Genomic DNA, 114,486 nt, shown 5'->3' with positions numbered 1-114,486 from the left:
CCGTCTCGGGCCCGGTCCCGCTGCTCCCCCGGTGGGCCCTCGGGAACTGGTGGAGCCGCTATCACCGCTACTCGGCCCAGGAGTACACCACGCTGCTCGACCGCTTCGAGCGCGAGGGCGTCCCCTTCTCGGTGGCCGTGGTCGACATGGACTGGCACGTCGTGGACGTCGACCCGTCGATCGGCAGCGGCTGGACGGGCTACACGTGGAACCGCGAGCTGTTCCCCGACCCCGCGGCCTTTCTCGCCTCGGTCCACGACCGGGGGCTGCGGGTCACGCTCAACGTGCACCCGGCCGACGGGGTGCGCGCCCACGAGGAGGCCTACGGGGACATGGCCGCGGCGCTCGGTGTGGACGTGTCAGCCGGTGACCCGATCGCGTTCGACGTCACCGACCCCGAGTTCCTCGCCGCCTACTTCGACGTGCTGCACCGCCGCCTCGAACGGGACGGGGTCGACTTCTGGTGGATCGACTGGCAAGTCCGGCCCCCACAGCCGGGTGACCGGCATCGACCCGTTGTGGATGCTCAACCACTTCCACTTCCTGGACTCCGCGCGCGACGGCCGCCGCCCCCTGACGTTCTCCCGGTACGCGGGCCCGGGCAGCCACCGCTACCCCGTCGGGTTCTCCGGCGACACGGTGGTCTCCTGGGCGTCGCTCGACTTCCAGCCGTACTTCACGGCGACAGCGGCCAACATCGGCTACGGCTGGTGGAGCCACGACATCGGCGGCCACTGGCACGGCAGCAGGGACGACGAGCTCGCCACCCGGTGGCTGCAGCTCGGGGTGTTCTCACCGGTGCTCCGCCTGCACTCGTCGGCGAACGCGTTCATGACGAAGGAGCCGTGGGCCTTCGAGCCGGCCGCCCGCGAGGTCATGACGGCCCACCTGCGCCTCCGGCACCGGCTCGTGCCCTACCTGCACACCATGAACCACCGCGCGGCCCGGGAGTCGCGTGCGCTCGTCGAGCCGCTCTACCACGCGTGGCCCACCGACCCGGAGGCGTACGACGCACCGAACCAGTTCCTCTTCGGCACCGAGCTGATGGTCGCGCCCGTCACGTCGCCCGCCGACCCACGCACGCAAACCGGCCGGGTCCGGGCGTGGCTGCCCCCGGGCACCTGGGTCGACGTGCTCACCGGCCTCGTGTACGACGGCGGGCGCGAGCTCGTCCTGCACCGGGACCTGTCGACGGTCCCGGTGCTGGCCCGGGCGGGAGCGATCGTGCCGCTCGACGCCGCGCCGGTCCCCGGCAACGACCCGATGAACCCCGACGCGTTCGAGGTGCTCGTGGTGGTGGGAGCGGACGGGTCGTTCACGCTCGTCGAGGACGACGGCACGGGCGACGGGCTCGACGAGGCCGGCGTGGCGCGGACCCCCCTGCGGCTCGACCAGGAGCACGGCACCGTGGTGCTCGGCCCGGTCACCGGCAACCTGTCGTGCGTCCCGGCCCGACGCGCCTGGACCGTGACCTTCGTGGCCCTCGACGAGCCGAGCCACGACGTCGTCGTGCGCGTGGACGGCGAGCCCGTCCCCTGCCGGGTCGAGCGGGCCTCCGACCGGTTCGAGGTCCTGGTCGGCCCGGTGGCCGTCGGGGCGACCGTGACGGTGGACGTCGGCCCCGATCCACAACTCACCTCGAACGACGTGCCCGGCCGCCTGTTCGCCGTGCTGGACCGCGCCCAGGTCGAGTACGACCTCAAGCCACGGGTGCACGCGATCGCGACGTCCGACGCCCCACTGGCCGTGCGGGTGTCGCACCTCGTCGCGCTGGGCCTCGACCCGGCGCTCACCACCGCGCTGCTGGAGGTGCTCCTCGCCCGGTCGTGAGGGCGGAGCGGCAGGGTCGGCGAGCCGGACACCATGCGCGGATCGGTACCGACTCGTCATCCGGCTGACGCAGGAACGAGTCCTGGCGGCGACGGCCTGACGCGATACTCGCGTCCATGACCGCCCAGGTCCCCCCCGCCGCGCCCCCCGTCACCGTGGCACGTCGGCGCCGTCCGTCCCACCGGTGGACGGTGCTCGGGATCGTCCTGCTGGTCGTCGGGTCCGCCGCGACGCTCGTCTCGCTCTCCCCCGCCGACGGGATCTGCCGGTTCGTGCCGTGCGACCCGGCCAGCCCGTCCGTGGGGTTCACCGCCGGGACCGACGGCGCGGTCCGCATCGAGTTCGGTCCCCAGGCGGCCCGCCGGGTGGACGAGATCCTCGTGGTGTCCGGGCCGGACCCGGACTGGACGGGCTCGCCGGTGCTCTGGCGCGCGGTGCGGACGGGGCATGTTCCCGACGGGTGGACGGGCACCGTGACACTCGGCCGAGCCCCGGAAGGCTTCGTGGACACCGTCCCGCTCACTGCACCGCTCACGGAGGCCACCGCGGTCGGCGTCGGCAACCGCTGCTACGGCACCCTGTCCGCCGTGCCCGCCGGGCCGCTCCCCACCGACGCGGTGGTCACGCAGTACGAGGAGGTGTCGTCGCTCGACGCCTTCCGGGCCGTCGCCGGGGATCTGAGCCCGTGTCCCGACACCACTCCCCGGCGGCCCTGGCCGCCGGGCCTCGCCGCAGCAGCCCTCGGCGCAGGAACCGTCCTGGTCGTCCTGGTCAGGAGACGGGCGACGGGCCGCGGCCCCTCGACCCCGTGAGCTCAGTCCTCCGACCGGTGGTGGAGCATGCGGGCCACCTCCGCGATCGTGCCCGACATCGACGGGTACACCGTGACGGCCTCCGCGACCTGGTCGGCGGTCATCCGGTGGGTCACGGCGAGCGTCAGGGGGAAGACGGACTCGCTGGCCCGCGGCCCCACCAGGACCGCACCGAGCACGGTCCCGGACGCGGGGTGGGCGAAGATCTTGATGAACCCGTCCCGCACGCCCAGCATCTTCGCCCGCGGGTTGCGGGCCAGCGGCAGCATGCTCACCGCGTAGTGCACACCCTGCGCCTGCAGCGCCGCCTCGCCGAGACCGACGGTCGCGATCTCGGGGGCGGTGAAGATGTTCGCGGACACCCCCCGCAGCGCCAGCGGCGTCACGGCGTCACCGAGGGCGTGCGACATCGCGATGCGGCCCTGCGTCGCAGCCACGGACGCGAGCGGCAGCACGCCGGTCACGTCGCCGGCGGCGTAGATGTTCCGCACGCTGGTCCGGGACACCTTGTCGACCTCGATGTGCCCGGAGGGCCGCAGCCGCACCCCGGCCTCCTCGAGACCCAGGCCGGTCGTCGTGGGGATGGACCCGACGGCGAACAGCACGTGCGACCCCTCGACGACACGGCCGTCGGCGAGCGTGACCTCGACGCCCGAGGCGGTCCGCCGCGCCCCGGTCGCCCGCGACTTCGACAGCACCGTCATGCCGCGGGACCGGAACACCCGCTCCAGCAGCTCCGCCGCGTCGGCGTCCTCCCCGGGCAGCACGCGGTCCCGGCTCGACACCAGCACGACGTCCGCACCGAGCGACGTGTACGCGCCGGCGAACTCGGCGCCGGTCACGCCGGACCCGACCACGATGAGCCGCTCGGGGAGCTGCTGCAGGTCGTACAGCTGCGTCCAGGTGAGGATCCGCTCGCCGTCCGGCACCGCCTCGGGCAGCACGCGCGGCGTCGCGCCGGTGGCGACGAGCACCACGTCGGCGTCGAGCGTGAGCTCCTCCCCGGTCGTCGTGGTGACCTGGACGTGCTGCGCGCCGTCGAGCCGGCCGTGCCCGAGCACCGTGCGGACACCCTCGCGGTCGAGCCGGCCGCGGATGTCGGCGGACTGCGCCGCGGCGAGCGCCTTGACCCGCGTGTTGACGGCGGCGAGGTCGATCCTGTGCCGCACGAGCGTGCCGAGGCCACCGGCTCCCTCGCCGGGCGACCCGGCCATCGGGAGCCCGTCGAGCTGGATGCCGAGCTCGGGGGCGCGGTCGGCGATCGTCATCCACTCGGCCGTCGCGATGAGCGTCTTGGAGGGGACCACGTCGGTCAGCACCGCGGCGCCGCCCAGACCGGACTGCTCGACGACCGTGACGTCGGCACCCAGCCGCCGGGCGACGAGCGCCGCCTCGTACCCGCCGGGCCCGCCGCCGACGATGACGACGCGGGTGGACTGAAGATCCTGGTCGGGTGCGCTCGAGGTGGTCACAAGCCACCATTGTGCCCGCCTGCCCGGGACAGGACGCGGGCTAGCCTGTCGACCATGAGCGACGTCACACGCGGCCCCGAGCTCGACGACCCGCGGACCGACCCGACCGACGTGGCCACGCACGCGGCGATGCACCTGGCCGAGGCGACGGGCGTCGCCCGGCACGACATCGCGCTCGTGCTGGGGTCCGGGTGGGGCGGTGCGGCGGAGCTCCTCGGCGAGACGGTCGCGACGATCCCGAGCCACGAGATCCCCGGGTTCACCAGGCCGGCGGTCGTCGGGCACGTCGGGACCATCCGCTCGATCCGGCTGCCCGACGGCCGGCACGCCCTCGTGCTCGGCTCCCGCACCCACCTCTACGAAGGGCGGGGCGTCCGCCACGTGGTGCACGGCGTCCGGACCGCGGCCGCCGCGGGCTGCCGCGCGATCGTGCTGACCAACGGCTGCGGCGGCCTGAACCCGTCGTGGGGGCCGGGTACCCCCGTGCTCATCAGCGACCACATCAACCTCACCGGCACGTCGCCGTTGGAGGGTGCCACCTTCGTGGACCTCACGGACCTGTACTCGGCGAGGCTGCGGGACGTGGCCCGCTCGGTCGACGCGGACCTCGACGAGGGCGTGTACGTGCAGTTCCCCGGTCCCCACTACGAGACGCCGGCCGAGGTGCGGATGGCGGGCGTGGTCGGCGGTGACCTCGTCGGCATGTCGACCACGCTGGAGGCCATCGCGGCGCGTCACGCCGGCCTGGAGGTGCTCGGCATCTCGCTGGTCACGAACCTCGCGGCGGGCATCAGCCCCGTGCCCCTGTCGCACGCCGAGGTGATCGAGGCGGGTATCGCGGCGGGGCCCCGCATCAGCGCGCTGCTCGCCGAGGTGGTCCGGCGCATCTGACAGTACGTTGGGCCCATGACCGGCGAGGACGCGTGGGCCGCGCTCGAGGCGCGGGTGCAGACCTGGATCGACGACGACCCGGACCCGCAGACGGCCGAGGAGCTGCGCCGCCTGCTGAGGATGGCCAAGGACACCCCTGAGGGGCTCGCGCCCGGCAGGGAGCCCGATCCCACCCAGCGGCAGGCGATCGACACGCAGGCCGCCGCGCGCGCCGAGCTCGAGGACCGGTTCTCGGGGCTGCTGCAGTTCGGCACCGCCGGGCTGCGGGGCCGGCTGGGCGGGGGTCCGCACCGGATGAACCGTGCCGTGGTGATCCGGGCGGCGTCAGGGCTCGCGGACTACCTGATCGGGGAGCTCGACGGCGTCAGCCCGGCGCCGCGCGTGGTCATCGGCTTCGACGCGCGGCACAACTCGGCGCGGTTCGCCCTCGACTCGGCCGCCGTGCTGACGGCCGTCGGCATCGACGTGCTGGTGCTGCCGTGGGCGCTGCCCACGCCCGTCCTCGCGTTCTCGGTCCGCCACCTGGGCGCGGACGCCGGGGTCATGGTCACCGCGTCGCACAACCCCGCGCACGACAACGGCTACAAGGTCTACCTGGGCGGCCGTGTGGTCACCGGCTCCGGCCAGGGGTCGCAGATCGTGCCGCCCGCCGACTCGGCCATCGCGGCGGAGATCGCCCGGGTCCCGTCGGTCGCGTCCGTCCCCCGGGCGGACGCCGGCTGGACGGTGCTCGGCCCGGAGGTCGTCGACGCGTACGTCCAGACGGTGCTCGAGCTGGCGGACACGAGCCCGGAGGCGCTCGAGGCGGCCCGCCGCCTGCGGATCGTGCTGACGCCGCTGCACGGCGTCGGCGGCGAGGTCGCCGCCCGGGTCCTCGCCGGCGCCGGTTTCACCGACGTCCTCGTGGTCCCCGAGCAGGAGGCCCCGGACGCGGACTTCCCGTCGGTGGCCTTCCCGAACCCGGAGGAGCCCGGAGCCATCGACCTCGCGCTCGGTCTCGCTGCCGACGAGGTCGCGGACCTGGTGCTCGCGCTCGACCCGGACGCGGACCGGTGCGCGGTCGCGACCCAGGACCCGCGGGCACGCCAGCACCGCGGGCCGGACACGGCGGGGGCGGACGGCTGGCGGATGCTCCACGGGGACGAGACGGGATCGCTGCTCGGGGCGGCGGCGGTGGCCCGGCTCGAGGGCGACGCGTCGACCGCGGTGGTGGCGAGCTCGATCGTGTCGTCCCGCCTGCTCGGGCGGATCGCGGAGCAGGCCGGCGTCGGCTACGCGCAGACGCTCACCGGATTCAAGTGGATCAGCCGGGTCGAGGGCCTGGTGTTCGGGTACGAGGAGGCGCTCGGGTACTGCGTCGACCCTGCCCACGTGCGCGACAAGGACGGCATCTCCGCGGCGCTCGTGGCCGCCACGCTGGTCGCTCGCCTCAAGGCGTCGGGACGGACCGTCGTCGACGCGCTCGACGACCTAGCCCGCGCGCACGGGCTGCACCTCACCGACCAGGTCTCGGCGCGCCTGGCGGACCGCGACCAGATCGTCGCCTCCGTCCGGCGGATCACCACGTCCCCGCCGGCCGCGTTCGGCGGCTCGCCGGTGACGTCGGTGGTGGACCTCGCGGCCGGCACGGACGACGACCGCGACGGCCTGCCCGCCACCGAGGGCCTGCGGATGTTCACCGCCGACGGCACCCGCGTGGTGGTCCGGCCGAGCGGTACGGAGCCGAAGGTGAAGTGCTACCTCGAGGTCGTCGAGCCCGTGGCCGCCGACGCCGACGCCGCGGCGGTCGGCCACGCGCGTGCGGTGGCACGGCACCGGCTGGACGCGGTCGCGGCGGACGTGCGGGTCGCCCTCGGGATCTGACCGGGGCGGCGGGCCGCGGTCGGCTCCGCGCCGGCGTGGCCCGTCAGCGGGTGCGGGTGCAGGTGAGCTGCGGGACGTTGCGCGCCACGCCTGCGGGACTCGTCCCCTGCAGCCCGAACACCGCCTTCTCGCCGGGCCTGAGGGTGCCGTTGTACGACATGTTCTCCGCCGTCACGGTGGACCCTGACGTCCCGAGCTGCGCGTTCCACACCGCGGTGACCTGCTGACCCGACGGCAGCGGCCAGGACACGGCCCAGCCCTCGACGCCGCTGCTCCCCGCGGTCACCTCGAGCTGCGCCTGGAAGGACGTCGCACCGTCGTTCGCCGGCCACGTGTTGGTCACGACGTAGGTCGCGGAGCACGCGCCCGCAGGTACCGGCTCGGGCGGGTCGACGACGCCCGAGGTGGGGCTCGGCGTCGCCGGCACGACGGGGTCCGTCGAGGGCGAACCCGTGGACGTCGAGGTGCCGCCCGGGTCGGTGCTCCCCGCCGGGTCGGGCGAGCCGCCGGTGGTCGCTGTGGCGTCCGGGGTCGCGACGGACGGGTCCGTCGGTCCCGGCGGGTCGACCGAGAGCGCGGTCGGCTCTCCGAAGGCCAGGTCGGCGGCCCCGAACGGCGCCACCGGCAGGTTGACGTCCGGCGGACCGGCGAGGCCGTCGCATCCCCGGTCGGTGGAGAACGCGGCGTACGTGCCGGCGGTGCACGTGAAGTCGACCACGGCGTCACCACCGACGACGACCGTCCCCCCGAGCCGCGCGCCGTCGTGCACCACGGCCATGTCGCGGACCACGGCCTGCCCGTCGAGCACCGCACCGCCGTCCACCCAGGCCGCACCCTCGACCCGGGCGGAGCCGAGGACCTGGGCGCCCCCGCGGACCACGGCGTACGGCCCCACGTACGCCGTGTCGTCGACCGTCGCGTCGTCGTCCACCCAGCCGCCGCCGTTCGCGTGCAGGTGACCGCCGGCGACCGCGCCGGCGGTGCCGTGCTCCGACACGGTCGCACCCGCGACCCGGAACTCGTACGGGTAGCGCGGTGTGGCGCCGAAGGGTGCCCCGCCCGAGAGCCGGTGCGTGACGGACGGTGTTCCCACCACCACGAGGTACGCCTCGGTCTCACCGTCACGGAGCGTGAACTGGACCTCCTCGTCCTGACCCTCGACGACGGGGCTGTACCGCGGGACACCGTTGCGCAGCGCCACGACCCCGAGGCTCCACCCGGCGTCGGGCGACCCGACGTGACCCTTCAGGCGCACGTGGATCGTCGACATCGGCGCGTCGGGGGTGAGCCGCACCAGGTTGAACCCGTAGTCGGACGGGGCGAACCCGTCGAGCACCTGGTAGTGGCCGGGGTCGTCCGGGACCGCGGTCACCGGCGTCGACCGCCCCGCGAGCAGCACAGGGTCCAGCCGGGACACCGCGTCGAGGATCTGGGCCTGGTGCGTGTAGTCCCACGTGACCGTGCGCAGCGCGTACTCGGCGACGCGCCTGTTGAGGCTGGCCTGGTCGATCTTCGCCAGCCGGCGGTACGTCTCGACCGGCGACTCCCCGTCCCTCGCCCCGCGCCAGAGCCGGCCGAGCAGGTCGCTGCCTTCCCGGTCCGCGAGGTACTGCAGCAGCAGCCACCCGCCGTCACCCGTCCGCGCGCTCGACCACGGCAGCGAGGGCGACCGGACGAGGTCCGACGGGTCGCCGATGCCCGTGTCCGACGTCGCGGTGGCGAGGAAGGCCGCGCTGGCCGCCCGGAACGCGTCGCCCGGGTCGGCGGCCCCCTCACCCTCGGTCGCGGCGAACTCCAGGACGGTCTCCGCGACACCGTGAGCGAGGTCCCACGACGCGTTCGGCACGCCACGCATCGCGGACACCTGCGCGCGGACGAGCCCCACGCCGTCGTCGACGGTGCCGACCGCCGTGCGCTCACGGGACGCCACTCCGCCCAGGGTGACGATCGCGGGAGCGTCCGGGACGGAGCCCGACCACGTGCCGTCGGCGAGCACCACGAGCTTGTGCCTGCCTGCGGCCCCGCGCTCGTCCGCCACCTGCAGCTCGCGCACGTCGGCGGCGTACAGCGCGTCCAGGTCCGCGACGGTTGCTGCGGGGTCGAACCGGAGCTCGGAGGGCGCGTTCCGGGGGTCCTCACCGGCGAGATCACCCCATGCGAGCACCACGTCGTCGCCCTCGAGGGTATGGCTCCGCTGCCACACCGCCGACCAGGCGGTGGGCACCACGACGTCCTTGGTGCGGTCGTCGGCCCGGCTCAACGTCGTCACGACGAGGACGGCCACGACGACGGGCACGAGGAGCGCGGCGACGAGCGTGCCGCGTCGGATCCTGCCCATGCGGCGTGCGTCTCCTCCCGTCGTGGTCCTGCGCACGCCGCGGTCGAGCTCGGGATGAGGCCGGTCGGAGGTCGGGTGCCTGGTTTTCGCGCCCCACTGTCGTCTGGGTGGGGTGCCCGCGTCAATCGTCCGAGCGGTGCCCGAGCGGGTGACGTCTGCCTCAGAAGGGCTCCGCCAGCTCAGTAACCCTCCGCCGACTCGAGCCCGGCGAGCACCGCGGCCGTCCCCGACAGCCCGAGCCGGGTGGCGCCGGCCTCGATCATCGACAGCGCGTCGGCGGCCGTCCGGACGCCACCGGAGGCCTTCACACCGAGCCTGCCGCCGACGGTCTGGGACATCAGCCGCACCGCGTGCACCGTCGCACCGCCCGCCGGATGGAAGCCCGTCGACGTCTTGACGAAGTCGGCACCGGCCGCCTCGGCCGCGCGGCACACGCCCACCACCTGGTCGTCGGTCAACGCCGCCGACTCGATGATGACCTTGAGCAGCGCGGGCGCAGGGGCGGCGGCACGCACCTCGGCGATGTCCGACTCGACGTCCACGTACCGGCCCTCCCGGGCGGCACCGACGTCGATGACCATGTCGACCTCGTCCGCACCGTCACGCACGGCGCGCGCGGCCTCGGTCGCCTTCACGTCGGTGTGGTGCTTGCCCGACGGGAAGCCGCACACCGTCGCGACCTTGAGCCCCGGTGCGGAGGACAGGTCGAGCGGGAGGAACGACGGCGAGACGCACACGGAGTACACGCCGAGCCGCGCCCCCTCCGCGACGAGCGCCGCCACGTCGGCCGGGGTCGCCTCGGGCTTCAGCAGGGTGTGGTCGACGTAGCGGGCCAGGGCGGCCGCGTCGAAGGGGGTGCCGGTCATCGTCGTGCCTCTCGTTCCGATCCGGCCGGGTGGGCCTCTGGTCAGGCCCGGTGCCGGCTGCCGCGCGCCGCCGCGAAGGCCGGGCGGATCACGGTGTCGATCAGGATCGTTCGCTCGTCGTGGTGGAGGAAGGAGCTCGCCGCCGCGGCGACGGTGACCTCCTGCAGGTCGTCCAGGGTCCAGCCCGCTTGCTCGACGAGGAGGGTGAGCTCACGCGTCAGCGACGTCCCCGACTGCAGCCGGTTGTCGGTGTTCACGGTCACCGTGAAGCCGAGACCCTTCAGCCGTGTGACCGGGTGCGCCGCCACGGACGCCGCCGCTCCCGTCTGCACGTTCGACGACGGGCACAGCTCCAGCGGCACGTGCCGGTCACGGACCCAGCTCGCGAGCCGGCCGAGCCTGTCGCCCAGCTCGTCCTGCGTGACGTCGTCGATGATCCGGACGCCGTGCCCGAGGCGGCAGGCGCCCGCCACGTGCAACGCCTCCGAGATGGAGTCGAGCCCGGCGGCCTCGCCGGCGTGCACCGTCGCGGGGAAGTGGGCCGCGGCGAGCGCGCGGAACGCCGCCTCGTGCCGCGACGGCGGGAAGCCGTCCTCGGCGCCGGCGATGTCGAAACCCACCACGCCCTCGTCCCGGTTCGCGAGCGCGAGGGCGGCGATCTCCTCGCCGCGGTCGGCGTGGCGCATCGCCGTGATCAGCGTGCCGATCCGGATCGACCGGCCCTGCGCGTGCGCCTGCGCGATCCCCTCGGCGAACCCGGCCTGGACCGCGTCGACGACCTGCTGCAGCGTCAGGCCGCGCTGCAGGTGCTGCTCGGGTGCGTACCGCTGCTCGGCGTAGACGACCCCGTCGGCCGCGAGGTCCAGCACGGACTCGCGGGCGACGCGTCGCAGCGCCTCCTGCGTCTGCATCACGGCGACGGTGTGGTCGAACGTCTCGAGATAGCGAGGCAGGGTTCCGGACGACGCCGCCTCCAGGAACCAGCGGCCCAGCTCGCCGGCGTCCGTGGTGGGCAGCTCGTGCCCGGCCTCCGCGGCGAGCTCGACGATCGTGGCGGGCCGCAGCCCTCCGTCGAGGTGGTCGTGCAGCAGGACCTTGGGCAGCGAGGGGATCAGGGCGACGAGGGCGGCGGTCCCCGCGGCGGGCTCGGCTCCCGTCGGGGCCGTGCGCGTGTCCTGCGTCGGGACCGCGGCGTCGGACGAGGTGTCCGCCGGGAGTGCCGGTTCCGTCGGTGCTGCGGAGGGCGTCATGCGGACACCGTACCTGCGGGCCCGCACCGCACCCCGTGGCCGTAGGGGCGGCCCCGGCGGTACGGGACCGTCATGCCATGCCGTCCGGGCCGTCGTCCCCGGCCGTGACCTCGGTGTCCTGCTCCACGACGTCGGCCTCGTCGGCCGTCCCCTCCCGGTCCGCGCGGGCGAAGCCCGGCTCGTACTCCTCGGGGTCGGGCGGGAGGTCGCCGGGGTCGTCCGTGAGGCGCAGCGGCTGCTCCGGGACGGCGGGCTCGAGACCTGCGTCGTGCCAGGCGTCGGATCCGGGGACGGTGCTCATGGCTCCTCCTGCCACGTCGTCGAGCTCGATCCCGACCATCGTGCTCCGTGCGGGTGCCGGTCGCCAGACGGGGACGGCGTGGAGCGCCGCAGTCGATCTCTGTTGCTCTCGTTCCACAGGTTGCTCAAGCTCGTCGACGTCGAACCGATGTGCGTTCTTGTACATCGATCGATGTGCGGTCGGAGGGACCGTCCACGACCTGCTCCCGAGGGCGGGCGACGACTCGGTCATAGCTCAGGCAGGAACACCGCGCCATGAAGAAGATCCTCGCTCCCATCGTCGGGGCTGCCCTGCTCGTCACGTCCCTCACGGCCTGCGCCGACTTCAAGGCCGGCATGGAGGCAGCGGCCTCCGAGGCCGCCAGCGCCGAGGCCAAGGTCGAGCCCGCCAAGGTCCCGGTCCCGAACGTCGTGGAGATGCGGACCGCCCAGGCCCAGGCGGCGCTGGACGCGGCCGGCTTCAAGTACACGCTCAAGAACTCCGACAAGTCGACGGTGGAGTCCCAGAACCCGGCAGCGGGTGAGATGTTGACGGCCGGCAAGGCGGTCGTCCTCACACTGGGCATGTCGGCTGAGGAGAAGCTCGCCGACGCTACCGCGAAGGCCGCCGCAGCGCGGGCCGCAGCCGACGCCAAGGCCGCCGCAGCGCAGGCCGCAGCCGACGCCAAGGCCGCCGCAGCGCAGGCCGCAGCCGACGCCGAGGCCGCTCGGATCGCGGCGCTGGGAACGGTCTCGCAGCAGAACGCCACGCGCAAGGCGGAGCACTACCTCTCCCACACCGCCTTCTCCCACGACGGCCTCGTCGGACAGCTCGAGTTCGAGGGCTTCCCCAACGCGGACGCCGTGTGGGGCGTCGACCACGTGACCGTCGACTGGAACGAGCAGGCAGCACTGAAGGCGGCGCACTACCTCAGCCACACCGCCTTCTCCCACGACGGCCTGGTCGACCAGCTCGTCTTCGAGAAGTTCACGCCCGAGCAGGCCGAGTACGGCGTGAGCACGACGGGACTCTGACCCGGACCCCGTCAGCGACCACCCGGACTGCACCCGTGCCACGCCGAGCCGGGTACCCGCACGCCGACGATCACGAGGGGGGTGCCGGGCGGGCGGAGCCCGCACACCCGCCCCGGTCGAGACGCCGGCGTGAGGACCCGTGGGGCGGTCGGCATCGTCAGGTAGACGACCCTGGCGGACACCGGTCACGGCCCGGCGTCGAACGGGCCGCGACCCTGCGTCGGGCGGGTCATGCGTCGATGCGGTCGATGACCAGGGGGCCGACCTCCACGGCGGTGCCGGGCGGCGCCACGACGACCGCACCGGCGAGGGCGTCACGGGCCCGGGCGAACCGGTCCGGGGTGTCGGTGTGCAGGGTGAGGACCGGCTGCCCCGCGCGGACCTGGTCCCCGGGCCGGACGTGCAGCTCGACACCGGCACCGGCCTGCACGGGGTCCTCCTTGCGGGCCCGGCCGGCGCCCAGCCGCCACGCGGCCACGCCCACCGCGTACGCGTCGAGGCCGGCGAGCACGCCGTCGCGCTCGGCGAGCACCTGGTCGGTCTCCCGGGCGACGGGGAGCGTCGCGTCGGCGTCGCCACCCTGTGCCTCGATCATGCGCCGCCACGCATCCATCGCCCGCCCGTCGGAGAGGGCGACGGCCGGGTCCGCGTCGGGCCGGCCCGCGGCGTCGAGCATCTCCCGGGCGAGGGCGAGGGTGAGCTGGACGACGTCGGCAGGACCGCCGCCGGCCAGCACCTCCACCGACTCACGGACCTCCAGGGCGTTGCCCGCCGTGAGCCCGAGCGGGGTCGACATGTCGGTGAGCAGGGCGACGGTCCGCACGCCCGCGTCCGTGCCGAGCGCCACCATCGTCCGCGCGAGCTCACGCGCGCGGTCGAGGTCCTTCATGAAGGCCCCCGAGCCGACCTTGACGTCGAGCACCAGCGCTCCGGTCCCCTCCGCGATCTTCTTGCTCATGATCGAGCTCGCGATGAGCGGGATGGCCTCGACCGTCCCCGTGACGTCACGCAGCGCGTACATCTTGCGGTCGGCAGGGGCGAGCCCGGAGCCGGCCTGGCAGATCACGGCGCCCACGTCGTCGAGCTGCCGCATCATCTCCTCGTTGGAGAGCGCCGCCCGCCAGCCCGGGATGGACTCCAGCTTGTCGAGCGTCCCGCCCGTGTGGCCCAGGCCGCGGCCCGACAGCTGCGGCACGGCGACGCCGAACACCGCGACGAGCGGGGCGAGCGGCAGGGTGATCTTGTCGCCGACGCCGCCCGTGGAGTGCTTGTCGGCCGTCGGCCGGGAGAGGCCGGAGAAGTCCATCCGCTCGCCGCTCGCGATCATCGCCGCCGTCCAGCGGGCGATCTCGGCCCGGTCCATGCCGTTGAGCAGGATCGCCATGGTGAGGGCGGACATCTGCTCGTCGGCGACCACGCCGCGGGTGTACGCGTCGATGACCCAGTCGATCTGCGCGTCCGTCAGCCGGTGGCCGTCGCGCTTGGCGACGATGACGTCCACCGCGTCGAGCTGCTCGATGCTCATGATCCGGCCCTCATGCCCGCTCCTCCAGGTCGGCCGGCCCGAACGCGTCGGGCAGCACCTCGGTCATCGGCTTGACGCCGCGCACGGTCTCGACGAGGAGCCGCGCCCCGCCGTGCTCCCAGAGCAGCTGGCGGCAGCGTCCGCACGGCATCAGCACGGTGCCGTGCCTGTCCACGCAGGTGAACGCGACGAGGCGCCCCCCGCCCGAGACGTGCAGCCCCGACACGAGCGCACACTCCGCGCACAGCGTGACGCCGTAGGACGCGTTCTCGACGTTGCAGCCGACGACCACGCGCCCGTCGTCCACGAGAGCGGCGGCGCCGACAGGGAACTGCGAGTACGGCACGTACGCACGGCGCATCACGTCGGTCGCGGCGGCACGCAGGACGTCCCAGTCGATCTCCGGCTGCAGGTCCGGCATGTCACTCCTTGACGTAGGGCTCCCCCGCGGCCGCCGGCCCGCGGACGCGACCGACGAGCCCGGCCACGGCGACGATGGTGACGAGGTACGGGAGCATGAGCATGAACTGGTTCGGCACGGGGGTCTGCAGGACGCCGAGCACCTGTTGCAGCTTGTCGGAGAAGCCGAACAGCAGCGCCGCCGCCAGTGCGCCGACCGGCGTCCACCGGCCGAGGATCATCGCCGCGAGCGCGATGTAGCCCTTGCCGGCGGTCATCTCCTGGCTGAACGCGCCCACGGAGCCGATGGTGAAGAACGCCCCACCGAGACCGGCGACCATCGAGCCGAGGAGCACGTTGCGCCACCGCGTCGCCTGCACGTCGATGCCCACGGTGTCCGCGGCCAGCGGGTGCTCCCCGACCGCACGGACGCGCAGCCCCCACCGGGTCCGGAACAGCGCGACCGTGACGACCACGACGGCGACGTACAGCAGGTAGACGAGCAGCGTCTGCCGGAACAGCACCGGTCCGACGACCGGGATGCCGGACAGCACGGGGATCTCGATGACCGGCATGCGCGGCGGCGAGTTCAGCGTCGCCGCGTTCGGCTTGAGCACCGACGAGAACAGGAAGCTGGTCAGGCCGACGGCGAACACGTTCAGCACCACGCCGACGATGATCTGGTTGACCCGGTACTTGACCGTGAACAGCGCCAGGAGCGAGCCGATGAGCAGGCCCGCCACGGGTGCGGCGATCAGCCCCGCGTAGACCGACTGCGTGATCGAGGCCACGACGGCCGCACCGAAGGCACCGGTGAGCAGCTGGCCCTCGATCGCGATGTTCACGACGCCGGCGCGCTCGTTCAGCAGGCCGCCCATCGCGCCGAACGCCAGGGGCACCGCGAGGATCAGCGAGCCCTGCAGCAGGCTGACCAGCGACATCGACTTGCCCGCGACCGCCCACACGAGGAACGACAGGACCCACAGCACGGCGAACAGCGCACCGACCCAGCGGCCGAGACGTGCACGGTTCCACGCCCGCCAGGCCGCGTACGCGGCGAGCAGCAGGCACGCGATCCCGAGGACCGTCGCGGTGGCCTTGGACGGCGCCGCGACCGGGCCGAGCTGCACGAAGTCGTCGTCGGTGGAGATGACGAAGGTGGTCTCCTCGCCGCCCGGCGCGAGCAGGCCGAACAGGACGAGGGCGGCGAGCCCGAGCACGCCGAAGGCGATCGGCGCCTTCCACGACCGGCGGGTCAGCGTCTCGTTCGGCGCGTGCGCGGCGGCAGCGGGCGCGTGCGTGTCGACGGCGGTCACGCTGTCGCTCCCTTCGCGACGGCCGTCCCCGGTACGGGGAGGCGGAAGATGGCCCGCACGAGCGGCGGGGCGGCGATGAACAGCACCACGAGCGCCTGGATCACCAGGACGATGTCGATCGGCGTGCCCGTCGCGGCCTCCATGACCCGGCCGCCGACGTTGAGACCGCCGTACAGCAGGCCGGCGAAGAAGATGCCGAGCGGTCGGGACCGGCCGAGCAGCGCGACCGTGATCGCGTCGAAGCCGAGCGACCCGGCGATGCCGCCGGTCAGCTGGTGCTCGGTGCCGAGGATGTGCACGCCCCCCGCGAGGCCGGCCAGCGCACCCGAGACCAGCATCACGAGCACGACCGTGGTGGGGATGCCGATGCCCGCCGTGCGGGACGCGTGGGGGTTGGACCCGACGGCGCGGAACCGGAACCCGACCACCGAGCGGCTCATCAGCCACCACACGAACACGGCCGCGACGATCGCCACGAGGAACCCGGCGTGCAGCCGCGACCAGTCGCCCAGCAGCAGCGGCAGCTGGGCGGTCTCCTTGACGCCCGGGCTCGTCGGCTGGTTCGACCCCTCACGCGTGAACGCGTCCGTGGTGAGCAGGTACCCGAGGAGGTACAGCGCGACGTAGTTGAGCATGATCGTGACGATCACCTCGTGGGCGCCGGTGCGGGCCTTGAGCACGCCCGCGATGCCGGCCCAGAGCGCGCCGCCGAGGATGCCGCCGAGGAGCGCGAGGAGCAGGTGCACCCCGGCCGGCAGGCTGAACGCGAAGCCGATGTACCCGCCCACGGTCGCGCCGAGGATGATCTGTCCCTGCGCACCGATGTTGAACAGCCCCGCCCGGAATCCGACCGCCACGCCGAGCGCCGCGATGATCAGCGGCGTCGCGACGGTCATGGTCTCGGTGAGGGGCTTGATCGACTGCTGGAACGTGTCGGCGGTGCCGTTGTAGACGGCGCCGCGGAACATCGCGGCGTAGGCGTCCCACACGGCGTTCCACGCGGCGGAGATCGTGTCCATCGGCCGGGCGAAGAAGTAGTGGGCCGCCTCGGTCACGTCCGGGTTGGTGACGGCGATGAGGACGCCGCCGATGGCGAGCGCGAGCAGGAAGGCGAGCACGCTGACGCCGATGTCGCCGCTGACGATCTCGCGGAGCACCGAGGCGCCACGGTCCTCCGGTTCCTCGACGCGCTCGGGCTCAGGCATCCCTGCCGTCGGGGTCACCCCCTCGCCCAGGATCTCCTCACTCATGCCCGGCCTCCGTGGGGTGCTCCGCGGCCTGCGCCGTCGCCTCGTCGTGCGGGACGCCGGCCATCATCAGGCCGAGCACGTCGCGCGGCGTGTCCGACGGGACGATGCCGACGAGACGGCCGCGGTACATCACCGCGATGCGGTCGGCGAGCTCGACGACCTCGTCGAGCTCGGTCGAGACGATGAGCACCGGTGTCCCGCCGTCGCGCTCCCGGACGATCCGCCGGTGCAGGAACTCGATGGAGCCGACGTCCACGCCACGGGTGGGCTGGCTCGCGATGAACAGCTTCAGCGGCCGCGACAGCTCTCGCGCGAGGACGACCTTCTGCTGGTTCCCCCCGGACAGCCGGCCGGCGGCCTGCGTCGCGGACTGCGTCCGGATGTCGTACTCCTCGATCCGGTGCTCCGCGTTGCGGCGGATCGCCGCCAGGTCGAGCGCACCGGCCCGCGAGTACTCCGGGGTCTGCACGAGATCCAGCACCAGGTTCTCCGCGACCGAGAAGTCCCCGACCAGCCCGTCGACCGACCGGTCCTCCGGCACGAACCCCACCCCCGCCGCCAGGACCTGCCGCGGGGAGAGCCCCACGAGCTCGCGGCCCTCGAGCAGGATCGACCCGGCGGCCGGCCGCTCGAGCCCCAGGAGCGCCTCGCAGAGCTCCGTCTGCCCGTTGCCCTGCACGCCCGCCAAGGTCAGGATCTCGCCCCGGGCGAGCTCGAAGGACACGTCGTCGACGACGGCCGCGCCGGTGGCGTCGAGCACCGTCAGCCCCCGGACCTGCACGGTCGTGGCCCCCGGTGTCGCGGGCGCCTTGCCGAGCGAGAGCGACACCGCACGGCCGACCATCATCGAGGCGAGCTCCGTCTCGCTCGCCTCCGGGGAGGCGGACCCCACCACGGCCCCGCGCCGGATGACGGTGATGACGTCGGCGACGGCCCGCACCTCGCGGAGCTTGTGCGTGATGAACACGATCGACGTCCCGGCGTCCCGCAGCTGCCGCATGATCCCGATGAGCTCGTCGGTCTCCTGCGGTGTCAGCACGGCGGTGGGCTCGTCGAGGATGAGCACCTTGGCGTCGCGGGCGAGCGCCTTGACGATCTCGACCCGCTGCTGGACGCCCACGGGGAGGTCCTCGACCACCGCGTCGGGGTCCAGCTCGAAGCCGAACCGGGCGGCGAGCGCCCGCACGCGCGTGCGGGCCTCGTCGAGGTCGAGCAGGCCGATCCCCCCCGGCCGGGTGGCCTCGTGACCGAGCATGACGTTCTCGGCGACGGTGAAGACGGGCACGAGCATGAAGTGCTGGTGCACCATCCCGATGCCCGCGCCCAGCGCGTCACGCGGCCCGTCGAACGTGCGCGGCTCGTCGTCGAGCAGGATCTGCCCGGAGTCCGCCTCGTACAGGCCGAAGAGGACGTTCATGAGGGTCGACTTGCCGGCGCCGTTCTCGCCGAGGAGCGCATGGATCTGACCGGGCTCGACGACCAGGTCGATGTGGTCGTTGGCCACGAGCGGCCCGAAAGACTTGGTGATCCCCCGAAGCTCGAGCTTCACGGCGGCGACTCCTTCATCGCAGTGGCAGAAGCGACACTATCGCCGGACCGGCAGGCAGGGGGCCGGCACGGACTGCGTGTCCGTACCGGCCCCGTGCCTGGTGGTCAGGACTGCGACGGGGAGCTCGGCGAGCTCACCTTGACGGTGCCGCTGATGATGTCCTGCTTCAGCTTGTCCACCTCGGTCTTGAGGTCCGCGGGGACCTTGGAGTCGAAGTCGTGGAACGGCGCGAGGTCGACACCGGCGTTCTCGAGGGTGCCGACGTAGGGCGAGTTCTCGAACTCGTCCTTCGAGGCCGCCGTGACGACGTCGTTGACGGCCGTGCCGATCTGCTTGAGGACCGACGTGAGGATGACGTCGGAGGAGTCCGGGTTCGTCTCGACACCGTCGGAGTCGACCCAGATCACGGCAACGCTCTTGCCGGCCGTGTTCGCGTCGTGTGCCGCGGCGAGCGTGCCGCCGCCGACCGGACCCGCGACCGGGAGGATGATGTCCGCCCCCTGGTCGATGAACGTGTTGGTCAGCTGCTGACCCTTCGACTGGTCCTCGAAGTCACCGGTGAACGAGCCGTTCTGGGCCTTGCTGTCCCAGCCGAGCGTCTTGACCGCGGTCCCGTGCACCTCGTTGTACTTCGCGACGCCGTCCACGAAGCCGTCCATGAAGATGGTCACCGTCGGGATCTGGATGCCGCCGTAGGTGGCGACCGTGCCGGTCTTGCTCATGCCCGCCGCGAGGTAGCCGGCGAGGTAGGAGGCCTGGACCGTGTCGAAGCTCAGGGGCTTGACGTTGTCGAGCTCGATCGTCTTGCCGTCCGCGTCCTGCGCCGTCGAGTCGACGATCGCGAACTTGGTGTCGGGGTTCGCCGTGGCGGCGTCGCCGGTGGCCTTCGCGAGCAGGAAGCCGACGGTCACGATGAGGTGGCAGTCCTGCCCGACCATCGTGTCGATGTTCGGCGCGAAGTCGGACTCCTGCTTCGACTCCGCCGTGGCGGTCTCGATGCCGAGTGCGTCCTCGGCCTCCTTCAGACCGTTGTAGCCGGACTCGTTGAACGACTTGTCGTTGAAGCCGCCCGAGTCGGAGACCATGCAGGCCTTGAAGTCGGACGCGCCGGCTGTCCCGGTCCCGTCGGACCCGGCCTCCTCCTCGGGGGCGCTGCCGCACGCCGCGAGCGCGAGGGCGACGGCACCGCTGAGCGCGGCCACACGGATGATGTTCTTCACGCGGATCTCCTGGATCTCGTCGGCACGTCGGCGCAGGTGGTGTGGACGGCGCAGCAGCGCCCCCTCGCGCTGGCGGCTCGTCCGGCATCGATGTGTCGGACACTACTGAGCCGTACGTGACGCGCACGTTACCGATCGGTATCCGTCGGTTTCCGTTACCTAGTTGGAATGTCCTCCCAGGTGACGGACGTGTCGTTCCGACATGCGAGACCAGCCGCCCAGCGGACGCTCGTTCAGGCGCGGCCCGCGAGCACCGCGACCCGGGCGAGCAGCAGGGCACCCGCCTCCACCGCTCGCTCGTCCACCTGCAGGTCGCCCTGGTGGATGTCGTACGTGCGGCCGCCCGGCGTGCGCGTGCCGAGCCGGGCCATGGAGCCCGGGACCCTCGTGAGGTACCAGGCGAAGTCCTCGCCGCCCAGCGACTGCTCCGTCAGGAGCACCGAGTCCGGCCCGAGCACGTCCCTCGCGGCGGCCTCCAGGAGCCCGGTGGACCGCTCGTCGTTCTCCACCGGGGGCACGCCACGCAGATGACGCACCTGCACCTCGACACCGAGCGGCGCCACGACCTGCTCGACGGCGGCGTGGAACACCTCGGAGGCCTTCTCCCACGCCCGGACGTCCAGGCAGCGCAGCGTGCCCTTCACCGTGCCGGTCGACGGGATCGCGTTGTGCGCCGACCCGGCCTGCACCGCGCCCCACGTCAGGTTGACGCCCGACCGTGGGTCGAGGCGCCGGCCGAGGATCGCGGGGACCTGAGTGATGACCTGACCGAGCGCGAACACCACGTCGCCCGTGAGGTGCGGCCGGGAGGTGTGGCCGCCCGCGCCGGTGACGGTCACCGTGACCTCGTCGCTCGCCGACGTGATCGGACCGATGCGGGTGCCGACGTGCCCCACGTCGACCTTGGGGTCGCAGTGGACCCCGAAGATCTGCGCCACGCCGTCGAGCGCGCCCGCGGAGATCAGGTCGAGCGCGCCGCCGGGCTGCACCTCCTCGGCCGGCTGGAACACGAGCCGCACCCCGGTCGCCAGCTCGCCGGAGGCCGCGAGGTCCGCGAGCGCCAGACCCGCCCCGAGCACGGCCGTGGTGTGCACGTCGTGCCCGCAGGCGTGCGCGATCCCGCGCACGGTGGACGCCCACGGCAGGCCGCAGGTGTCCTGGACCGGGAGCGCGTCGAGGTCGGCACGCAGGGCGATCCGGCGGCGGCCCGTGACGGCCGGCCCTGGACCGAGGTCGCAGAAGAGGCCGGTCCCGGGCGTCAGCCTCGGTGTCAGGCCGGCGAGGCGCAGGCGCTCGGCGACCACGCGGGTGGTCCGCTCCTCGGTGCGGCCGAGCTCCGGGTGGGCGTGCAGGTCCCGCCGGACCTCGACGAGCTCGTCGCGCAGGGAGGCGATGAGTGCGGCGAGCCGGCGGGCACCCGGGTCCGCCGGCCGCGGGCGCAGGTCGTCCAGGGCCGGCACGGCGGGGAAGGTGGTGACGTCGTCGGACACGCCCTCGACCTTAGTCCGCAGGTGGGGACGCCCGTCCGGCACGACCGCCCCGCAGACCGGCCGCCGGGTGGGGAACCGTGGGGCGCGGCGCCCCCACAGCCGGTCAGAGGAGCTCGTCGCGCCCGCGGGCCCGCCAGCCGTCGACCGCCGCCTTGACCTTCTGGGCGTGCTCCCGCGTGGTCACCAGGACCGCGTCCGGGGTGTCGACCACGACCGCCCCCGGGAGCCCGACCACGGTCACCGTGCGGCCACCGGTCGGCACCACCAGGGCGTCCGGTGCGTCGATCCGCAGCACCGCCCCGTCGTCGCCGAGCGTCGTCCCTGCCGTGCCCGGCAGACCGGCCGGCAGCCCGCGCAGCAGCTCGCCCAGCGACGCGAAGTCGCCGACGTCGTCCCACGTGAAGTCCCCGGGCACGACGGCGACCCCGCCGGCCGCCGCGACGGGCTCGACGATGGCGTGGTCGATCGCGATCTTCGTGAGTCCCGGCCAGACCGCGGACAGCACCGCGTCCCGACCTGGCCCGTCCCACGCGGCCGCGATCGTGCGCAGCCCGTCGTGCAGCGCGGGCAGCTGCGTCGCGAGGTGGTCGAGCAGCACGCGAGCCCGCACGATGAACATGCCGGCGTTCCACCGGTACTCGCCGGTCGCGAGGTAGGCGGCGGCCGTCTCCTCGTCGGGCTTCTCGGTGAAGCCGGAGGCGATGCGCACGCTCGGCGCACCGTCGAGCCCGAGCACGTCGCCCGCCCGCACGTAGCCGAACGCGGTCGAGGGGCCCGTCGCCCGGATGCCGATCGTCACCACGTGCCCGGCGCGTGCGGCCACGACACCCTCGCGCACCGCCCGCTCGAAGTCCGGGGCGCCGTCGATCACGTGGTCGGCGGCGAACGACCCGAGGACCACGTCCTCGCCGTGCCGCTCGAGCAGGACGGCGGCCGCCAGCCCGATCGCCGCCATCGAGTCGCGCGGCGACGGCTCGGCGAGCACCCGGTCGGGTCCGTTCCCGGCCACCACCTCGGGCAGCTGCGCGGCGACGGCGGCGGCGTGCCGGGCACCGGTGACGACCAGCACCCGGTCGGGACCCGTCAGGGGGACGAGCCGGTCGACTGTGCCCTGCAGGAGGGTGCGGCCGGACCCGGTGAGGTCGAGCAGGAACTTCGGGTGCCCGGCCCGTGACAGGGGCCACAGCCGGGTTCCCGCACCCCCGGCGGGGATGACCGCGTGGAAGTCGGGGACCGGTCCGTCGGGCTGGGCGCTCATGGTCGGCAAGGCTATCCGGGCGGCGGCGGCCTCCAGCGCTGTGGAGTTCCTCACAAAAGGGGCCCGGACATGGGACCGAAGCCCCTGGCGCGGACCTCGTGACCGCCCTCGGTCTATACAGTGAGACGGACGCACGAACGGCTGCTCTCGTCACCCGCCGCCGTCGGGCGTCGTGCCGCAAGGACGACGACGTCCTCACACCCTGACCCGCCAGGAGGCCCCTCCAGTGCCCGCAGCGCCCACCAAAGCGCCCGCCGGAACTCTCTACCGGGGGCGCGAAGGCATGTGGTCGTGGGTCGCGCACCGCGTGACCGGCGTCCTGATCTTCTTCTTCCTTCTGGTGCACGTCCTCGACACCGCGCTCGTGCGGGTGTCGCCCGAGACGTACAACGACGTGATCGGCACGTACAAGAACCCGGTCATGGGCCTCGGCGAGGCCGGCCTCGTCGCCGCCATCGTGTTCCACGCCTTCAACGGCATCCGGATCATCCTCGTGGACTTCTGGGCCAAGGGCACGAAGTACCAGCGCGTGATGCTGTGGATCGTCGTCGGCCTGTTCGTCGTGACCATGGCCGGCTTCCTGCCCCGCCACCTCATGCACGTCTTCGGAGGTGAGTGATGACCCTCGTCGCCGACCCCAAGGCCCCGCGCCCGCCCCGGCCCGGCCCCGGCCGCCGCACCACGCGCGGCAACACGGAGCTGTACGGCTGGATCTTCATGCGCGCGTCGGGCGTGCTGCTGCTCGTGCTCATCTTCGGCCACCTGTTCGTGAACCTGGTCGCCGGCGACGGCATCTCCGCGATCGGCTTCGGCTTCGTCGCCGGCAAGTGGGCCTCGCCCTTCTGGCAGGTCTGGGACCTGCTCATGCTCTGGCTCGCGATGATTCACGGCACCAACGGCGTGCGGACGATCATCAACGACTACGCGGAGCGGGACGGCACCCGGCTGGTGCTCAAGGGCCTGCTCTACCTCGCGTTCGTCATCGTGGTGATCCTCGGCACGCTCGTGATCTTCACGTTCGACCCGTGCCCCTCGGGCTCGCCGGCCGACCTGCTGCCGTCGTTCTGCACGGCCTGACCTCTCGGTAAGGACCTCACCTCTGATGCAGACCCACCAGTACGACGTCGTCATCGTCGGCGCCGGCGGCGCGGGCATGCGTGCGGCGCTCGAGTCGTCGACCCGCGTGCGCACGGCCGTCATCTCGAAGCTCTACCCGACGCGCTCCCACACCGGTGCGGCGCAGGGCGGCATGTGCGCCGCGCTCGCCAACGTCGAGGAGGACAACTGGGAGTGGCACACGTTCGACACGGTCAAGGGCGGCGACTACCTCGTCGACCAGGACGCCGCCGAGGTCATGGCCAAGGAGGCCATCGACGCGGTGCTCGACCTGGAGAAGATGGGCCTGCCGTTCAACCGGACGCCCGAGGGCCGCATCGACCAGCGCCGGTTCGGCGGGCACACCCGCAACCACGGCGAGGCCGCCGTGCGCCGGTCCTGCTACGCCGCCGACCGCACCGGCCACATGATCCTGCAGACCCTCTACCAGCAGTGCGTGAAGAACGAGGTCGAGTTCTTCAACGAGTTCTACGTGCTCGACCTGCTCGTGGACCACGATCTCGCCGCCGGGCACGTCCCGGACGGCGAGGAGGTCAACGTCTCGGGCGTCGTCGCGTACGAGCTGGCGACGGGCGAGATCCACGTCTTCCGGGCCAAGTCCGTGGTCCTGGCCACGGGTGGTGCCGGCAAGATCTACAAGACCACGTCGAACGCGCACACCCTCACGGGCGACGGCATGGCGCTGGCGTACCGCCGCGGCATCCCGTTGGAGGACATGGAGTTCTTCCAGTTCCACCCGACGGGCCTCGCGGGCCTCGGCATCCTCCTGTCGGAGGCCGCGCGTGGCGAGGGCGCCATCCTGCGCAACTCCGAGGGCGAGCGCTTCATGGAGCGCTACGCCCCCACCATCAAGGACCTCGCGCCGCGCGACATCGTCGCCCGGTCGATGGCCAACGAGGTGCGCGAGGGACGCGGTGCCGGTCCGAACAAGGACTACGTGCTGCTCGACCTCACGCACCTCGAGCCCGCGCACATCGACGCGAAGCTGCCGGACATCACCGAGTTCGCCCGGACGTACCTCGGCATCGAGCCGTATACCGAGCCCGTCCCCGTCTACCCCACCGCGCACTACGCGATGGGCGGCGTGCCCACCAACATCGACGCCGAGGTGCTCCGCAACTCGACCGACGTCATCCGTGGGCTGTACGCGGCCGGCGAGGTGGCGTGCGTGAGCGTGCACGGCTCCAACCGGCTCGGCACCAACTCGCTGCTCGACATCAACGTGTTCGGCAAGCGGGCCGGGATCTCGGCCGCCCTGTACGCGTCGACCGCGTCGTTCGTCGAGCTGCCCGAGGACCCCGCCGCGACCGTCGTCGCCGGCCTGGAGGAGATCCGGACGCGCCCCGACGGCGAGCGCGTGGCGGACCTGCGCAAGGCGCTGCAGGAGACGATGGACAAGAACGCGCAGGTGTTCCGCACCCGCGAGTCGCTCACGGAAGCCCTCGACGACGTCAAGGCCCTGCAGAAGCGGTTCCGCGCGGTCAGCGTCCAGGACAAGAGCCGGATGTTCAACACCGACCTGCTCGAGGCCGTCGAGCTCGGGTTCCTGCTGGACATCGCCGAGACCGTGGTCGTCGGCGCCCTGAACCGCGACGAGTCGCGCGGCGGTCACTTCCGCGAGGACTTCCCGGACCGGGACGACAAGAACTACATGCTGCACACGATGGCCTACCGCCGGCCGCTGCCCACGGAGGGCCACCGCCGGTCGGGCACCGACCACGACGGCGACCGCAAGGGCCCGTTCTCGCACACCACCGTGTTCGACGGGTACCAGCTCGTGCTGGGCTCCAAGCCCGTCACCATGACCCGCTACCAGCCGATGGAGCGCAAGTACTGATGACCGCTGTCGCCGACGCCCCCGCGAAGGTGGGCGAGATCCCCTCGTTCGAGGTCACCCTCAAGGTCCTGCGCTACCTGCCGGACGAGTCCGGCGCCACGACCGTGGCGCACTGGGACGAGTTCCGCGTGCAGGCCCACGGGACCGACCGGGTCCTCGACGCGCTGCACCAGGTCAAGTGGCAGCAGGACGGTTCGCTGACGTTCCGCCGCTCGTGCGCGCACGGGGTGTGCGGGTCGGACGCGATGCGGATCAACGGCCGCAACCGGCTCGCCTGCAAGACGCTGCTCAAGGACCTCGACATCACCAAGCCGATCACCGTCGAGCCCATCAAGGGCCTGCCGGTCATCAAGGACCTCGTGGTCGACATGGAGCCGTTCTTCGCGTCGTACCGCGAGATCATGCCGTTCCTCATCACCACCGGGAACGAGCCCACGAAGGAGCGCCTGCAGTCCGCCGCACAGCGCGAGCGGTTCGACGACACCACCAAGTGCATCCTCTGCGCCGCGTGCACGTCGTCCTGCCCGGTGTTCTGGACCGACGGGCAGTACTTCGGCCCCGCCGCGATCGTCAACGCGCACCGGTTCATCTTCGACAGCCGCGACGAGGGCGGCACCCAGCGCCTCGAGATCCTCAACGACAAGGAGGGCGTGTGGCGCTGCCGCACGACCTTCAACTGCACCGAGGCGTGCCCGCGCGGCATCGAGGTCACCAAGGCGATCCAGGAAGTGAAGCGCGCGATGATCACGCGCGCCTTCTGACCGGACCTGACGGCGTCCGGCCCGGCTGCTCCTGACGAGGGAGGTGGACGGCCCAAGAGCCTCGGGACGCCTCCGGGTAGCCTCACGCGAGTGACCGGCACCCTCCCCTCGCCCTCGCCCGCCGGGACCGCGGCTCCGCCCGCCGACAGCGGTGACGTCGCCGTCGAGGTCGCCCTGCCCGGCGGCAACGTGGGCGGCGCCGTGCGGGTCGGGGACACCGTGCGCCGGCCCACCGGGCCGTGGACCCCTGCGGTGCACGAGCTGCTGCAGTTCCTCGCGGACGCCGGCCTGCCGCACATCCCCCGCGTGCTGGGGATCGACGACCGCGGCCGCGAGGTGCTGACCTTCCTCCCTGGCCGGGTCGTCGAGATCGGCGTCGAGGAGCTCACCGACGGCCAGGTGCGCTCGGCCATGCGCTGGCTCCGCGAGTACCACGCGGTGGTCCAGGGGTTCGGGCGCGAACGGCGGCGTTGGAGGTTCGTGGACCGTGCCCTGGAGGACGGCGAGATCCTGTGCCACCACGACACCGCGATGTACAACATGGCGTTCGACGGCGACGAGCTGGCCGGCGTGTTCGACTGGGACGTGGCAGGTCCCGGCGTGCCGCTCGACGACGTGGCGATGTTCGCCTGGAACGCGCCCCTGCTGCGGCTCGGCGACGACCCTGTGGCCGCAGCCGACGGCTTGCGCGTCGTCGCGGACGGGTACGGCGGCCTCGACCCCGCCGAGCTGCTGGACCACGTGCAGGTCCGGATGGCGCAGGCCTGCGACCGGATCGAGCGCGGTCAGGGCGTCGGCGACCCCGGGATGCTCCGGCTCGGAGAGATCGGTGAGCCGGCGAGCACCCGGCGCCGCCTGGCCGTCCTGCGGGACCGCGCCCCTGCAGTCCGGTCCGCGCTCGCCTCGGCCCGCTGAGCGCCGCTCACGTCTGAGCGAAGGGGCGAGCGCCGTCGCCCTTCACCTGCCGGCAGGTCTCGGCACTGCACCCGGCGCGCGCCTGCCTGCGTCCGCCTCCGGCCGGCACGGCCCGGCGCAGCCCGTCAGCGACGCTCCACGCGGACGCTGCGCTGTCCGAACCGGATCGTCGAGCCGACCGGCGCCCCCACCCGCGCACCCGCCGGGAGCACCACCCGCGACCCGTCCGGACCCACCAGCACGGTGCCGTTCGTCGAACCGCGGTCCATGACCCACAGGCCGCCGTCGGGCACCGGCCCGAACGCCAGGTGTACCTTCGAGATGGACCGCTCCGGGTCGTCGATGGCGACCACGTGGTCGACACCCTCCTCGGCGGTCGGGCGACGGCCCACGAGGCCGTCCCCGGCCACCTCGAGACGCTCCCCGGTGTCGAACACCAGCCGCAGGCCGTCCGGCGCCGACGCGGGCGCCGGGCCGCCGGGTCGCAGCCGGGTGTGCTCGAGGTCGCCGAGGTCGCCGACCTCGCCCGGCGTCGACGGCCGCGCCCGCGGGTCCTGCGACGGGCGCTCGTCGAGCCGCAGATCACGTCGGCTCCGGACGTCCGACGGAGGGCCTTGGATGAGCCCCGCGGCCGCGTGCGGAGGGGAGCTCGAGGCCGGGACAGCCGGGGAGGCAGGTGGTGCACCGATGACCGCTCGGGGCGCCACAGGAGCGTCCGGCAGCGGGTGCACGTCGGCCGGCACGTCGATCATCGGGGCTGTCCGCACCGGTTCGTCGGTGCGGGGCAGCGGACCCACCGGAGCGGGCGGCTGGACGGAGGTCGGTGGCGTGGCGTGCGCGGCCGGCGCACCGAGCACGGGCGGAGCACCGGGCACGGGACGCGAACCGGCCGCCGGTGGAGCACCCGGCACCGGACGCGAACCGGCCGCCGGTGGAGCACCCGGCACCGGACGCGAACCGGCCGCCGGTGGAGCACCCGGCACCGGACGTGAACCGGACCCCGGCGGCGCACCCGGCACCGGACGTGAACCGAAGGCCGGCGGCGCACCCGGCACGGACGGTCCGCCCGGCGCCCCTGAGATCGGGACCGGCGCGACCGGTCCGGGCAGCCCCTGCCCCTGGCGCCCGCCGCCCGGGTTGCCGAGCGCCCTCGCCACGGCGTTGTCCCAGGCGGCGTCCGCGACAGGCGCCCCACCGGTGGCCTGCCGAACGGCCGCCGCCCGCAGCACCAGGGTCCCCGCCAGCTTGTCGTGCCAACCGCGTTGCGCGGGCGACGGGTCCCACACGCCGGAGACGACCACCACCCACTGCCCGACGAGGCATGCCAGCGCGCCGGCCCCGACGACGAGCTGCCGCACGAGGATGGCGACGAGCCCGGCAGGCCGGCCGGTGCGCACGGACACGGTGCGGGTGCCGACGAGAGCACCGCCTGCACTGGCGCCCGTGAACGACTCGGCCAGCCACTGCGCGACGGCGACCACGAGGCACAGCGCCGACGGCAGGAACGACCTCGCGCCGCCCACCACATAGCCGGCGACGAACGCGAGGACCAGGAGCAGCGCGTCGACGGCGTAGGCGAGCACCCGCCGGCTGATCGGGGCCACGGCGCCCGGGGCCACGACGAACCGCCCCGCGCCCGCGGGCGCCACGCGTCCGGCGTCGGACGAGCGAGCGCTCATGGCAGCCTCCCGGTCACCTCTAGGGGCACGGTCTACGGGCACAGGAACAGGCACGGAATGCGCAGGCACCACCGGTCGACGAGCGGGCCCGCGCCGACATGGTGCCAGAGTCCCGGCGGCGCGCAGGGGTTCGTCCACCGTGGGTCCCTCGTCCGGCGGCTGAGCCGCGCGGGAGACGTCAGGACGCGCGGTCGACCAACGCGTCCGCGAACGACACGAGCGCGTCCTTCACCGGCCCCGGCGGCAGCCCTTCGAGCTCACCCACGGCGGCACGAGCCGCCTCGACGGCCCGCGTGCGCGTCTCCTCGACGACGGGATGGGCCCGCAGGGCCGCGACGGCGCGGGCGAGCGCGTCGTCGTCGGTCAGGTCCGCGTCGAGGAGGGCGAGCGCGGCCAGGTCGTCGGCCGTCGCGTCAGGGCCGGCCGCCCGCGCACGCAGGAGCAGCGTCGGCATGGTCGGCACCCGGTCGCGCAGGTCGGTGCCCGGGGTCTTCCCGGAGACGTCGCCGTCGGACGTGAGATCGAGCACGTCGTCGGCGAGCTGGAACGCGATGCCGATCCGCTCCCCGAAACCCGTCACGATGGCGACGGCGTCGGGGCGGCAGCCGGCGAACATCGCACCGAACCGCGCCGACGTCGAGATGAGCGACGCCGTCTTGTCCGACAGCACCTGCAGGTAGTGCGCCACCGGGTCCTCGTCGGGGCGGGGGCCGACCGTCTCGTGCAGCTGCCCGAGACAGAGCCGCTCGAACGTCGCCGCCTGGATGCGGACCGCCTCCGGCCCCAGCCCGGCCACCGTGGCCGACGCGCGGGCGAACAGCAGGTCACCGGTGAGGATCGCGACGGAGTTGCCCCACACCTCCTGCGCCGCGGGAGCTCCGCGGCGCAGCGGCGCCGAGTCCATGACGTCGTCGTGGTACAGCGTCGCCAGGTGCGTCAGCTCCACGACCACGGCGGCATCGAGGACCTCACGCCGGGCACCGTCTCCCAGCTCGGCGGCGAGGAGCGTCAGGAGCGGTCGCAGGCGCTTGCCGCCTGCGTTCACCAGGTGCCGGGAGGCGTCGTCCGCAAGCGGGTCCGCATGGGTCACCGCGTGGCGGAGCCGCTCCTCGACGAGGGCGAGCCGGGCCGTCAGCCGTTCCGCGAGGACGGGGTCCCCGAGCGGGATGGCGGTGGTCGTTGTCACGGGACGAACCTATCTTCCCCGCACGTCCTCCACGGACACGGGCCCGACCGGCGCCGACGCACCGGTCGCACGGGCCGCTCGCCCGAGCGTCCGGCCCCAGGCACGCGCGGGGTCCGCCGACAGGTCACGGGAGGAACTGCGCGACGCTCCCGATCAGGTCGAGCAGCCAGGAGGGAGCCACGCCGAGGATCACGGTGGCTGCGGCACACACCGCGATGGCCACGGTGGCGAAGCCCTCGGCGCCGACGACGGTCGTGGTCGTGGTCGCCGCCGGCCGCACCTGCACGGCCGTGGCCAGCGTGTTCGCCGGGACGTCGGGCACCGGCTCGGCCGGCACGTCGAGCGGGACGGCGACCTCCGCCGCGACAGGCTCCACGGCAGCGCCGTCCTCGGCGGTCTCCGGGGAGCCGGCCGGCGCCGTGAAGAACATCAGCACGATGATCCGCACGTAGAAGAACGCCGCCGCCGACGACGACAGGACACCGATGAGCGCGAGCGGCCACGCGCCGCCCTCGATCGCCGCGGAGAACACGGCGAACTTGCCGGCGAACCTGGCGGTCAGCGGGATGCCCGCGAACGACAGCAGGAACAGCGCGAACGTGAGCGCGAGAGCCGGGTTCGACCGTCCGAGCCCCGCCCACTGGGACAGGTGCGTCGCCTCGCCGAGGATCGCCCCGCCGGAGCCGTCCGCCTCCACGCTGCGCTCACGCACGAGCCAGACGATGCCGAAGGCGCCGATCGTCGCGGCCCCGTAGACGAGCAGGTAGAAGAGCACCGCGGTGACGCCGGCCTGGTTGAGCGCGACGACGCCCGTGAGGATGAACCCCGCGTGCGCGATCGACGAGTAGCCGAGCACGCGCTTCATGTCGGTCTGCACGAGCGCACCGACCGTACCGATGACCATCGTGAGGATGGTGACCGTCCACAGCACCACGCTCAGGTCCCAGTCGAGACCCGGCAGCACCACGTACACGATCCGCAGCAGCGCGCCGAACGCGGCAACCTTGGTGCAGGCCGCCATGAAGCCCGTGATGGGCGTAGGGGCGCCCTGGTAGACGTCCGGGGTCCAGGTGTGGAAGGGCGCCGCACCGACCTTGAACAGCAGTCCCGCGAGGATCAGCACGGAGCCGACCAGCAGCAGGCCGTCCAGCCCGCTTGCCTCCTGCGTCGCCTCGCCGATCGCCGAGTAACGCAGCGAGCCGCTGTACCCGTACACCAGCGCGATGCCGAAGAGCATCAGCGCCGACGTGAAGGCACCGAGCAGGAAGTACTTCATGGACGCCTCCTGCGACAGCAGGCGACGACGACGGGCCATGCCGGTGAGCAGGTAGAGCGGCAGCGACAGCACCTCGAGCGCGACGAACAGCGTCAGCAGGTCGCCGGCCGCGGGGAAGATCAGCATGCCGCCCGTCGCGAAGAGCAGGAGCGGGTAGATCTCCGTCTGCTCGACACCCTTGCGCCGCGCGAGCTCCTCGTAGTCCGAGCCCGGGACGGACGACGCCGAGGGCGCGAAGGCGTCCTCCCCCGTCTCCGTGCGGTCCACGACCACGAGCAGCGCCAGCAGCGCGAGGAGGGCGAGCGTGCCCTGCAGCACGAGGGTCGGCCCGTCCACGATGAGCGAGCCGCCCAGCACGGCGGTGCCTCCGTCGTCGGCCACGCCGCTCCAGAGCGCCGCCACGGCGACGAGCGCCCCGGCGAGCGCCGCGACGGCGAGCCCGAGCTGCACGGCGCGGCGCCGACGCGCCGGCACGAACGCCTCGACGAGCACGCCGGCGACGGCCGCGAGCAGCACGATCAGGACCGGGCTCAGCTGGGCCCAGTCGACGGTGGGTGCGGTGAAGTCGCTCACTGGTCACTCCCTTCCACGGACGGGGCGGACGCCGGGACGTCCGTCACGCCGACCTGCTCGAGCGTGACCTGCGCGGGCGGCCGGACGAGGTCCAGCGCGGGGCCCGGCAGGAACCCGAGGACCACCATGAGCGCCAGGAGCGGCGCGACGGCCCACTTCTCCCGCCCGACCAGGTCCGGCGCCGGCGCGAGCTCGTCGCGGACCGGTCCGGTGAACACCCGCTGGTACGTCCACAGCACGTAGATCGCGGCGAGCACCACACCGAGGCTCGCGACGACCGACGCCGCGGGATGCCGGGCGAACGTGCCGACGAGCACGAGGATCTCGCTGACGAACGTCGAGAGGCCCGGCAGCGACAGCGCCGAGAGGCCGGCGACCAGGAAGAAGCCGGCCAGCACCGGTACGACCCTCTGCAGCCCGCCGAAGTCGGCGATCTGCTGCGACCCGTGGCGGGCCACCAGGTAGCCCGCCACGAGGAACAGCGCCCCCGGTGGAGAGCCCGTGGTTGACCATGTAGAACGACGAGCCGGCGATCGACGTCGACGTGAACGCGAAGATGCCCAGCACGATGAACCCGAAGTGCGACACCGACGTGTAGGCGATGAGCCGCATGAGGTCCTTCTGCCCGATCGCGAGCAGCGCGCCGTACAGGATCGAGACGAGCGCCAGCACGATGATGACCGGTGCGGCCCAGCGGGACGCCGACGGGAACAGCGGCAGGCACAGCGTGAGCATCCCGAACGTGCCGACCTTGTCGAGGACGCCGACCAGGAGCGTGGAGGTCCCGACCGGCGCCTGCTCGGCCGCGTCCGGCAGCCACGTGTGCACCGGGAACATCGGCGCCTTGATGGCGAACGCCAGGAAGAACGCGAGGAACAGCCACTTCTCGAGGGTCGGGTCGATCGTCAGGCCGGTGAGGTTCTCGGTGAGGAAGCCCTGCGGCCCGCCGGGTCCCTGCAGGTACAGGCCGATGACCGCGACGAGCATGATGAGCCCGCCCGCCAGGCCGAACAGCAGGAACTTCACGGCCGCGTAGCGACGCTGGGCGCCGCCGAACCCGCCGATCATGAAGTAGACGGGGACCAGCATCGCCTCGAACAGGACGTAGAAGAAGAACACGTCCCGCGCGGAGAACACCGCGACGATGAACGCCTCCAGCACCAGGATCAGCGCGAGGTAGTGGCGCAGGCGGTCGGTGGCCGCGCTCGCCGAGCCCTGCTCACGCCAGCCGGCGAGGACCACGAGCGGCACCAGCACCACCGACATGAGGATGAGCGACAGCCCTACGCCGTCCACGCCGACGGCGTAGGAGACGCCGAACGCGGGGATCCACCCGTGCGTCTCGGTGAGCTGGTACGTCTGCGCGGACGACCGGTCGAAGGCCACCAGCGCACCGACGGCCAGTAGGAGCTCGGCGACGGTGATGCCGAGGGCGACGGCCCGCGTACGGCCGCGCAGCGACGAAGGCAGGACCCAGAGGGCGACCGCACCGAGGAGCGGCAGCACGATCAGGGCGGTCAGCCAGGGGAAGGAGGACGACATCGTGGGCTGGGCTCCTTCAGCTCTGGGTGGCCAGGACGACGACGACGAGGACGACGAGGCCGAGCAGCATGGTCGCGGCGTACGACCGGACGAACCCGGTCTGCAGCCGGCGGGTGATCTCGCCGAGGCCGAGCTGCGACCGGGCGATCCCGGTCACCGCGCCGTCGACGACCGCGCGGTCCGCGAACACGAGCGACCGGGTCAGCGCCTGGCCGGGCTCGACGAGGGCGACGTCGTTGACGGTGTCCTGGTACAGGTCGACGCGGGCCGCCCGCGTCAGCGACGTGCCCAGCGGCGGGACGACCGGGACGGTCGAGGCTGCGTAGCGACGCCACGCGACGACCGTGCCGACGACGACCACGCCCAGCGTCAGCGTCACCAGCGCCCACACCGGCAGCACCGGCTCCTCGTGCTCCGCGTGCCCGGTGACGGGCTCGAGCCACGTCACGAAGCGACCGCCGAGCGAGAGGAACAGGCCGATGCCGACGGACCCGACCGCGAGGATGATCATCGGCCACGTCATGAGCCGAGGCGCCTCGTGCGGGTGCTGCGCGGAGCCGTCGGACCGCGCCGACCACCGCCGCTCGCCCTCGAACGTCATGAAGAACAGGCGGGACATGTAGAACGCCGTGATCCCCGCGCCGAGCAGCGTCACCGTGCCGAACACCCAGGCCCGCCACTCGGCCCCGTCGACCGGCATGAACGCGGCCTCGATGATCTTGTCCTTGCTCCAGAACCCCGAGAACGGCGGGATGCCGAGGATCGCGAGCCACCCGGCCATGAACGTCAGCCACGTGATCTTCATGTACCGGGCGAGCCCGCCGAAGCGGCGCATGTCCACCTGGTCGTCCATGCCGTGCATCACGGACCCTGCGCCGAGGAACATGCCGGCCTTGAAGAAGCCGTGCGTGACGAGGTGGAAGATCGCGAACGCGTACCCGACGGGCCCGAGCCCGGCCGCCAGGATCATGTAGCCGATCTGCGACATGGTCGAGGCGGCGAGCGCCTTCTTGATGTCGTCCTTCGCGCAGCCGACGATGGCCCCGAACAGCAGCGTGATGGCACCGACGATCACGACGACGAGCTGCGCCGTCGGCGCCTCGTTCATGATCGGTGCGCTGCGCACGATCAGGTACACGCCCGCCGTCACCATGGTGGCGGCGTGGATGAGCGCCGAGACCGGCGTCGGGCCGGCCATCGCGTCACCGAGCCAGGACTGCAGCGGGAACTGCGCCGACTTGCCGCAGGCGGCGAGCAGCAGCATCAGCCCGATCGCCGTGGCCGCACCTTCGCTGATCTGCGACGACTGCTCGCCGAGCACGTCGAGGAATCCCACCGAGCCGAAGTTCGCGAACATCAGCCCCAGGGCGATGATGAGGCCGAGGTCGCCGATCCGGTTGGCGACGAACGCCTTCTTGGCGGCCACCGCGTAGTCCGTGCGGTAGTTCCAGAAGCCGATGAGCAGGTAGGACGCCAGACCGACGCCCTCCCAGCCGACGAACAGCAGCAGGTAGCTGTTGGCGAGCACCAGCAGGAGCATCGCCGCGACGAACAGGTTGAGGTACGCGAAGAACCGCCGGCGGTCCACGTCCTTGTCCATGTACGCCACGGAGTAGATGTGGATGAGCGTGCCGACGAACGTCACGAGGAGCACGAACGTCATCGACAGCGGGTCGACCCGGATGCCCGCGTCGACCTGGAACGCGCCCGCGTCGATCCAGCTCCGCACGCTCAGGTCGAGCACGCGCTGGTCCGCGGGTCGGCCCAGCAGGGCGGCGAACACGGCCGCGCCGCACAGGAACGACAGCGCGGAGGCGGCGACGCCGAGCCAGTGCCCCCAGCGGTCGGTGCGCCGGCCGCCGAGCAGCAGCACGGCGGCGCCCAGCACCGGGATGCCGACGAGGGCGGGGGCCACGAGGAAGATGCCGCCGCTCACCGGCTCGGCGGCCGGTCCGATCACGTCGGCGGGCAGGCTCGCAGCCAGGGTGGTCAGGGTGTGCACGGGGGCCGCCCCTCAGCTCTTCAGGAGATTCACGTCGTCGACCGAGGCCGACCGGCGGGTACGGAAGATCGCCACGATGATCGCGAGACCGACGACGACCTCGGCGGCGGCCACGACCATGACGAAGAACGCGAGCACCTGGCCGGTGAGCGTCCCGTGGATCCGGGAGAACGTCACGAGGAGCAGGTTCGTGGCGTTGAGCATGAGCTCGACGCCCATGAACACGATGATCGCGTTCCGGCGCAGCAGCACCGTCGTCGCGCCGATCGAGAACAGGATCGTGGCGAGCACGAGGTAGTGGGTCAGGCTCACGCGTGCTCCTCCTGGCTCTCGGATCCTGCCGCCGCGGCGCCGGGCAGCGGCGCACCGTGGCGCCCCGACCCGGGTTCCGCGGCGGCCGGAGGATGTGCTCCGTCCACGGTCGGGGCACCCGGGGCGACGACCGGGCGATCTGCGCCGCCACCGGCCAGCACCCGGTCGATGCGCGCCGCGTACTCGCGCGCGTCCGCCTCCTGTCCACGGATGCGCAGCACGCGAGGCACCGAGTGCTCCAGCGGGCGACCGTCGGGCCCGAGCGCGGGCACGTCCATCGCGTTGTGCCTCGCGTACACGCCGGGCGCCGGGAGCGGGGTGAGCACGCCGCCCGACGCGACGCGGGCGTCCGCCCGCTCCTTCTGGCCGACGTGCGGCGTCAGCCGCCCGCGGTGCGTCAGGACCAGGGCGCCGAGAGCGGCGGTGACGAGCAGTGCACCGACCACCTCGAACGCGAACACGTAGCTGCCGAACACCAGGTGGGCGATGGCCGTCGGGTTCGACCCGGCGTTCGCGTCGTCCAGGCCGGACGGCCTGCCGTAGGCGGCGCGCCCGACGACCCCGGCGAGCACGACCGCGAGTCCGCTGCCGGCGAGCAGACCGATCCAGCGCTGCCCGCGGATGGTCTCCACCAGCGAGTCGGACGCGTCCACGCCCACGAGCATGAGGACGAACAGGAACAGCATCATGACCGCGCCGGTGTAGACGACCACCTGCACGACTCCGAGGAACACCGCGTCCTGCGCGACGTACATGAAAGCCAGCGAGATCATCACGACGACCACGGCGAGGGCCGCGTGCACGGCCTTCTTCGCGAACAGCAGGCCCAGCGCGGCCAGCACCATGATCGGCCCGAGCGTCCAGAACAGGACCGCCTCGGCGGTGCTCGTGGTCCCCGCGTCGGTGAGCGAGGCGGAGACGACTGCGTGCACCGCGCTCATCGGGAGCCCTGCTTCGTGGCGGCGGCCACCGTCGCCGCCATGGTCGCGGCGGTCGGGGCCAGCTCGTTCGCCACGTCGAGACCGGCGCCGCCGGGCAGCGTCGGGTCGTCGGGCCGGTGCTGCGAGACCCAGGCGCGCTGCGCGTCCGTGGCGTGCGTGACCTCGCCGCGGTAGTACTCCGTGTCGGTGGTGCCCTCGACCATCGGGTGCGGGGAGGCGAGCATCCCCTCGCGCATCGGCGCCAGGAGGTCCTCCTTCTCCCAGATCATCCCGGCGCGCGTGGGCCCGGCGAGCTCGTACTCGTTGGTCATCGTGAGCGCCCGGGTGGGGCACGCCTCGATGCACAGGCCGCAGAAGATGCAGCGCAGGTAGTTGATCTGGTAGACGCGGCCGTACCGCTCCCCCGGGCTGAACTGCGTGTCCGGGGTGTTGTCGCCGCCTTCCACGTAGATCGCGTCCGCCGGGCACGCCCACGCGCACAGCTCGCAGCCGATGCACTTCTCGAGGCCGTCCGCGTACCGGTTGAGCTGGTGGCGGCCGTGGTACCGGGGCTTGGCCGGCACCTTCTCCGACGGGTACTGCTCCGTGACGGTCTTGCGGAACATGTTCGAGAAGGTCACGCCGAACCCGCCGACCGGGGCGAAGAGCTCGGCGAGGCCGGTGCGCGGCTCGATCATCGAGCGGTAGCCCTCGGGAGCGGGCGCCGCGACCTCACCGCCACCGGAGCGTCGGGTGACGGCCTTCGACGGCTGGGCCGCGGGCGTACCCGCGGCTCCTGCCGTGCGCGGCGGCGTGGCCTTGCGGGCGGGCTTGGGCTTGTCAGCCACCGTGCACCTCCTGGGTGACCTGGGGGACGTCGGTTCCGGCGTCGCTCGTCGAGGCGGCGCTCGCGGCGGCGCGCTGCTTGCGGGGCGACGGCGGCAAGGCCTGCCCCGGGAGCGGCGGCACCGGGTAGCCCCCTGCGAACGGGTCGATGACCTCGGGCCCTGGTGGTCGTCGAGGGCCGGTCGGCTTCTTCTTCTCGGGGATCGCGAACGACACCAGGAGCCCCAGCAGCACGACCCCCGCGAGCACGAACAGCATGGTCCGCAGGTCGAGCCCGGAGAACTGCCGGACGCCCTGGACGACCGCGACGCACACCACCCAGACGAGGGCGGCGGGGATGAGCACCTTCCAGCCGAGCTTCATGAACTGGTCGTACCGGAAGCGCAGCACCGAGCCGCGGATCCAGACGAACAGGAACATGAAGAACCACAGCTTGGCGAGGAACCAGAGCACCGGCCACCAGCCGGTGTTGAACATCCCGTCGTTGATCGTGGAGATGGGCCACGGTGCCCGCCAGCCGCCGAAGAACAGCGTGGTGGCGACGGCCGAGACGTTGAGCATGTTGATGTACTCCGCGAGGAAGAACCACGCGAACTTCATCGACGAGTACTCGGTCATGTACCCGGACACGAGCTCGCCCTCGGCCTCGGGGAGGTCGAACGGCAGCCGGTTCGTCTCCCCCACCATCGAGATGATGTAGATGACGAACGCCGGCAGCAGCGGCAGGAACCACCAGATCTGCGTCTGCGAGGACACGATCTGCGACGTGGACATCGAGCCCGCGAGGATGAACACGCTCACCAGGGACAGGCCCATGGCGAGCTCGTAGGAGATGACCTGCGCCGTGGAGCGCACGCCGCCGAGCAGCGGGTAGGTCGAGTTCGACGACCAGCCGCCGAGCACGATCCCGTACACGCCCACCGACGCGCACGCGAGGATGTACAGCACCGCGACCGGGAAGTCGGTCAGCTGCAGCGGCGTGATGTGGCCGAACATGTTCACGGCCGGTCCGAGCGGGATCACGGCGAACGTCAGCAGCGAGCAGAACACCGCGATCATCGGCGCGACGATGTAGACGAGCTTGTCCGCCGCCTTGACCGTCACGTCCTCCTTGACGAGCAGCTTCATCGCGTCGGCGAGGGACTGCAGGAGGCCGAAGGGCCCGTGCACGTTGGGTCCGGGACGGACCTGCATGCGGGCGACGACCTTGCGCTCGAACCAGATGGCGATGAGCACGCTCGTCAGCAGGAACACGATGATGCCGACGGCCTTGATGACCCAGATCCACCAGGTGTCCTGGCTGAAGTCGGCCGTCACGGGTGCGACGGCGCCGCTCTCGGCGAACAGCAGCGGGCTCATGCGCGGACCTCCTTGTCGCGGCCAGGTGCGTCGTCCTCGCCGGCACGCCGGGCGGACGCGACGTCGTGCCGGCCAGGTCCCACGTCACCCGGTGCGGCGGCGATCCGCACGAGGTCCCCCGCGTCGGCGTGCAGCGTGTCACGCACGGCGCTCCCGACGGAGTTGGTGGGCAGCCAGACCACGAGGTCGGGCATGTCCGTGACCGCGACCGGCAGCGCGACCGTCCCGGCGTCGGTCGAGACCGCGACCCGGTCGCCGTCGACGAGCCCGAGCTGCGCCGCGGTGCCGGCGGACAGCCGGGCGACCGCACGCTTGGCGGTGCCCGCGAGGAACGGCTCCCCCGTCTGCAGCCGACCCTGGTCCAGCAGCTGGTGCCACGTCGCGAGGACCGCCTGGCCCGGTGCGACGGCCGGTGGCTCGGGCGCGTGGACCTCGGGCGCCCCGACCCGGGTGCCGTCCCAGCCGCCGAGCTGGTCGAGCTCGCCGTGCACGGCCTCGAGAGAGCCGAGCCCGAGCTCCACGCCGAGCGCGTCCGCGAGCCTGTCGAGCACCCGGTGGTCGGCCAGGGCGCGGGACGTGAGCGCCTGCGGGAACGGCCGGGGCCGACCCTCCCACGTCACGAACGTGCCGGCCTTCTCCACCGGCGGCGCGACCGGGAACACGACGTCCGCGAGGTCGGTGACCTCGGACCGACGCACCTCGAGCGACACCACGAACGGCACCCGCTCGAGCGCCGCGCGCGCGAGCGCCGGGTCGGGCAGGTCGGCGAGCTCCACGCCGCCGACGACCAGGCCACCGACACGACCGGCTGCGGCCTCCGCGAGGATCTCGTCCGTGGACCGTCCGGGCGTCTCGGGCAGGTGCTCGACCCCCCAGACCGCGGCGAGGTCGACGCGGGCCGCGGAGTCGGCGACGGGCCGACCACCGGGCAGCAGCGAGGGCAGCAGGCCGGCCTCGACGGCAGCCCGCTCGCCGACGCGGCGCGGCACCCAGGCGAGACGCGCACCCGTCCGGGCGGCGAGGCGCAGCGCGGCGGAGTAGGCGCCCGGCGCGGACGCCAGACGCTCACCGACCAGCACGAGCGCACCGTCGGCCCCGAGGGCACCCGCCGCGTCCGCGAGCAGGTCGTCGTGCGCACCGGCGACGATCCCGTCGAGCACCTCCGCCTCGGTCCCGGGCGCGGCCGCCAGCAACGTGCCGGCGAGCCGCTCCAGGCCCCGGCTGGCCAGCGGCGCCACCGACAGCACGCGCGTGCGGCGCTTGACCACCGCAGAACGCAGCCGCAGGAAGGCGACACCCGCCTCCTCCTCGGCCTCGAGCCCCACGAGCAGCACGGCGGGTGCCCGGTCGAGGTCCGCGAACGTGACCTCGAGCGTGCGGCCGGCGACGTGGTGGCCGAGGAAGGCCTCCTCCTCGGCGGAGTGCGGGCGGGCGCGGCCGTCGACGTCGTTGGTGTCGAGCGCCACCCGGGCGAGCTTGGAGTACGCGTACGCGTCCTCGAGCGTCAGCCGTCCGCCGGGGAGCACGGCCACGCCGACGGCGGACTCGCGCGGGTCGACGGGCGCCTGCGCGCCGAGCAGGCCGGCCGCGGCGACCTCGAGCGCCTCGACCCAGCTCACCGGCTCCAGCTCGCCCCGCGTGCCGTCGGCGTTGCGGGCGCGCACCAACGGCGTGGTGATGCGGTCCGGCGCGGACTGCCACGTGAACGCGAAGCGGTCCTTGTCGGTGACCCACTCCTCGTTGACCGTCGGGTCGTCGCCCGCGAGCCGGCGCAGCACGACGCCGCGGCGGTGGTCCACCCGGATCGCCGAGCCCTGCGAGTCGTGCTCCGCGATACCGGGCGTCGACACCAGGTCGAACGGTCGCGACCGGAACCGGTACGCGGCGCTCGTGAGGGCTCCGACCGGGCAGATCTGCACGGTGTTGCCCGAGAAGTAGGACGCGAACGGGCGACCCGTGGTGTCCTGCGTCGCCGCCCCCGTGGGCGTCTCGCCCGCGAAGCCGAGCACCTCGGTGTCGAACGCACCGATCTGCTGGTGCGCGCCGCGCTTCTGCAGGTCGATCCACACGTCGCCCGCGACCTCCTCGGAAAACCGGGTGCAGCGCTGGCAGAGCACGCACCGCTCCCGGTCGAGCAGGATCTGCGTCGAGACGTTGATGGGCTTCGGGAACGTGCGCTTGACGTCGACGAACCGGGTGGTCGCGCGGCCGTTCGACATCGCCTGGTTCTGCAGCGGGCACTCGCCGCCCTTGTCGCACACCGGGCAGTCGAGCGGGTGGTTGACGAGCAGCAGCTCCATGACGCCCTGCTGCGCCTTGTCGGCCTCGGGCGACGTGTGCTGCGTCTTGACCTGCATGCCCGGGGTGGCCTCGAGCGTGCAGGACGCCTGGGGCTTGGGCATCTTGGCGAGGCTGCCGTCGCGCCCCGGGGCCCACACCTCGACGAGGCACTGCCGGCAGGCGCCGGCGGGGGCGAGCAAAGGGTGGTCGCAGAACCGCGGGATCTGGATGCCGAGCTCCTCGGCGGCCCGGATCACGAGCGTGCCCTTCGGCACCGACGTCTCCAGGCCGTCGATGCTGAACGTCACCGCGTCGGTGACCTCGGGCCTCGGCTCCACCGGGGCGGCCGGGACGAGCGGCGTGGACCCGGCGACGTGCTGGGGCGACGTGATGGTCATGCGTGGACCCCCGCAAGCTGCGCACCGCTGTGGCGGGGCGTGTAGGCGAACAGCGAGCTGCGCTCCGGCGGGAACAGCACGTCGGCCGGCGTGTGGGTGCCCGCCTCGAACTCGTCCCGGAAGTACTGGATGGCCGACGTGATCGGGCTCGTCGCGCCGTCGCCGAGCGCGCAGAACGCCCGGCCCAGGATGTTGTCGCACAGGTCCAGCAGCAGGTCGATGTCGGCCGTGGTGCCCCGGCCCGCCTCGAGGCGCTGCAGCACCTGAAACAGCCAGTAGGTCCCCTCGCGGCACGGCGTGCACTTGCCGCAGGACTCGTGCTTGTAGAACTCCGTCCAGCGGGTCACCGCCCGGACCACCGAGGTGGTCTCGTCGAAGATCTGCAGCGCCCGCGTGCCGAGCATGGACCCGGCGGCGCCGACGGACTCGTAGTCGAGCGGGACGTCGAGGTGCTCGGCCGTGAAGATCGGCGTCGACGAGCCACCCGGGGTCCAGAACTTGAGCTCGTGGCCCTCGCGGACCCCGCCGGCCATCTCCAGCAGCTCGCGCAGCGTGATGCCGAGCGGCGCCTCGTACTGTCCGGGCCGGGTGACGTGACCGGACAGGCTGAACAGGCCGTGGCCCGTGGACCGCTCGGTGCCCATCTGCTTGAACCAGTCCGCGCCGCCCACGACGATGCCGGGCACCGACGCGATCGACTCGACGTTGTTCACGACGGTCGGCCGGGCGTACAGGCCCGCGACGGCCGGGAACGGCGGCTTGAGCCGCGGCTGGCCGCGCAGGCCCTCGAGCGAGTCGAGGAGCGCGGTCTCCTCACCGCAGATGTACGCGCCCGCCCCCGAGTGCAGCGTGATGTCGAGGTCGTAGCCCGAGCCGAGGATGTCCGTCCCGAGGTAGCCGGCCGCGTAGGCCTCCTGGATCGACTTCAGTAGGCGGCGGTACACGTGCAGCACCTCGCCGCGGACGTACACGAAGGCGTGCCGGCAGCCGATCGCGTACGAGGTGATGATCATGCCCTCGATGAGGTGCTGCGGGCTGGCCATCATGAGCGGGATGTCCTTGCAGGTCCCCGGCTCCGACTCGTCGGCGTTGACCACGAGGTAGCGCGGCCCGCCGTCGGGCGCGGGCAGGAAGCCCCACTTCATGCCCGTCGGGAAGCCGGCTCCCCCGCGACCGCGCAGGCCGGAGTCCTTGACCATCGTCACGACGTCGCCGGCCTGCATCGCGAGCGCGCGGCGCAGCCCGCGGTAGCCGCCGTTGTCCTCGTAGGTGGCGAGCGTCCAGGACCGGTCCTTGTCCCAGACGTCCGTGAGCACCGGTGCCAGGGTCGTCGCCATCACGACTCCTTCGCGTCGTCGGACTGCTGCTTGGTCTGCTGCCGCTCGGGCGACACGTCGCCCGAGGTCGTCGCCGGGCGCTCCGCGCTCGACTGCTCACCGCCGGGCTGCGGCGCGTGCGACGGGCCGGTCGCGGTCGTCGTGCGCGTGCCCCGCGGCGGGGTGGCGGTGCTGGCCTCGGAGCCGACGGGCCGCTCCGCCACGGGCTTGCCGGCGTCGTCACCACCCGGGAAGGGCGGCGCCTCCCAGCCGTTCTCGCGCGCCAGGACCGTCCCACGGAGCGTCGGCACACCCGCGCCGACGCCCTCGTCGGCGCGGCCGTCGTCGAAACCGGCGAGCACGCGGGACATCTCCTTGAAGGTGCACACGCTGTCGGCGCCGCGCGTCGGCGTCACCGGCCGGCCCGCTGTGAGCTCGTCGGCCAGCTCCACGGCGGAGCCGGGCGTCTGGTTGTCGAAGAACTCCCAGTTGACCATCACGACGGGCGCGTAGTCGCAGGCGGCGTTGCACTCGATGCGCTCGAGCGTGATCGCCCCGTCGTCCGTCGTCTCGTCGTGGCCCACGCCCAGGTGGTCGGAGAGCTCCTCCCAGATCGCGTCGCCGCCCATGATCGCGCAGAGCGTGTTGGTGCAGACGCCCACCGTGTACGTCCCGTTGGGGTGGCGCTTGTACTGGGTGTAGAACGTCGCGACCGCGGACACCTCCGCGGTCGTCAGGCCCAGCTCGGCCGCGCAGAACGCGATGCCGCGCGGGCTGACGTAGCCGTCCTCGGACTGCACGAGGTGGAGCATCGGCAGCAGCGCCGACCGCTGCTGCGGGTACCGCGCCTTGATGGCCGCGCAGTCCGCCGACAGGCGGGCACGCGTCTGCTCGTCGTAGCCCACGCGGTGGGTCTGCCCGTTCGTCCGGGGCACCGGAGCCTGCTCGACCGACATCAGCGGTCCACCCCTCCCAGCACCGGGTCGAGCGACGCGACGGCGACGACGACGTCGGCCACCTGCCCGCCCTCGCACATGATCGACGTGGCCTGCAGGTTGTTGAACGACGGGTCCCGGAAGTGTGCGCGGTACGGGCGCGTGCCGCCGTCGGACACGAGGTGGACACCGAGCTCGCCGCGAGGGTGCTCGACGGTCTGGAACACCTGGCCGGCCGGCACCCGGAACCCTTCCGTGACCAGCTTGAAGTGGTGGATCAGGGCCTCCATCGAGGTGCCCATGATCTCCCGGATGTGGTCGAGCGAGTTGCCCATGCCGTCCGAGCCGATGGCGAGCTGCGCCGGCCAGGCCACCTTCTTGTCCGCGACCATCACCGGCTGGCCCGTGGTGCGCTGCAGCCGGTCCAGCGTCTGCTCGACGATGCGCATCGACTGGTAGCACTCCTCCATCCGCAGCACCAGGCGCGACCACGAGTCGGCCTCCTGCGCGACGGGCACGTCGAAGTCGTACGTCTCGTACCCGCAGTACGGCGCGGCCTTGCGCACGTCGTACGGCAGCCCCCGCCGAGCGCAGCACCGGGCCGGTGACGCCGAGGGCCATGCAGCCGGACAGGTTGAGGTAGCCGACGTCCTTGAGCCGCAGGTGCAGGATCGGGTTCGCCATCATCAGGTCCTCGAGCTGGCGCAGGTAGTGCCGCACCGACGTGAGGGTCTCCCGGATGGTGTCGATCGCCCCGGGCGGGATGTCCTGGGCGACGCCGCCGGGCCGGATGAACGCGTGGTTCATGCGCAGGCCGGTGATGAGCTCGAAGACCTTGAGGATCTCCTCGCGGGCCGTGAAGCCCACGGTCATGATCGTCGTGGCGCCCATCTCGTTGCCGCCCGTGGCGAGGCACACGAGGTGCGACGTGATCCGGTTGAGCTCCATGAGCAGCACCCGGATGACGGTGGCCCGCTCGGGGACGTCCTCGGTGATGCCGAGCAGCTTCTCGACCGCGAGACAGTAGGCCGCCTCCTGGAACAGCGGGGCGACGTAGTCCATGCGGGTGCAGAACGTCACGCCCTGGGTCCAGGTGCGGAACTCCATGTTCTTCTCGATGCCGGTGTGCAGGTAGCCGATGCCCGCGCGGGCCTCGGTCACCGTCTCACCGTCGATCTCGAGCATCAGCCGGAGCACGCCGTGGGTCGACGGGTGCTGCGGGCCCATGTTGACGACGATGCGCTCCTCGCCCAGCCGGGCCGCCTCCTCGGCGATGTCCGACCAGTCGCCGCCGGACGCCTCGAAGCTGGGCAGCCCGCTCGTCTCCCCGTCGGAGACCGGACGGGTGGCGTGGGGGGTGGTGGTGCTCATGAGTAGGACCTCCGCTGGTCCGGGGGCGGCACGGTGGCGCCCTTGTACTCGACCGGGATGCCGCCGAGTGGGTAGTCCTTGCGCTGCGGGTGGCCGGGCCAGTCGTCCGGCATCTCGATGCGCGCCAGACCGGGATGACCGTCGAACACGATCCCGAAGAAGTCGTAGGTCTCGCGCTCGTGCCAGTCGTTCGCCGGGTACACCGACGTGGTCGACGGGATGTGCGGGTCGGCGTCGGGCACCGCGACCTCGAACCTCAGCCGGCGGCCGTGCGTCACCGAGACGACGTGGTAGACGGCGTGCAGCTCGCGGCCGGTCTCGTGCGGGTAGTGCACGCCGCTGACGCCGAGGCTGAGCTCGAACCGCAGGTCCGGGTCGTCGCGCAGCGCCTGGGCGACCGCGACCACGTGCTCGCGGGCCACGTGCAGCGTGATCTCCTCGCGGTCGATCACCACCGACTCGACGGCGGCCGCGAAGCCGGTGCCGTTCTCGTCGAGCACCTCGGCGAGCACGTCGACCACCTCGTCGAACCAGCCGCCGTACGGACGCTCGCTCGCCCCGGGGAGCAGCACCGGGACGACGAGCCCGCCGTAGCCGGAGGTGTCCCCCGTGCCGTGCGCGCCGAACATGCCCGTGCGGACGTCGACCACCTCGAGCGGTGTGCGGGCGGCCGGGACGTTCTGGCCACCTGCCTCGAGCGCGGCGGCCGTCGTGCGCTGCGCCCCCGGCGTCGCGTCGCCCGGCTTGACCGCGTCGGCCGCGTCCTGCTTCGTGGCGTCGTCGGTCACCGCAGCAGTCCCGTCATGTGGTGGGTCGGGGTGGCCTCGAGGGCTGCGGCCTCCGCGGCTGCGACGGCCTCCGCCCGGTTCACGCCGAGCGGGCTGTTCCGGATCTGGTCGTGCAGCGCGAGGATCGCGTTGATGAGCATCTCGGGCCGCGGCGGGCAGCCCGGCAGGTAGATGTCCACCGGGACGATGTGGTCCACGCCCTGCACGATCGCGTAGTTGTTGAACATGCCGCCGCTGGACGCGCAGACGCCCATCGACAGGACCCACTTGGGCTCGGACATCTGGTCGTAGACCTGCCGCACCACGGGCGCCATCTTCTGGCTCACCCGGCCGGCCACGATCATCAGGTCGGCCTGGCGCGGGGACGCGCGGAAGACCTCCATGCCGAACCGCGACAGGTCGTACCGCGGCGCGCCGGCGGCCATCATCTCGATCGCGCAGCACGCGAGGCCGAATGTGACCGGCCAGAGCGACCCCTTGCGGAAGTAGCCGACCAGGTCCTCGATCGTCGTCAGCAGGAAACCCGAGGGTGCTTCCTCGATCCCCATGTCAGTCCTCCCCTCGACAGCAGCCGGTCCGTGTCACCGCGCGCGACCCCGTCCCCGTCAGTCCCACTCGAAGCCACCCCGCCGCCACTCGTAGACGAACGGCACCGTGATCAGCACCAGGAACCCGAGCATCGCGACCAGGCCGAACACCGCGAGATCGGCGAAGCTCACGGCCCACGGGTAGAGGAACACGACCTCGATGTCGAACACGATGAAGGTCATGGCGACCAGGTAGTACTTGATCGGGAAGCGCCCGCCGCCCACCGCGTGCGGCGTCGGCTGGATGCCGCACTCGTAGGCCTCGAGCTTCGCGCGGTTGTACCGCTTGGGTCCGATGATCGCGCTCGAGCCGACCCCGCCGAGCGCGAGCACGGCGGCGACGGCCATCAGCACGAGCAGCGGCACGTACGGGTTGCTCATCGTGCGACTCTCCTCTTCCTCGAGGTGGCCCGGCGGGCCAGGCAGTACAGGTGGCAGGTCGACGGGCCGGTGCGCCGGCCGGACCTCACTGGCGGGTCATGCGTCGGGAGCGATCCGGGCCAGCCCGGCGATCACCCTGTCGATCACGTCGCCGCCCTTCGGCTCGTAGCAGTCGGACAGGAGCTTGAGCACGAACTGCATGAGCAGCGGCCGGGGCAGCCCGTACCGGGTCAGGAGCCGCATGACCTGCGGGTGCTCGATGATCCGGACGAACTGGCGGCCCAACGTGTAGTAGCCGCCGAGGTCGTCCTTCATGCGGCGCTGGTACGTCGCGAACGCCCGCTCGCGCCCCGCCGCCGTGCCGCGCGCCAGGCCCTGGCTGATCGCGTCGGCGGCGATCCGGCCCGCCTGCAGGCCGTACGCGATGCCCTCGCCGTTGAAGGGGCTGATCATCCCGGCGCTGTCACCGGCGAGCATGAGCCCGTTGCCGTACAGCGGTCCGCGGTTGAAGCCCATGGGGAGAGCGGCGCCGCGCACCGGCGCGAGCTGGTTGTCCTCGGTGAACTCCCACTCCGCCGGAGCGTTGCGCATCCACGCCGCGAACAGCGCCTTGTAGTCGACCTTGGTGGCAGCCGCCGTGGAGCTGACCGACCCCAGGCCCACGTTGGCGGTGCCGTCGCCGAGCGAGAAGATCCAGCCGTAGCCCGGCATGAGGTTGCTGCGGCCCGGCTCGCCGTCCCACAGCTCCAGGTGGCTCTCCATCCACGGGTCCTCGTGCCGAGGGGTGCGGAAGTACGTGCGGACCGCGACGCCCATGGGCCGGTCCATCCGCTTCTCGAGGCCCATCCCGGTGGCGAACCGGGCGGAGACGCCGTCGGCCGCGATCACGACCGGGGCCCGGTAGACGACCTCGTCGCCCGCCCGCCGGCCGTCGTCGTCCACCGGCCGGGCGCTCACGCCCACGACCCGACCGGAACGCTCGTCCCGGAGCGGACCCGTCACGTTGGTGCGCTCCAGCAGCTTGGCGCCCGCCGATCGGGCGTGCGAGGCGAGCGTGTGGTCGAACGACATCCGCGACTTGGCCAGCCCGTAGGACGGGTAGCTCGACAGCTCCGGCCACGGCAGCTCGAGCCGGTGACCGCCGCCCAGCACCCGCAGGCCCGTGTTGCGGATCCAGCCGTCCTGCTCCCGTATGGGCACACCCATGCGCACGAGCTCGGCGACGGCGCGGGGCGTCAGGCCGTCGCCACAGATCTTGTCCCGGGGGAACGACGCCTTCTCGAGGAGCAGCACGTCGAGGCCCGCGGAGGCGCAGTGGAACGCGGCGGCGGACCCGGCTGGGCCCGCGCCCACGACGATGACATCGGCGTCATCGTTCGCTGCGATCACCACGGAAGGCTCCACTTGTGACGTTGTTCACGTGCGGCTCTCGGCGAGTGTAATCACCGTCACTCGGGCTGTCTGCGAAGGCTATCCTTACCCGGTGTCCGGAGGGTCGCTCCGGCCCGTGATCTGGCGGTTCGCCGCCTCGGACGCGCCACGACGGGGTCGAGGACAGGCACGTCAGACCGGCTTCGTGCCACGGTGCAGGGCCACCACGCCGCCCGTGAGGTTGCGGTAGGCGACGTGCGTCCAGCCGACCGTCTTGATCTGCAGACCCAGCTGGTGCTGGTCCGGCCATTCCCGGATCGACTCGGCGAGGTACACGTAGGCGTCCGGCTCCTTGGAGACCGCGCGGGCCACCGGCGGGAGCGCCTTCATCAGGTAGTTGGTGTAGACCATCCGGAACGGCTTGAACGTGGGCCGCGAGAACTCGCACACCACCAGGCGCCCACCCGGCTTCGTCACTCTGTACAGCTCCTCGAGCGCCGTCCGGACGTCGGTCACGTTGCGCAGCCCGAACGACATCGTCACCGCGTCGAACGACTCGTCGGCGAACGGCAGCCGCAGCGCGTCGCCCGCCACGAACGGGAGATCGGGACGCCGCTCCTTGCCGACCGTCAGCATGCCCGTCGACAGGTCGCACGGGATCGCCCGCACACCCTTGTCGGCCAGCGGCTCCGTGGACGTGCCCGTCCCCGCGGCCAGGTCGAGCACCGTCTCGCCCGGCTGCGCGTCGAGCGCGGCGAGCGTCGCCTTGCGCCACGCGCGGTCCTGGCCGAGCGAGATGACGTCGTTGGTGCGGTCGTACCGCGGCGCCACGGCGTCGAACATCTTCGCGACGTCGTGGGGTTCCTTGTCCAGGTTGGCGCGGGGCATGAGGTCATCGTGGCAGGTCCAGGTCCGTCGACGCACGGGCGGGACGCCGCGCGTCGTTCCTGTGAGGGTGCTGAGGACGTCGCGCACGCCACAACGCGCCCGGCGGGCAGGCCGGTCGGCAACGCCTACGCTGAGGAGCGATGAGCTCGCTGACCTCCGCCCCCACGGACGTGGTCCCGCAGCCTCTGGTGGTCCGGACGGTCGCGCTCGACGACCTCGCGGGCGGCCGTGGCGCGGCCGACCCCGCCGACCTCCTGGACCTGCTGCCGTCCGAGGCGCCCCTGGCGTGGGTACGCCGCGGCGACGGTCTGGTCGCCTGGGGCGAGACGCTCCGGATCCCGGTGACCGGGCCCGACCGGTTCGCGGACGCCGAGCGCGCCTGGCAGCAGGTGCTCCGGCACGCGGTGGTCCGCGACGAGGTGCGGCTGCCCGGGACCGGGCCCGTGGCGTTCGGCTCGTTCGCGTTCGACGAGACGTCGCCGGTCGGCGGCGTCGTGGTGGTCCCCCGCGTCGTGGTCGGCCGGCGCGGCGGGCGGTCCTGGCTCACGACCATCACGCCCGGCGCGCACCTGTCCCCCGCCGCCCGGCTGTCCGACGTCGTCGGGCCGCGCGTGCCGCCGATCGACCCCGGTGGCGTGGTCTACAGCGACGGCGCCGTGAGCAGGGACGGCTGGCGGGACGTGGTCGCGCAGGGCATCGCCGCCGTCCGGGGCGGAGAGGTGGACAAGGTCGTGCTCGCCCGGGACGTGCACGCCCGCACCGAGCACCCGCTCGACGTGCGGTGGGCCCTGGACCGGCTCGCGGAGCGGTACCCGTCGTGCTGGACGTTCAGCGTCGACGGCCTCGTCGGCGCCACGCCCGAGCTGCTGGTCAGGTCCGAGAAGGGGCTGGTCACGTCACGGGTGCTCGCCGGCACGATCCGGCGCACGGGGGACGACGACGCCGACCTGGCCCGGGCCGCGATCCTTGCGCACTCGTCGAAGGACCTCGAGGAGCACGAGTACGCGGTGTCCTCGGTCGCACAGGCGCTGGAGCCGTTCTGCTCGTCGACGAACGTGCCCGACGTGCCGTTCGTGCTGCACCTGCCCAACGTGCTGCACCTGGCGTCCGACGTCACCGGCGTGCTCACCGCGCCGAGCGGGACCGCCGCGCACCCGTCGTCGCTCGCGCTCGCCGCCGCGCTGCACCCGACCGCCGCCGTGTGCGGGACCCCGACCGAGGCCGCCCGCAACCTCATCCGCCGCGTCGAGGGCATGGACCGCGGCCGCTACGCCGGACCGGTCGGGTGGTTCGGTGCCGACGGTGACGGCGAGTGGGGCATCGCACTGCGCTCCGCTCAGCTCGACGCGGACGACCCGCGCCGCGTCCGGCTCTTCGCCGGCTGCGGCATCGTCGCGGCGTCGGACCCGGCTGCGGAGCTGGCCGAGTCCGAGGCGAAGCTCGTCCCCATGCGGCACGCCCTGGGGCGGGACGCGCGCGACCGCTGAACCGTCGAGCGGGTGCGTCCGCCGGCTCTCGGGCCCGCGTCGGGACCGGACCGGGCCCACCGCCGACCACCTCGAGGGCGGTCGGCGGTGGTGCGGTCCGGATGGGACCGCACGAGCGGCTCGGGGATGGCGAGCGGCTCGTGGTGCACGACGACCGGCCGCCGCGTCGGGGCGGCAGCGGCCGGTCGCCGGGTCGTGGGTCAGCCCTGGCCCTGCTCCTGGTACCACTTCCAGAGCTGCTCGGGGTCGAGCCCGCCCGGCAGCCCGCTCGGGCCACCGTCCTGGCCGGGCTGGCCCTGCGGGGCCTGCGGGTCCTGCGGGTCCTGGCCCTGCGGGGCCGACTCGGCCGTCTCCTTCTTGACCGCGAGCGTCACGTCGACGTCCGTCGCCTTCCCGTCCCGGACCACCGTGAGCGTGGCCTCGGCACCGGACGCGAGCGCCCGGACGTAGGCCGTGAGCGACTCCGCGCCGCCGACGGGCTTGCCGTCGACCGCGACGATGACGTCGTCGGCCTTCAGGCCCGCCTTCGCGGCGGGCGAACCGTCGGTGACCTCCTCGACGACCGCACCGCGGCGGGTGACGTCGTCGGCGGTCGCGGTCCCGTCGGTCAGGCTCACACCGAGGAAGGCGTGCTCCGCCGTGCCGTCGTCGACGAGCTGGGTCGCGATGTTCTTCACCAGGTCGACCGGGATCGCGAAGCCGAGGCCGATCGAGCCCGACTCCGACGAGAGGGTCGCGATCGACGAGTTGATGCCGATGACCCGACCCTGCGCGTCGAACAGCGGACCGCCCGAGTTGCCCGGGTTCACCGCGGCGTCGATCTGGATCGCGTTCGTGACGGTGGCGGCGCCGCCGTCCTCGCCCGTCGTGGAGACGGGACGGTCGACGGCCGAGACGATGCCCGTGGTCACCGTGTTGGCGAGGCCGAGCGGGTTGCCGACCGCCATCACAGGCTGGCCGACGACGACCTTCGCGGAGTCGCCGAGCGCAGCCGGCTTGAGGCCCTGCGGCGGGTCGGTCAGCTTGATGACCGCGAGGTCGGTGGTCGGGTCGGTGCCGACGACGGTGGCCTTGAACAGGCGGCCGTCCGTGAGCGTCACCTGCACGTCGCCCTGCGCACCGGCGACCACGTGGTTGTTCGTGACGATGTGGCCCTGGTCGTCGATGATGACGCCCGAGCCCTGAGCGCCGCCCTGGTCCATCGTGACCTCGATCGCGACGACCGCCGGGGCGACGGCCTTCGAGACGGACTCCCAGCTCGGGTCGTCGTTCGTGGAGCCCGACACCGGCACGGTGTCGTTCGAGGTCTGGCCGATCGTCGCGAGGGACGCGGGGTGCGCGACGCTCGCGGCGTCGTCGTCGTCCAGCGCGTGCGTCACGCCGGCCGTCAGGCCCGCCGCGAGGATGGCCGCCGCGGCGGCGGCACCCGTCACGGGGAGCCACATGCTGCGCTTGCGCGGGTTCTGGTTGCGCGGGTCCTGCGTCGAGCCGGAGGCGGGGAAGGGGCCGAACGACGCGCCGGTGTGCCCCGGCTGACCGGGCTGGCCGGGCTGACCCGGCTGCTGGCGCTGGCCGGCGACCCACTGCGCGTAGGCGGCCTGGCGGTGCGCCTCCTGCTGGGCCGCGTACGAGGCCCGCTGGTCGACGGGCACCCCCGGGTGCAGCGGCTGGAACGGGTTGCTCGGCTGCGTCGGCGCCTGCGCCTGCGCGGCCGCCGGCTGCGCCGCCGGTGCGGTCGTGGGCAGCGGCTGGGTCGCGTCGACGGCGCTGGAACCGGTGGCCGGCAGCGGCTGCGTCGCCTCGACCGGCGGGATCGGCTGGGTCGGGTTCGTCTGCGGGTGCTGCGCGCCGTGCTCAGGGGTGCTGGTCATCGTCAATGCCCTCCTTGGTCGATGACCATCACACCCGGGCGGCCTGGAGGGAGGCTTCGGGGAACCTGGGAATCTCCTGCGAGTTCCGCATGTGGCGCGCCGAGAGGTCAAGACCGGCGCTCCGGAAGCCGTTCAGGACGTCACGTCAGGCCAGTGCACCCCGCACCGCGACCTCCACCGCGGCCTGGAGCCGCTCGCCCAGCCCGCGTCGTCCGGCGCGGTCCACGCGGACCTCGACGAGACTCAGCCCGGGCCCCGGGGCGGCGAGAGCGGGCAGGAGCCCGTCGACGTCACCGACCCGGGTGTGCCGCACCCCGTACCCGGCGCACAGCGCTGCGAGGTCGACGCCGTGCGGGGTGCCGAACACGCGCTCGAACACCTCCGCGCGCGCGGGCTCGCCCGGCTCGAGCGTCGAGAAGATCGACCCGCCGTCGTCGTTGGCGACGACGAGCTGCAGGTCCACGGTGCGCTCGAGCGGGCCGCGCAGGAGCCCGCCGACGTCGTGCAGGAAGGTCAGGTCGCCGAGCAGCGCCCGGGACCGCCGGTGCGGCAGGCCGAGGGCGACACCGACCGCGGTGGACACGGTGCCGTCGATCCCGGCCAGCCCCCGGTTGGCCAGGACCAGGGGCGGGACGTCCCAGCGCGCCATCAGGTCGAGGTCGCGCACCGGGTTCGACGAGCCCACCACCAGCACGTCCGCAGGGATGCTCACCTGCGCCACGGCACGGGCCAGCGCTGGGCCCGTCACCCGCGGGCCGCTGCGCGAGCGGGGACCGTGCTCGCCGGCGTCCAGCACCTCGTCGATCGCGGCGCACGCGGCGGCGTCGGCGGCCTGCCAGGACGCGAGCCAGCCCTCCGGCGCACCCATCCGTCCCTGGCGCATCCGGGGTGGGGCCTCGAGGAGGACGTCGGCGGCGTTCCGTGCGGCGTCGGGCCAGTCCCCACCTCGCGGTGCCAGGACGACGACCTCGACGTCGGCGCGGCCGAGCAGCAGCTGCACCGGACGCGACAGCGTCGGGCGCCCGGCGACCACCACGCGACGCACCTCGCCACCGAGGCGGTGGTCGGTGAGCAGCAGCCGGTAGGCCGAGAGGGCGTGCGAGCCGCCGCGAGCACCGGACGACGGCTCCGCCAGCAGCGGCCACCCGTTCGCCTCGGCGAGCCGGCGCGCCGACGGACCAGCGCCGTCGCCCGCGACCAGCACGGTCGGGACTCCTCGGCGGCGCGAGCGCGACGGCGACGGGTCGTCGACCTCTGCCGCAGTGCGGGCCTGCTCGAGCAGCGCGGCGACCACACCGGTGGCCGCCCCGCCCGCCGGCAGCGCACGGCCGTGCACGTGCGTGAGGCCCGCCGTCCCGGCCGGCGGCCACGGCGCGTCGAGCGGCACCAGAGGCTCGCGGAACGCGAGGTTGAGGTGCACCGGTCCCGGCTCCCCCGTGCGTGCACCGGTCGCGGCCGCGACGGCGCGGGCGGCGAGCCTGCGCAGGTCGCGCGGCTCGCCGGGCAGACCCGTGGGCGCGGGCACGTCGACGGCGAGCCGCACGGCGCCGCCGAAGACGCCCGGCTGCTCGGTGGTCTGGTTGGCGCCGGTCCCCCGGAGCTCGTGCGGTCGGTCCGCGGTGAGAAGGAGCAGCGGGACACCGCTGTGGTGGGCCTCCAGCACGGCGGGGTGCAGGTTGGCCACGGCGGTGCCGGACGTCGTGACGACCACGACGGGGCGCGCCGCACCGGGGGCGTCCCCGACGTGGCCGCTCGCCCGGGCCAGCCCGAGCGCCAGGAACCCGGCGGACCGCTCGTCGACCCGGACGTGCAACCGCAGTGCTGGGGCGCCCAGGGGGCGCGCGCCGTCGGGAGCAGCGGCGTCGGCGAGCGCGTAGGCGAGGGGTGCGCTGCGCGAGCCGGGTGCCAGGACGACGTCCTGCACCCCGAGCGTCGCGAGGGCCTGCACGAGGACACGGGCGGCCTCGACGGACGGCGCCTGACCCGGCGGGCGAGAAGGGTCGGGCGTCGTCGTCACGTGCGCCATCATGCCTGAGGCGTGGCCGTGCGCCCGCCGTTCGTCCCGCCGTGCGGCCTGTCGTCGACCCCTCCGTGCGTCTCGCCGTGCGCCCCGTCGTTCACCCCGCTGCACGCCCCGGAGTGCGCCCCGCCGCGCGTCCTGCCGCGATCACACCGAGCACCTCGTCCCGCCGGCGGCTCCACCGCTCGGCGAGGTCGGGCGGTGCGGCGCTCGCTGCGAGGAGCGCGGCGTCGGGCTCGGGACGACGGACCGCGATCGCGCCGTCGACCGGCAGGAGCGGGTCGGTCACGAGGTCCGCCGTGAACAGCTGTGCGGTCGCCAGCCCGCACGCGTACGGCAGCTCGGGCAGCGCTGCAGCGAGAGCCACGCCGGCCGCGAGGCCGACGGAGGACTCGAGCGCCGACGACACCACGACCGGGACCCCGAGCCGCTCGGCGAGCTCGAGGCACGCGCGCACGCCCCCGAGGGGCTGCACCTTGAGCACGACCACGTCCGCCGCGTGCGCGCGCACCACCGCCAGGGGGTCCTGCGCCCGGCGCACGGACTCGTCGGCGGCGATCGGCACGGACGTGCGGCGGCGCAGCGCGGCGAGGTCCGCGACGGTCGGCACCGGCTGCTCCGCGTACTCGAGGCCCCCCGCGGCACGGTCGAGCAGCGCGAGGCGGGCGGCCGCCGTCTCGACGTCCCATGCGGCGTTCGCGTCGACCCGGATCGCGCCGCCCGGACCGAGCGCGTCCCGGACGGCCTCGAGACGGGCGATCTCCTCGTCGACCGACTGCCCGGGCTCGGCGACCTTGACCTTCGCCGTGCGGCAGCCCCCCGACGCGGTGACCATCCGGTGGGCGGTCGTCGCGTCGACCGCGGGCACGGTGACGTTGACGGCCACCCGGTCGCGGACGGCCGGCGGCCAGCCCTCGTCGGCCGCCTCGCGGGCGGCCCGCCACCACGCGGCGGACTCGACGGCGTCGTAGTCCCAGAACGGGCTGAACTCACCCCAGCCGGCATCGCCCCGGACGAGCGCACCGTCCCGGATGGTCAGCCCACGGAACCGGGTGCGCAGCGGGACGGCGTAGGTGAGCAGCTCGGTTCGCACCGGTCCAGGCTAGGTGGCCGGCCCAGCAGGCACAGCGGCCGGCTGCCCGAGCACGGAGGCCAGGAGTGCGCGGGCGTGGTCATGCACCGGGCGGCCCTCGGAGAGAGCGGCGACCACGGCACCGTCGACGACCGCGATCGCGAGGGCCGGCGGGACCGTGCTGCGTCCGGTCAGCAGCAGGCGGGCGACCGCCGTGTCGAGGCGGGTGCGTCCGGCCGCGTAGGCCCCGGCAACCACCGGGCTGCGGCCGGCCGAGACGAGGTGCTCGTACACCGCACGGACGGCGGCGTCGCTGCCGGACGGCAGGACCGCGTCGACGACGGCCGCGACGAGGTCGTCGTCGGGTCCGGCGAGCTCCGCGACCCGTTCGGCGTGGAGGGCCGACTCGTCCGCCAGCAGGAGCGCGGCCTCACGGAGCAGGTCGTCGAGCCGCTCGAAGTAGTAGGTGGTGGCCGCGAGCGGCACCCCTGCCCGCGCGGCGACGGCCCGGTGGCTGACGGCTCCGGGCCCTCCGACCAGCAGCAGGTCGGCGGTGGCACGGACCACCAGTGCGGACCGCGCCTCGCCCCGCGCCCGGCGTGCCGTCATGCGTGGCCGGAGCCGGCGAGGTTCAGGCCGACGACGCCGGCAAGGATGAGCACGATCGAGCCGATCCGGAGCAGGGTGACCGGCTCGTCGAACCAGAGCATCGCCAGGACGGCCGTGGTGACCGCGCCGATGCCCACCCACACGGCGTAGCCCGTGCCGACCGGCAGCGAACGCAGCGCGTAGGCGAGCCCGCCCATGCTCACCACGAGCAGCACGACGAAGGTGACCGTGGGGACGAGCCTCGTGAAGCCGTCCGACGACTTGAGCGCCAGTGCCCACCCTGCCTCGAGCAGGCCGGAGACGACGAGGACGAGCCATGCCATGTGCGCGGTACCTCCGTGCGGAGCCGTGGTCCCTGTGCCACGGCGAGCGTTTCTGGTACGACCGTACCCGAAACGCCATCGCGCGTAGGGTGACCGCCGTGAGCGCACTGCCCGAGACCGTCTCCGACACCTTCGACCCTCACCGCTGGCGCACCGTCGACGGCTTCGAGGGCCTCACCGACGTGACGTACCACCGCGCCGTCGAGCGGACCGGTGCACAGTCCCGCGACCTGCCCTGCGTCCGCGTCGCGTTCGACCGTCCCGAGGTCCGCAACGCGTTCCGGCCGCACACCGTCGACGAGCTCTACCGCGTCCTCGACCACGCCCGGACGAGCCCGGACGTCGGCACCGTGCTCCTGACCGGCAACGGCCCCTCCCCGAAGGACGGCGTCTGGGCGTTCTGCTCCGGGGGCGACCAGCGCATCCGCGGGCGCGACGGCTACAAGTACTCCGACGGCGACACCGCGGCACAGGTCGACCCGGCACGCGCCGGCAGGCTGCACATCCTCGAGGTCCAGCGGCTCATGCGGACCATGCCGAAGGTCGTCGTCGCGCTCGTCAACGGCTGGGCCGCCGGCGGCGGGCACTCGCTGCACGTCGTCGCGGACCTCACCATCGCCAGCCGCGAGCACGCCCGGTTCATGCAGACCGACGCGAACGTCGGGTCGTTCGACGGCGGCTACGGGTCCGCCCTGCTCGCGCGGCAGATCGGCCAGAAGCGGGCCCGGGAGATCTTCTTCCTCGCCCGCGAGTACTCGGCTGACGAGGCCTACGCCTGGGGGGCGGTCAACGACGTCGTCGCGCACGAGCAGATCGAGGAGGCCGGGCTCGAGTACGCGCGGATCATCGCGTCGAAGTCACCGCAGGCCGTGCGGATGCTCAAGTTCGCCTTCAACCTCGCGGACGACGGGCTCGCCGGCCAGCAGGTGTTCGCCGGGGAGGCGACCCGGCTGGCGTACATGACCGACGAGGCCGTCGAAGGGCGCGACGCGTTCCTCGAGCGGCGCGACCCTGACTGGTCGGGGTTCCCGTACGCGTACTGACGTCGACCCGCCGGGGTCTCGGGCGTCGCGCCGGTCAGCTCGACGCCATGGCCCAGGTGGCGAGGTCGACGAACATCCCCGCGACCCACGCCACGCCGACGAGCAGCGCGACGAGGGTCACGGTCGCCCCGACCACGGCGCCGAGGGACCGCAGGTCGTGCTCGGCCGCCGTGCGGATGTGCTCCGAAGTGGTCATGACCTCAGCCTGGCCGCGCACCGCCCACCGCCGCGTCGACCCGTCGTCGCGACCTGGCCCGCCGCCGTCATCCTCGCGGCGCTCCCACGGCGCCGAGCCGTCCACCCCGGGACGGACAACGGTGCCGGCCACGGTGCTGGGCACGTGGGCGGGTCCGGCGACGGGTGCTGCGACCGGCACAGCGACCAGCACGGCGACGGGCACTGCGACGAGCACTGCGACCAGCACGGCGCCGGGCACCGTGACGGCCGCGGCGGCAGTCAGGCGGGCGTCAGCCGATCGTGAGCGACCCGCCCCCCGCGGGCACCAGCTCCACCCAGGTGTTCCCGGGCGCCAGGTTCGCCGGGCTCCCGTCGGCCAGGAACAGCCGCATCGGCGCGTCCTGCGAGTCCTTCTGCCAGCGCACCGCGATCGTCTTGCCGCCGGTCGCGACGACGCCGTCCCCCGCACCGACGAGGTTGTAGGTCGGCACCGGCGTACCGCCCTGGGCGCCGAACTCCGTGATCGGGTGGTCCGCGGTGATCGACACGACGTTGACCGCCGCGAGCTGCGCGCCGCTGCGGGCCGTCGCCGGGGACGGCCGCCTCCGACCGCAGCCACGTGCCGCTCGCGGCGTCCCACGTCCACGCGGGGTTCGAGGCCGGCGACAGGTGGAACGACAGCGTGCCGGCCGGGGTGCCCGCGAGGACGGCTGCCGCCTGGTCGGCGGACCGGGCGAACAGGAACTGCTCGGCAGGGGGCGCCTGGTGGTCGGCGTCGGCCTGGTCCCAGAACGTCTGCGGCGTGCCGTACACGTTGTGCGGGGCCGAACGGTCCTTGGTCCGGTACATGCCGGGGGCGCCGGCGTCGTGGCTGATCATCTGCACGCCGCTCGCCGCGACCAGGTCGAGGATCCCCGGCTGGCCGCCGGAGAACGCGAGCAGGCCGTGCATCGGCGCCAGGATCACCGGGTCCATCGGACGCACGGAGCGGATGGGCCCGACCTCGGCGGGGACCTGGGAGTGGAAGACGGCGATGAACCGGGACACGTCGAACTCGACGATCGTCTCCCACACCACGTCGGTCTGCTCGAGCCCCGTCTGGGGGCGCGCGACCGCGGTGTTCTCGATCTTCACCGCGAGGGCGGGCCGGGCCACCGGGTCGCCCAGCACACCGGTCAGCGGCCACGTGGGCGGCACGACGGGCGCCGGGACGCCGGACTTGTCCACGCCTGTGCTGGCACGGGCGGTCACGTCGGTGGGCGTCGGCTGGTCGGAGCCGCCGGACGAGCAGGCGGCGAGCCCGAGCACGGCGGCGGCGGCGAGGCCCCACGAGGCCCGGCGGAGCCTCCGCGCCACGGCCGACGGCCGCCCGTCCCGGACGCCTTCGAACGCGGTTCCTCGCGTCATGTCGTTTCCCCCTGCTCCTCGTCACCGACGCGACCAGGGTGCCACGCGCCGGCCCGCCGAGGCGCGCCCGGGCAGCGTCTGACGGCGTCCGGAGACGTTTGCGACCTCCGGAACACCTCCCGGCGCCGTCAGGCGGAGGTCAGGCGGCGGTCAGGTGCAGGTCATGTGGAGGTCAGATGGAGGCCGGCCGGACGGACGTCGGGCCGAGGGCGGACGGACGTCGGGTTGAGGGCAGACGGACGTCGGACGGGGGGCGGACGGACATCGCCCGGAGGTCGCCTGGACGTCGGTCGCCGGTCGGGCGCCGGTCGAGCGCCGTTCGCGGTCAGCGCGTCGTGACGCTGCCGCTGGTGCCCGGCACGAGCTCGACCCAGGTGATCCCCGGGGCGAGCGACACAGGTGCCCCCTCGGCCGTGGTGAGCACGACGGGCGCGTCCTGGGCCGCCTTGGACCAGTTGACGGGCAGCGTCTTGCCGCCGGTCGCGACGAGTCCCGTACCCGAGCCGTCGAGCACCGTCTCCGGCACGGGGTTGCCCGCGGGGTCGGTGGTGCCCGAGTCGACGAGCCGGACGGAGAGCGTCACGACGTTCGTGGCCGCGAGCCGCGCCCCGGACCGTGCCGTGGCGGGCTTGGCGCCCTCGGAACGCTGCCACGTGCCCGATGCGGCGTCCCACGTCCACTGCGGGTGGGAGTAGCCGGACATCGTGACGTCCACGGCGCCGGCCGGGGTGCCGGAGAGCGTCGCGGTGGCCTGGTCGGCCTGACGGGCGATGGTGAACTGCGCGGGCGGGGCGGCACTGTGGGCGCCGTCGGCCAGCCCCCACAACGTCTGCGGCGTGCCGTACACGTTGTGCGGCGCCGGGGCCACGCCCTGCTTGCGGTAGAAGCCGTCGGTGCCCTTGTCCTGGCTGAGGATCTGCAGGCCCGAGGCGGCGAGCGCGTCGACGAACCCCGGCTGGCCACCGGAGAACGCGACGAGACCGTGCAGCGGCGCCGCGATGGCCGGGTCCATGGGGCGGACCGACCGGATCGGGCCGATCTCGGCGGGGACCTGGGAGTGGAACACCGCGACGAACCGCGTGATGCCCCCCTCCACCACTTCCTCCCACACCACGTCGGCCTGCTCGAGACCGGTCTGCGGGCGGGCCTCGCCGGAGTTCTCGATCTTGACCGCGAGGGCGGGTCGCACCGCCACGTCAGTCGCTCCCTGACCGGTCAGGGGCCAGCGCGGCGGGACCACCGGTGTGGGGGGTGCGGCCTTCGCCGGCTCGATCTGCGGAGCCATCGTCACCGGCGGCGCGGCCGTGGGGTCGTCGGACGCGGCGCTGCCGCACGCGGCGAGGACGACGGCGACGACGGACGTCAGTGCGGCGACGCGGAACGGTCGCCGCGACACACCGGGCAGGGCAGAGGGCACAGCGGGCTCCTTCGGGGTCGGACCGCGCGTCACTCTACGGGTCGGGCAGCCCCCGACCTGGCAGCACGGCACGACCACGCGACCGCCCCGCGTGCCGGCACGCACCTGGGCTGCACCTACGCTGTCCGGGTGAAACACCCCCTGCACGACGTCCCGGCCCGGCCGGACGCCCTGCTCGCGGTGTTGGCTGGCGCACTCGACGGCACGGGACCCGCCCTGAGGCCGATGCAGGTGGGCGGTCCGGACGTCTCGGTGCCCGACGGAGTGGCGGTGGTGGTCCGCACGTCGGGCTCGACCGGCGAGCCCCGCGACGTGATGCTCTCCGCCGACGCGCTCCGGGCGTCGGCCGACGCCACGGCACGCCGGCTCTCGGGGCCGGGCCGCTGGCTCCTCGCGCTGCCCGTGCACCACGTCGCCGGCCTGCAGGTCCTGGTCCGGTCGGTGCTCGCCGGCACCCGCCCCGCGGTGCTGCCCGAGGGCCCGTTCCGGGCTCCGGCATTCGTCGCGGCGACCGACGGCCTGCCGGGCGATGCGCCGCTCTACACGTCGCTCGTGCCGACGCAGCTGGTCCGCCTGCTGGAGGACCCGGCCGGCCGTGAGGCGCTCCAGCGGTACGACGCCGTGCTCGTGGGCGGTGCGTCGACGCCGCCCACGCTCCTGGAGGCCGCCCACCAGGCGCACGTGCGCGTCGTCACGACCTACGGCATGACCGAGACGTGCGGCGGCTGCGTGTACGACGGCCGTCCGCTCGACCGTGTGGAGGTGGCGCTCGACGACCTCGGTCGGGTGCTCCTCGCGGGGCCGGTCCTCGCCGAGGGGTACCTGGGCCGACCCGACCTCGACGCCACGACGTTCCTCGGTGAGCCGCGGGTGCTGCGCACGCAGGACCTCGGACGCCTCGACGGCGGCAGGCTGACGGTGCTCGGACGCGCCGACGACGTCATCGTGTCCGGCGGCGCCAACGTCGCACCGGCACCCGTCGAGGCCGCGCTCGCCGAGCTCCCGGCCGTGGCGGAGTCCTGCGTGGTGGGGGTGCCCGACGCCGAGTGGGGCCAGCTCGTGGTGGCGGTGCTCGTGCTGCGTCCCGGCGCCCGTCCTCCGGCGCTCGACGACGTGCGGGGCCTCGTCGCCGACCGGGTCGGGGCGACGAGCGCACCGCGCCGCATCGCGGTGGTGCCGGCCCTGCCGTCGCGCGGACCCGGCAAGACGGACCGGCGCGCGACCGCCCTGCTCGCCGCGGAGGCGACCGGAGCGCCGGCCGGCACCACGGCCACGACCACGGCCACGGCCACCGCCGCCCAGGCGACCACCACCGCCCGCGACGGCGGCACGAACCCCAGGGCGCCCCGAACGCCCGTCCCCGAGAAGAGGAGCCAGGCGTGACGACAGCCAGCGAGTGGGTCGCCGGTGCGCGACCCCGCACCCTGCCGGCGGCCGCAGCACCGGTGCTCGTGGGCACGGGTGCGGCCGCACAGCTCGACGCGGCCGTGCTGGGGCACGCGCTCCTCGCGCTCGGCGTCGCGCTCGCCCTGCAGGTCGGCGTCAACTTCGCCAACGACTACTCCGACGGCATCCGCGGGACCGACACCGAGCGGGTGGGCCCGCTGCGCCTGACTGCGTCGGGGACCGCCAGCCCGGGCTCGGTGAAGGGCGCGGCGTTCGCCATGTTCGGCCTGGCGGCGCTCCTCGGGCTCTGGCTCGTGCTGCTGTCCGGCCAGCTGTGGCTGCTGCTGGTCGGAGCCGCGGCGATCGTCGCGGCCTGGACCTACACCGGCGGTCGCAGCCCGTACGGGTACAAGGGGCTCGGCGAGGTCGGCGTGTTCGTGTTCTTCGGGCTGGTCGCCGTGCTCGGCACGACCTACACGCAGGCAGGCACGCTGTCGTGGCCCGCGTGGCTCGGCGCGGTCGCCGTCGGGCTGCTGGCCTGCGCGCTCCTGATGGTGAACAACCTGCGCGACGTGCCCACCGACGCCCTCGTCGGCAAGCGGACGCTCGCCGTCCGGCTCGGGGAGCACCGGGCCCGACGGCTGTACGCCGTCTTCGTGCTCGTCCCGATCCTGCTGGGGTTGGCCTGCGCGATCGTCGCGCCGTGGTCGCTGCTCGTCACGGTGCTCCTGCCACCGGCGCTGGTGCTGGTGGTCGTGGTGCAGCTCGGCGCACGCGGGCGGGCGCTCGTGCCGGTGCTGGCGGGCACCGGGATGCTCGAGCTCGGGTTCGGCCTGCTGCTCGGCCTGGGGCTCACGCTCTGAGCGAGACGCTCAGGCGGTGCCGCCGTCCTGCCGGGACGCCTCGTCCACCGCGTCCTCGAGGTCCGCGTCCTCCTGTGCACGGCCTCCGAACCGCTCCCGACCGGCGAGCGCGCGCCGCCGCTCCGCACGGTCCGCGAGCTGCCTCGCTGCCGCGTCCCGTGGGCCGCGCAGCAGCACGTAGGACAGCCCCCACGCGACCAGGGCGGCGACCACCACCACGAGCCACGACCGCATGCCCGCCCACCACAGCAGGCCGAGGCAGACCGCGAACAGGGCGAGACGCAGCACGGAGTAGGTCACCAGAGGCACCGGACCAGGGTAGGACCGCCACAGACCGCCCCGGCACGCCTAGGGTGGACAGATGCTGCGGAACCTGGGTGTGCTCCTGATCATCGGGCTCGTGGTGTACAGCGTCCTCGACATCGTGCGCAGCGATGACGACGAGCGTCTGGGCGCTCCCCGCGTGCTCTGGGTGCTTCTCGTGCTGCTGGTGCCCCTGTTCGGGTCGATCGCGTGGATCGCGATCAGCCAGATGAGGCGCTCGGCCGCGGCGACGGGCGGCGGACCGTCGCGAGGCCCGGGCAGGCCCGTCACGCGCCGCAGAGGACCCGTGGCGCCCGACGACGACCCGGACTTCCTGCGCAAGCTCGACCAGGACCGCCGCCGCCGCGAGGCGGGCCCCACCGACGAGGAGTCCCCGCAGGTCTGACGGCTCGCCCGCCCCCTGCCGTCGCAGTCGAGCCCGGGGACGGCGGGTCAGAGCCCCAGGGAGGCTGGTCAGAACCCAGGGACCGCTGGTCAGAGCCCGGAGTACGAGTGCTTCCCGGTGACGAACAGGTTCACGACCGTGAAGTTCGCCAGGACCACCGCGTAGCCGACGAACACGAAGTAGGCGGCCTTGCGCCCGCTCCAGCCGCGCGTGGTGCGGGCGTGCAGGTACGAGGCGTACACGACCCACGCGACGAAGGTGCCGACCTCCTTCGGGTCCCAGCCCCAGTACCGGCCCCAGGCGTGCTCGGCCCAGATGGCGCCGCCGATGAGCGTGAACGTCCACAGCACGAACCCGATGGCGTTGAGGCGGAAGGCCTGGGCCTCCAGGTCACGCGCCGACGGCGCCTGCTGCAGCCAGCCGAAGCGCGGCCCGCTCACCCAGCCGCGGAGCACGTCGGTGCGGCGGGCCGGCTCGTCGGCGGGGCGGGGGCCACCACCCTCGCGGACGTCCTGCACCACCTGCAGCACCGACGCCGCGAAGGCGACGGTGAACACGCCGGTGGCGGTGATCGCGACGCCGACGTGCAGGATCAGCCAGTAGCTCTGCAGGGCCGGCTGGACGGCGTCGGCCCGGACGAAGAACACGAGGAGGCCGAGCGCCAGCGCGAGGACCGCGATGCCGAGCACCAGCACCCCGACGAAGGCGATGACGCGTCGGCGCTGGACGATCGCGAGGACGGACGTGGCGACCAGCGCACCGACGATCGTGAACTCGTACATGTTGGCGGTGGGCCAGCGCCCGGCTGCCAGGCCGCGCGTGACGACCGCGCCGAGGAGCAGCACGATGCCGACGTACGTGGTGGTGCGGGCGATGCCCTCGGCGCGCAGGGACCGGCCGTCGTCGGGCGTCGTGGCCCGCCCGACCGCGGCCGTGCCGGAGGGCGGGGTCGCCACCGTCGTCGATGCCCCCGTCATGGTCCCGCCCCCGACGGCTGCGGCCGGCTCCTTCGCGGGCGCCCGGCGCTGGGCGCGCTCGGCGATGCCGGCCAGGTCGACGGCGTACGCGACGAGCGCGACGGTGAGCGCCGTCATGGCGCCCCACACGAGCAGGGTGCTGAGGTCACCGGTGGTCATGGCGTGCTCTCTCGGGTGCTGTCGGGGATGCCGTGCGGGGTGCTGCCGGAGGTACTCGGCCTGGTGCCGGGGGGCGTGCCGGGCGGCGCGCTCTGCGACGCGGCCAGCGTCGCGGCGAGCACCCTGTCCAGCTCGGGCTGCAGCCCGACGTCGTCACCGCGGGCCAGGCCGGCGGCGGTCACCACTGTACGGCCGCCGCCACCTGCGGTCCCGGTGTCGGTGACCGTCCCGGCTCCGGTCCCGGCGTCCGCGGCCGCGGGAGCCGCCCGCAGCCACAGGCGACGCCGCGGCGCGAAGAGCGACGCTGCCAGGCCTGCGAGAGCGAGCAGGGCGAACACCAGCACGAACGCCAGCGCGGGGTCGTGCCGCAGGTCCAGCGCGACGTAGCGCGGCAGGCCCTCGAACGTCAGGGAACCGAGGTCGTCGGGCAGCTCCACCGTCTCGCCGGGCCGCACGTAGAGCGTGACCGGTGCGCCGGCGCCGTCGACCGACTGCGTGAGCCGGGACTCGTCGAGCTGGTAGACGTTCTGCGGTACGCCGGTGTCCAGGCCGAGGTTGCCGGACCACACGGACAGCACGAGAAGCGGGTCGTCCGGCTGCGGGTCGACGGACCGGAACAGGTGGTCGCCGACCTCCTGCGCGGTGGGCAGCAGGTAGCCGATGATGCCCACCTGCGGCTGGTCGCCGGAGACGTCCGGCACCTTGAGCACGCCCCGGGACGTGTAGACCTCGTCCTGCGGCAGGAACGGCACCGGCCCCGCGTAGGCGACCTCGCCCGACCGGTCCCGCACGGTGATGTCGGGCGCGTACCCGTTGCCCTGCAGGTAGACCTTGGCGCCGCCGGCGTCGAGCGGGTGGTTGACCTTGATGGTGCGGGCCTCGGGGTCCGATCCCGGCTCGGTGAGCGTGACGTGTGCGGTGAAGTCGCGGGACTGCAGCGTGTCGGGGTCGAACCGGGCCTCGAAGTCGTCCAGCCGCAGCGTGAACGGCACGAGCGTGGCGGGCCGGAACGCGGTGCCCTGCTCGAACGTGTCGTAGTCCACCTGGGCGTTCGCGAAGCCGCGACCCTGGACGACGATCGCCTGGCCCCGGTAGTGCAGGAGCTGCCCGGTCGCGACGGAGACCAGCAGGCCGACGAGCGCGAGATGAAACAGCAGGTTGCCCGTCTCACGCAGGTAGCCGCGCTCGGCGGAGACGGACCAGGCGCCGCCACCCTCGTCGTGGGTGTCCACCCGGTACGTGGGCCAGAACGGCAGCCACGACCGCCCGCGGCGCAGCAGGGCGGCGGCGCGCTCGACGACCACGCGGGGCGCGTCGTCCGTGGCCCCCTGCCCCTGCGCGGGGAACCGGCCGAACCGGCGGGGGGTGCGCGGTGGGCGTCCCTGCACGCCCCGCAGGTGCACGGCGGTGCGCGGCAGGATGCAGCCGACCAGGGACACGAACAGCAGGAGGTAGATCGCCGAGAACCAGATCGACGAGTACACGCCGAAGAACCCGAGGCGGTCGAGCCAGGGGCCGGTGGTCGGGTGGTCGATCAGGTAGGCGGCGACCTTCTCCGGGCTCTGCACCCGCTGCGGCCACACGGTGCCGGGCACGGCGGCGACGGCGAGCAGCATGAGCAGCAGCAGGGCCACCCGCATGCTGGTGAGCTGACGCCACGCCCAGCGCAGCCAGCCGGTGAACCCGATCGACGGCAGCACGGGGGCGGGCGACGGGTGGTGGTCGTCGGTCAGGGTGGCGGTGAAGGCGTCGTCGAGACCCTCCGGGCGGTACGCGCTCACGTCACACCACCGGCACGAATCCGTCGGTGCCGGTCAGGCGGCCCTGCAGCCAGGAGGCCCAGTCGCCCCACACGCCGGTGACGAGCGCGAGGCCGAGGAGCACCAGCATGGCGCCGCCGAGCCGCATCATCGCGAGCCGGTGCCGCCGGAGGAACCCGAGCATCCGCGTGCTGCTCTCCACGCCGAGCGCGACGAGCAGGAACGGCAGGCCCAGGCCGACGCAGAACGCCACCGCGAGCAGACCTCCGCGCACGGCGGACCCGTCCCCGAGGGACAGCGTGAGGATCGCCGCGAGCGTCGGGCCGATGCACGGCGTCCAGCCGAGCCCGAACGTGATGCCGAGCAGGGGCGCTCCCCACAGCCCGGCGCGCGGCGCGAGGTGCAGGCGTCGCTCGTTCTGCAGGAAGGGCACGAGCCCGAGGAACGCCAGGCCCATGAGGATGACGACCACGCCGAGCACGCGCGTGACCGGGTCCTGCCACCGGTGCAGGGCGCTGCCGAGGGAGCCGGCGAGCACGCCGTAGACGACGAACACGGCGGTGAAGCCGGCCACGAACAGCACGACGCCTGCGAGCACGCGGCTGCGCTGCGGTGCCGTCCGGACGGCGGTCGCGGTGGCGCCACGCGAGGAGCCTCCGTCCGGCGCGCCGGTGCCGGACGGGCGGGTCCCCGACGACCGGGTGGCGGACGACGTCGAGCCGGCCATGCCGCCCAGGTAGCCGAGGTAGCCCGGCACGAGCGGCAGGACGCACGGCGACGCGAACGAGACCAGCCCGGCGAGGACCGCCACGGGGACCGCGAGGAGCATCGAGCCGGACGTGATGGTCCGGCCGAACGCGTCACCCGCGCCGGCGAGGAGCACGCTCGCCGCGAGGCTCACGACGGCTGCTCCGCGAGGAGCTCGTCCACGATGGCCGACAGCGTCGAGGCGTCCGCCAGCCCGAGGACCCGGGCCGCGACCTTGCCGTCGCGGTCGAGCACGACCGTGGTGGGCACGGCGTTGATCGGCACCGTGCCCTGCAGGTCGGCGACCGCGGTGCCGTCGCTGTCCGCGATGCTCGGGTACGGCACCTCGAACTGGCGCTGGAACGCCTGGGCGGCCCCTGCGGCGTCGGTCCCGTTGATGCCGAGCACGTGCACGCCCTGGTCGGCGTACTCGGTGGCGAGCGCGACCAGGTCGGGCGCCTCCGCGCGGCACGGCGGGCAGTTGGCGTACCACGTGTTGAGGACGACGACGTCGCCCTTCCAGCCGGCCGTGTCGACGGGGTTGCCGTCGAAGTCGGTCCCGGCGAGCTCGACCGGGCCCTTGCGGTCCGACGACGCCCACTTCGTCGCGCTGCCGTCGCCCGACTGGTAGTTCTGGTCGGTGACGTCCTCCGGGGTGCCCGACCCGTCTCCGCCGCCGGTACAGGCAGCGAGCAGGCCGACGAGCACGACGACTGCGGCCGTGCGGGTGCGCGCGTGACGGAGCCGCACCTCAGGCCCCCGGGACCGACGACGTGCCGGGCAGCAGTGCCGCAGCCGGCTGGGTGTAGGAGATCCGCACGAGCGTGTCGTCCTCGAACACGAGGCTCGTCAGCGACGCCACGGAGCACTGCCGGCGCCGGGGGTCGTGCCAGAGCGGGCGCTTCTCGAGGGCGAGCCGGGTGACCCACACCGGGAGCTGGTGGCTGACGAGCACCGCCTCGTGGCCACGGGCCTGCGCGCGCGCCGTGTCGACTGCGGCGAGCATGCGGTCGACCTGGTCGCGGTACGGCTCGCCCCACGACGGGCGGAACGGGTTGCGGAGGTAGGGCCAGTGGTTCGGGTGGCGCAAGGAGCCGTCGCCCACACCGAACGTCATGCCCTGGAAGTGGTTGCCCGCCTCGATCAGCCTCTGGTCCGTGACGATGCCGAGACCGAACGCCGCGGCGATCGGACCGGCGGTCTCCTGCGCGCGCTGCAGCGGGGACGCGACCACGGCGACCACGTCGTGCGCAGTGCCCGGTGTCGCACCCGCGCGGTCCGACGCGCCCGACAGGTGGTCGGCGACCACGCGGGCCATCTCGTGCCCGCGCTCGGACAGGTGGTATCCCGGCAGCCGCCCGTAGAGCACGCCCTCGGGGTTGTGCACCTCGCCGTGGCGCAGCAGGTGGATGGTGGTGGCGACCATGGGGGTCAGTCTCGCAGCCCCACCTGGGTGCTCCCGACGGATCGGACGGTCACTCGACGTGACACGGGCCACCCGTGAGGTGCGCCCGGACGGCGTCCATGGCCTCGCCGAGCGCCCGGAACTGCTCGGGCGTGAGCACGTCGACGAGGTGGTCGCGGACCGACCGGACATGCCCGGGCGCGGCCGCGACGAGCACGTCCCACCCCTGGTCGGTCATGGTGCAGTTCACGCCGCGGGCGTCGTCGGAGCACGGCGTCCGGACCACGAGGCCCGACTCCTCCATACGACGGATGGTGTGCGTCAGCCTGCTGCGCGAGTGGGCGAGGTTGTTGGCGAGCTGAGCCATCCGCAGCGTGCGGTCGGGCGCCTCGGACAGTCGCACCAGCACCTCGTACTCGTGCGTCGACAGGCCCGACTGCGACTCGAGCTCGTGCGCGAGCACATCCGACAGGCGCTGCGCCCCTTCTCGGAAGGCGCGCCAGAGCACCTGCTGGTCGGCCGTGAGCCACTGCACGGCCTCGGCGGTCGCGACCGGGCGGCCGCCGGCCACATCGGGTGTGCTGGTGGTCACGGGCGATCCTCCAGGGGGTTGCGCTGGTGCGAGAAGTCTAGTACAACTAGAAACTATCGATGGTTGATCGTTCAACAAACTTGTGGAGGACCTCATGAGCACCACCGCGACCGCACTGCCGGCCGGCCTCACGACCGGCACCTGGGTCATCGACGCCTCGCACACCGAGGCGGCGTTCACGGTCCGCCACGCGGGCATCTCCAAGGTGCGCGGCACGATCGCGGTCACCGAGGGCACCATCACCGTCGGCGAGGACCTGGCTGGCACCTCGGTGTCCGTCACGCTCGACCCCTCGACGGTCTCCACCGGCGACGCGAACCGCGACGGGCACCTCAAGGGCGGCGACTTCTTCGACGTCGAGAAGTTCGGCGCCTGGACGTTCGTCTCCACGGAGGTCCGCGAGACGGGCAGCGGGCACGTCATCGCCGGAGACCTCACCGTCCACGGCGTCACGCAGCCGGTGGAGCTCGCCACCGAGTTCAACGGCACCGCGGTGGACCCGTTCGGCAACACCCGCGCCGGCTTCGAGGCCGGCGTGACGATCTCCCGCAAGGACTTCGGGCTGACGTGGAACGCGGCCCTCGAGGCCGGCGGCGTCCTCGTGTCCGACAAGGTCGTGATCGCGCTCGACGTCTCGGCGATCCACCAGGGCTGACCCCCTCAGGACCCTGGCCGGAGGCCGGCGGCACCCCGACAGGGGGCTGCCGGCCTCCCGCGCGTCCCGGTGGCGACGACGGCCGGGTCCCGTCACGCCAGCGTCGCCGAGCGCCACTGGTCGTGGAAGGCCAGGATCGCGAGCTCGGAGGCGACGTCGACCGCCCGCACGTCCACCCCGTCCGGCACCCGCAGGGCGCGCGGCGCGAACGTGAGGATCCCGCCGATCCCCGCCTCGACGAGCGCGTCGCAGACCTCCTGGGCGCCGGGCGCCGGCGTCGCGATCACGCCGATGCTGGCGTCCGTCGACGACACCAGGGTGCGGAGCCGGTCGAAGGGCTGCACCACCAGACCGGCGACGGTGGTGCCGACGACCGCGGGGTCCGCGTCCACCAGGCCGACCACTGCGAACCCTCTCTCGGCGAAGCCGGAGTAGTTGGCCAGCGCGTGCCCGAGGTTGCCGATGCCCACGATGACCACACGGCGCTGCGTGGTCAGGCCCAGCACCGTGCCGACCTGCTCCGACAGGTGCGCGACGTCGTAGCCGATCCCCCGCCGACCGTACGAGCCGAGGAACGACAGGTCCTTGCGCAGCTGCGCGGGGTTCACGCCCGCCCGGCCGGCGAGCTCGTCCGACGAGGTCAGGACCACACCCTCGGCGGTGAGCGCGTCGAGCGCGCGCAGGTACCCGGGCAGGCGCACCACCGTCGAGGGCGGCACCGGTCGGCCGTGGGCGCCACCGCGCCCGGCTCCGCGCTCACCCGTACGTCCAGGCTGGTTGTCCACGCCGACCCCCGCACCCCGCCACCGGCCCACACGGACCGTGGACGTCAGGTTAGGTGGTGCGGGGGGCCGCAGCCAGGGCCCGGCGGAGGCGAGATTCGTCGATCCGCCAGTAGCCGCGGCGGACGCCGTCCACGTCGACGACGGGCACCATCTCGCTCAGCTCGTTGCGCTCCCCCGCCGTGAGCGCCGCCGCCGGGTCGTCGACGTCGACCTCCACCCACGCGTCGCCCGTCTCGCCGCAGACGCGCACGACCAGCGCGCGGGCGTCGTCGCACAGGTGGCAGCCCGCACGGCCGTACAGGACGACCCGCGCGGACGGGACAGAGGAGGCGGACACGTGCTCACGGTAGCGACGCGTCGCGCGACGGTCAGCCTCGTTAGAGTTGCGGCGTGCGTCACACGAACGGCCCTGTGCCGCCCCCGTCCCGGGCGGGCCTCGTGGACGCCGACCAGGCGCTCGCCGCGGCCGAGCCGGGCGCCCCGCCGATCGGCGCGTTCTTCGACGTGGACAACACGATCATCCGCGGCGCCAGCGCGTTCCACCTCGCCGTCGGCCTGTACCGGCGCGGGTTCTTCCGCAAGAGGGACATCCTCGAGTTCGCCCTGCACCAGATCCGCTACCGCACCTTCGGCGAGAACAAGGAGCAGATCGACGAGCTGCGCAGCCGGGCGCTCGCCATCATGACGGGCCACTCCGTGGCCGAGGTGACCGCCGTCGCGGAGGACGTCTACGACGAGGTGCTGTGCCTGCGCATCTACCCCGGCACGCAGGCCCTGCTCGACGCGCACGTCGCAGCGGGCCACGAGGTGTGGCTCGTGACGGCCACGCCGGTGGAGATCGGCGACCTCCTCGCCCGCCGGCTCGGTGTCACGGGCGCCCTCGGCACCGTCGCGGAGCACGCCGACGGCTACTACACGGGCCGGCTCGTCGGGGACATGCTGCACGGCACCGCCAAGGCGGCCGCCGTCCGCGAGCTCGCTGCTCGGCACGGCATCGACCTCGCCCGGTCGTACGCGTACGGGGACTCCACGCACGACGTGCCGATCCTCTCCGAGGTCGGCAACCCGTGCGCCATCAACCCCGACCGGCGGCTCCGCCACCACGCGCTCGAGGTGGGCTGGCCCGTCCGGGAGTTCCGCGGCGGTCACCGGCGCGCGAGCGCCAACCGGCACGCGGTCAACCTGGCGAGCCTCGCGGGCCTGGCGTGGGCCCTGGGGATCGTCGTCCGCATGGTCAGACGCTCGCTCCGCAACCGCCTGCCCTGACTGGCCCGGCACGGCGGTGGCCGGCGCGAGGGTGGCCCGGCGCGGGGGTGGCTCGGCACGGGGGCCGGCACGGCGGTGGCCCGGCACGGCGGTGGCCCGGCCACCGGAGGGCCCGGCACGGCGACGGCCCGGCACCGGCCGGCACCGCGAACGAGCCCAGTCGTCCCCGTCCGCCCGCGGGCGCCGGCCCCCGGTCGGCCGAACGTATGCTGCCCGGATGCCGCTCCGCACCCGCCCGGCGACCGCCTCCGACATCGTGCCGCTGGCCGAGCTGGCGGCGCTCACGTTCCCGCTCGCCTGCCCACCCGGGTCGACCGCTGCCGACCAGCAGCAGTTCGTCGCCGCCGTCCTGTCCACCGCCAGGTTCGCCGAGTACCTCGCCGACCCGTCGCGCGCGGTGCTCGTCGCGGAGGTCGACCGGGCGGAGAACGGGTCCGACGACCGGGCTGACGACCAGGGCGACGACCGGGCGGCCGAACCTGACGACCGCACGGGTCCGGCCCCGCTGGCCGGCTACACGATGCTGGTCGAGGGCGAGCCCACCGACGACGACGTCCGCGCCGCCCTCACCCTCCGGCCGACGATCGAGCTGTCCAAGTGCTACGTGCATCCCGACCACCACGGCAGCGGTGTCGCCCACGCACTCATGGGTGCCTCGCTCGACGTGGCCCGGGACCGGGGCGCCCACGGCATGTGGCTCGGCGTGAACCAGCAGAACACCCGTGCCCAGGCGTTCTACGCCCGGTCGGGGTTCGCCGTGGTGGGCACCAAGCACTTCAGCGTCGGCAGCCGCGTCGAGGACGACTACGTGCTGGAACGGCCGCTCTGACCGCGACCACCGGGCCGGGGAGGCCCAGCAGGGGCGACGCCCACGCGCCGGGCACGACGGTCCCTGCGGGGGGTGGGCCGTCGGCTCGCGGTCATCGGCTCGCGGTCATCGGCTCGCGGTCATCGGCTCGCGGTCTGTCGGCGCCCGGTCAGTCGGCGCGGCGGGGCGTGTCGCCGGAGACACGTCGGGCCCGGCATCAGCCGGGCCCGATCGGGTCACTTCTTGTTGCGGCGCTGGTGGCGCGTCTTGCGCAGCAGCTTGCGGTGCTTCTTCTTGGCCATCCGCTTGCGGCGCTTCTTGATGACGGAACCCATGGGTCCTCAACTCGCTTCCGGTGGAGGCCCGGTCACGGGCCCTGCCTGCTGGTGGTCGATCGACGCGGGTGCGCCGATCGCCAGGGAACTGGCAGCTTCGACGGAGTCGCCCACGCACGGAGAAAGTCCGAGGCCCCACCTTACGCGATCGGCGGGCGTGGCCGCGACGCTCGGCCGCCGCACCGCCTGGCGGTGCCCGGACGACGTCCCAGCGGCGCCCGCGAGGCGCCTCACGACGAGCGTCTGTGCTCGCCTGTGGAGGGCGGCTCGACGGTCATCGACGTGGCGAGGTAGTGGTCCAGCGCATCCTGCGGGACGCGGAACGAGCGGCCGACACGGACCGCGGGCAGCTCGCCCGAGTGCACGAGCCGGTACACGGTCATCTTGGACACCCGCATGATGTCGGCGACCTCCACGACCGTGAGGAATCGCGTGCGGCCCGGCTGGTCGCTCATCGCTCGGCTCATCCGTCCTGTCCGGCTGGCGCGTCGGACTCGCGCACCCGACAGCGGGGTGCCGAACCACCCTAGTGGCGCCTGGGACTGGTGTGGAAGAGGGGACTGCTGGGACGTCGCCCGACCAGCCCCGCACCCGCGCCGGCTCCTGACGACCGTGGCGTCCGTGCAGCGCCGCGCCCGCTGCTCAACCGACCCGGCCGAGCTCCAGCAAGGCGTACATCAGGGCGGCGACCGTCTCACCGTCCGTGATGCCGCCCGACCGGACGAGCGCCAGGACCTCGGCGACCGGGACGGCGCGGACCGCGGTGATGCCCTCCTCGGCACGAGCGCCGCCCTCGTCGCCGCCGACGAGCACCAGGTCCCGGGCGAGGAACACGGTCTCCGGCGCGCGGCAGATGCCGTTGAGCGCGGTCATCGTCCCCACGACCTGCCAGGACGAGGCGGTGTACCCCGTCTCCTCGAGCAGCTCGCGCCGGGCGGCGACCTCGGGGTCCTCGCCGTCCGTGCCGCCGGCCGGCACCTCGACCGACGTGCCGACGGTGTGCCGGTCGACCGTCACGAGCAGGATCTCGTCGTCAGGGGTCAGCGCGACCACGAAGACCGCCGGGTGGCGGACGGTGACGACGCCGTACGGACCGGTCCCGCCGTCGGGCCGGACGACGGTGTCCTCGACCACCTGGATCCACCGGTTCTCGTAGACGGTGCGTGACGTGGTGACCGGCCAGGGCATGACGCGATCCTGTCACGCGCGACCGTCCGCCTCCGGACCGGGGCGGCGTGCCCCTCAGTCGTGGTCGGCATCCAGGCCGAGGGCGGGAAAGGCGGCGACGCGCGCAGCTCGGATGGCGCGGTCGACGTCGCTGGCCGGGTCGTAGCCGGCGGACCACGGGCTGAAGACGGGGTCACGGCCGTCGGTCATGCGGTCCGGCCCCTGCCGCCCGTACCGGTCACGGACGAGGTCGCGGTACGTCTCGGGTACCTCGGTGCCGAGGGGGACGGGCCGGTGCGTGGCGACGCCGAGCAGATGGGCCCACGACCGGGGCACCACGTCGAGCACCGCGTACCCGCCGCCGCCCAGTGCGACCCACCGGCCGGCGGCGACCTCGTGCGCGAGGTCGTGCAGCAGCGTCGCGGCCGCGCGCTGGCCGTCCACCGACATCCGCAGGTGCGTGAGCGGGTCCATCGTGTGGGTGTCGCAGCCGTGCTGCGAGACGACGACGTCCGGCGCGAACGCACGCAGCACCGCCGGGACGACGGCGTCGATCGCCCGCAGCCAGCCGGCGTCGCCGGTCCCGGACGGCAGGGGCACGTTCACGGCCGCGCCGGGAGCGCCCGGACCACCCGTCTCCCCCGCGTGCCCCGTCCCCGGGAACAGTGCCTGCCCGGTCTCGTGCACGGAGACGGTGAGCACGCGCGGCTCGTCCCAGAACACCGTCTGCACGCCGTCACCGTGGTGCGCGTCCACGTCGACGTACGCCACCCGCTCCGCGCCCGCGTCGAGGAGGGCGCGGATCGCGACCGCCGCGTCGTTGTAGACGCAGAACCCCGAGGCCGCACCGGGCATCGCGTGGTGCAGCCCGCCGGCGATGTTCACCGCGTGCTCCGCGCGTCCCTCCCAGACGGCCAGCGCCGAGTCGACCGATCCCTGCACCACCCGGGCCGCCGCCTCGTGCATGTGCGGGAACACGGGGTCGTCGCTCGTGCCCAGGCCGCGCGACAGGTCGGGCGTGCCGTGGTCCGCGGCGGCGTGCACGGCGGCGACGTACTCCGGCTGGTGGACCGTCGCCAGCAGCGCGTCGGTCGCGGGGCCGGCCCCGTGCAGCTCCACGTCCGGGTGGTCGAGCAGGCCCAGCGCACGGGCGAGCCGCATCGTGAGGTCCAGCCGCTCGGAGGTCATGGGATGACCGTGGCCGAAGTCGTAGCCGAGCATCTCCGGGGACCACACCACGCGCACGGGCAGCGTCGAGCTGCGCTCCCCCGGCGACGTCATGCGCCCACCGTGGCACCCGACCGGCAGCGCTGTCGATCCGACACCTGGACGACGGTGTCGAACCCGTGCGACCGGCGTGTCAGAGTTGTCCCGTCCGGCGAGGCCGGCCGGTCGATGGAGGTGTGATGGCGCGCGGTGGCCCAGGCGTCGGCTGGCATGCCCGCGAGCTGGTGGACCGGCTCGCCAGGCAGTCGCCCGCACGGCTCGCCATCGGAGTGTTCGGCGGCGTCATCGGGATCATCACGGTGCTCCTGTCCGCGCCGTGGGCGACGTCGCAGGGGACACGGGCGCCCTTCATCGACGCCCTCTTCACCGCCACGTCCGCCACCACCGTGACCGGCCTGATCACCGTGCCGACGGGGTCGTACTGGTCGTCGTGGGGGCTGGTCGTCATCCTGGTCGCCATCCAGATCGGCGGCCTCGGCGTCATGACGCTGGCCTCGCTGCTCGGCATGGCCGTGTCCCGGCGGATCGGCCTCACGCAGAGGCTGCTGGTCTCGTCGGAGACCAAGACCACCCGCCTCGGCGAGGTGGGGTCCCTGGTCCGCACGGTCATCGTCACGTCCCTGGTGCTCGAGGTCACGATCGCCGTCATCCTGTTCCCCCGGTTCCGCCTCGACGGGCAGAGCTGGGGCTCGTCCGCGTGGCAGGCCGTGTTCTACGCGATCTCGTCGTTCAACAACGCCGGCTTCGTGCCGACCCTCGACGGCCTGGCGCCCTACAAGTCGGACTGGTGGGTGCTCCTGCCGATCATCGTCGGCGTGTTCGTGGGCTCCCTCGGGTTTCCCGTGATCCTCAACGTGGGCCGGCGCCTGCGGGAGGCGCGCCGCTGGAGCCTGCACTCGAAGCTGACGATCACCACGAGCATCGCGCTCGTCGTGGCCGGGTCCGTGCTCGTCGCCGCCTTCGAGTGGACCAATGCGCTCACGTTCGCGCCGCTCGACGCCAGCGCGACCACGCTCGCCTCGCTGTTCGCCGGCGTGATGCCGCGGTCCGGCGGCTTCTCGACGGTGAACATCGGCGACATGCACGAGAGCACCTGGCTGCTCATGGACGCGCTCATGTTCGTGGGCGGCGGCTCGGCCTCCACGGCCGGCGGCATCAAGGTCACGACGCTCGCCGTCATGCTCCTCGCCATCGTCGCCGAGTCGCGTGGCGACCGCGACGTCGAGGCCTACGGGCGGCGGGTCCCCCGTGAGGCGCTGCAGGTCGCCATCGCCGTCTCGCTCATCTCGGCCACGATGGTGCTGATCTCGTCGCTCCTCCTGCTGGCGATGACGGGCGACACCCTCGACCGCATCCTGTTCGAGGTGATCTCCGCGTTCGGCACGTGCGGCCTGTCCACCGGCCTGACCGCCGAGCTGCCGACCCCCGCGAAGTACGTGCTCACCGTCCTGATGTTCACCGGCCGGACCGGCACGATGACGCTCGCCGCCGCGCTCGCGCTGCGCAACCGTCGTCGGGTCATCCGGTACCCCGAGGAGAGGCCGATCATTGGCTGAGAGCCTGCGCGACTCGAGCGGCACGCACAACGCGCCGCGCACCCCCAAGAAGGACAGCGGCGTGCTCGTGATCGGCCTCGGCCGGTTCGGCTCGGCCATCGCTGCGACGCTCGACCGGCTGGGCCAGGACGTGCTGGCCGTGGAGCGCAGCCCCGACCTGGTCGCCCAGTGGGCCGGGCGGATCGCGCTCGTCGAGGCCGACGCCACCAACCCCGAGGCGCTCGAGCAGCTCGGCGCGCGGGAGTTCCCCGTCGCCGTGGTCGGTGTCGGGTCCTACCTCGAGGCGTCCGTGCTCATCACCGGCAACCTCGTGGACATCGGCGTGCCCCAGATCTGGGCGAAGGCCATCAGCTCCGAGCACGCGCGGATCCTGCAGCGGATCGGCGCGCACCACGTGGTGCTGCCCGAGGCCGACGCCGGGTCGCGGGTGGCGCACCTGGTGTCCGGCAAGCTGCTCGACTACATCGAGGTCGAGGACGGGTTCACCGTCGTGAAGATGCGGCCGCCGAAGGAGATCCAGGGGTTCACGCTCGCGCAGTCGAACATCCGGCAGCGCTACGGGGTGACCGTCATCGGGGTCAAGAGCCCCGGCGTCGAGTTCGTCTACGCCACGCCGGCGACACGCATCTCGGCGAGCGACCTCATCATCGTGTCCGGTCACGCCGAGCTGCTGGAACGGTTCGCGGCGCGGCCCTGAGCGCGGCCGACGGCGGCCCCGGACGTCTGCCGGGGCCGCCGTCGACGTCAGCTCATCGCCGTCGTAGCACCAGGAGGCGCTGCAGCACGACGAACACGAGCAGCAGCCCGCCGATGACGATCTTGGTCCACCAGGAGCTCAGGGTGCCCTGGAACGTGATGATCGTCTGGATGAGCCCGAGCACCGCGACCCCCAGCACCGACCCGAGGACGAACCCGGTGCCGCCGGTGAGCAGCGTGCCGCCGATGACGACCGCCGCGATCGCGTCGAGCTCCATGCCGACGCCCGTCAGGGAGTAGCCGGACCGGGAGAAGATCGCGAACAGCAGCCCCCCGAGGCCGGCGCAGGTGCCGCTGATGACGTACACGAGCACCTTGGTCCGTGCCACCGGCAGGCCCATCAGCCGCGCGGACTGCTCGTTGCCGCCGATCGCGTACACCGTGCGACCGAACCGCGTGTAGTGCAGCACGACGAACGCGACCGCGACGACGGCCAGCGCGATGAGCCCGCTCGGCGTCACCACCAGGCCGTCGGCCGTGCCCCACCGCGTCTGCGACAGCTTCACGATGGTCGGGTCCGTGATCGGGATGGACTCGGGGGCGACGAGGTAGCAGAGGCCACGGGCCAGGAACATCGCGGCGAGCGTCGCGATGAAGGGCTGGATCTCGAAGACGTGCACCATGACGCCGACCGCGAGACCGATGAGCGTGCCGACGAGCACGCACACCGGGAGGGTGACGGCGGCCGACCACCCGTGCGTGAACATCCACGCGGAGATGCACCCGGACAGCGCGACGACGGCGCCGACGGACAGGTCGATGCCGCCGGTGAGGATGACGAACGTCATGCCCACCGCGAGGACCACGAGGAACGAGTTGTTGATGAGCAGGTTCGCCATGATGCGGCCGGTGAGGAAGTTCTCGTACCGGGAGCCGCCGACGGCGAGCATCACCGCGAGCACCACCCCGGTGCCCAGCACGGGCTGGTAGCGCGCGTCGAGCCGCCACCGGGGAGCCGGCTCCGGGGCGGAGGTGCCGGAGGACCGGGTGGGCGTGAGCTGGTCGGTCGCCATCAGGCCGGTACCTCCACGGGGACGGGCGCCACGGGACGTCGCCGGCTGCGCATCCTGCGCTGCACCACGGGCGACTGCAGCAGGCACACGGCGATGACCACGAGGGCCTTGAACAGGGACACGGCGTTCACGGGGATACCGAGGATCGTGATGGACAGGGTGAGCGTGGTGATGACCAGGCTGCCGATCAGCGTGCCCGTGAGCGAGAACTTCCCGCCCGCCAGCGACGTGCCGCCGATGACGACCGCGAGGATCGCGTCGAGCTCGATGAACAGCCCCACGTTGTTCGAGTCGGCCGCCATGATGTCCGAGCTGCGGATGAAGCCCGCGAGGCACGCGAACAGGGCGCAGATGACGTAGACGGTCCAGATGATCGTCCTGGCCCGGACTCCCGCGAGGCGGGACGCCGACGGGTTGATGCCCACGGACTCGATGAGGACGCCGAGCGCGGTGCGGCGCGTGAGGAGCGCCGTCACGGCGAACACGAACGCGGCGATGAGCGCCGCGACCGGCAGGCCCAGCCAGTAGCCGGACGCGAGCGTCTTGTACGGCGGGCTCGTCACCGTGGTGATCTGCCCGCCCGTGATGAGCATGGCGATACCCCGGCCGGCCGTCATGAAGATGAGCGTCGCGACGATCGGCTGGATGCCGACCACCGCCACGAGGAACCCGTTGAAGACGCCGATCGCGAGGGCGACCGCGACGGCGGTCAGCATGGCCACGACCACGGTGCTCAGGGCGCCGGGGTCGGGCGACGCGGCGATCTGCGTGAGCGCGACGGCCCCCGCGATGGCCATGACGGCGCCGACCGACAGGTCGATGCCGCGCGTCGCGATGACGAGGGTCATGCCGAGGGCGACCAGGAGCAGCACCGACGACCGACGCAGGATGTCGACAGGGCCTCCGAACAGGTGGCCGTCGAGCACCGTGAGGTCCAGGAAGGAGGGGGACTTGAGCGCGCTCGCGACCAGCAGGACGGCGAGGGCGACCAGCGGCCAGAACAGCCGGTGACGTGCGATCGCACCGAGGTTCATGCGTCCTGCCCTCCGCTCGCGATGAGGTCGACGACGTCGTCGGTCGTGACGTCGTCCCCGTTGATGAGCTCGCCGATCTTGCGCCGGTCCCGGAGCACCGCGATCCGGTGCGACAGCCGCAGCACCTCCTCGAGCTCCGCCGAGATGAACACGACGGCCATGCCCTGCTCCGCGAGCTCGGCGACGAGCCGCTGGATCTCGGCCTTCGCCCCGACGTCGATGCCGCGCGTCGGCTCGTCGAGCAGCAGGAGGCGCGGCTGGGTGGCGAGCCACCTGGCCAGCAGCACCTTCTGCTGGTTGCCTCCGGAGAGGTTGCCCGCGATCGCGTCCGGGTTCGCCGGCCGGATCCCGAGCTGCTCGACGTACTGCGCCACGACCTCGTCCGCCTTGCGCTGCGGGATCCGGCGCAGCCAGCCGCGCTCCGCCTGCAGGCCGAGCACGATGTTCTCGCGCACGGTGAGGTCGCCGATGATGCCCTCGGTCTTGCGGCTCTCCGAGGAGTAGACGATCCGCCGGGCCAGGGCCGAGCGGGGGGTGCGCAGCTTCGTCGGCTGCCCCTCGACGCGCAGCTCGCCGACGTCCGACCGGTCCGCGCCGTACAGCAGGCGCGCGAGCTCGGTGCGCCCGGAGCCCAGCAGGCCCGCCAGCCCGACGACCTCGCCGGGATAGACCTCGAGGTCGAACGGCTCGATCGACCCCTTGCGGCCGAGGCCGAGGGCCTGGACGTACGGCTGGACGTCCCCGCGCTCGGCGACGACCCGCTTCGGCGCCTCCTCGAGCTGCTCGAGCACCTCCAGGGAACGGCCGATCATCTTCTGCACGAGCTCGACCCGCGGCAGGTCGGCCGTGCGGTACTCGCCCACGAGCGTGCCGTTGCGCAGCACCGTCATGCGGTCGCTGATCGCGTACACCTGCTCGAGGAAGTGCGACACGAACAGGATCGCCACACCGCGGTCGCGCAGGTCGCGGACCACCGCGAACAGGCGCGCCACCTCGGCCGCGTCGAGGCTGGACGTGGGCTCGTCGAGGATGAGCACGCGAGCGTCCACGACGATCGCGCGGCAGATCGCGACGAGCTGCTGGACGGCCAGCGAGTGCGAGGACAGCGTCGACGCCGGATCGATGTCGAGGTTGAGCGCGCGCAGGTGCTCGCGCGCCGCCCGGCGGGTGGCCCGGAAGTCCACCAGCCCGGCGCGGCGCACCTCGTGGCCGAGCATGACGTTCTCGGCGACCGAGAGGTTGTCGCACAGGTTGACCTCTTGGTACACGGTGCTGATCCCGGCCAGCTGGGCCTGGGCCGGACCGGCGAACGTGCGGTCGGTGCCGTCGACGACGATCCGGCCCGCGTCGATCGCGTACACGCCGGTGAGCGCCTTGATGAGGGTGGACTTGCCGGCGCCGTTCTCTCCCATGAGGGCGTGCACCTCACCGGGGAACAGGCGCAGGTCGACGCCGTCGAGCGCCTTCACGCCCGGGAACGTGACCGTGATGCCCGACATCACGACGACCGGCGAGCGGTCGGGTCCGTCGGGCGGATCTGCGGGGCCCGCGGGCGGGTCCGCGGGGACGGCGGTGGGGGTGATGGTCATCGTCGACCTCTCGTCCGGACCGGAGGGACACCTCCGGGGTGCTGACCGCTCGCCACGGTCAGCACCCCGGAGGCGGGCTTGCGTCAGTACTGCCGCGTGGGCAGTGCCGCCGTGGCCGCGGCCTGGTCGAACGCGTCGTCGTGCGTGACGATGCGCGGCTCGACGGTCCCGCCACCGTGCAGGGTGTTGATGATGTCGGCGAGGTCAGGGCCCAGGAGCGGGTTGCACTCGACGATGTAGTTGATCTTGCCCTCCGACAGCGCCGTCATGCCGTCCTTGACGCCGTCGATCGAGACGATCTTGATGTCGGTGCCCGGCTTCTTGCCGGCGGCCTCGATAGCCTCGATCGCGCCGAGGGCCATGTCGTCGTTGTGCGCGTAGACGAGGTTGATGTCGGGGTACTTCGTCAGGAAGCCCTCCATGACCGTCTTGCCGCCGGCCCGCGTGAAGTCGCCCGTCTGCGAGTCGAGGAGCTTGACGTTCGCGTTGCTCTTGGTGGCGTCCTCGAAGCCCTGCTTGCGGTCGATGGCCGGTGCGGAGCCCGTGGTGCCCTGGAGCTCGACGACGTTCGTCGGCTGGGTGGCGACGTTGTCGTTGACCCACTCGCCGATCCGCTTGCCCTCCTCGACGAAGTCCGAGCCGATGAACGTCTTGTACAGGGAGGTGTCCTCGCTGTCCACGGCCCGGTCGGTGAGGATCACCGGGATGTTCGCCTGCTTGGCCTCCTCGAGCACGCCGTCCCAGCCGGACTCCACGACCGGCGAGAACGCGATGTAGTCGACGCCCTGGGCGATGTAGGAGCGGATCGCCTGGATCTGGTTCTCCTGCTTCTGCTGCGCGTCGGAGAACTTGAGGTCGAACCCGGCGTCCTTGGTGAGCGTGTCCTGGATCGACTTCGTGTTGGCGGCACGCCAGCCGCTCTCGGCACCGACCTGTGAGAAGCCGACGGTGATGAGGTCGCCGCTGCCGCCGCCGTCGCCCGCCGCGTCGGTGGAGCCGTCGCCGCTGCCACCGCTGCTGCTGCAGGCGGCGAGGCCGAGGGCGAGCGCTGCGACGGTCGCGGCGATCGCCCGCGTCCTGAGTGTCCTGCTGACCATGCTTCTCCTCCTTGAGAGCGCATCCTGCCGCGTCGCCGTCCCACACCGGACGGCACGCGTCGTGCTCCCCGGGGGCCGGGGACCGAGCTGTGGAGACGTTGACAGTCTTGGTGGAACGGCCCGATGTTAGCGCTCACATCTGGTGATCCGCACCGGTTCGTGTGTTGCATTCCGGTCACGGTCGGTCCCGGCACCGCGACCCGCGGGCCATGGGGCACCTCGCGGGCCAGGCCGAGGCGCGACCGTCGCACCCGGCCTAGGGTGAGGCGTGCACACCCCTGCGGCCCGGCGCCACGCCTCCGCCCTCGGCCTGGCCCTGCTGCTGGGCGGATCAGGCGTCCTCCACCTCGTCCGGCCGCAGGCGTACGCACCGCTCATCCCCCACCGGCTCGGTCCGCCCCGGCCGTGGGTGCTCGGCAGCGGGATCGCCGAGCTCGCGTGCGCCGCCGCCGTCGCGGTCCCGGCGACCCGGCGGCTCGGCGGGTACGCCTCCGCCGCGCTCCTGGTGGCCGTGCTGCCGGGCAACGTCACGATGGCCGTCCGCTCGGACCCCGGCGCGCGGCCACCGGCGATGCGGCACCCTGTCCTCGCGTGGGCGCGGGTGCCGTTGCAGGTGCCGCTGGTGCGGTGGGCGCTCGCCGTCGCGGCGGACGGGTAGCGGCCACCGGTGCGATCCGGCTCGACTGTCGGGCCCTCCACCCGGCCGGTCGTTGCCGGCCGTCGACGAGGTCGTCAGACCTGGCCGTGCCACGTGCCGATCACGACGGTCGCGTCCAGGTCCGCGTCCACGACCACGTGCGCCGCCAGGCCGTGCCGCGCGAACGCGTCGAGGGTCCGAGCGGCCTGCCGCTCGCTCGTCTCGACGAGCAGATGCCCTCCCGGACGCAGCCACCCGGGGGCGAGCGCGGCGATGCGCCGGTGCAGGTCGAGCCCGTCGCCGCCGCCGTCGAGCGCCACACGCGCCTCGTGGTCGCGCGCCTCCGACGGCATGAACGCGACCTCGGCGGTCGGCACGTACGGCGCGTTGGCCGTGATCACGTCCACCCGACCGCGTAGCTCCGCCGGCAGCGGTGCGTCGAGGTTCCCCTCGTGGACGCACCCGCCGACCGGCCCGACGTTGCGACGTGCGCAGCGGACGGCGGCGGGGTCGACGTCCGCGGCGTGCAGTTCGACGCCCGGGACGCGGGCCGCGACGGCCAGCCCGACCGCCCCCGTGCCGCAGCACAGGTCGACGAGGACCCCACCCGCGTCCACCCGGCTCGCCGCCTCACGGACGACCAGCCCCGTGCGTCGACGCGGGACGAACACCGTGGGCTCGACGAGGACCCGCAGCCCGCAGAACTCCGCCCAGCCGACGATCTGCTCCAGCGGCTCGCCGGCCACCCGCCGGGCGACCCTGGCTTCCAGGTCCTCGCGCGACGCCGCGGCCTCGACCAGCAGGGCCGCCTCGTCCTCGGCGAAGACGCAGCCGGCGGCACGCAGCTCGGCGGCCAGGGTCGCGACGTCCGGGAGCATGCGGTCAACCTAACCAACCGACATCCCACAACCCGGGCGAGACCACCATCAGGGCCGACGGCAGACGTCCGGTCGACCCAGATGTTGGTCTCGTTCGAGGTTCGACGTTCGACGTTCGACGTTCGAGGTTCGACGACCGGTGGCCGACCGCCGGGAAGCCGGGCGGCCGGACGGCCGGCCCGCCGGGAGCCGTCGGCGTCGCCGGCGTCGTCACGACCGGGCCCGACGGGTACGGCCGTCGGGCCCGGCCCTCCCCGGTGACGACGGGTCTAGAGGCCCTGGGCCAAGCGGTAGTAGGCCTGGTTCCAGCGGACCTGCTCGCGGAACGCGCGACGGGTCGTCGACTCGTCGATGACCAGCAGCTCGGTGCGGGCGATCTCCGCGAAGTCCTCGAACGCCTCGACGCCGACCGCGGTGGTGAGCACCGTGTGGTGCGATCCCCCGGCCGTGAGCCAGGCCTCGGCGGACGTGCGGAAGTCGGGACGCGGCTGCCAGACGGCGCGCGCGACGGGCAGGTTCGGGAGGGCCTCGGTGGGCGGGACCACGTCGACGACGTTGGCGGTGAGCCGGAAGCGGTCGCGCATGTCGGCGAGCGAGACGACCACACCGGTGCCCGGGTCGGCGGAGAACACCAGGCGGACCGGGTCCTCCTTGCCGCCGATGCCGAGCGGGTGGATCTCCAGGGCGGGCCTCGACGTGGTGAGCGTGGGGCAGATCTCCAGCATGTGCGCGCCGAGGATGCGTTCGTCGCCGGGCGTGAGGTCGTAGGTGTAGTCCTCCATGAGCGAGGCGCCCCCGGGGAGGCCCTTCCCCATCACCTTCGCGGCCCGGACCAGCAGGGCCGTCTTCCAGTCGCCCTCCGCGCCGAAGCCGTAGCCGTCCGCCATGAGGCGCTGCACGGCGAGGCCGGGGAGCTGGCGGAGGTCGCCGAGGTCCTCGAAGTTCGTCGTGAACGCCTGGGCGCCGACGGACTCGAGGAACGTCCGCAGCGCGATCTCCTGCCGGGCTCCGTAGCGGAGGGCGTCGTGCCGGTCCCCTCCGCGGCGGAGCGCGGGGACGACGTCGTACAGGTCCTCGTACTCGGCGACGAGCGCGTCGACGTCGGCGTCCGTGACGTCCGCGACGGCCGCGACCAGGTCGTTGACGCCCCACGTGTTGACGGAGACGCCGAACCGCAGCTCGGCCTCGGTCTTGTCGCCCTCGGTGACGGCGACGTTGCGCATGTTGTCGCCGAACCGGGCGAGCACCAGGTCGTGGGTCGCGGCCCAGCCCGCGCACGCCCGCACCCAGGTGCCGATCGACGCGGTGACCGCCGGGTTCGACGCGTGGCCGACGACCGTCTTGCGGGACGTGCCGAGCCGGGTGGCGAGGTAGCCGAACTCGCGGTCGCCGTGCGCGGCCTGGTTGAGGTTCATGAAGTCCATGTCGATGCTGTCCCACGGCAGCTCGACGTCGGCCTGCGTGTGCAGGTGCAGCAGCGGCGTGCGGAGCGCGTCCAGGCCGGCGATCCACATCTTCGCCGGCGAGAACGTGTGCATCCACACGATCACGCCGATCACGGAGTCGTCCGCGTTGGCGTCGAGCGCGGCACGTCGGATGGCGGCGGAGTCCTTCAGGACCGGCTTCCAGACGACCTTCGCGGGGAGGTCCGACGACGCGTCGAGCAGTCGGGCGACCTCCTGGGACTGCGCGGCGACCTGGCGCAACGTGTCCTCGCCGTAGAGCCCTTGGCTCCCGGTGAGGAACCAGATCTCGCGGTCGGCGTAGGGCTTGGTCATCGGGTGGGCTCCTGGTTCTGGCCGTAGACGTGCTGGTAGCGAGCGTAGAGCGAGTCGATCTGGGCGGGCTCGATGGGCAGCGGCTCGCCCAGCTGGCGGGAGATGTGCACCGTGCGCGCGACCTCCTCGACCATGACGGCGGCCTTGACGGCGGCCTTGGCGTCCGGGCCGATGGTGAACGGGCCGTGGTTGCGCATGAGCACGGCCGGGCTGCGCGAGTCGCGCAGCGTCTCGACGATGCCGCGGCCGATCGAGTCGTCACCGATGAGCGCGAAGGGGCCGACCGGGATCTCGCCGCCGAACTCGTCGGCCATCATCGTCAGCACGCACGGGACGGGCTCGGCACGGGCCGCCCAGGCCGTCGCGTACGTCGAGTGCGTGTGCACCACACCGCCGACCTCGGCCAGGTGCGTGTAGACGTAGGCATGGGCGGCGGTGTCCGACGAGGGCGAACGGTCGCCGTCGACGAGGCGGCCGTCGAGGTCGCAGACGACCATCGCGTCGGGCGTGAGCTCGTCGTACGTGACGCCCGACGGCTTGATGACGAGCAGGTCGTCCTGGCCAGGGCCACCGGCGGGGTCGACCAGGACGCGCTGCGACACGTTGCCCGCGGTCCACACGACCAGGCCCCAGCGCGGCAGCTCGGCGTGCAGACGCGCGACGACCTCCCGCGTGCTCGCGACCGCCGCGCGCACGCTGCTCGGGTAGTCGTCCAGCGTCCTCGTCATCTCGTCCCTCTCTCCTGTGGTGCTGTCCATGCCGTCCGGGGCTGTCCTGTGGTGCTCTGCACGCCGTCCGGGGCGCGGCGACGGGCCGGACGGTGTGCGGCTCGGCGTGCGACCAGGGCGGCGTGAGCGCCGTCAGAGCGCCTCGGTGGCGGCCCGCTCGACCGCCAGCCCCGCGGCGTACCGCTCGAGGTAGGCGGTGAAGCCTCGGACGTCGTCCGCGTCGGGCTTCTCGACGTCGAGCATCGCGTCGCTGAACACCTGCGTGCCGAGGTACTCACCGAGGCCGTGCCCACCCGAGACGTCGAGATAGGCGGCCAGCAGCGCGATGCCCCAGGCACCCCCCTCACCCGCGGTCCGGCCGACGGCCACAGGAGCGCCGACCGCGGCGGCCAGCAGCCGCTGGGCGACGCCGGCGGTGCGGAACAGGCCACCGTGCGCGAACAGGGAGTCGACCTCGACGCCCTCCGCGGCCAGGATCCGCATGCCGAGGCTCAGCGTGCCGAACGCGCCGTACACCTGGCTGCGGACGAAGTTGGCGAGCGTCAGGCGGCTGTCCGGCGTCCGGACGAACAGCGGCCGCCCTTCGGTCAGCCCGGTGATGGGCTCCCCCGACAGGTAGTTGTAGGAGACCAGGCCGCCGCCGTCGGAGTCACCCGCGAGCGCCTCGCGCAGCAGCGTGCCGAACACGGTGTCGCTGTCGACAGGGCTGCCGAGTGCCACGGTGAACTGCCGGAACACCTCCGCCCAGGCCCCGAGCTCGCTGGCGCCGTTGTTGCAGTGCACCATCGCGACCAGGTCGCCGGCGGGCGTGGTGACGAGGTCGATCTCGGTGTGCACCCGCTGCAGCGGCTTCTCCAGCACCACCATCGCGAAGATGCTGGTCCCGACGCTGATGTTGCCCGTGCGCGGCGTGACCGAGCCGGTGGCCACCATGCCCGTGCCGGCGTCGCCCTCGGGGGGGCACAGCGCCGCGCCCGGCCGCAGGGTGCCCGTGGGGTCGAGCAGCGCAGCACCTTCGCCGGTCAGCCGTCCGGCCTGCCGGCCGGCGACGAGGACCTCGGGGAGCACGGTGTCGAGCCGCAGGCCCGGGTGGCGGTCCGCGACCAGCGCGTCGAACGTGTCCACCATCGCGCGGTCGTAGCTCCGGGTGGCCGGATCCACGGGGAACACGCCCGACGCGTCACCGACGCCCAGGACGCGACGCCCGGTGAGCCGCCAGTGGACGTACCCGGCGAGCGTCGTGATCGCGTCGACCTGCGGCACGTGCGGCTCGTCGTCGAGGACCGCCTGGTACAGGTGCGCGATCGACCAGCGCTGGGGGATGTTGTGGCCGAGCAGCTCGGTGAGCTCCGTGGCGGCGCGCTCGGTGGTGGTGTTGCGCCAGGTGCGGAACGGCACGAGCAGCTCGCCGCCGGCATCGAACGCGAGGTAGCCGTGCATCATGGCCGAGACGCCGAGGGAGCGGAGCGTGGTGAGGGGGACGCCGTACTGCTGCTCGACGTCGGCGAGCAGCGACGCGACACAGTCCTGCAGGCCTGCCCAGACGGCGTCCAGCGAGTAGGTCCACGTGCGGTCGACGAACTGGTTCTCCCAGTCGTGGCTGCCGGACGCGATCGGGACGCCGTCAGGGCCGATGAGGCACGCCTTGATGCGCGTCGAGCCGAGCTCGATGCCCAGGGTCGTCTCACCCGCGGTGATCGCCGCGCGGGCGCGGGCGGGGCGGTCGGCCATGTCACGGCTCCTTCGTCGCCGGCGTGCGGCGTGGGGCTCCTCGGGACCAGCGAGCCCGAGGAGGACGGCGGACGTTCACCGGCCGCGCGGCGGACGCCGGCGGCCGGGGCAATGTTAGCGCTCACATCAACCCGGGCGTCCAGGACCTCGAGGAGGTCCATGTGGGACCTCCATCATGTCGGCGGCGGCACGCCCGCGCCCAAGGTACCGGCCGTTCGGACGACTCCACGGCCCATGCCACCCGGATGGACGTGTCGCCCCCTGCCGGGCGACGCGCGCCGATCGTCGCGAACCTGCGCGCCCCGTGGGCATCGGGCGCGCGCCGCGGTCGGCGCGGCGTCGCCGGGCAGCGGCCGGCTGGGGAGTGGCCCTCAGCGCTCGGCCGCGGACACCGAGCTGGCGCGCACCACGAGCTCCGCGGGGATCTGCTGCCGGGCGACGTCCGTCCCGGCGAGCGCCGCCTCGAGCGAACGCACCGCCAGGCGACCGAGCGCCCCGAAGTCCTGCCGGACCGTCGTCAACGGCGGCGTGTAGTGCGCCGCCCCGACCTCGTCGTCGAAGCCGACCACCGCGACGTCGTGCGGCACCCGCACGCCGTGCTCCCAGAACGCGTGCAGCAGTCCCAGCGCGAGCTGGTCGTTCGCGGCGAAGATCGCCGACGGCAGCCCGTCGCGGACCATCCGCAGCCCCAGCTCGTACCCGTCGGCCGCGTCCCAGCCCGCCTCGACGTGCTCGGGCGCGCCCGAGCCGGACACCTCCCGCCACCCGGCGAGCCGGTCCTGGGCGTCGAACCAGTCCTGCGGGCCGGCGACGTGGACCACGGCGGAGTGGCCCTGGTCGAGCAGGTGCTGGGTGGCGAGGCGCGCGCCGTGCCGCTGGTCGACCCCGACGGCGTGCAGGTGCGGGACGGGTGGCACGTCCGACGCCGACGAGATGAGCACCACGGGCGCCGGCGACGCGATCGCCGCGATGGCCTGGGCGACCTCGGTGGTGGGCGCGATGATCGCGATGCCGTCGACGCCCTGCCCGAGGAAGTGCTCGACCGCGGCGTGCATCGTCTCGCCGTCGAACTGCCGGATCGTCGCCACGGACACGTACCAGCCGACCACCCGGGCGGCCTCCTCCAGACCCACGAGGGTGCTGGTCGGCCCGTACAGCGCCGTGGCGGGCGTGACGACGCCGAGCGTGCCCGACCGGCGGGTGACGAGCGCCCGGGCGGCGCTGTTGCGGCGGTACCCGAGGCGCACGATCGCGTCGTTGACCCGGTCGCGGGTCTCCGGGCGGACGCTCGGGTGGTCGTTGAGCACGCGGGAGACCGTCTGGTGGGAGACACCGGCCAGCTGAGCGACGTCGCTCATGGCCGGAGGTCGCACCGGGGTGTTCATCGTCGTCAGCCGGCGTACTGCGCGCCGAGCTCGCGCGAGCGGTCCCGCGCCGCCTGCGCCGCCGCCACGACGCCGGCCCGGACCCCGTGCGCGTCGAGCTCGCGCACCGCCGCGACCGTGGTGCCGCCGGGTGACGAGACCCGTTCGCGGAGCACCACCGGATGGTCCCCGGACTGGGCCGCGAGCGCAGCCGAGCCCTCGACCGTGGCCACGGCGAGCCTCGTCGCGAGGTCACGCGTCAGCCCCAGCAGGACGCCGGCCTCGGCCATCGCGTCGATCAGGTAGAACGCGTACGCCGGGCCGGAGCCCGAGATCGCGGTGACCGCGTCGAGGTCCTTCTCGGCCACCCGGACCACGAGGCCCGTCGCCGCGAGCATCCGCTCGACGAGGGCCAGGTGCACCTCCGACGCGTGCGCTCCGCCCGCGACCGCGCTCGCGCCCTTGCCGACCACGGCGGGGGTGTTCGGCATGACGCGGACCACCGGGGTGCCCGCCGGGAGCCGGCTCTCGTACGCCGAGACCGGCAGCCCGGCCGCCACGCTCACCACGAGCTCCCCGGCCCCGAGCACGGGCGCGATCTCGTCGAGCACCGACGCGACGACGTTCGGCTTCACGGCCACCAGCACCACGTCCGCCCGGCCGGCGGCGTCACGGTTCGACGCGCCGGTGCGGACCGCGTAGCGCTCGGCGAGCACGTCGGCACGGGCGGACGACTGCTCGGTGACCTCCACCTGCTCCGGCGCCCAGCCCGCGGTCAGCAGCGCCGCGAGGAGCGTCTCGCCCATCACGCCCCCACCGAGCACCGCGACCCTCGGGGTGCCGGGTGTCTGGTCGGTCATCGTGGTCCTCCCGTCGCGCCGCCGGCCGACGGCGACGCCGCGAGCCTACCGACCGCCGCCGCCTCCCCCTGCGGTCCCGCCGTCCGGGCCCGTGAGCTGGCCGGGGACGGCGCCGCCGGGCGGCCCGAACCCGCCGTCGACGACCGTCCCCGCGCCTCCGTCGTCGCCGAGTCCCGACAGTCCGCCGTCGGCGCTCGACCCACCCTCGTCGATGGTCTGAGCCGTGTCGGCGAGGACCACCTCGTCGCCCAGGGACACACCGGAGACGATCTCCGTACGCTCCGCGCCGACCGCGCCGCGCTCGACCGTGACGCTCGTGGGGGTGCCGCCCTCGAGCACCTGGACGGTCGCGACCGTCCCGTCGACGTGCACCGCCGACGTCGGCACCGTCAGCACGTCGGCACCGCCCGCCACCGTGATGGTGACCTGCGCGGACGCGTCGTCGTACAGGGTCTCCGCCGTCGGGTCGAGCGCGAGCTCCACCGCGTACGACGGCTCGGACGTGTCCGACTCGTCCAGCAGCCCGATGCTCGTGACCGTCGCCGTGAGGATCTCGTCGGTGGTCGGCGTGGTGACCGTCGCCGGCTGGCCGACCTGGACGACCTCCACGCCCGTGAGCGGCACCGTCGTCGTCACCGTGTGGCCGTCCGTGCCGAGCACCGTGACGGCCGCCGTCGTGGACGACCCGTCGACGGAAGCGCCCGGGGCGACCGAGACTGCCGCCACGGTCCCCGTCACGGGGCTCGTCAGCGTGACGAACGTGAGCCTGTGCTGCGCGACCGCGACGTCCGCCTCCGCCAGGTCGACCGCCGCCCGGTCCGCGAGGACCGTCGCCGCCGACGCCGGGCTCGACGAGTCCGCGCCCTCGTGGTCCTGCGACGACTCGTCCGCGGCGGTGGTCGTCTCGCTCGACGTGGGGGCGCTCGAGGAGGAGTCCGGGGTCGACGGGTCCGGCGTCGACGGTTCCGGGGTCGGGGTGCTCGGGGCCGACGGGTCTGCGGTGGTATGGCCGGTCGACGCGGCCTGGGCCCTCTGGAGGGTCTTCACCGCCTCGTCGAGTGCCGTGGCGAGCCCGAGGAGCGCCCGCTGCTCCGCGTCGGTGGCCCGCTGGGAGTCGAGGGTGCCGCTCACTGCGGCCTGGCAGTCGGTCAGCGCCTGCCTGACGGCCGTGGACGGGTCGGTCGCCGGGTCGGTCGTCGGACCGTCTGCCTGGTCGTCTGCCTGGTCGTCGGCCGGACCGGTCTGCGGATCGGTGGCCGGATCGGTCGGGTGGTCCGCCGGCACATCGGTCGGGGTGGTCGGGACGTCCGTCGGGGTGGGCGGGACGTCCGTCGGGGTGGGCGTCGGGCTGGAGGTGGGAGCAGGGTCGGCACCGTCGCCGACGACGGCCAGGAACGCCGCGCACGTCGCCTGGGCGGACGTCACGCTCGCGCTGCTCGACTCCAGCGCGGACGAGGTGGCCGCGTACTGGGCGAGCAGGTCCTGCTGCGCCCGCTGGACCGCCGCGACCGCAGCAGCGACCCGCGGGTCGGTGGTGTCCGAGCCGCCGGACGGCTGGTCGTCCGTCGGGGGCGGCGCCGACGAGTCGTCCGACCCGGTCGACGAGTCGGCGGACGAGTCGGCGGACGAGTCGGGAGTGCTCGACGAGGAGGACGAGCTGGACGTCTGCGACTCCAGGTCGTCCTCGAGCCGCTGCTGGGCGTCGGCGAGCGCGGAGGACGCGGCGTCGACAGCGTCCTGCACCGAGGTCCTGTCGAGGGTGGCGACCGTCTGGCCGGCGGTGACGGCGTCGCCGACCTCGACCGCGACGGTGTCGACGGTGCCCGCCACGGAGAACGTGAGGTCACGGCGCGTGGCGGAGGACACGGTGCCGGTGGCGTAGATCGTCTGGGTGACCGCGTCGCGGGTGACCTCGGCCGTGCGGTACCGGTCCGGGCCGGAGCTCTCGACCGCCAGCGCGACGCCCCCGCCGGCCGCCAGGAGGACGACGCCGCCGGCCGCGGTGAGCACCATGACCCGGCGGCGGTGGGCCCGGCGGCGCGCGGAGGGCGACGGGCGGTCGTCGGCGGCGACCCGTGCCGTGGTCACCCGTGCGTCAGACATCGGTGCCGCCGTGGGTCTCGCTGCCGCCGGAGCCGCCGGAGCCGCCAGAGCCCCCCGAACCCCCCGAACCCCCCGAACCCCCCGAGCCCCCCGAGCCCCCCGATCCGCCGGAGCCGTCGGTGCCGCCCGGTCCGCCGGCGCCCGCGTCCGGCCGCTCGCCGCGCGCCATGAAGCCCGTGCTGCAGCCGTCGGTGCCCTTCTCGGAGAGCACGAGGGCGCTCGCGGTCACCTTGCCGCTGTCGTCCGCCTCACCGCGAGCCACCGCGCACAGCCCGACCGCGATCGCCGACGCGTCCGACGGGACGTCCCGGGTGTACGCGGTGGTGTCGTCCACGGTGACGGTCACCGTGCTGGTGGCGCCCCCGTCGGCCGGCGCGGAGGTGCTGCCGTCCGGGTCGAGGCCCTGCGGGGCGGTCCGCTCGATCGTGATGGTGCTGCCGTCCACGGCCGTCACCTTTCCGGACGAGAAGCCACCGGGGCCCCCGACGAAGCCAGGAGCACCGGACGGCAGGTCGGTGGGCGCACCGTCGGGCCGGTCGGTGGGCCCGGGGCCCTGCGGCAGGTCGTCCTGCGCGCCGCCCCGGGGGCCGGTGCCCGGGCCGCCGCCCGGACCCCCACCCGGACCCCCGCCCGGACCGCCGCGGGACCCGTCGAACGCGCATGCGCCCTGGTCGTCGGCCGCGGTGATGCGCACGGTGCTCACCGGGTCCGAGGAGCTCGTGGACGACTCCGCGTCGTCGCCGGTCGACGCGGAGGTCGCCGTGACGCACGACCCGACCGCGACGTCCGTGAGCGCCGCCGTGACCGTGCGCGTGATGGTGGTGGCGTCGGTCCAGGTCACCGTGGTCTGGGAGCCGTCGCCGCGCAGCTGCATCACGGCGCCGTCCACCGCGACGATCTCGCCACTCGTGCCTCCACCACCGCCGTGCCGGCCGTCCTGCGGTGCCTGGGCGTCCACCTCGCTGCCTTGCGGGGCCGCGGTGGTGGCACCCCCCGAGGAGCAGGCGGCGAGCAGGAGCACGCCGACGGTGGCGAGGGTGGGCAGCGCGAGCGCGAGGGCCGGGCGGCGCGTGGTCGACGGGAGGTTCACGGGGTTCTCCTTGACGGGGTCGTGGCCGGGCACGTCACTCGGCCCGGAGCGCATCGATGGGAGCGAGCCGGGCGGCCCGCGTGGCGGGGTACACGCCGAACACCAGGCCGATGGCGACGGCGACGACGACCGAGCCGACGACGGCGGCGACGGACACCACGACCGACGCACCGAGCAGCCCGGGCAGCACCTGGGCCGCGACGATGCCGAGCGCGGCGCCGAGGATCCCGCCGCCGAGGCCGAGCACGCCCGCCTCGACGAGGAACTGGCGGCGGATCGCCCACGGCGGGGCGCCGAGGGCCTTGCGCAGGCCGATCTCGCGGGTCCGCTCGGTGACGGACACGAGCATGATGTTCATGACCCCGATGCCGCCGACCAGCAGCGACAGCGCGGCGATGCCGGTGAGCAGCACGGTGAGCGTCCGGTAGACCGCGGTTGCCGTGGACACGAGCGCGTCCTGGCTGTTCACGGTGAAGTCGGCGCTCCCGGCGTCGGTGATGCCGTGCAGGTTGAGCAACGTCTGCGTGGCCTCCTGGTAGGCGGCGCTGAGCTGGTCGTCCGACTCGGCCTGCAGGTACACAGTGGAGACGGCCTCGCGGGACCGGCCGCCGACGAGCGTGTCGGCCGCGGTGCCGAGCGGCACCACCGCGACGTCGTCGAGGTCGCTGTCGCCGCTGGCGCCCTGCGGCTCGAGCACCCCGACCACCTGGAAGTCGTGGCCGGAGATCGTCACCGTCTGGCCGACCACCCGGGTGGTGCCGAACAGCTCGGTGGCGGTCTCGGGACCGAGGACCACGACGTAGGCGCGCTCGTCGTCCTGCTGCTGCGTGAAGAACCTCCCGGCTGCGAGCGTCCTGGCGCGGACGTCGAGCCACTCCGTCGTGGTGCCGACCACCTCGGTGGTCCAGTTCGTGTCTCCGGCCTCCAGCGACACCGAGGTGGTCTTCTCGGGCGCCACCGCGGCGACGTCGGGGGTGTTCACGTCGGAGGCCAGCGCCTCGGCGTCGGCGCGGGTCAGCGTGGTGCGGGTGCCGAAGCCACCCCGCAGTCCGGACGCGTCGGTGCTGCTGCCGGGCCGGACGATGAGCAGGTTGCTGCCCAGCGAGCTGATCTGCGCGGACACGTCCCGCTGCGTGCCGAGGCCGAGGCCGACCGTGAGGATCACGGCGGCGATGCCGATGAGGATGCCGAGCACCGTGAGGGCGGAGCGCAGGCCGTGGGTACGCACGGCGGACCAGCCGGTCCGCAGCGTCTCGGTCCAGGTCATGCGAGCACCCCCGCAGGACGGTGGGCGGCATCCTCGACGACCAGCCCGTCGCGCACCCGGACCACGCGCTGCGCCCGGTCGGCGACCTCGGGCTCGTGGGTGATGAGCACGATGGTGCGGCCCTGTGCGTGCAGCTCGTCGAAGAGGGCGAGGACCTCGCGGGACGAGGCCGTGTCGAGGTTGCCCGTCGGCTCGTCCGCGAGGAGGAGGGCCGGCTCCCCCACGAGCGCCCGCGCGACGGCCGCGCGCTGCTGCTGGCCTCCGGACAGCTCGCCCGGCCTGTGGTCGAGCCGGTCGCCGAGCCCCACCCGCTCGAGCGCCGCGGTGGCTCGCGCCCGCCGCTCGACGCCGGTCACCCGGCCGTACACGAGGGGCAGCTCGACGTTGCGCAGGGACGACAGGGACGGCAGCAGGTGGAACTGCTGGAACACGAACCCGATGCGCCGGTTGCGGATGTCGGCGAGGTCGATCTCGTCGAGCTCGCCGACGTCCTCCCCTGCCAGCCGGTAGGACCCGCCGGTGAGGGTGTCGAGGCAGCCGAGGATGTTCATCAGGGTCGACTTGCCGGAGCCGGAAGGGCCCATGACCGCGACGTACTCGCCCGCGTCGATGCGCAGGTCGACCCCGCGGAGCGCCTCGAACTCGAGGGCGCCGGTGCGGTAGGTCTTGCGGACCGCCCTGAGGTCGATGACCGGCGTCGTGTCAGCCATCGTTCGGACCGCCCTGGAAGCTCTGCGTGGAGCCCTGGGGCGGGCCGCCCTGGAAGCCGCCCTGCGGCCCGTAGCCGCCCTGCAGCTGCGGCGGCCCGTCGTCGCCCGTCTGCCCGGAGCGGTTGCCGCCCGGCGTGAACACGGCGAGCACCACCTCGTCGCCCTCGGCCAGGCCGGCGGTGATCTCGGTGAGGTTCCCGGACGTCTCCCCGACGGTGACCTCCGCCGTGCTCTGCGTGCCGTCCGCCGCGACCTTCGTGACGGTCGACGTCCCGTCCGTGGTGGTCACGGCGAGGCTCGGCACCGTGAGCACGTCGGTCCGGCGCTGGTAGACGAGCTCGACGTCGGCGGCGACGCCGTCGTGCAGGCCCTCCTGCCCCGGCGTGAGGGCGACCGTCACGGGATAGGCCGCGACGCCCTCGGTGCTCGTCGACAGCAGCCCGATGGTCGCGATCGTCCCGAACACCGGGTCCGTGGCGCCGTCGGGCGTGACCTCCGCCTGGTCGCCGACCTGGAGGCTCGCGACGTCGGCGTCGGACACGTCGACCTCCACCTGCCAGGCGTCCGTGCCGACGATGACGAACTGGCCGGACGTGTCGGAGTCGCCGTCCGACTGGTCGGGCTCGTTGCCGCCGCCCGAACCGGTCACCGCGTCGCCCACCTCGAGGTTCACCTCGATGAGGAGGCCGGCGACGGGGGCGGTGAGCGTCGAGCCCGTCATCGCCGACTGCGCGGCGTCCACCTTCGACTCGGCCACGTCCACCTGGGCCCGGGCGGCGGCGATCTGCGCCTTCGCGCTCGTCGAGCCGTCGGAGCCGTCCGTCGCGTCCGACAGCGTGGCCTGCGCCTTCGCCAGCGTCGCCCGGGCCTCGAGCAGGTCGGCCTGGAGCTGCAGCGTGTCGACCGTCGCGAGCGTCTGGCCCGCGGCGACCGTCTGGCCCGTCGCGACGGGGACCGCCGTGACGGTGCCACTCACGGTGAAGGACACGTCCTGGCGCACCGCGGGGGCGATCGTGCCGCTCGCGCTCACCGACTTCTGCAGCGTCGTCAGGCTCGCGGCGACGGTCCGGGTGGTCGGGCCTGCGGCGTCGGACGCGGACGCGTCGCGGACGCCGAACCACCACACGAGCGCGGTCGCCACCCCGAGCACGGCGACGCCCGCCACGATCCTCAGCAGCGGACCTGTCCGCCTCCACAGCCGCAGCATGTTCTTCCTCACGACGAGCCCGTTGTCCTGTCCTGGGCCGAACGTAGGAAGCGCCCCTGGGGTGCTCGTAGCACGGGCCTGTGCCCGACCTGTGAGGCGGCGGGGGCGTGAATCGTTACGACGTCTGGCCGGCGTCGGTCTCCGCGACTTAGTTCTTCATGTTGAGAAAGTCCCGACATGCCGAGGTTCGGCTGCCCGCCGGCCCGGGCCACCAGGAGGTTCGATGAGGAACCGCACGTCCGCCCGCGCCCGCACCGGCCGCGCACGGGGTCGCACGGCCGCCCTGAGCACGGCAGGCGCCGCCCTGGCCACCCTCGCCCTGCTCGCCGGTGCCGGCGTCGTGGCGCTGCCGGCCCAGGCCGCGACGCCGGCCGAGCCCTTCGGCGACGCCGCGTCCACCGACACGGTCGACCTCGTCGACGCCGACGCCACTCCGGAGACCCGCTCCCTGTTCGCGTACCTGCGCGACGTGCGCGGCGACGGCATCCTGTTCGGCCACCAGCACACGACGTCGTACGGCCTGACCTTCGACACCGACGACGGCGCGAGCTCGGACGTGAGGAGCGCGACGGGCGACCTGCCGGCCGTGTTCGGCTGGGACACCCTGATCATCCAGGGCGACGAGCGGCCCGGGAAGTTCGGCGGCACCGCCGCGGAGAACGTCGCGATCCTCGCCGACTCCATCGAGGAGGCCGACGCCGCGGGCGGCATCAACACGCTCTCCGCCCACATGGAGAACTTCGTCACCGGCAAGTCGTTCTACGACACCACGGGCGACACCCTGCGAGCCGTGCTGCCCGGCGGCGCGAAGAACGCCGACCTCGACGCCTACCTCGACGACATCGCGCTGCTCGCCCAGTCCGTCCACAGCGCCGACGGCGCGCTCGTCCCGATCGTCTTCCGGCCCTGGCACGAGAACGCCGGTTCGTGGTTCTGGTGGGGCGCCGCGTTCGGCTCCCCCGGCGAGTACGAGGAGCTCTACCGGTACACCGTCGAGTACCTGCGGGACGTCAAGGGCGTGCACAACCTGCTCTACGCGTTCTCGCCCGGCGGCGGGTTCGGCGGGAACGCCGAGCAGTACCTGCGCACGTACCCCGGCGACGACTTCGTCGACCTGCTCGGTTACGACACGTACGACGACACGGGCTCGCAGTCGTTCCTCGACGGCCTCGTCGCGGACCTCGGGATGATCGCCGACCTGGCCGACGAGCGCGGGAAGATCTCGGCGGTCACCGAGTTCGGGGTCTCCGGCGGCGTCGGCTCGTCGGGCAAGAACCCCGAGGGCTGGTTCACCAAGGTGCTCGGCGCCATCAAGGGCGACGCGCGTGCCGCGCGCAACGCCTACATGCTGACGTGGGCCAACTTCGACGCCGGGCAGCACTTCGTCCCCGTGCCGGGCGACAGCACGTACGAGGACTTTCAGGCGTACGCCGCCGACCCGTTCACGCTGTTCGCCCCCGAGGTGGAGGGCGCGTTCGAGCGGGTCACCACCGCGGTCCCGGCGCGGCCGCTGGTCCACCTCGTCTCGCCGGCCGACGGCGCGCGCGTGGCGACCGGGCCGACAACGGTCCGCGTGACGGTGCAGGGCGTCGAGCCGGACCGCGTCTACGTGACGAGCAGCAAGGGCGCCACGGTCGAGCTCGGCAGAGGGGACGGCCTGTGGTGGACCGGCGAGTGGGCGATCCCCGCCGCACAGCTCGACAACAGCAGCCAGGACCTGGCCGTCCACGTGGTCGTCGACGGCGCCGAGGCGCTGACCGACGACGCGTCCGTGGTCGTCGGACCGCGCCCCACGTTCCCGGTCGGCGTGGTCGACGACTTCGAGGGCTACGGCGACGACGCCGCGCTGCGGGCCGAGTACGTGTCCCACGGCGCGAACACCCTGTCGCTGGAGACGGGCGTGCACGGCGGCGGCAGCAAGGCGCTGCGGATGGACTACGACTTCGCCAGCCAGACGTATACCGGGCTCGGCAAGCAGGTCGGTGCCGACTGGTCGGGCCTCAACGAGCTGTCGCTGTGGGTCCAGCCCGACGGCTCGAACAACACGATGGTCCTGCAGCTCGTGGCCGGCGGGGTCTCGTACGAGGCGTACCCGTCGCTCGCCGGCACCACCGCGTCCGTCGTGACAGTGCCGTTCCGCGACTGGCGGCCGGCACCGTGGGACACGTCGCACGCCGACCGGCGCATCACCGCCGAGGACCTGAGGTCCGTCTCGCAGCTCAACGTGTACGTCAACCACGCCGACGGGGGTGCGCCGAGCGGCAGCATCGTCGTCGACGACATCGCCGCGAAGGCCGGGCCGCCGACCTTCTCCGACGTGCCGCGCGGCCACCCCGTCGAGACGGAGATCCTCTGGCTCTACGGCCAGGGCCTCGACACGGGATACCCGGACGGCACGTTCCGCCCCACGAGGACCGAGACCCGCCGCGCGGCCGCGTCGCTGCTGTACCGGTATGCGGGCGCCTCGTTCACGCCGACCGTGAGGAAGCCGTCGTTCAAGGACGTGCCGAAGAAGGACCGGGACTACGCGGCGGTCGAATGGCTCGTGGACCAGAAGATCGTCTCCAACAAGCCCGTCCCGCTCTTCCTGCCGGACGCCCCGCTCGACCGCTCGTCGGCCGCGCAGCTCCTGTGGAAGCTCGCCGGCTCGCCGGAGCCGGAGGCAGCGGCGACGTTCACGGACGTCCCCTCCTGGTTCCCGTACGCCCAGGCGATCGCGTGGGCGACGGAGACCGGCGTGGTCACGCCCGTGTCGGCGACGCAGTACGGCGTGCTGCGGCTGGTCACCCGGCAGGACATGGCCGCCTACCTCTACCGGTACGACCACCTGCCGACACCCCTGGAGCCGCAGCTCCTGTACGACTTCACGGACGGCGCGCAGGGGTGGTCCTCGTTCTCCGGCACCGCGACGGGGACGGGCGGCGCGCTGGCCGTGGACAGCCCCGCCCCCGACGGCACGTGGGCCGGGGTGCAGCCCGGGGCGATCGACCTCACGGGCCGCACCGAGCTGCGGTTCGACCTCGCGCAGACCACCGGGACCGACACCAAGGTGGCTCTGCAGCTCGGCGACAGCTGGACGTGGTGCGAGACCGCCACGACGGGCTGGATCGCCGGGCCGCGCGTCGACGCGGACGCCGTGGTGGTCGACCTGACGACGCTGAGCGCCGACTGCCAGGCACTGCTGGGCGACGTCAAGGGGATCAACATCTACCTCAACGCCGGGCAGCACGTGCTCGACGACGTCGAGGTGCGCTGACCTCCGCACCCGCGGCGGGCCCGGTCCAGGCGGCCGGGCCCGTCGCTGTCACATCACTCCTTCGACATCCACGTTCTGCCCTCACGGGCCCCGCGGGTCGCCTACCCTCTCCCGCATGCCCGATTTGCCCCTGCCGCCGCCTGGAGCGCCCCGCTCGTACCGGGACACCGACCCGGTCGCGATCTGGGGGTTCGTGCTCACCTTCCTGTGCTGGCCGCTGGGCCTGCTGCTCTCGTTCGTCGCGCTGCGCCGGGTCCGCCGCACGGGGCACGGCGGCTGGGGGCTCGCCGTGGCGGGCGCGACGCTCTCGACGATCGCCGCGGTGGCGACGGCGCTCGCCGGGGCCGTGCTCGTGGCCCGCACCGACCTGCCCCAGCAGTGGGTCGCGCGCAGCGCCGCGCACGGCGACGTGACGGCGGCCGAGCGGGTGGCCCGCGACGTGGCCGAGGATCTCACCGCGCGGCACGAGAAGAACGGGGAGTGGCCGCACGACGCCGGTCACCGGGTCGTCGGCGACGTGCGCGTCGACGCCTACCGCACCGACGACGAGCTGTGCGTCGACGCGTCGCGCGGCGACCACGAGGTGTCGATCGTGGACGGTGACGTCCGGCCCGGGATGGGCTGCCCCGACCGCGGCTTCGCGCAGAGCTTCCGCGCCGCCCACGACGAGGACGTCGCCGCCTACGAGCGTGACCGGCAGGCCGCGCTCGTCGACCAGCTGCGCGCCCGTGCGGCGATCGTCGCGGACCGGTCGTCGCTCGGCGGGAAGCCGCAGCTCGGCCTCCTGCACGTCGACCGCGCCGACCTGGAGGTCTGCTCGGCCGTGGTGGTCACCTGGGACCACATCGACGACGTGCGGGCGCGCGAGGCGTTGTTCCGCCTGCTCCAGCAGGTCGACGGGTACGTCGCGATGACCACCTACACGGACGACTTCGAGGAGTACCAGCCGCACGACCCGAGCTGGGACCCGTTCGCCCGGACGCTGCTGTACCTCGAGGCCGACTGCTGGCGGGGCGGCTTCGTGGGGCCTGACGGTCCCGCCACCGGGCTGCCGGCCAGGTGGACGGTCCCGCTCACGCAGGAGGCGATCGACGCGGACAAGGCCCTCGTCGCCGCCACCAGGACGGGCGACCCGGCCGCGGTCGCCCGGTCCGAGGCCCTGCACGACGAGGAGGAGTCCCAGATCGCGGCGGCCATCGCCGCCCGGACCTGACAGCGGCGCCCGCCGGTCCTCAGGTCATGCGGGCACGACGAGCCCGTCGAGCACCAGCCCGCGCAGCGACGGCAGCACGTCCGCCGCCACGGCGTCGGCGGCGACGTCCAGGAGCGCGCCGAGCGCACCGACGATCTGCCCGACGGTCAGCTCGCCGTCGCACGCCCCCACGAGGCCGGCGAGAGCCGTGCCGGCCTGCACGGCCCGGCCGAACCCGCCGCCCTGCCGCAGGAGGACCACCTGCGGGTCGACCTCGCCCGGGGTCAGGTAGCGCTCCTCGGTGACGTCCGGGGCGACGACCAGGCGGGCGGCGAGGAGCGCGTCGACGTCCCTGTCCAGCCACTCATGGGCCGCGAGGCTCGCCGCGATCGCCGGCCCCAGCGGCTGCCGGACGCTGCCGGTGACCTCCTCGAGCCGGTGCAGCGTGGGTCCGCCCGAGACGGGCCGTCGGAGCGTGACGACGCCGAACCCGATCGCCTCGACGTCCCGTGACGCGAAGTCGTCGAGCCACGCGCCGTAGCGGAGCGCCCACGCGTCGCGGTCCCGGTCCGGCGTGGTGCCGCCCGTCCCGGATCCAGGTCTCGGCGTACTGCGCGGGGTCCTGCAGCTCGCGCTGCACCACCCAGCCGTCCAGACCGCTGGCGTCCAGCCACGCGCCGACGCGCTCGTGCCACTGCTCGCCGCGCCGGACCTCCCAGTTGCCCAGCAGCTGCGCGACACCGGCGGGCTCGAGCACCGCGCCGACGCCCTCGACCAGCTCCTGGACGATCGCGTCCCCGGACCGGCCGCCGTCGCGGTACTCGTACTCCGGCACGCCGGCCTCGCGGGGCGTGATGACGAACGGGGGGTTGCTCACCACCAGGTCGAACCGCTCGCCCGCGACCGGCTCCAGCATCGAGCCCGAGCGCAGCGACACCACGTCCTCGCCGAGCCCCGCCAGGGTGGCGTTGAACCGGGCGAACGCGAGCGCCCGGGCCGAGATGTCCGTCCCGAGCACGTGCGCCGAGTGCCGGGAGGCGTGCAGCGCCTGGATCCCGCAGCCCGTGCCGAGGTCGAGCGTGCGTCGACGCTCGTCGCGGACGGTGACCTGGGCGAGGGTCGTGGAGGCACCCCCGACCCCGAGCACGTGGTCGGTCCGCAGGGCTCGACCGGTCGCCAGCTCCCCGAGGTCGGACGCGACCCACCACGCGACCTCCCCGCCCCCGTCCAGCGCGGCGTACGGGCGCAGGTCGACGCAGGCCCGCGTCTCGTCGTCGGGGCCCGACCCGGACGACGTCACCAGGCCGAGCCGCTCGGCCCCCACCACGCCCACCCGCGGCAGGGCCGCCGCGAGGAGCCGCCGGGGCACGGGCTCGCCGAGGAGGAACAGACGCGCGAGGACCGCGACGGGCTCGGTGCGGCCTGACGTCGCCCGACGGGCGGGGACCGGCTCCTCGCGGTGCAGCGCGTCGGCGGCCACGGTGCCGAACACGGCCTCGACGCCCGGCACGGAGTAGCCGGAGCCGGTCAGGTCCGCGCGCAGGTCGTCGAGCAGGCCGCTGTCGGTCAGGGGGGCGGCCGGGGTGTGGTTCACGCCGCCATTGTCCCGGACCCGTCCGGAGGGCTGACCACGAGGTCGGCGACGACGGGCCGGTGGTCGCTCCCCCGGCGGACGGGCGCCCCGTCGGGGACGTGCACGCCGTCGGCGGTGATGCGGCCGGAGACGAACACGGCGTCGATGCGCTTGCGCGGGACGCCCGCCGGGAACGTCGGGGCACCGTCGGGCGCGACGTCCGTGAGCACCCGGCCGAGCCGCACCCACGCGGGACCCCCCGGCAGCTCGTTGACGTCCCCCATCACGACGGTCGGCGGCTCACCGGTGCCCGGCACGGTCGCCTCGACGACGAGGTCGAGGTGCTCGGCCCGTTCCTGCCGGTGCAGGCTGAGGTGCACGACGACCACCCGCACGCCGTCGACCGTGGCCGTGCTGACCCCCCGGCGCGTGGTCCCCGGCCGCCATGGCAGGCGGATCGCATGGGCCCCCGCCACGGTGTGCCGTGGTGCGGCGAGCAGCGCGGTGGTCCGCGATCCCCACCCGTTCACGACGACCACGAGCCCGGCCGCCGCGGCGAACCTGCGCAGCCTGCGCCTTCCGAGCGGTCCCCGGGGCGGTTCCTGGATGCCGAGCACGTCCGGCCCCTCCGCGCGGACCACCTGGGCGGCCGCCGCGCGGTCGAGCTGGAGACCCTTGAGGTTGTACGTCATGAACCGCAGCCGGCATCCGTCCGTCACGCGGGCCATCCTCCTCGGTGCGGACCGGCGACGCCCGACGGGTGGGCCGGTCAGCCCGCGAGCCAGCCGATCGCGGAGCGCAGCAGGGTCCGGTGCGACGGTGACGCGTAGGACCGCAGGTCGTGGCCGAGCGCCGAGTAGACGACCCGGCCCGGGTCCTGCCGGGCCCACACCACCGGGTGGGCGGTGCCGTCGTGGTCGGCGACGGCCAGCACCTGGACCGGCGCGGACAGCTCCAGGTCGAGGTAGCTCTCGTCCACCGCGTGGAGCCCGTCGGCGACGTCCGCCGTCACGGGGTGCGCGGGGTCGACCACCCGGAAGGACGCGTCACCGAGCGGCGGGTGCCACGACGTGCCGTCGACCCACCGCCCGCCGAGCGTCGCCGCCCAGCGCGGGTCGTCCTCGAACGTCATCGACGCCTGGTGGACGGCGAGGACCGGGACGCCCTGCGTCATCAGCGCGGTGCGGCGGTCGTGGAACGCGGCCCACGCGTCGTCGGCACCGTCGAACCCGGGGTCCACGCGGCCGGTGCCGGCGTTGACCACGAGCAGGTCGGGCGTGACGTCGTCGAGCGCGTCGGGGAACGTGCCACGGAGCGACGCCGTCCACCCGCACTCCTCGAGCAGCGACGCGAGGACCTGGGACGTGGCCACGTGGTCGTGCCACGGGTCCTCGTAGCGGCCCCGGCCCACCAGGACGAGCGCGTGCGGCATGGCTCTCCTCGACCCGTCCGTCGTTCCGGTGAACACCTGCGCCCCTCGCCCGGGACCGTCCGGGCGAGGGGCGCAGGGTGGCGCGTCAGCGCGTCAGCGCCGTGTCGCTCTCGTCGGCGTCGTCGTTGGCGTTGCTCGCCACGGCGGGCGTCGACGACTTCGCCGCGAGAGCCTGCGCGGCCTCGTCCTGCAGGCCGCCCTCGCGGTCGACGCGGGCGGCGCGCAGCCGCGACGCCACGACAGCACCGAACGCGATGAGCGCCGCCGTGGTGGCGATCGCCAGGCGACCGGTCTGGCTCGCGCCGTCGCCGACGGAGATCGTCACGACCGCCGGGGCGATCAGGACCGCGACCAGGTTCATCACCTTGATGAGCGGGTTGATCGCCGGGCCGGCGGTGTCCTTGAACGGGTCGCCGACGGTGTCGCCGATGACCGCCGCGGCGTGCGCGTCGGACCCCTTGCCGCCGAAGTTCCCGTCCTCGACGATCTTCTTCGCGTTGTCCCAGGCGCCGCCCGAGTTCGCGAGGAACACGGCCATGAGCACACCGGCACCGATGGCCCCGGCGAGGAAGCCGGCGAGCGGCCCGACACCCAGGCCGAAGCCGACGGCGATGGGCGCGAACGCCGCCAGCAGACCGGGCGTGGCGAGCTCACGCAGCGAGTCCCGGGTGCAGATGTCGACGACCTTGCCGTACTCCGGCCGGACCTCGCCGGTCATGATGCCGGGGTGGTCGCGGAACTGGCGCCGCACCTCGAACACGATGGCGCCGGCCGCCCGGGTCACGGCGTCGATCAGCAGACCCGAGAACAGGAACACCGTGGCGCCGCCGAGGATCACCCCGACGAGCGTCATCGGGCTGATGATGTCGTACGCCAGCATCGACGACACGAGGTCGCCGACGGGCCCGCCCTGCACGTCGTCGAGCGTGGTCTGCACCGAGTCCGCGTAGGACCCGAACAGCGCGGTCGCGGCCAGCACGGCCGTCGCGATCGCGATGCCCTTGGTCACGGCCTTGGTGGTGTTGCCGACGGCGTCGAGGTCCGTGAGGATCTGCGCGCCCTCCGGCGTCACGTCGCCCGACATCTCCGCGATGCCCTGCGCGTTGTCGCTGACCGGCCCGAACGTGTCCATGGCGACGATCACGCCGACGGTCGTCAGCAGGCCGCACCCGGCCAGCGCGATGAGGAACAGCGCGAGCGCGATGTTGCCGCCCGCGATGAGGAACACGCCGCAGATGGCCGCCGCGATGATGCCGGCCGTGTAGACCGCGGACTCGAGCCCGACGCCGATGCCGGACAGCACGACCGTGGCCGCACCGGTGAGCGTCGTCTTGGCGACGTGGATGGTCGGCTTGCTCGTCGTGCCCGTGAAGTAGCCGGTGACCCACAGGATGATGCCCGCGAGGACCACGCCGATGGCCACGGCCCCGGTCGCGATGAGCCGCGGGTCGCCCGCGTGCGTCTCCAGGCCCACCCGGCCACCGTCCAGGTCGGCGAACGTGGACGGCAGGTAGACGAACGCCGCGACGGCCGCGAGCACGACGCCCACGAGCGCCGCGGTGTAGAACCCGCGGTTGATCGCCGCGAGCCCGCTCTCCGAGCCACGCACGCGCGTGATGAACACGCCGAGCACCGCGACGAGCGCCCCGACCGCCGTGACGATGAGCGGGAACACGAGGCCCTGCTCACCGAACGCGGCCTTTCCTAGGATCAGCGCCGCGACGAGCGTCACCGCGTAGGACTCGAACAGGTCCGCCGCCATGCCCGCGCAGTCGCCGACGTTGTCGCCGACGTTGTCCGCGATGGTCGCCGCGTTGCGCGGGTCGTCCTCCGGGATGCCCTGCTCGACCTTGCCGACGAGGTCGGCGCCGACGTCCGCGGCCTTGGTGAAGATGCCGCCGCCGACGCGCATGAACATGGCGAGCAGCGCGGCCCCGAAGCCGAAGCCCTCGAGCACCGACGGCGCGTCGCCCTTGTAGATGAGGACCACGCTCGCGGCCCCGACCAGGCCCAGGCCGACGACCGACATGCCGACCACGCCGCCGGTCCGGAACGCGATGCGCGCGCCCTCCGCGCGACCACCCGGCTCGGAGGCCGCCGCCGCGACGCGCACGTTCGCACGGGTGGCGAGCCACATGCCCAGGAACCCGATCGCCGCGGAGAACACCGCGCCGACCAGGAAGAACAGTGAGCGGCCCAGCTTGATGCCGGTGTCACCGGGAAGCAGGAAAAGCAGACCGCAGACGACGACCGCGAAGATCGCCAGGGTCCGGAACTGCCGGCTCAGGTACGCGGAGGCACCCTCCTGGACGGCGCGCGCGATCTCGCGCATCGACGCGGTGCCTTCGCCGGCCGCGAGCACCTGCCGGCGCAGCGCCACCGCCACGAGCAGGGCCGCCACTCCCAGGGCCGCGATGACACCGACGATCATGAGGCTCGTGGATCCGAGCTCGACCATGCATCCTCCTCGGACGTTCGGCGCGGCCCCCTGACCGCGTCTGCCCGTCGGCCCCGTTGCCGTCGGACCCGGGCAGTCTAGCCAGGCGATGTGACGTAGATCCCACATGTGGGTGTACTTCCAGGTCACCCCCAACCATTCCGGTGCCACACGCGTCATGAGAGGTATGACGCACACTCACGATGGGGACAGCCGGTGACCTGGGAAGACGACCTGGGTCGGCTCGTGCACGACCGCGGCTCCGCGCTCGTCGCGTACGCCCACCTGCTCACCGGAGACCTGCACAGCGCCCAGGACCTGGTCCAGGACGCCCTGGTGAACACCTTCTCCCGGCGCCGCCCCGGCGAGGTCGACTCCGTCGAGGGCTACGTGCGCCGCGTCATCCTCAACGCCTACCTCGACACCTGGCGACGCCGCCGACGCCTCGACGCCGTCGCCCACCTCGTCGACCTCACCGGTCCCGGCCGCGACCAGCACACCGAGGCCGCCGACCGCGCCGACGTCGCCGCCGCCCTGACCGCCCTGTCCCCCCGCGAACGCGCCTGCGTCGTGCTGCGCTTCTACGACGACCTCACCCTGCCCGAGATCGCCCACCAGCTCGGCATCTCCACCGGCGCCGTCAAGCGCTACCTGTCCGACGCCCGCCGACGCCTCGAACCCCTCCTCGGCCCCCAACCCGGCCTGCTCACCGAAGACGTCTCCACCATCACGAACGGAGGCCGGCGATGAACCGCGACCTGAGCACCGCCCTCGGCGAGCTCGCCGACCGCGTCGAGCACACCCACCGCACCACCGGCCCCGCCCTGCCCCTCGAACGGATCACCACGCGAGCCCGCCGCCGCCGCCACGTCCGCACCGCGCTCGTGTCCGCCGCCTCCGCGGCAGCCGTCCTCGTCCTGGCCGTCGGCACCGCCTACGCCGTCCGCCCCGACACCCACCCCGCACCACCCGCCCACACCACCAGCGCCACCACGACCCCGACACCCACGCCGACCCCCGACCCGATCGTGCTGCCGACCGGCGACGCCGCGAAGTCGTTCGGCACCTGCGGCGCCCTCGGGACCACCGTGCCGGAGCACCCGGCGGGCGACGACTACTACGTCAGCGCCGGGATCACGACGACCACGGTTCGCCCCGGTGACACGCTCGCCGTGGACGGATCCTTGGCCGCCTTCATCGTGGGCGTGACCCCGGCCCTGATGCCCGCCGCGGGGCCGTCGTTCGCGGTGGTCCACGACGATGTCGTGGTCGCCACCGGAGAGCTCTACGGGGGGGTGACGCCCGGCTGGGCGACGATCCTCTCGGACCCCGACGCGCCGATCGACACGTGGTTCGGGCGGCTCCCGCTGACCGTCTGCGACGACGGTTCCGACGCCACCACGACCGGGCGGGCACTGCCCGACGGCGAGTACCAGCTGGTGCCGTGGGCGGACGTCGTGAGCATGGATGCCTCGACGTACTCCCAGGTCGAGGACGGCAGGCGCACACCCGACGATGCGGCCTCCGCCGCCTCGTCGGTCCACGCGACAGCGACCGGCCCGGCGACCGCGTTCACGATCTCGTCGTCCGCGGCCTCGACCATGGACACGACCTCCGAGACGTTCGACGCCTCCGCGACGGTCGTGCCGACCTGCGGCGCGCCGGCACCGCAGGCCCCGGCACCTGCGTGGTCGACGGCGCTCGACGTCGTCCCGCTCGACACGACGGTCCCCGCGGGCGCGCCAGTTCACGTCGACAGCACCATGCGCTACCTCGGCCCGAGCCACATCGCGGTGTCGATGGGTTGGAACCCTGAGTACCTGGTCGTGCAGGGCGGGGTCGTCGTCGGCACCACGGTCGAGTTCGTGGACGGGCTCCGGGGCCCTGCCGACCTCGGTAGCGGCGCAGTCCACCACGTGCAGAGCGACCGCGTCCTGACAGGCTGCGTGGACGACTCTGCGTCCGAGGCCCTGCCCGCGGGCGACTACACCGTCTACCCGTTCGTCCTCATGAGTGCCGCGCGCAGGTGGAACGGGTCCGCCTGGACGCCTGTGGCGGGCGCCGACGGCATGACTGCGCTCTTCGGCCAGCCGTTCCCCATTACTCTCACGCCCTGACCGATCACGCACGACGGAGGTGAGCGATGACCTGGGTGGGGACGACCGCGGCGCGCGCCCGGCACCGCCGTCACGTGCGCACGGCCCTGATGTCCGCCGGGGCCGTGCTCGGGCTCGCCGTCGGCACGGCCTGCACCGACCATTCCGACCCCACGCCCACGCCCTCGGCCCGCACTGTCACCCCGACACCCACCGCCGACCCCGTCGTGCTGCCCACCGGCGACGCGACCCGCCCCTATGGCGCCTGCGGCTCCTGGAGTGCGGTGCACCGGCACCGGCACCGCCCACGGGTCCGTCGCAGCTCGAGCTCTCCGCCATGCCGCGCAGCCTCACGGCTGAGCAGGGAGGGTCGATCCGCCTCGACGGGACACTCTCCTACACCGGCGGGCGCCGAGCTCGCACTCTCCGGGACCGAGCTCGCGCTCGTCGGCTGCGACGACCGCCAACCACTCGCGCCCGAGGTGTACACGTTGTATCCCCGGGTGGCCCTGTCCGGGCTCCGACTCACGGGAGACGACCTGTTCCGCCACGGCGCGGTCTACGGCCGGCCGTTCGACGTCATCGTGACGGGCGACTGACCACCCTCGCGACCAACGATTCGCACCCCCCGGTCGTCCTGGATCATGACGGCCACGACAGGGAGGTCCGATGCCGGCCTGGGAACAGGTGCTCGACGAGCTGGTCCGCGTCCGCGGACGGGCGCTGGTGCGGTACGCCGCACTGCTGACCGGTGACGAACGTGCCGCCGAGGACCTGGTCCAGGACGCCCTCGTCCGCTGCTTCACCGGCGGGCGGGCCCTGCGGGACCCGATTGCCGCGGAGACCTACGTGCGGCGGGCGGTGCTCTCGACGTTCCTCGACGGGTACCGTCGCCGGCTGCGCTGGTCCGCGGTGCGGCACCTGGTCGCCCGCGACGACGAGGTCGCGGGTCACGAGGCGACGGTCGGGGCCCGGCTCGACGTGCGGGCGGCGCTGCTGACGCTGCGACCCCGGCTCCGGGCGTGCGTGGTGCTCCGGTACTACGACGACCTCACCGTGCCGGAGATCGCCCGCCGGCTCGACGTGTCCGACGGGACCGTCAAGCGGTACCTGTTCGACGCGACCGCCCAGCTGGAGGCCCTGCTGGGGCCGCTGCCGGACGGGCACGACATCGATGTCGACCTGCTCGCCGATGGGAGAACGAGATGAGCGTGGAGCTCGGTCGCGCGCTGCACGACGCGGTGGACCCCGGCCCTCAGGACGCGCCGTTCGAGACGGCGGGGCTGGTCCGGCGGGTGCGCCGGCGGCGGGCCGTTCGCCGCGGCGTGCGGGCGACCGTCGCGGTCGGCGCCGCGGGGGCCATCGTGCTGGGTGCAGGGCACCTGGCAGGTGGGCCGTCGGGGCTGCCCGCCGCACGGCCGGACGCCGCACCGGGGACGTGCGGCTCGGACGTGGCCCGCCTGGGTCCGGCCGGCGGGTCGGACGAGCTGGGCGTGGTGTACCGGCGGGGCACGGACCGTGAGGTGGGCTGGACCTCGGAGCAGCTGCGGGACGCCGGTGCGACCCTGGGGTCGTTCTCAGGGCGGCGGCTCGCCGTGCAGACGGTGTCACCCATCGCCGACGAGTCCCTGCAAAGCCTCGACGGGCCGGACGTGACGGCCCTGCGCGTGCAGGCCGCCCAGGTCGCCGTCGACGCGGCCGATGACCCCGTGCTCGAGGTCGAGGCCGAGCGGCTGTCCGCCACCGTCGCGCGCCTCGACGCGCTCCGCGGGGGTGCGACACCGACGCCGGCACCGGCGCCGGCTTCCGAGCCCGACGTGCGGCTGCTCGTCACGCATGCCGGGACGGTCGTCTCGACGGCGGGCCTGGACCGCATCATGAGCGGACCGTTGCTCACTCATGGGACGGGCACGCTCACGACCTTCGCGGCGGACCTCACCTCGTGCGCTCCTGGGGGTGGCGACCTCCCGCCCGGGGCGTACGACGCGTGGCTCACCGTGCCGGGGAAGGACGCCGGGCGCACGCTCGTCGGCCCGCTCGCGCTGGACCTGCTCGCGCCCGACGCACCCGTGTCGGGCCTGCCCGACGGCTTCCCCGCGGAGGTGCCGCTCGTCGCCGGCACGCTGGTGAACGCCGGCCGGCTCGACGGCGGCGGGTGGACCGCGGAGGTGGCCGTCCCGGGCGACGACCGCCTCACGGGTGCGGCGTCCGCGCTCGGCCTCGATCCCGACGAGGCGGCGACCTACCAGACGTCGATGGACGGGCTCAGCGACTCCAGCAGCTTCTTCGTGTCGGACGTCGGCCGTTGGCAGGTCACCGTTCATGACCTGCCGGGGACGGCGCCGGAGCCGACCGTGCTCTACCTGATCACCCCCGTGGCGACGGGCTGAGACCCGGCTGGCGGGCGGACGGTGGAGGGAACCGGACGCCCGCCGGCCGACCTGGCGGTCCGAGCCTGGGCCGTGAACCCACGCCCGACCCGCGAGTCCACGGTCAGCCCGTCAGGGCGTCCTCGAGCGTGGCGTGGACCGTGAACACCTGCAGCAGCGCGGTGATCCGGAAGACCTTCAGGAGGCGCTCGGAGTCGATCACCAGCTGGAGGCGACCGCCGAGCAGGCGCGCCTTCTTCAGCGTCCCGACGAGCACCCCGAGCCCGGTGGAGTCCATGAACCGGACCCCGCGCAGGTCGATCACGAGGTCGGTGCGGTCCTGGTCGAGCAGGTCGAGGAGTCGTTCGCGCAGGACGTCGGCGGTCGAGACGTCGATCTCGCCGACCACGTCGACGACCGTCTGCGCACCCACGTCCCTGCTGGTCACCTTGACGTCCACAGGCTTGCCTCCCGGGCTGATTCAAACAGACGGCGCCCGGCCCGACGACCACCCGAAGGGGTGTGCGTCGGGCGGGCCCACCGTCAGGCGGCGGCGACGGAGGCCAGGGCGGCCCGGTACTCGGCCGTCGTGCCGTCCGTGCGGACTTCCTGCAGCACGTGGTGGCGGACCCCCAGGTCGGCGAGCAGGCCGGTGAGTGCCACCACGTCGGCCGGCCCGAGCACCGTGGGGTCCACCGTCGTCCTGACCTGCACGTCGACCCCGGACCCCAGCACCAGCCGGAGCGACGCGAAGGCGGCGTCCGCGCTCGTCGTCGGCCCGCCGACCTGCGTGACGGCACGGTACAAGGGGGCGGGGGCCTTCACGTCGAACCCCACCCAGTCCACGAGCGGCAGAATCTCGGCCAGCCGGCCGGGGTAGGCGCCCGACGTGTGCAGACCCACCGCGAACCCTGCCTCACGGACCTCGCGGGCGGCGTCGACGAGCGCCGCCTGCCGGAGCGGCTCCCCGCCGGAGAAGACCACGCCGTCGAGCAGGCCGCGCCGGCGGGCGAGGAGGTCGCGCACGTCGTCCCACGGCACGGTGCCGGGCGTGCGCGGGTCGAGGATCGCCGCGTTGTGGCAGTAGGTGCACCGCCACGGGCAGCCCTGCAGGAACACCGTTGCGACGAGCCGGCCCGGCCAGTCGCACGACGAGAGCGGCGTGAGGCCGGCGATCGCCAGGTCGGTCGACGAGGTCATCGCGCGAGCGCCCGCTCCTGGAACGGCAGCCGCTCCGCGTGCTCGCCCTTCTTGCCGATGTTGAACGAGCTCACGGGTCGGTGGTACCCCATGACCCGCGTCCAGACCTCGCACGTCGCGTCGCACCGCGGGCACGTCGGGTGCTCGCCCGCGACGTAGCCGTGCCCGGGGCAGATCGAGAACGTCGGCGTGACCGTGAGGTACGGCAGGCGGAACCGGGACAGCGAACGGCGCACGAGCTCGCGTGCCGCGTCGGGCGTGGACAGCCGCTCGGCCATGTAGAGGTGCAGGACCGTGCCGCCGGTGTACCTCGTCTGCAGGTCGTCCTGGCGCTCCAGGGCCTCGAACGGGTCCTCGGTGAATCCGACGGGAAGCTGCGACGAGTTCGTGTAGTACGGGTTCTCGTCGGTGCCGGCCTGCAGGATCGTCGCGAACCGGCGGCGGTCCTCCTTGGCGAACCGGTAGGTGGTGCCCTCCGCGGGCGTGGCCTCCAGGTTGTACAGGTGCCCCGTCTCCTCCTGGTACCGCACCATCCGGGCGCGCACGAAGTCCAGGAGCCGGACGACGAGCGCGTGGCCCCGCGGGTCGGTGAGGTCGTACGCGTCGCAGGCGAAGTTGCGGACCAGCTCGTTGAGGCCGTTCACGCCGATCGTCGAGAAGTGGTTGTCCAGCGTGCCGAGGTAGCGGCGGGTGTAGGGGAACAGGCCCTCGTCGATGTACTTCTGGACGACCTCGCGCTTCAGCTCGAGCGACGTGCGCGCGAGGTCGAGCAGCGTGCCGAGCGCGTCGAACAGCGCATCCTCGTCCCCCGGGTGCAGGAACCCGAGCCGGGCGCAGTTGATCGTCACCACCCCGACCGACCCGGTCTGCTCCGCCGACCCGAACAGACCGTTGCCGCGCTTCAGGAGCTCGCGCAGGTCGAGCTGCAGGCGGCAGCACATCGAGCGCACGTCGCCCGGCCTCATCTCCGAGTTGAGGAAGTTCTGGAAGTACGGCAGGCCGTACTTGGCGGTCATGGCGAACAGCCGGTCGGCGTTCTCGCTGTGCCAGTCGAAGTCCGGGGTGATGTTGTACGTCGGGATCGGGAACGTGAACACGCGCCCCGACGCGTCGCCGTCGGTCATGACCTCGATGTACGCCCGGTTGACCAGGTCCATCTCGGCCTGCAGGTCGCCGTACGTGAAGTCGCACGGCTCCCACCCGACCAGCGGCACCTCCTCGCGCAGGTCGTCGGGGCACACCCAGTCGAACGTGAGGTTGGTGAACGGCGTCTGCGTCCCCCACCGGCTGGGGACGTTGAGGTTGTAGACGAGCTCCTGGATGCCCTGCAGCACCTGCTCGTACGTGAGGCCGTCCAGCCGGACGTAGGGAGCCAGGTACGTGTCGAACGAGCTGAACGCCTGCGCGCCCGCCCACTCGTTCTGCATGGTGCCGAGGAAGTTGACGATCTGCCCGATCGCCGAGCCGAAGTGCTTCGGCGGGCGGGCGTCGACCTTGCCAGGGACCCCGTTGAGCCCCTCCTGCAGCAGCGTGCGCAGCGACCACCCGGCGCAGTAGCCGGACAGCATGTCGAGGTCGTGGACATGCAGGTCCCCCTCGCGGTGCGCCCGGCCCACCGCCTCCGGGTACACGTGGCTCAGCCAGTAGTTCGCGACCACCTTCCCCGCCGTGTTCAGGATGAGGCCGCCCAACGAGTAGCCCTGGTTCGCGTTGGCGTTGACCCGCCAGTCGCGACGGTCCAGGTACTCGTCGATCGACGACCCGACCTCCACGACGACCTGCTCGGACATAGTTCCCCTTCCAGATGATGTGGTGATCACCGGTGTCCACCACAAGATGTGGGAATTTGTATGCCCGGGTGGCGGTCGGGACCGGGACCTACGTCCCGGATCCCGCGCGGCCGTGCGGCCGGTGGGACGGATGTTCCGGCGTGTCGCTGCACGCGTCGCTGCTCGGTCGTCGCGCGCGTCGCTGCCTCGGTCGT

99 protein-coding genes and 5 pseudogenes (1 of these 104 only partly in view) are annotated in these 114,486 nt (G+C 73.4%); 29 read left to right on the top strand and 75 right to left on the bottom strand.

What is annotated here, in order from left to right; genetic code table 11:
• The 3 genes and pseudogenes from ACVW07_RS16825 to ACVW07_RS16815 form a co-directional block, all read left to right on the top strand.
• Positions 1-416: pseudogene (locus tag ACVW07_RS16825) on the top strand (TIM-barrel domain-containing protein); its annotated part reaches 49 nt to the left of the window's first position; the annotation flags it as partial.
• Between the two features lie 82 nt (positions 417-498).
• Positions 499-1,830: a TIM-barrel domain-containing protein gene (locus ACVW07_RS16820; protein WP_456820363.1), complete on the top strand. Its 1,332-nt coding sequence runs from the start codon at positions 499-501 to the stop codon at positions 1,828-1,830.
• A gap of 116 nt (positions 1,831-1,946) precedes the next feature.
• Positions 1,947-2,642 carry a hypothetical protein gene (locus ACVW07_RS16815; protein ID WP_456820362.1) on the top strand — a complete coding sequence of 232 codons (696 nt, stop codon included), beginning with the start codon at positions 1,947-1,949 and terminating at the stop codon, positions 2,640-2,642.
• A 2-nt stretch (positions 2,643-2,644) separates the two neighbouring features.
• Here ACVW07_RS16815 and ACVW07_RS16810 read toward each other — a convergent pair whose 3' ends face one another.
• Positions 2,645-4,114 carry an NAD(P)H-quinone dehydrogenase gene (locus tag ACVW07_RS16810; RefSeq protein WP_456820361.1) on the bottom strand — a complete coding sequence of 490 codons (1,470 nt, stop codon included), beginning with the start codon at positions 4,112-4,114 and terminating at the stop codon, positions 2,645-2,647.
• 54 nt (positions 4,115-4,168) lie between these two features.
• Between ACVW07_RS16810 and ACVW07_RS16805 the strand changes: the two genes are divergently transcribed.
• Positions 4,169-5,005: a purine-nucleoside phosphorylase gene (locus ACVW07_RS16805; RefSeq protein WP_456820360.1), complete on the top strand. Its 837-nt coding sequence runs from the start codon at positions 4,169-4,171 to the stop codon at positions 5,003-5,005.
• 15 nt (positions 5,006-5,020) lie between these two features.
• The gene (locus ACVW07_RS16800) at positions 5,021-6,868 is read left to right on the top strand and encodes a phospho-sugar mutase (RefSeq protein WP_456820359.1); all 1,848 of its coding nucleotides are present in this window, start codon (positions 5,021-5,023) and stop codon (positions 6,866-6,868) included.
• Between the two features lie 43 nt (positions 6,869-6,911).
• On the opposite strand, the gene ACVW07_RS16795 is transcribed toward ACVW07_RS16800, so the two are convergent.
• From ACVW07_RS16795 to ACVW07_RS16780, 4 genes are all read right to left on the bottom strand, one after another.
• The gene (locus tag ACVW07_RS16795) at positions 6,912-9,206 is read right to left on the bottom strand and encodes a DUF6055 domain-containing protein (RefSeq protein ID WP_456820358.1); all 2,295 of its coding nucleotides are present in this window, start codon (positions 9,204-9,206) and stop codon (positions 6,912-6,914) included.
• Between the two features lie 179 nt (positions 9,207-9,385).
• Positions 9,386-10,072 carry a deoxyribose-phosphate aldolase gene (gene deoC, locus ACVW07_RS16790; protein ID WP_456820357.1) on the bottom strand — a complete coding sequence of 229 codons (687 nt, stop codon included), beginning with the start codon at positions 10,070-10,072 and terminating at the stop codon, positions 9,386-9,388.
• A 41-nt stretch (positions 10,073-10,113) separates the two neighbouring features.
• Positions 10,114-11,322, bottom strand: coding sequence for an adenosine deaminase (locus ACVW07_RS16785; RefSeq protein ID WP_456820356.1), 1,209 nt, complete (start codon positions 11,320-11,322; stop codon positions 10,114-10,116).
• Positions 11,323-11,392: 70 nt separating this feature from the next.
• Positions 11,393-11,623, bottom strand: coding sequence for a hypothetical protein (locus tag ACVW07_RS16780; RefSeq protein WP_456820355.1), 231 nt, complete (start codon positions 11,621-11,623; stop codon positions 11,393-11,395).
• Between the two features lie 254 nt (positions 11,624-11,877).
• Here ACVW07_RS16780 and ACVW07_RS16775 point away from each other — a divergent pair, with 254 nt between their 5' ends.
• Positions 11,878-12,636, top strand: a complete 759-nt coding sequence (locus ACVW07_RS16775; protein WP_456820354.1) for an Ltp family lipoprotein — start codon at positions 11,878-11,880, stop codon at positions 12,634-12,636.
• Positions 12,637-12,865: 229 nt separating this feature from the next.
• Here ACVW07_RS16775 and ACVW07_RS16770 read toward each other — a convergent pair whose 3' ends face one another.
• From ACVW07_RS16770 to ACVW07_RS16735, 8 genes are all read right to left on the bottom strand, one after another.
• Positions 12,866-14,161: a thymidine phosphorylase gene (locus ACVW07_RS16770; RefSeq protein ID WP_456820353.1), complete on the bottom strand. Its 1,296-nt coding sequence runs from the start codon at positions 14,159-14,161 to the stop codon at positions 12,866-12,868.
• Between the two features lie 10 nt (positions 14,162-14,171).
• A complete protein-coding gene (locus ACVW07_RS16765) occupies positions 14,172-14,582 on the bottom strand; it encodes a cytidine deaminase (RefSeq protein WP_456820352.1) in 411 nt (136 codons plus the stop codon).
• 1 nt (position 14,583) lies between these two features.
• Positions 14,584-15,876: an ABC transporter permease gene (locus tag ACVW07_RS16760; RefSeq protein WP_456820351.1), complete on the bottom strand. Its 1,293-nt coding sequence runs from the start codon at positions 15,874-15,876 to the stop codon at positions 14,584-14,586.
• Positions 15,873-17,126 carry an ABC transporter permease gene (locus ACVW07_RS16755; RefSeq protein ID WP_456820350.1) on the bottom strand — a complete coding sequence of 418 codons (1,254 nt, stop codon included), beginning with the start codon at positions 17,124-17,126 and terminating at the stop codon, positions 15,873-15,875. The genes ACVW07_RS16760 and ACVW07_RS16755 overlap by 4 nt, the downstream gene beginning before the upstream one ends.
• The gene (locus tag ACVW07_RS16750) at positions 17,119-18,675 is read right to left on the bottom strand and encodes an ABC transporter ATP-binding protein (protein ID WP_456820349.1); all 1,557 of its coding nucleotides are present in this window, start codon (positions 18,673-18,675) and stop codon (positions 17,119-17,121) included. The genes ACVW07_RS16755 and ACVW07_RS16750 overlap by 8 nt, the downstream gene beginning before the upstream one ends.
• 104 nt (positions 18,676-18,779) lie before the next feature.
• On the bottom strand, positions 18,780-19,895 hold the full coding sequence (locus ACVW07_RS16745) for a BMP family lipoprotein (protein ID WP_456820348.1): 1,116 nt from the start codon (positions 19,893-19,895) through the stop codon (positions 18,780-18,782).
• 233 nt (positions 19,896-20,128) lie between these two features.
• Positions 20,129-21,346, bottom strand: coding sequence for an amidohydrolase (locus ACVW07_RS16740; protein WP_456821106.1), 1,218 nt, complete (start codon positions 21,344-21,346; stop codon positions 20,129-20,131).
• 142 nt (positions 21,347-21,488) lie between these two features.
• Positions 21,489-22,643, bottom strand: coding sequence for a mannose-1-phosphate guanylyltransferase (locus ACVW07_RS16735; RefSeq protein ID WP_456820347.1), 1,155 nt, complete (start codon positions 22,641-22,643; stop codon positions 21,489-21,491).
• Between the two features lie 226 nt (positions 22,644-22,869).
• Here ACVW07_RS16735 and sdhC point away from each other — a divergent pair, with 226 nt between their 5' ends.
• The 5 genes from sdhC to ACVW07_RS16710 all read left to right on the top strand — a co-directional run bounded on the left by sdhC (position 22,870) and on the right by ACVW07_RS16710 (position 27,272).
• On the top strand, positions 22,870-23,262 hold the full coding sequence (gene sdhC / locus ACVW07_RS16730; RefSeq protein ID WP_456820346.1) for a succinate dehydrogenase, cytochrome b556 subunit: 393 nt from the start codon (positions 22,870-22,872) through the stop codon (positions 23,260-23,262).
• Complete coding sequence (gene sdhD / locus ACVW07_RS16725) at positions 23,262-23,720, top strand: succinate dehydrogenase, hydrophobic membrane anchor protein (RefSeq protein WP_456820345.1); 459 nt, start codon at positions 23,262-23,264, stop codon at positions 23,718-23,720. The genes sdhC and sdhD overlap by 1 nt, the downstream gene beginning before the upstream one ends.
• A gap of 25 nt (positions 23,721-23,745) precedes the next feature.
• A complete protein-coding gene (gene sdhA, locus ACVW07_RS16720) occupies positions 23,746-25,596 on the top strand; it encodes a succinate dehydrogenase flavoprotein subunit (protein WP_456820344.1) in 1,851 nt (616 codons plus the stop codon).
• On the top strand, positions 25,596-26,357 hold the full coding sequence (locus ACVW07_RS16715) for a succinate dehydrogenase iron-sulfur subunit (RefSeq protein WP_456820343.1): 762 nt from the start codon (positions 25,596-25,598) through the stop codon (positions 26,355-26,357). The genes sdhA and ACVW07_RS16715 overlap by 1 nt, the downstream gene beginning before the upstream one ends.
• Before the next feature lie 90 nt (positions 26,358-26,447).
• A complete protein-coding gene (locus ACVW07_RS16710) occupies positions 26,448-27,272 on the top strand; it encodes a phosphotransferase (protein WP_456820342.1) in 825 nt (274 codons plus the stop codon).
• Between the two features lie 125 nt (positions 27,273-27,397).
• On the opposite strand, the gene ACVW07_RS16705 is transcribed toward ACVW07_RS16710, so the two are convergent.
• The 18 genes and pseudogenes from ACVW07_RS16705 to ACVW07_RS16620 form a co-directional block, all read right to left on the bottom strand.
• Positions 27,398-28,951, bottom strand: coding sequence for an RDD family protein (locus tag ACVW07_RS16705; RefSeq protein ID WP_456820341.1), 1,554 nt, complete (start codon positions 28,949-28,951; stop codon positions 27,398-27,400).
• Positions 28,952-29,129: 178 nt separating this feature from the next.
• Complete coding sequence (locus ACVW07_RS16700; protein ID WP_456820340.1) at positions 29,130-30,137, bottom strand: polyprenyl synthetase family protein; 1,008 nt, start codon at positions 30,135-30,137, stop codon at positions 29,130-29,132.
• A gap of 124 nt (positions 30,138-30,261) precedes the next feature.
• Complete coding sequence (nuoN, locus tag ACVW07_RS16695; RefSeq protein ID WP_456820339.1) at positions 30,262-31,986, bottom strand: NADH-quinone oxidoreductase subunit NuoN; 1,725 nt, start codon at positions 31,984-31,986, stop codon at positions 30,262-30,264.
• Positions 31,983-33,528, bottom strand: a pseudogene (locus tag ACVW07_RS16690) (NADH-quinone oxidoreductase subunit M). Before ACVW07_RS16690 ends, nuoN begins: the two are co-directional and overlap by 4 nt.
• A gap of 16 nt (positions 33,529-33,544) precedes the next feature.
• Complete coding sequence (nuoL, locus tag ACVW07_RS16685; protein ID WP_456820338.1) at positions 33,545-35,530, bottom strand: NADH-quinone oxidoreductase subunit L; 1,986 nt, start codon at positions 35,528-35,530, stop codon at positions 33,545-33,547.
• A 12-nt stretch (positions 35,531-35,542) separates the two neighbouring features.
• Positions 35,543-35,842: an NADH-quinone oxidoreductase subunit NuoK gene (nuoK, locus tag ACVW07_RS16680; protein WP_203756529.1), complete on the bottom strand. Its 300-nt coding sequence runs from the start codon at positions 35,840-35,842 to the stop codon at positions 35,543-35,545.
• Entirely contained in the window at positions 35,839-36,783 is a 945-nt protein-coding gene (locus ACVW07_RS16675; protein WP_456820337.1) for an NADH-quinone oxidoreductase subunit J, read from the bottom strand. The genes nuoK and ACVW07_RS16675 overlap by 4 nt, the downstream gene beginning before the upstream one ends.
• Positions 36,780-37,610, bottom strand: a complete 831-nt coding sequence (nuoI, locus tag ACVW07_RS16670) for an NADH-quinone oxidoreductase subunit NuoI (RefSeq protein ID WP_456820336.1) — start codon at positions 37,608-37,610, stop codon at positions 36,780-36,782. The genes ACVW07_RS16675 and nuoI overlap by 4 nt, the downstream gene beginning before the upstream one ends.
• The gene (nuoH, locus tag ACVW07_RS16665) at positions 37,603-38,967 is read right to left on the bottom strand and encodes an NADH-quinone oxidoreductase subunit NuoH (protein ID WP_456820335.1); all 1,365 of its coding nucleotides are present in this window, start codon (positions 38,965-38,967) and stop codon (positions 37,603-37,605) included. The genes nuoI and nuoH overlap by 8 nt, the downstream gene beginning before the upstream one ends.
• Entirely contained in the window at positions 38,964-41,645 is a 2,682-nt protein-coding gene (locus tag ACVW07_RS16660; RefSeq protein WP_456820334.1) for an NADH-quinone oxidoreductase subunit G, read from the bottom strand. Before ACVW07_RS16660 ends, nuoH begins: the two co-directional genes overlap by 4 nt.
• Positions 41,642-42,982: an NADH-quinone oxidoreductase subunit NuoF gene (gene nuoF / locus ACVW07_RS16655; RefSeq protein ID WP_456820333.1), complete on the bottom strand. Its 1,341-nt coding sequence runs from the start codon at positions 42,980-42,982 to the stop codon at positions 41,642-41,644. The genes ACVW07_RS16660 and nuoF overlap by 4 nt, the downstream gene beginning before the upstream one ends.
• On the bottom strand, positions 42,982-43,917 hold the full coding sequence (gene nuoE / locus ACVW07_RS16650; protein WP_456820332.1) for an NADH-quinone oxidoreductase subunit NuoE: 936 nt from the start codon (positions 43,915-43,917) through the stop codon (positions 42,982-42,984). The genes nuoF and nuoE overlap by 1 nt, the downstream gene beginning before the upstream one ends.
• Positions 43,917-45,267, bottom strand: a pseudogene (locus tag ACVW07_RS16645) (NADH-quinone oxidoreductase subunit D). The gene nuoE and the pseudogene ACVW07_RS16645 overlap by 1 nt, the downstream one beginning before the upstream one ends.
• Positions 45,264-46,055, bottom strand: a complete 792-nt coding sequence (locus ACVW07_RS16640; protein WP_456820331.1) for an NADH-quinone oxidoreductase subunit C — start codon at positions 46,053-46,055, stop codon at positions 45,264-45,266. The pseudogene ACVW07_RS16645 and the gene ACVW07_RS16640 overlap by 4 nt, the downstream one beginning before the upstream one ends.
• Positions 46,052-46,603, bottom strand: a complete 552-nt coding sequence (locus ACVW07_RS16635; protein ID WP_456820330.1) for a NuoB/complex I 20 kDa subunit family protein — start codon at positions 46,601-46,603, stop codon at positions 46,052-46,054. The genes ACVW07_RS16640 and ACVW07_RS16635 overlap by 4 nt, the downstream gene beginning before the upstream one ends.
• A gap of 57 nt (positions 46,604-46,660) precedes the next feature.
• Positions 46,661-47,023: an NADH-quinone oxidoreductase subunit A gene (locus ACVW07_RS16630; RefSeq protein ID WP_456820329.1), complete on the bottom strand. Its 363-nt coding sequence runs from the start codon at positions 47,021-47,023 to the stop codon at positions 46,661-46,663.
• Between the two features lie 96 nt (positions 47,024-47,119).
• Entirely contained in the window at positions 47,120-48,412 is a 1,293-nt protein-coding gene (locus tag ACVW07_RS16625) for a geranylgeranyl reductase family protein (protein WP_456820328.1), read from the bottom strand.
• A 174-nt stretch (positions 48,413-48,586) separates the two neighbouring features.
• Positions 48,587-49,282: a demethylmenaquinone methyltransferase gene (locus tag ACVW07_RS16620; RefSeq protein WP_456820327.1), complete on the bottom strand. Its 696-nt coding sequence runs from the start codon at positions 49,280-49,282 to the stop codon at positions 48,587-48,589.
• 140 nt (positions 49,283-49,422) lie between these two features.
• Between ACVW07_RS16620 and ACVW07_RS16615 the strand changes: the two genes are divergently transcribed.
• The gene (locus tag ACVW07_RS16615) at positions 49,423-50,769 is read left to right on the top strand and encodes an isochorismate synthase (protein ID WP_456820326.1); all 1,347 of its coding nucleotides are present in this window, start codon (positions 49,423-49,425) and stop codon (positions 50,767-50,769) included.
• A 200-nt stretch (positions 50,770-50,969) separates the two neighbouring features.
• On the opposite strand, the gene ACVW07_RS16610 is transcribed toward ACVW07_RS16615, so the two are convergent.
• The 5 genes from ACVW07_RS16610 to ACVW07_RS16590 all read right to left on the bottom strand — a co-directional run bounded on the left by ACVW07_RS16610 (position 50,970) and on the right by ACVW07_RS16590 (position 56,664).
• Complete coding sequence (locus tag ACVW07_RS16610) at positions 50,970-52,640, bottom strand: S1C family serine protease (protein ID WP_456820325.1); 1,671 nt, start codon at positions 52,638-52,640, stop codon at positions 50,970-50,972.
• A gap of 145 nt (positions 52,641-52,785) precedes the next feature.
• On the bottom strand, positions 52,786-54,669 hold the full coding sequence (gene menD, locus ACVW07_RS16605; RefSeq protein ID WP_456820324.1) for a 2-succinyl-5-enolpyruvyl-6-hydroxy-3-cyclohexene-1-carboxylic-acid synthase: 1,884 nt from the start codon (positions 54,667-54,669) through the stop codon (positions 52,786-52,788).
• Positions 54,670-54,757: 88 nt separating this feature from the next.
• Positions 54,758-55,753, bottom strand: coding sequence for an o-succinylbenzoate synthase (locus ACVW07_RS16600; RefSeq protein WP_456820323.1), 996 nt, complete (start codon positions 55,751-55,753; stop codon positions 54,758-54,760).
• A gap of 9 nt (positions 55,754-55,762) precedes the next feature.
• The gene (locus ACVW07_RS16595) at positions 55,763-56,341 is read right to left on the bottom strand and encodes a TetR/AcrR family transcriptional regulator (protein ID WP_456820322.1); all 579 of its coding nucleotides are present in this window, start codon (positions 56,339-56,341) and stop codon (positions 55,763-55,765) included.
• Entirely contained in the window at positions 56,338-56,664 is a 327-nt protein-coding gene (locus tag ACVW07_RS16590; RefSeq protein ID WP_456820321.1) for a DMT family transporter, read from the bottom strand. Before ACVW07_RS16590 ends, ACVW07_RS16595 begins: the two co-directional genes overlap by 4 nt.
• Positions 56,665-56,762: 98 nt before the next feature.
• On the opposite strand from ACVW07_RS16590, the gene ACVW07_RS16585 reads away from it, so the two are divergent.
• A complete protein-coding gene (locus ACVW07_RS16585) occupies positions 56,763-57,707 on the top strand; it encodes a 1,4-dihydroxy-2-naphthoyl-CoA synthase (protein ID WP_456820320.1) in 945 nt (314 codons plus the stop codon).
• Between the two features lie 34 nt (positions 57,708-57,741).
• On the opposite strand, the gene ACVW07_RS16580 is transcribed toward ACVW07_RS16585, so the two are convergent.
• From ACVW07_RS16580 to ACVW07_RS16565, 4 genes and pseudogenes are all read right to left on the bottom strand, one after another.
• Entirely contained in the window at positions 57,742-57,903 is a 162-nt protein-coding gene (locus tag ACVW07_RS16580) for a hypothetical protein (RefSeq protein ID WP_456820319.1), read from the bottom strand.
• A 271-nt stretch (positions 57,904-58,174) separates the two neighbouring features.
• On the bottom strand, positions 58,175-58,432 hold the full coding sequence (locus tag ACVW07_RS16575) for a DUF3048 C-terminal domain-containing protein (protein WP_456821105.1): 258 nt from the start codon (positions 58,430-58,432) through the stop codon (positions 58,175-58,177).
• Between the two features lie 280 nt (positions 58,433-58,712).
• Positions 58,713-59,291: pseudogene (locus tag ACVW07_RS16570) on the bottom strand (DUF3048 N-terminal domain-containing protein); the annotation flags it as partial.
• Between the two features lie 325 nt (positions 59,292-59,616).
• Positions 59,617-60,708 carry a DUF3048 domain-containing protein gene (locus tag ACVW07_RS16565; protein ID WP_456820318.1) on the bottom strand — a complete coding sequence of 364 codons (1,092 nt, stop codon included), beginning with the start codon at positions 60,706-60,708 and terminating at the stop codon, positions 59,617-59,619.
• 129 nt (positions 60,709-60,837) lie between these two features.
• Here ACVW07_RS16565 and menE point away from each other — a divergent pair, with 129 nt between their 5' ends.
• Positions 60,838-62,091 (top strand): o-succinylbenzoate--CoA ligase, encoded by a 1,254-nt coding sequence (menE, locus tag ACVW07_RS16560; RefSeq protein WP_456820317.1) that lies wholly within the window; start codon positions 60,838-60,840, stop codon positions 62,089-62,091.
• Positions 62,088-62,957 carry a 1,4-dihydroxy-2-naphthoate polyprenyltransferase gene (locus ACVW07_RS16555; protein ID WP_456820316.1) on the top strand — a complete coding sequence of 290 codons (870 nt, stop codon included), beginning with the start codon at positions 62,088-62,090 and terminating at the stop codon, positions 62,955-62,957. The genes menE and ACVW07_RS16555 overlap by 4 nt, the downstream gene beginning before the upstream one ends.
• A 9-nt stretch (positions 62,958-62,966) precedes the next feature.
• Here the strand turns inward: ACVW07_RS16555 and ACVW07_RS16550 are convergent, their stop codons facing one another.
• Entirely contained in the window at positions 62,967-63,266 is a 300-nt protein-coding gene (locus ACVW07_RS16550; RefSeq protein ID WP_456820315.1) for a DUF4229 domain-containing protein, read from the bottom strand.
• Between the two features lie 52 nt (positions 63,267-63,318).
• Here ACVW07_RS16550 and ACVW07_RS16545 point away from each other — a divergent pair, with 52 nt between their 5' ends.
• Positions 63,319-63,666, top strand: a complete 348-nt coding sequence (locus ACVW07_RS16545; RefSeq protein ID WP_456820314.1) for a PLDc N-terminal domain-containing protein — start codon at positions 63,319-63,321, stop codon at positions 63,664-63,666.
• Between the two features lie 89 nt (positions 63,667-63,755).
• Here ACVW07_RS16545 and ccsB read toward each other — a convergent pair whose 3' ends face one another.
• The 6 genes from ccsB to ACVW07_RS16515 form a co-directional block, all read right to left on the bottom strand.
• Entirely contained in the window at positions 63,756-64,802 is a 1,047-nt protein-coding gene (gene ccsB / locus ACVW07_RS16540; RefSeq protein WP_456820313.1) for a c-type cytochrome biogenesis protein CcsB, read from the bottom strand.
• The gene (gene resB, locus ACVW07_RS16535) at positions 64,799-66,583 is read right to left on the bottom strand and encodes a cytochrome c biogenesis protein ResB (protein ID WP_456820312.1); all 1,785 of its coding nucleotides are present in this window, start codon (positions 66,581-66,583) and stop codon (positions 64,799-64,801) included. Before resB ends, ccsB begins: the two co-directional genes overlap by 4 nt.
• Before the next feature lies 1 nt (position 66,584).
• A complete protein-coding gene (locus ACVW07_RS16530; protein WP_456821104.1) occupies positions 66,585-67,391 on the bottom strand; it encodes a cytochrome c biogenesis CcdA family protein in 807 nt (268 codons plus the stop codon).
• 68 nt (positions 67,392-67,459) lie between these two features.
• On the bottom strand, positions 67,460-68,059 hold the full coding sequence (locus ACVW07_RS16525) for a TlpA family protein disulfide reductase (protein ID WP_456820311.1): 600 nt from the start codon (positions 68,057-68,059) through the stop codon (positions 67,460-67,462).
• A gap of 1 nt (position 68,060) precedes the next feature.
• Positions 68,061-68,735: a histidine phosphatase family protein gene (locus tag ACVW07_RS16520; RefSeq protein ID WP_456820310.1), complete on the bottom strand. Its 675-nt coding sequence runs from the start codon at positions 68,733-68,735 to the stop codon at positions 68,061-68,063.
• Between the two features lie 49 nt (positions 68,736-68,784).
• Complete coding sequence (locus tag ACVW07_RS16515) at positions 68,785-69,306, bottom strand: MarR family winged helix-turn-helix transcriptional regulator (RefSeq protein WP_456820309.1); 522 nt, start codon at positions 69,304-69,306, stop codon at positions 68,785-68,787.
• A gap of 94 nt (positions 69,307-69,400) precedes the next feature.
• Here ACVW07_RS16515 and ACVW07_RS16510 point away from each other — a divergent pair, with 94 nt between their 5' ends.
• A complete protein-coding gene (locus tag ACVW07_RS16510; protein WP_456820308.1) occupies positions 69,401-69,961 on the top strand; it encodes a YceI family protein in 561 nt (186 codons plus the stop codon).
• A gap of 92 nt (positions 69,962-70,053) precedes the next feature.
• On the opposite strand, the gene ACVW07_RS16505 is transcribed toward ACVW07_RS16510, so the two are convergent.
• Together ACVW07_RS16505 and ACVW07_RS16500 are read right to left on the bottom strand one after the other, a co-directional pair.
• On the bottom strand, positions 70,054-70,746 hold the full coding sequence (locus tag ACVW07_RS16505) for a redox-sensing transcriptional repressor Rex (RefSeq protein ID WP_456820307.1): 693 nt from the start codon (positions 70,744-70,746) through the stop codon (positions 70,054-70,056).
• Between the two features lie 49 nt (positions 70,747-70,795).
• A complete protein-coding gene (locus ACVW07_RS16500) occupies positions 70,796-71,083 on the bottom strand; it encodes a glutaredoxin family protein (protein ID WP_456820306.1) in 288 nt (95 codons plus the stop codon).
• A gap of 101 nt (positions 71,084-71,184) precedes the next feature.
• On the opposite strand from ACVW07_RS16500, the gene ACVW07_RS16495 reads away from it, so the two are divergent.
• Positions 71,185-72,012 (top strand): HAD family hydrolase, encoded by an 828-nt coding sequence (locus ACVW07_RS16495; RefSeq protein ID WP_456821103.1) that lies wholly within the window; start codon positions 71,185-71,187, stop codon positions 72,010-72,012.
• A gap of 217 nt (positions 72,013-72,229) precedes the next feature.
• On the top strand, positions 72,230-72,841 hold the full coding sequence (locus ACVW07_RS16490) for a GNAT family N-acetyltransferase (RefSeq protein ID WP_456820305.1): 612 nt from the start codon (positions 72,230-72,232) through the stop codon (positions 72,839-72,841).
• A gap of 215 nt (positions 72,842-73,056) precedes the next feature.
• Here ACVW07_RS16490 and ACVW07_RS16485 read toward each other — a convergent pair whose 3' ends face one another.
• From ACVW07_RS16485 to ACVW07_RS16470, 4 genes are all read right to left on the bottom strand, one after another.
• Positions 73,057-73,155: a 30S ribosomal protein bS22 gene (locus ACVW07_RS16485; protein ID WP_003792170.1), complete on the bottom strand. Its 99-nt coding sequence runs from the start codon at positions 73,153-73,155 to the stop codon at positions 73,057-73,059.
• Positions 73,156-73,385: 230 nt separating this feature from the next.
• On the bottom strand, positions 73,386-73,610 hold the full coding sequence (locus tag ACVW07_RS16480) for a helix-turn-helix domain-containing protein (protein ID WP_456820304.1): 225 nt from the start codon (positions 73,608-73,610) through the stop codon (positions 73,386-73,388).
• Positions 73,611-73,797: 187 nt separating this feature from the next.
• On the bottom strand, positions 73,798-74,343 hold the full coding sequence (locus ACVW07_RS16475) for an NUDIX domain-containing protein (RefSeq protein ID WP_456820303.1): 546 nt from the start codon (positions 74,341-74,343) through the stop codon (positions 73,798-73,800).
• 54 nt (positions 74,344-74,397) lie between these two features.
• Positions 74,398-75,603 carry an acetoin utilization protein AcuC gene (locus ACVW07_RS16470; RefSeq protein ID WP_456820302.1) on the bottom strand — a complete coding sequence of 402 codons (1,206 nt, stop codon included), beginning with the start codon at positions 75,601-75,603 and terminating at the stop codon, positions 74,398-74,400.
• A gap of 125 nt (positions 75,604-75,728) precedes the next feature.
• On the opposite strand from ACVW07_RS16470, the gene ACVW07_RS16465 reads away from it, so the two are divergent.
• Both ACVW07_RS16465 and ACVW07_RS16460 read left to right on the top strand, forming a co-directional pair.
• The gene (locus tag ACVW07_RS16465; protein WP_456820301.1) at positions 75,729-77,105 is read left to right on the top strand and encodes a TrkH family potassium uptake protein; all 1,377 of its coding nucleotides are present in this window, start codon (positions 75,729-75,731) and stop codon (positions 77,103-77,105) included.
• Positions 77,098-77,802, top strand: coding sequence for a potassium channel family protein (locus tag ACVW07_RS16460; RefSeq protein ID WP_456820300.1), 705 nt, complete (start codon positions 77,098-77,100; stop codon positions 77,800-77,802). The genes ACVW07_RS16465 and ACVW07_RS16460 overlap by 8 nt, the downstream gene beginning before the upstream one ends.
• Before the next feature lie 52 nt (positions 77,803-77,854).
• Here ACVW07_RS16460 and yjfF read toward each other — a convergent pair whose 3' ends face one another.
• The 4 genes from yjfF to ACVW07_RS16440 all read right to left on the bottom strand — a co-directional run bounded on the left by yjfF (position 77,855) and on the right by ACVW07_RS16440 (position 82,594).
• On the bottom strand, positions 77,855-78,874 hold the full coding sequence (yjfF, locus tag ACVW07_RS16455) for a galactofuranose ABC transporter, permease protein YjfF (RefSeq protein ID WP_456820299.1): 1,020 nt from the start codon (positions 78,872-78,874) through the stop codon (positions 77,855-77,857).
• Complete coding sequence (locus ACVW07_RS16450; RefSeq protein ID WP_456820298.1) at positions 78,874-79,908, bottom strand: ABC transporter permease; 1,035 nt, start codon at positions 79,906-79,908, stop codon at positions 78,874-78,876. Before ACVW07_RS16450 ends, yjfF begins: the two co-directional genes overlap by 1 nt.
• The gene (locus tag ACVW07_RS16445; RefSeq protein WP_456820297.1) at positions 79,905-81,497 is read right to left on the bottom strand and encodes a sugar ABC transporter ATP-binding protein; all 1,593 of its coding nucleotides are present in this window, start codon (positions 81,495-81,497) and stop codon (positions 79,905-79,907) included. Before ACVW07_RS16445 ends, ACVW07_RS16450 begins: the two co-directional genes overlap by 4 nt.
• An 83-nt stretch (positions 81,498-81,580) precedes the next feature.
• Positions 81,581-82,594, bottom strand: a complete 1,014-nt coding sequence (locus ACVW07_RS16440) for an ABC transporter substrate-binding protein (RefSeq protein ID WP_456820296.1) — start codon at positions 82,592-82,594, stop codon at positions 81,581-81,583.
• A gap of 268 nt (positions 82,595-82,862) precedes the next feature.
• On the opposite strand from ACVW07_RS16440, the gene ACVW07_RS16435 reads away from it, so the two are divergent.
• The gene (locus ACVW07_RS16435; protein ID WP_456820295.1) at positions 82,863-83,252 is read left to right on the top strand and encodes a DoxX family protein; all 390 of its coding nucleotides are present in this window, start codon (positions 82,863-82,865) and stop codon (positions 83,250-83,252) included.
• A gap of 74 nt (positions 83,253-83,326) precedes the next feature.
• Here the strand turns inward: ACVW07_RS16435 and ACVW07_RS16430 are convergent, their stop codons facing one another.
• The 11 genes from ACVW07_RS16430 to ACVW07_RS16380 all read right to left on the bottom strand — a co-directional run bounded on the left by ACVW07_RS16430 (position 83,327) and on the right by ACVW07_RS16380 (position 96,959).
• Positions 83,327-84,109 carry a putative protein N(5)-glutamine methyltransferase gene (locus ACVW07_RS16430; RefSeq protein WP_456820294.1) on the bottom strand — a complete coding sequence of 261 codons (783 nt, stop codon included), beginning with the start codon at positions 84,107-84,109 and terminating at the stop codon, positions 83,327-83,329.
• Between the two features lie 269 nt (positions 84,110-84,378).
• Positions 84,379-85,887, bottom strand: coding sequence for an L-arabinose isomerase (gene araA / locus ACVW07_RS16425; protein WP_456820293.1), 1,509 nt, complete (start codon positions 85,885-85,887; stop codon positions 84,379-84,381).
• Positions 85,884-86,615 carry an L-ribulose-5-phosphate 4-epimerase gene (locus ACVW07_RS16420; RefSeq protein ID WP_456820292.1) on the bottom strand — a complete coding sequence of 244 codons (732 nt, stop codon included), beginning with the start codon at positions 86,613-86,615 and terminating at the stop codon, positions 85,884-85,886. Before ACVW07_RS16420 ends, araA begins: the two co-directional genes overlap by 4 nt.
• Positions 86,616-86,747: 132 nt before the next feature.
• Positions 86,748-88,346, bottom strand: coding sequence for a xylulokinase (locus ACVW07_RS16415; RefSeq protein WP_456820291.1), 1,599 nt, complete (start codon positions 88,344-88,346; stop codon positions 86,748-86,750).
• A gap of 371 nt (positions 88,347-88,717) precedes the next feature.
• Positions 88,718-89,704 carry a LacI family DNA-binding transcriptional regulator gene (locus tag ACVW07_RS16410; protein ID WP_456820290.1) on the bottom strand — a complete coding sequence of 329 codons (987 nt, stop codon included), beginning with the start codon at positions 89,702-89,704 and terminating at the stop codon, positions 88,718-88,720.
• 32 nt (positions 89,705-89,736) lie between these two features.
• Entirely contained in the window at positions 89,737-90,570 is an 834-nt protein-coding gene (gene proC / locus ACVW07_RS16405; RefSeq protein ID WP_456820289.1) for a pyrroline-5-carboxylate reductase, read from the bottom strand.
• Between the two features lie 45 nt (positions 90,571-90,615).
• On the bottom strand, positions 90,616-92,673 hold the full coding sequence (locus tag ACVW07_RS16400; RefSeq protein WP_456820288.1) for an HlyD family efflux transporter periplasmic adaptor subunit: 2,058 nt from the start codon (positions 92,671-92,673) through the stop codon (positions 90,616-90,618).
• Positions 92,666-93,763 (bottom strand): hypothetical protein, encoded by a 1,098-nt coding sequence (locus tag ACVW07_RS16395; RefSeq protein WP_456820287.1) that lies wholly within the window; start codon positions 93,761-93,763, stop codon positions 92,666-92,668. Before ACVW07_RS16395 ends, ACVW07_RS16400 begins: the two co-directional genes overlap by 8 nt.
• Positions 93,764-93,797: 34 nt before the next feature.
• Complete coding sequence (locus tag ACVW07_RS16390; protein ID WP_456820286.1) at positions 93,798-95,030, bottom strand: ABC transporter permease; 1,233 nt, start codon at positions 95,028-95,030, stop codon at positions 93,798-93,800.
• On the bottom strand, positions 95,027-95,740 hold the full coding sequence (locus tag ACVW07_RS16385; protein ID WP_456820285.1) for an ABC transporter ATP-binding protein: 714 nt from the start codon (positions 95,738-95,740) through the stop codon (positions 95,027-95,029). The genes ACVW07_RS16390 and ACVW07_RS16385 overlap by 4 nt, the downstream gene beginning before the upstream one ends.
• A complete protein-coding gene (locus ACVW07_RS16380) occupies positions 95,733-96,959 on the bottom strand; it encodes an efflux RND transporter periplasmic adaptor subunit (RefSeq protein ID WP_456820284.1) in 1,227 nt (408 codons plus the stop codon). The genes ACVW07_RS16385 and ACVW07_RS16380 overlap by 8 nt, the downstream gene beginning before the upstream one ends.
• A 211-nt stretch (positions 96,960-97,170) precedes the next feature.
• On the opposite strand from ACVW07_RS16380, the gene ACVW07_RS16375 reads away from it, so the two are divergent.
• Together ACVW07_RS16375 and ACVW07_RS16370 are read left to right on the top strand one after the other, a co-directional pair.
• A complete protein-coding gene (locus ACVW07_RS16375; RefSeq protein ID WP_456820283.1) occupies positions 97,171-100,203 on the top strand; it encodes a glycosyl hydrolase in 3,033 nt (1,010 codons plus the stop codon).
• Positions 100,204-100,318: 115 nt separating this feature from the next.
• Positions 100,319-101,416, top strand: coding sequence for a DUF4190 domain-containing protein (locus tag ACVW07_RS16370; RefSeq protein ID WP_456820282.1), 1,098 nt, complete (start codon positions 100,319-100,321; stop codon positions 101,414-101,416).
• A gap of 24 nt (positions 101,417-101,440) precedes the next feature.
• On the opposite strand, the pseudogene ACVW07_RS16365 reads toward ACVW07_RS16370, so the two are convergent.
• From ACVW07_RS16365 to ACVW07_RS16350, 4 genes and pseudogenes are all read right to left on the bottom strand, one after another.
• A pseudogene (locus ACVW07_RS16365) lies at positions 101,441-102,989 on the bottom strand (DUF7059 domain-containing protein).
• Positions 102,986-103,687 (bottom strand): endonuclease/exonuclease/phosphatase family protein, encoded by a 702-nt coding sequence (locus ACVW07_RS16360; RefSeq protein ID WP_456820281.1) that lies wholly within the window; start codon positions 103,685-103,687, stop codon positions 102,986-102,988. The pseudogene ACVW07_RS16365 and the gene ACVW07_RS16360 overlap by 4 nt, the downstream one beginning before the upstream one ends.
• A 50-nt stretch (positions 103,688-103,737) precedes the next feature.
• Complete coding sequence (locus tag ACVW07_RS16355) at positions 103,738-104,400, bottom strand: ThuA domain-containing protein (RefSeq protein WP_456820280.1); 663 nt, start codon at positions 104,398-104,400, stop codon at positions 103,738-103,740.
• Between the two features lie 85 nt (positions 104,401-104,485).
• On the bottom strand, positions 104,486-106,858 hold the full coding sequence (locus tag ACVW07_RS16350) for a sodium-translocating pyrophosphatase (protein WP_456820279.1): 2,373 nt from the start codon (positions 106,856-106,858) through the stop codon (positions 104,486-104,488).
• Positions 106,859-107,053: 195 nt separating this feature from the next.
• Between ACVW07_RS16350 and ACVW07_RS16345 the strand changes: the two genes are divergently transcribed.
• The 5 genes from ACVW07_RS16345 (at position 107,054) to ACVW07_RS16325 (ending at position 111,323) form a co-directional block, all read left to right on the top strand.
• Positions 107,054-107,587, top strand: coding sequence for a SigE family RNA polymerase sigma factor (locus tag ACVW07_RS16345; RefSeq protein ID WP_456820278.1), 534 nt, complete (start codon positions 107,054-107,056; stop codon positions 107,585-107,587).
• Positions 107,584-108,954, top strand: coding sequence for a hypothetical protein (locus tag ACVW07_RS16340; protein WP_456820277.1), 1,371 nt, complete (start codon positions 107,584-107,586; stop codon positions 108,952-108,954). The genes ACVW07_RS16345 and ACVW07_RS16340 overlap by 4 nt, the downstream gene beginning before the upstream one ends.
• Positions 108,955-108,980: 26 nt before the next feature.
• The gene (locus ACVW07_RS16335) at positions 108,981-109,532 is read left to right on the top strand and encodes a hypothetical protein (protein ID WP_456820276.1); all 552 of its coding nucleotides are present in this window, start codon (positions 108,981-108,983) and stop codon (positions 109,530-109,532) included.
• A gap of 70 nt (positions 109,533-109,602) precedes the next feature.
• The gene (locus tag ACVW07_RS16330; protein ID WP_456820275.1) at positions 109,603-110,142 is read left to right on the top strand and encodes an RNA polymerase sigma factor; all 540 of its coding nucleotides are present in this window, start codon (positions 109,603-109,605) and stop codon (positions 110,140-110,142) included.
• Positions 110,139-111,323, top strand: a complete 1,185-nt coding sequence (locus tag ACVW07_RS16325) for a hypothetical protein (RefSeq protein ID WP_456820274.1) — start codon at positions 110,139-110,141, stop codon at positions 111,321-111,323. Before ACVW07_RS16330 ends, ACVW07_RS16325 begins: the two co-directional genes overlap by 4 nt.
• A 103-nt stretch (positions 111,324-111,426) precedes the next feature.
• On the opposite strand, the gene ACVW07_RS16320 is transcribed toward ACVW07_RS16325, so the two are convergent.
• The 3 genes from ACVW07_RS16320 to ACVW07_RS16310 form a co-directional block, all read right to left on the bottom strand.
• The gene (locus tag ACVW07_RS16320) at positions 111,427-111,750 is read right to left on the bottom strand and encodes an STAS domain-containing protein (RefSeq protein WP_456820273.1); all 324 of its coding nucleotides are present in this window, start codon (positions 111,748-111,750) and stop codon (positions 111,427-111,429) included.
• A gap of 95 nt (positions 111,751-111,845) precedes the next feature.
• Positions 111,846-112,502, bottom strand: coding sequence for an anaerobic ribonucleoside-triphosphate reductase activating protein (locus tag ACVW07_RS16315; protein WP_456820272.1), 657 nt, complete (start codon positions 112,500-112,502; stop codon positions 111,846-111,848).
• The gene (locus ACVW07_RS16310) at positions 112,499-114,292 is read right to left on the bottom strand and encodes a ribonucleoside triphosphate reductase (protein WP_456820271.1); all 1,794 of its coding nucleotides are present in this window, start codon (positions 114,290-114,292) and stop codon (positions 112,499-112,501) included. The genes ACVW07_RS16315 and ACVW07_RS16310 overlap by 4 nt, the downstream gene beginning before the upstream one ends.
• Positions 114,293-114,486: the final 194 nt, after the last annotated feature.

Source organism: Cellulomonas sp. URHB0016 (assembly GCF_054057935.1).
The sequence above is the reverse complement of the archived record's forward strand: the minus strand, read 5'-3'. Positions and strand labels throughout refer to the sequence as shown.

Excerpts from the sequence above, each read along its gene's own strand:
- ACVW07_RS16815 (WP_456820362.1), top strand. The coding sequence starts at position 1,947 with ATGACCGCCCAGGTCCCCCCCGCCGCGCCCCCCGTCACCGTGGCACGT.
- ACVW07_RS16805 (WP_456820360.1), top strand. The coding sequence starts at position 4,169 with ATGAGCGACGTCACACGCGGCCCCGAGCTCGACGACCCGCGGACCGAC.
- ACVW07_RS16800 (WP_456820359.1), top strand. The coding sequence starts at position 5,021 with ATGACCGGCGAGGACGCGTGGGCCGCGCTCGAGGCGCGGGTGCAGACC.
- ACVW07_RS16795 (WP_456820358.1), bottom strand. The coding sequence starts at position 9,206 with ATGGGCAGGATCCGACGCGGCACGCTCGTCGCCGCGCTCCTCGTGCCC.
- deoC (WP_456820357.1), bottom strand. The coding sequence starts at position 10,072 with ATGACCGGCACCCCCTTCGACGCGGCCGCCCTGGCCCGCTACGTCGAC.
- ACVW07_RS16785 (WP_456820356.1), bottom strand. The coding sequence starts at position 11,322 with ATGACGCCCTCCGCAGCACCGACGGAACCGGCACTCCCGGCGGACACC.
- ACVW07_RS16780 (WP_456820355.1), bottom strand. The coding sequence starts at position 11,623 with ATGAGCACCGTCCCCGGATCCGACGCCTGGCACGACGCAGGTCTCGAG.
- ACVW07_RS16775 (WP_456820354.1), top strand. The coding sequence starts at position 11,878 with ATGAAGAAGATCCTCGCTCCCATCGTCGGGGCTGCCCTGCTCGTCACG.
- ACVW07_RS16770 (WP_456820353.1), bottom strand. The coding sequence starts at position 14,161 with ATGAGCATCGAGCAGCTCGACGCGGTGGACGTCATCGTCGCCAAGCGC.
- ACVW07_RS16765 (WP_456820352.1), bottom strand. The coding sequence starts at position 14,582 with ATGCCGGACCTGCAGCCGGAGATCGACTGGGACGTCCTGCGTGCCGCC.
- ACVW07_RS16755 (WP_456820350.1), bottom strand. The coding sequence starts at position 17,126 with ATGAGTGAGGAGATCCTGGGCGAGGGGGTGACCCCGACGGCAGGGATG.
- ACVW07_RS16735 (WP_456820347.1), bottom strand. The coding sequence starts at position 22,643 with ATGAGCGCCCAGCCCGACGGACCGGTCCCCGACTTCCACGCGGTCATC.
- sdhD (WP_456820345.1), top strand. The coding sequence starts at position 23,262 with ATGACCCTCGTCGCCGACCCCAAGGCCCCGCGCCCGCCCCGGCCCGGC.
- sdhA (WP_456820344.1), top strand. The coding sequence starts at position 23,746 with ATGCAGACCCACCAGTACGACGTCGTCATCGTCGGCGCCGGCGGCGCG.
- ACVW07_RS16715 (WP_456820343.1), top strand. The coding sequence starts at position 25,596 with ATGACCGCTGTCGCCGACGCCCCCGCGAAGGTGGGCGAGATCCCCTCG.
- ACVW07_RS16705 (WP_456820341.1), bottom strand. The coding sequence starts at position 28,951 with ATGAGCGCTCGCTCGTCCGACGCCGGACGCGTGGCGCCCGCGGGCGCG.
- ACVW07_RS16675 (WP_456820337.1), bottom strand. The coding sequence starts at position 36,783 with ATGAGCGCGGTGCACGCAGTCGTCTCCGCCTCGCTCACCGACGCGGGG.
- nuoH (WP_456820335.1), bottom strand. The coding sequence starts at position 38,967 with ATGAGCCCGCTGCTGTTCGCCGAGAGCGGCGCCGTCGCACCCGTGACG.
- ACVW07_RS16660 (WP_456820334.1), bottom strand. The coding sequence starts at position 41,645 with ATGACCATCACGTCGCCCCAGCACGTCGCCGGGTCCACGCCGCTCGTC.
- nuoF (WP_456820333.1), bottom strand. The coding sequence starts at position 42,982 with ATGGCGACGACCCTGGCACCGGTGCTCACGGACGTCTGGGACAAGGAC.
- nuoE (WP_456820332.1), bottom strand. The coding sequence starts at position 43,917 with ATGTCGGTCGAGCAGGCTCCGGTGCCCCGGACGAACGGGCAGACCCAC.
- ACVW07_RS16635 (WP_456820330.1), bottom strand. The coding sequence starts at position 46,603 with ATGGGGATCGAGGAAGCACCCTCGGGTTTCCTGCTGACGACGATCGAG.
- ACVW07_RS16630 (WP_456820329.1), bottom strand. The coding sequence starts at position 47,023 with ATGAGCAACCCGTACGTGCCGCTGCTCGTGCTGATGGCCGTCGCCGCC.
- ACVW07_RS16620 (WP_456820327.1), bottom strand. The coding sequence starts at position 49,282 with ATGCCCCGCGCCAACCTGGACAAGGAACCCCACGACGTCGCGAAGATG.
- ACVW07_RS16615 (WP_456820326.1), top strand. The coding sequence starts at position 49,423 with ATGAGCTCGCTGACCTCCGCCCCCACGGACGTGGTCCCGCAGCCTCTG.
- ACVW07_RS16610 (WP_456820325.1), bottom strand. The coding sequence starts at position 52,640 with ATGACCAGCACCCCTGAGCACGGCGCGCAGCACCCGCAGACGAACCCG.
- menD (WP_456820324.1), bottom strand. The coding sequence starts at position 54,669 with ATGATGGCGCACGTGACGACGACGCCCGACCCTTCTCGCCCGCCGGGT.
- ACVW07_RS16595 (WP_456820322.1), bottom strand. The coding sequence starts at position 56,341 with ATGACGGCACGCCGGGCGCGGGGCGAGGCGCGGTCCGCACTGGTGGTC.
- ACVW07_RS16590 (WP_456820321.1), bottom strand. The coding sequence starts at position 56,664 with ATGGCATGGCTCGTCCTCGTCGTCTCCGGCCTGCTCGAGGCAGGGTGG.
- ACVW07_RS16580 (WP_456820319.1), bottom strand. The coding sequence starts at position 57,903 with ATGACCACTTCGGAGCACATCCGCACGGCGGCCGAGCACGACCTGCGG.
- ACVW07_RS16545 (WP_456820314.1), top strand. The coding sequence starts at position 63,319 with ATGCTGCGGAACCTGGGTGTGCTCCTGATCATCGGGCTCGTGGTGTAC.
- ccsB (WP_456820313.1), bottom strand. The coding sequence starts at position 64,802 with ATGACCACCGGTGACCTCAGCACCCTGCTCGTGTGGGGCGCCATGACG.
- ACVW07_RS16530 (WP_456821104.1), bottom strand. The coding sequence starts at position 67,391 with ATGCTCCTCGCGGTCCCCGTGGCGGTCCTCGCCGGGCTGGTCTCGTTC.
- ACVW07_RS16520 (WP_456820310.1), bottom strand. The coding sequence starts at position 68,735 with ATGGTCGCCACCACCATCCACCTGCTGCGCCACGGCGAGGTGCACAAC.
- ACVW07_RS16510 (WP_456820308.1), top strand. The coding sequence starts at position 69,401 with ATGAGCACCACCGCGACCGCACTGCCGGCCGGCCTCACGACCGGCACC.
- ACVW07_RS16490 (WP_456820305.1), top strand. The coding sequence starts at position 72,230 with ATGCCGCTCCGCACCCGCCCGGCGACCGCCTCCGACATCGTGCCGCTG.
- ACVW07_RS16485 (WP_003792170.1), bottom strand. The coding sequence starts at position 73,155 with ATGGGTTCCGTCATCAAGAAGCGCCGCAAGCGGATGGCCAAGAAGAAG.
- ACVW07_RS16480 (WP_456820304.1), bottom strand. The coding sequence starts at position 73,610 with ATGAGCGACCAGCCGGGCCGCACGCGATTCCTCACGGTCGTGGAGGTC.
- ACVW07_RS16475 (WP_456820303.1), bottom strand. The coding sequence starts at position 74,343 with ATGCCCTGGCCGGTCACCACGTCACGCACCGTCTACGAGAACCGGTGG.
- ACVW07_RS16470 (WP_456820302.1), bottom strand. The coding sequence starts at position 75,603 with ATGACGTCGCCGGGGGAGCGCAGCTCGACGCTGCCCGTGCGCGTGGTG.
- ACVW07_RS16465 (WP_456820301.1), top strand. The coding sequence starts at position 75,729 with ATGGCGCGCGGTGGCCCAGGCGTCGGCTGGCATGCCCGCGAGCTGGTG.
- yjfF (WP_456820299.1), bottom strand. The coding sequence starts at position 78,874 with ATGGCGACCGACCAGCTCACGCCCACCCGGTCCTCCGGCACCTCCGCC.
- ACVW07_RS16450 (WP_456820298.1), bottom strand. The coding sequence starts at position 79,908 with ATGAACCTCGGTGCGATCGCACGTCACCGGCTGTTCTGGCCGCTGGTC.
- ACVW07_RS16445 (WP_456820297.1), bottom strand. The coding sequence starts at position 81,497 with ATGACCATCACCCCCACCGCCGTCCCCGCGGACCCGCCCGCGGGCCCC.
- ACVW07_RS16440 (WP_456820296.1), bottom strand. The coding sequence starts at position 82,594 with ATGGTCAGCAGGACACTCAGGACGCGGGCGATCGCCGCGACCGTCGCA.
- ACVW07_RS16430 (WP_456820294.1), bottom strand. The coding sequence starts at position 84,109 with ATGCTCCCGGACGTCGCGACCCTGGCCGCCGAGCTGCGTGCCGCCGGC.
- araA (WP_456820293.1), bottom strand. The coding sequence starts at position 85,887 with ATGACCAAGCCCTACGCCGACCGCGAGATCTGGTTCCTCACCGGGAGC.
- ACVW07_RS16420 (WP_456820292.1), bottom strand. The coding sequence starts at position 86,615 with ATGACGAGGACGCTGGACGACTACCCGAGCAGCGTGCGCGCGGCGGTC.
- ACVW07_RS16415 (WP_456820291.1), bottom strand. The coding sequence starts at position 88,346 with ATGGCCGACCGCCCCGCCCGCGCCCGCGCGGCGATCACCGCGGGTGAG.
- ACVW07_RS16410 (WP_456820290.1), bottom strand. The coding sequence starts at position 89,704 with ATGAGCGACGTCGCTCAGCTGGCCGGTGTCTCCCACCAGACGGTCTCC.
- proC (WP_456820289.1), bottom strand. The coding sequence starts at position 90,570 with ATGACCGACCAGACACCCGGCACCCCGAGGGTCGCGGTGCTCGGTGGG.
- ACVW07_RS16400 (WP_456820288.1), bottom strand. The coding sequence starts at position 92,673 with ATGTCTGACGCACGGGTGACCACGGCACGGGTCGCCGCCGACGACCGC.
- ACVW07_RS16390 (WP_456820286.1), bottom strand. The coding sequence starts at position 95,030 with ATGACCTGGACCGAGACGCTGCGGACCGGCTGGTCCGCCGTGCGTACC.
- ACVW07_RS16385 (WP_456820285.1), bottom strand. The coding sequence starts at position 95,740 with ATGGCTGACACGACGCCGGTCATCGACCTCAGGGCGGTCCGCAAGACC.
- ACVW07_RS16375 (WP_456820283.1), top strand. The coding sequence starts at position 97,171 with ATGAGGAACCGCACGTCCGCCCGCGCCCGCACCGGCCGCGCACGGGGT.
- ACVW07_RS16370 (WP_456820282.1), top strand. The coding sequence starts at position 100,319 with ATGCCCGATTTGCCCCTGCCGCCGCCTGGAGCGCCCCGCTCGTACCGG.
- ACVW07_RS16355 (WP_456820280.1), bottom strand. The coding sequence starts at position 104,400 with ATGCCGCACGCGCTCGTCCTGGTGGGCCGGGGCCGCTACGAGGACCCG.
- ACVW07_RS16350 (WP_456820279.1), bottom strand. The coding sequence starts at position 106,858 with ATGGTCGAGCTCGGATCCACGAGCCTCATGATCGTCGGTGTCATCGCG.
- ACVW07_RS16340 (WP_456820277.1), top strand. The coding sequence starts at position 107,584 with ATGAACCGCGACCTGAGCACCGCCCTCGGCGAGCTCGCCGACCGCGTC.
- ACVW07_RS16335 (WP_456820276.1), top strand. The coding sequence starts at position 108,981 with ATGACCTGGGTGGGGACGACCGCGGCGCGCGCCCGGCACCGCCGTCAC.
- ACVW07_RS16330 (WP_456820275.1), top strand. The coding sequence starts at position 109,603 with ATGCCGGCCTGGGAACAGGTGCTCGACGAGCTGGTCCGCGTCCGCGGA.
- ACVW07_RS16325 (WP_456820274.1), top strand. The coding sequence starts at position 110,139 with ATGAGCGTGGAGCTCGGTCGCGCGCTGCACGACGCGGTGGACCCCGGC.
- ACVW07_RS16315 (WP_456820272.1), bottom strand. The coding sequence starts at position 112,502 with ATGACCTCGTCGACCGACCTGGCGATCGCCGGCCTCACGCCGCTCTCG.
- ACVW07_RS16310 (WP_456820271.1), bottom strand. The coding sequence starts at position 114,292 with ATGTCCGAGCAGGTCGTCGTGGAGGTCGGGTCGTCGATCGACGAGTAC.